Raw genomic sequence first — 115343 nt, 5'->3', positions numbered from 1 at the left:
GGTGGCGCGGGGAGGCCCGGGCCCCGCGCGCGCCGGGCGTCGGCCGGGCCTAACCGAAGTCGGGGCGGCGGCGCTCGCGGAAGGCCGCCACGCCCTCGCGGTGTCCCTCGGAGGTCAGAAGGCGCGGCTGGACCTTCGCCTCCACGGCCAGCTGCTCGTCGAGGCCTGCCAGGGTCGCGCCGTTGATGAGGGCCTTGACCTCGGCGAGAGCCTCGCGCGGCGAGCCGGCGAGCACGCCGGCGACCAGCTCGCGGGCGGCGGAGAGGGCACGGCCGTCCTCGACGACCTCCGCGACCAGCCCCGCGGCGGCGGCCTCCTCGGCGGGGAGCCGCGACTGAGTCAGCGCGAGCTGCATGGCCCGGGCGCGACCCAGGGAGGCGGCCACCGTCAGACACGCCGCACCGTCGGGCACCAGGCCGATGCGCCCGAAGGGCAGGGTGAAAAAGCCACTCTCACCGGCGACGATGAGGTCGCAGGCCAGTGCGAGCGAGGCGCCGATGCCGGCGGCCGCGCCCTCGACGGCGGCGACGACGGGCACCGGGCAAGCGGTGACCGCGCGGATCATCGCGGTGGCGTTGGCCATCGGGGCGCCGTCGGCGTCGTCCCCTGCGGCGAGCGCCTCGGCGACCTCGGATGCGCCGTCGACCACGTCGGCGCCCGCGCAGAACGCGGGGCCGGTGCCGGTGAGCACCACGGCGCGCACCGCGGCGTCGGCACCCGCCCGCTCGACCGCCTGCGCGAGCTCCAGGAACTCGGCGTGGGTCAGGGCGTTGCGCCGCTTCGGCTTGTCGATGGTCACCACGGCCACGTTGCCGTCGGTCTCGCTGATGATCGTCGTCATGGGGCCACTCACCGTCTTTCCCTTGGATCGGTCTCCGGTCAAGGGGCGACCGGATGCGTCGCGTGTGGGTCCAAGGTATCGGGCGAGGGTGCACCACCGCAGCGTTTTCGGTGATCTGGCTCACTCGGCGCCGCACACGGCACCGGGTGTCGCCGTGCGCCGCACACGGCACCGGGTGTCGCCGTTCGCCACGCACGGCACCGGACGCCGCCGACCCGACCTCAGTCCTCCGGCATGATCAGCCAGGCGAGCAGGTAGAAGATGACCTGCGGGCCGGGCAGCAGCACGGAGGCGACGAAGGCCAGGCGCACCAGCCCGGGGTCCCAACCGTAGGTCTCGGCGATGCCGCCGCACACGCCGCCGATCCAGCGGTCCGTGATCGAGCGGTGCAGCCGCCGGCGAATCAGCGGCTCGGCGTTCGCGCCGTAGACGGCGGTGTCCTCGGCGGCGGGCGGGATGTAGGTCTGGGCGGTCATGGGGGCTCCTCTCGGGCGGCCGGGGCGGTCTCTCCGTCCCGTGTCACCTTCGAGTCAAGCCGCGCACGCGCCCGGGCACATCGGGGAGACTCCCGGATCTTCCCCCTAGGGGTGCGCGGCAGCACGCACCGCTCCCCGTGCGGTGCCCTACCTCCGAGCGCGCACCGCTCCCCCTACTTCCCGGCCTCGTCGTCCTTGCACAGCGGGCCGGCGAAGTGTCCGGTGCCGGGAACGTTGTCCACGGCGAGCACGCCCTCGCCGAAGGCGCGCAGGCCCGCGGCGGCCTCGGGGCTCAGGTGGTCGAAGACGAGGCGTCGCACGCTCTCGACGTGCTCGGGCGCGGCGGCGACCAGCCGGCTGCGGCCGTCGTCGGTCAGGCGCACCTCCACGCCGCGGGCGTCGCCCTCACTGGGGCACTTGGTCACCAGGCCGCGGCGCTCCATGCGCGTGACCTGGTGCGAGGTCCGGCTGCGGTCCCAGTCCAACGAGGCGCACAGGTCGCGCAGGCGCAGCGACTCTCCGTCGGCCTCGGACAGCGAGACGAGCACCGCGAACTCGGAGGCTGACAGGTCCTGACCCTTCTGCAATGTCTCGTCGATCGCGCGCGAGATCTTGCGCGTGGTCGCCAGATAGAGGCGCCAGAGGTCCTGCTCGTCGTCGTTGAGCCACCGCGGGGTCTTGGTCATGGTTCCAGAGAATAATTATCTCCCCTGGCAAAGGCCAACAGCCACCCCGTTTTGTTGACGATTCACAGTTTTTTATTGATATGTCACCTAATGGCGTTATGATGGGCCCCTTCACCGCGACACGGACGGTAACGCGGCCGGGAGGCGTCCGCGACCGCAGCGATTGCGGTGACGCATTGGAGCAAGACCACACAGACCCAATCAACTTCCAAGGAGACTTCAACGACCGACTACACCGGCACCTACGCCATCGATCCGGCCCACACCAACGTCGGCTTCACCGCCCGCCACGCCATGGTCACCAAGGTCCGCGGCCACTTCCCCGAGGTCGAGGGCACCGTGGAGATCACCTCCGCCGACGCCTCCGAGGCCTCCGCCAAGGCGACCGTCAAGACCGCCTCGATCGACACCGGCAACGCCGACCGCGACGGCCACGTCCGCGGCGAGGACTTCTTCGACGTCGAGAAGTTCCCGGAGATCACCTTCTCCACCACCGAGGTCTCCGTGACCGGCGGCGAGGGCACCGTCACCGGTGACCTGACAATCAAGGGCACCACCAAGCCCGTCACCCTGGGCGTCGAGCTCTTCGGCGTCGAGGAGGACCCCTTCGGCAACACCCGCCTGGGCTTCGAGGCCACCGGCAAGATCAACCGCACCGACTTCGGCGTCGACTTCCAGGCCCCGCTGAACTCCGGCGGCGTGCTGGTCAGCGAGAAGATCGGCATCGAGATCGAGGGCTCGGCCATCAAGCAGGCCTGAGCCTGAAACGCCCCTAGAGCGCAGCCGGGGCCGGACGGGTATCGCACCCGCCCGGCCCTTTTCCATTGCTTGACGACGCCCGCGTGCCCCGTCGTCGGCGCGCACCTCCCGCACGCGGCGGGCGGCGCCCGGGGCGCCGCCCCGTCAGTCCAGCGTGGCCGGGCGCTTGAGCTGCGCGATCGGGTAGTCGACCTTGCCGGCGACCCCGTCGTAGCGGCTCGGCATGCAGGTCAGGATGAACACCTGCCCGTCGCCGCTGACCTTCGAGAGCACCGTGCTCATCCGCTCCAGGCGGTCGGGGTCGGTGTTGCCGAGTGCGTCGTCGACGAAGACCGGCGCGGAAAGCCCCTGACCCGGCCCGCCGGCCAGGCGGGCGACGGCGAGACGGCCCAGGATCATCAGCTGCTCCTTCGCCCCGCCGGAGAGCAGCTCGACGTCGACGGTGCGCCCGTCGCGGCTGCGCCCGCTGACCGCGAGGTCCTCGTCGAGCTCGAAGCAGGCGTCGCGGCCGAAGACCGGGCCGGTCAGCTCCGCGAGCTCCTCGGCGAAGGGGCGCGCGTAGCGGGCACGGGCCTCCCCGCGGTGGCGCTGCAGAGCCTCGCGCAGCACCGACACGGCGTGCGCGCGCCGCTCGACGGCGGCCAGCCTGTGGCCGGTGCGCTCCTTGCGCGAGCGGGCGGTCTCCAGCTCCTCCTCCGCGCCGCGGGCGTGGTTGATGTAGCCCTCGTTGCGCGAGATGGTCAGAGTGGCCCGGTTGGCCCGTTCAGTGAGGCTCTCGACCTTCGTCTTGGCCGCGGCGTGCAGCTGGGCGGCGGTCTCCGGGTCGGCCTCGCGGACCTTCGCATGCGCAGCAGCCAGGCATTCCTCGGCGGTGGTCAGGGCGGTCTGCGCCCCGGCGAGCACCTCCTTGAGCGCCTCCTCGGCCTGCTCCGCCTCGGCCGTCGCCAGTCGATTGTCGGCCGCCTCGGCCTCGGAGCGTGCCCCCTCCAGGCGGGCGCGCAGCTCGGCCAGCTCGGTCGCCGCCGTCCGCTTCGCCCACGGGTCGCGCTCGGCGGCGGCCCGGTCGCGGGTACCGGCGGCCTTCACGCGGGCCTCCTCGGCCTGATCGACCTGCGCGGCGGCGGCCTCGGCGTCCAGCTCGGGGGCGGGGTCCTCGCCCAGTGCGGCGGCCAGCCGGTCGCGCTCGGCGCGCAGCTCACCGACGTCATCGTCGCCGAGCGCCTCGTCCAGCAGCCGGCGGGCGTCGTCCAGCTCCCGGGCACCGCGCTCGCAGCGCTCCAGGGCGGCGCGCGCCTCCTCGGCGTCGGCGACGTGCAGCTCCTCCAGCAGCACCCGTAGCTTCCCACGCGCGGCGTCCAGCCGGTCGGCGTCGGTGGTGTCGTCGGTCTGGCCGGCGCGGAAGACCGCGGTGACCTCGCCGACGCGCAGCGTCGTGCCGTCAGCCAGCGGCACCTCGGCGGGCTCTCCGCCCAGCTCGACCGCCTCGCCGCCCACCGCGACGTCGGCCCCCGAAGGGCCGCTCACCAGCAGTTTCGCGGCACGCTGCCGGGCGACCTCCTCGGCGATGCGCACCTCGGTCGCCGCGTCCTCGACGGCCTTGACGTCCTCCGCGCGCACGGTGTGCTCCGGCAGGGCGGCGCGGGCCTTCTCGACTGCCCGGGTGCGCCCGTCGATCAGCTCGACGCGCCCGGCGAGCTCGGCCAGGCGCGCGTGGTCGCGCAGCGCCTTCTCCCGCGTGCGCGCCTCGCGTGCGGCGGTCTCGGCGGCCTTGAGCTCATCCTCGGCCTTCTTGAGCGCCTCATCGAGGCGGTCGAAGGTCTCCTGTTCGTCGGCGGCCTTCTTCTCGGCGGCCTCGAGCCCCGAACCCATCTCCTCGAGGGCCCTCCGCCTGGCGGCGGCCTCCTCGTGCAGCTCGGTGCGCCGGGCCAGGTCGGCTTCGGCGCGCCGGACCTCGCGCGCGGCGGACTCGCGGGCCACGCCGGCCTCCTCGGCCCGGCGGGTGACCTGCTCGGCGGCCTCGAGTTCGGCGGCGCGCTGCTCGAGCTTCTCCCGTGCCTCGGGCAGCGCGGCCTCGGCGTCGTCGCGCTCGCGCTCGGCGGCCGCGGTCTCCCGGACATGGCCGGCCAACTCCTGGACCACCGCCTTCGCATGCGCCAGCTCCTCGGCCGCGGCGACGTCGGCGGTGCGCGCCTCGGCCAGCTCGCGGGCCTCCTTGCCGGTCTTGGAGAAGTAGCGCGCGTACTCCCCGTCGACCGCGCTCATCAGCACGGAGTCCTCCTCGCCGCCGCCGGACTCCCCGCCCGAGGCCTCGTCGAGCGCCCGGGAGAGCGACGGGATGCCCACGGACTCGAGTGCGGGCTCGACCTCGGACTGGCGCATGAAGGTCGCCGCCAGCAGATCCTGGTCGACGTTCTGCGCCAGGATCTCCTCGAAGCGGTCGTCGGCGTCGCGGCCGGTGACGTTCTCGCGGTGCGGCTCGAAGACGGTCAGCTCCGCCTTGCGGGACTTCAGCCACTGCTTGGTCATGGTCAGCCGGTAGGGCCCGGCGGAAAGCGTCAGGCTCACCCGGGGTCCGACGTCGCTGCCGACGGGCTGATAGACCTCCATCTTCTTGCCGCCGGCGGTGTGCTTCTTCTCGATGAGCAGGTGGATGGCGTCCATGATGGTGGACTTTCCGGCCTCGTTGTCGCCGGAGATGACGAAGACGCCGCGCTCGGGCAGGTCGTGCAGCTCGAGGTGGTCGACGCCCTTGAAGTTGTCGATGACGATGTCGTGGATGCTCAGGCTCACCGGTTCTCCTCGGTCTCGTACAGGCGGAACAGCAGGTTGACCGCGTCGGTCTCGCCGGCCTCGACCAGCTCGTCGAGGGTCTCGGCGACGAAGCCGGTCATCCCGGAGTCGGCGATCTCCTCCGCGCTCGGCGCGGTGTGCAGGTCCATCAGCCGGGTGCGCTCGCGCAGCGAGGCGAAGACCGGCTCGAGTGCGGCGATGCCGCGTTCCAGCTCGCGGCGCTGGGAAAGGCCCACGCTGCCGGTCAGCGCGTACTTCACCGCCGAGTTCTTCTTGTCCTCCCAGCCGTTGAGGGTGGCCAGGAAGTCGGCGACGTCCTCGTCGGAGTTGATCTCGGCGGCCAGCGCCTGGAAGCGCCAGCGGCCCACGCGCACCTTGTCCACGTCCACCTCCGCCGGGCCCGCGCCGTCTTTTCGCACCGTGACCACCAGGGCGTTGCCGGAGTCGGCTTCCCCGCCGCCGTCGGGCTCGCGGAAGGCGGTGACCTCCGGGGCCCCGGAGAACCAGGCGCGCCCGCCGGTCGCCTCCGGCTCGACGGCCGTCGTGGAGTGGGTGTCACCCAGTGCCAGGTAGTCGATGGTGCCGTCGTTAAAGCGCGGGCCCAGGCCGGCGACGTCGAGGTGGTCGAGGCGCTCGTCGCCGTAGGAGCTCGGCTGGCCGTGGCCGACGACCACGCGGATCACCGCGCTCGGCTCCAGGCCCGCCACGGCCGCGGTCACCAGGTCGCGGTCGGTCTCACGCGCGGTCAGCGGCGCGCCGATGATCTCCACCCCCGGCGCCGCGTGCACCGGCCCGGAGCCGTCGAGCAGGTGGACGTGGTCCATGCCCAGCTCCTCGGTGACCCGCCGCAGCACCGAGGCGGCGTTGAGGGCGTCGTGGTTGCCGGGCAAGAGGTAGCAGTCGACGGGCAGCTCCCGGAAGGCCTGCACCGCGCGGCCGAAGGTCAGCTTGGACACGGAGTTCATCTCGAAGACGTCACCGGCCATGACGATGAAGGCGCAGCCGCGCTCCTTCGCGATCTCGCCCAGGCGGGTGATCGCGTCGAGGCGCGCGTCCGTGTAGCGCGGCAGCGCCTCCTTCTCGTCGAGGAAGTGCCGTTCCATGCCGAGCTGCAGGTCGGAGGTGTGCAGGAAGGTGACTTCGGTCATGACCCCAGTTCTAACAGACCCCCGCGACTGCGGGCCCGGGCCTCACCCGACGTGGACGAACACGCGTTCCCACCGCCCGCGGACCGGCGCCGCGCCACCCGCGGACCGGCGCCGCCCCGCGCCGGCCTAGCTCCGCCGCGACCCCTTGTCGGCGCCGGTGAGGTGGTCGTAGAGGTCCTCGATGTCGGAGACCGCGCGCAGCTGCTCGATCGAGGTGTAGGAGACCTGCCGCATCGCCTGGTGCAAGAGGTCGGTGTCGGAGTCGTCGAGCGCCGGCGCCACCTTCGGCTCGGGCAGCCCGGGCAGCTCGCGCCCGCCCCAGAACGCCTCGTTGTCGCCCGTGGCCGAGTCCGCCGAGACCTCCCGGGCGTGCCGCGACATCTCGGCGACCATCTGGTCGATGTCCAGCCCGCGGACCTCGAACATCAGGGACGGGCGCTTGATCAGCCGCTGGGCGGCGACCTCGCAGACGGCCACGGCGTGCTTGCAGGCCGTCGTCACGTCCGGGCAGTCGCAGTGGAAGCGGATGTCGCCGGTGCCCGCCCCCAGCAGGATGTCGAGCACCTCGCCGTCGACGTCGCCCTGCCGCGCCCGGCGCGCCCCGTCGGTCGACTCGGCGAGCTTACGGGCGACCTCGGTCAGGTCGTCGGCCGAGCGGTACGGCAGCTCGATGGTCGTGTGGAAGGGGTCGGGCTGGGAGCCGGCGACCTCGGCGGTGATGCGCCCGCCGGAGAACTCCACGCCGAGCACGTTGCCGCCCTCGGCGTAGGCGCGCCCGCGGTCGACCCTCCCCTGGTCGGTCGCCGAGGTCACCGCACGCACCAGGCGGGCGGCCCCGGGCGACAGGGTGCGGGAGCGGTCGTCGTCCAGCGGGCGTGCGCCTCTGCTTGACGCCGTCCCGTCGCCCCCGTCGCCGCGCCCCTTACGGCCGCCGCGGTCGCGGCGCCCGAAGTTGGCGTAGATGACGTTGTCGCGCCGCGGGTTGCGCCCGTGCCGGGAGCCTCCCTGGCCCTCGTGCCGCTCGTCGTCGCTCATGGTCTCCTCCTACTCCCCCGTGCCGCGGTAGCTCATCAGCTCGGCGAGCTGGTCCGGGTCCAGCTCGGTGATCCAGCCCTCGCCCTCGCCGATGACGGCGCCGGCCAGCTGGGTCTTGCCGTCGAGGATGTCCTGGATGGACTCCTCGAGGGTGCCGGCGGTGATCATCTTGTAGACGGTGACGTCCTTGCGCTGGCCGATGCGGTAGGCGCGGTCGGTGGCCTGGTTCTCCACCGCCGGGTTCCACCAGCGGTCCATGTGGACCACGACGCTGGCCGCCGTCAGGTTCAGGCCCGTGCCGCCGGCCTTGAGCGAGAGGATCATCGCCGCCGGGCCGTCCGGGGACTGGAAGCGCTCGACCATCTTCGCGCGCCCGGTGCGCGAGACCCCGCCGTGCAGGAAGGGCACGTCCTCGCCCAGCCTGCGGCTCAGGTACGGCTTGAGCAGGTCGCCGAAGGCCCGGTACTGGGTGAAGATGAGCATCCGCTCCCCGCCGCCGACGGCCTCGTCGAGCAGGCGGACCAGCTCTGCGACCTTGCCGGAGCGGTGGTGGCCGCGCAGCGTGACCGCCGAGCCGTCGCCGAGGAAGTGCGCCGGGTGGTTGCAGATCTGCTTGATGCGCGTCAGGGCGGCGAGCACCAGGCCGCGCCGTGCCATGCCCTCGGTGTCCTCGATACGCCGGCGCACGTCGTCGACGTAGGCGGTGTAGAGCGCGGCCTGCTCGGTGGTCATCGCGACGGTGACCACGTGCTCGTTCTTCTCCGGCAGGTCGTCGACCACGGCCGGGTCGGTCTTCAGCCGGCGCAGGATGAACGGGGCCGTGAGCCGGCGCAGCCGCTCGGCCATCGCGGAGTCCTGGTCGCGCTCGATGGGCCGGGCGAAGTGGTTGCGGAAGAACGACGCGCTGCCCAGCACGCCCGGGTTGGTGAAGTCCAGGATCGAGCGCATCTCGGACAGGTGGTTCTCCACCGGGGTGCCGGTCAGCGCGATGCGGTGGCGCGCCGGCAGGGCGCGCACGGCCTTGGCCGAACGCGTCGCGGAGTTCTTGATGTGCTGGGCCTCGTCGAGGACCACGTGGTCCCACTCGACGGCACCGAGCAGCGATCGGTCGCGCGCGGCGATGCCGTAGCTGGTGACCACCACGTCATGGGTCGCGATCATCTCGTCGAACTTCTCGCCGGCCGCGCGGTGCGAGCCGTGGTGGACCACCACGCGCAGCTCCGGGGTGAAGCGGCGGGCCTCGGTGGCCCAGTTGCCCACCACGGAGGTCGGCGCGACCACGAGCGTGGGCCCGGTGGCCTCGTCGCGGGCGTGCTCGACGGCCAGGAGGGTGAGCAGCTGCAGGGTCTTGCCCAGGCCCATGTCGTCGGCGAGCACGCCGCCGAGCCCGTTGCGCGACATCCAGTGCAGCCAGTCCACACCGCGGCGCTGGTACTCGCGCAGCTCGGCGTGCACGGTCTCGGGCAGCTCGACGCGCTCGGGGGCCTGCTCGGCCAGCGCTCCGGTGCCGCCGATCAGCGCGGTGTACCAGTCCGGCCCGGTGATCTCGACGGGGTCCTCGGCCAGCGCCTCGAGCGCCAGCTCGCGCAGCTCGGCGACGGTGACCTGGCCGGAGTCGTCCTCGGCGGCGGCGTTGAAGGCCTCGCGGGCCTCCTCGAGCTCGCGCTCCAGGCGCGCCACGGTCGCCTCGGCGTCCGGCGCGTCGGAGAGCCGGGCGCGCTCGAGCTCGGCGGCCAGGCGCTCCAGCTCCCGCTTGGCGCGCTTGCGGGAGCGCTGCGCGAGCTCGGACATGTAGTCGGTGATCCGGGAGATCGAGGAGGTGTCGGCCAGCACCCACTGCCCGCGCAGGCGGATCAGCCCGGACTTGGAGTGGACCAGCTCGTCCATCTCGGAGTCGGTCAGCTCGGTCTCCCCCACCGAGATCCGCCAGTTGTAGTCGATGAGCTTGTCCATGCCGATGCGGCGCCGGGTCGCGCCCTCGCCGGCGGCGTCGGACTCGCGGGTCTCCAGGTGCGCGTGCGCCTCGAAGCTCGCCCACGCCTTGGGCAACATGACGGTCACGCCGTGCTCGCGCAGGCGTGCGGCGTCCCGGGAGACGAAGTCGACGATCTGGGAGGTCGACAGGTAGACGTCCCAGTCGCCCACGCGCCCCTCCCCCGGCGACTCGGTGTAGAGGTCCACGGGCACGGCGACGGCGCGCGGCGCGTCCACGCCGTAGGACGCGACGTCGAGAAGCGGTGCGATCTTCACGGCCCGGGCCTGCTTGTCGCGGGCCAGCTCCAGGGTGCCGCGGTCGAGCTGCCCGGCGCGCACGGGCTGCGGGGAGCCGACGCCGCTGCGCAGCTGCACACGCACCGGCCACAGCGCCTCATCGGGGTCGACGCTTTCGGTCTCGGAGTCGTCGGGCTGCTCGACGATGGCCACCAGCTGCACGTCGACGCTGGTGATCGACTCCTTCCAGGAGTTCAGCCGGTTGAGCAGGCCCACCCCGCCGCGGCGCACGGGCGTGGACTCGATCAGCGAGCGGGCGAAGTCGTGGCGGTCGAGGTAGTCGTCCTCCTCGGTCAGGTCGGCCAGGAGCGCCGCGGCGATCCAGTGCGGCCAGGTCTCGGTGATGTCCTCGTCGAGGTTGCGGTTGTTGACGGTGAGCACACCCGGCGCGGCCGCGGTCATGGCGGCGACCCAGCCGCGCTCGTCGAGGCCCTGCGCGAGCTGCCACTGCGGGTACCAGTGGTTGTCCTCGTAGGCCAGCTTGATCATCACGCGCCCGGCGCGCACGAAGCGGTAGAGGCCGCGGTACATGCGCACCAGCCACATCAGGTCCGGGGCGATCGCCTCGCGCTGCGCCTTGGTGGCCGCGGGCCCGGGCTCGTCGAGGCACTCCAGGCGACCCAGCAGACTCATCGCCTCGGCGGGTGCGTAGGCGGCCGTCGGGATGGTCAGGGCGACCTCGCGGCCCTTCGGGGTGCGCAGCGTGGTGCGCAGCCGGTGACGGAAGGACGCGGCGGCCAGCAGGTCCGCGACCGCCGGCGGGAACGTGCCCTCGGGGACCGATTCGGGCACGACGATCCGGTGGCCGGCGACCTGCTCGATCCACAGGTGCAGCCCGGAGCGCTGGACCCACAGCCCGTGCAGGAGGAATTTGGCCATAGGATCCGTTTTACCATCGTCGCCGCGTTTTCGGCCCTTTCCAATTGCCGACGCCGCGCTGCGCGGCGTCGGCGCACCCAATACGGGTGGGGCGCCACGCGCCCAGGGTTGGGACGCGCCCACGGCGCGCGACGGGGCGTCGTCAAGCACACCCATTACCGGGGAGACATGAGTGAATTATTTTCCTGGAAGTGACTTATACGACATAATGACGACGATCTGTACGCCACCGGAGAGGCATCCCCCATGCATATGACCGAGTCGACGTGGTTCGTCATAGCCATTGTCATCTACATGTTCACCATGCTGGCCATCGGCTACTGGTCCTACGTGCGCACCAGCAAGTACGACGACTACGTGCTCGGCGACCGCGGCCTCAACCCGTTCGTCGCCGCGCTCTCGGCCGGCGCCTCCGACATGTCCGGCTGGCTGCTCATGGGCCTTCCCGGCGCGCTGTTCGTCTCCGGCCTCTCCGAGCTGTGGATCGCCGTCGGCCTGCTCATCGGCAGCTTCGTCTCCTGGTCGATCGTGGCGCCCCGGCTGCGCAGCTACTCCGAGATCGCGCAGAACTCCATCACGCTGCCCAGCTTCTTCGGCAACCGGCTGCGCGACCACACCCGCTCGGTGCGCGTGACCGCCGCGCTGATCATCATCCTGTTCTTCACCTTCTACGTCTCCTCCGGCATGGTCTCCGGCGGGCGCTACTTCGAGGCCACCTTCGGCGGCGACTACCTGACCGGCATGATCATCGTCGCCGCCGTCACCGTCGCCTACACCTTCATCGGCGGCTTCCTCGCGGTCTCCTACACCGACGTCGTCCAGGGCCTGATCATGTTCCTCGCCCTGATCCTGGTGCCCACCATGGCGCTTTTGACCCTGGACAACCCCTCGGACATCTTCACCTGGGCCACCGAGCACGACTACGGCCCGTGGACCGACGGCACCGGCAACCCCGAGTTCTTCTCCATGTTCACCGGCGTCTCCGCGGCCACCTTGATCGGGCACCTGGCCTGGGGCCTGGGCTACTTCGGCCAGCCGCACATCGTCATCCGCTACATGGCGCTGCGTAAGCCCTCCGAGGCCCGCCGCGGGCGCATGTGGGGCATCCTCTGGATGGGCCTGTGCGTGCTCGGCGCGCTGGCCACCGCGACCGTGGGCACCGTGTTCTTCTCCCAGAACCCGGACATCGCCGTGACCGACCGCGAGGCCTTCGAGACGATCTTCCTGGACATGGGCCGCATCCTCTTCCACCCGCTGATCGCCGGCCTGGTGCTCACCGCGGTGCTCGCCGCGATCATGTCCACGATGAGCTCGCAGCTCCTGGTCGTCTCCTCCTCGCTGATCGAGGACCTGCTGACCATCTTCCTGAAGAAGCGCCCCGAGGAGATGGTGCTGGTCAATCTGTCGCGCACCGCCGTGGTGGCCGTCTCCGTGGTCGCCGCCGCGCTCGCGGTCAACCCCAACGACTCGATCCTGGGGCTGGTCGCCTTCGCCTGGGCGGGCTTCGGCTCCGCCTTCGGCCCGCTGATGCTCTTCAGCCTCTACTGGAAGCGGCTGAACACCGCCGGCGCCCTGGCCGGCATGGTCACCGGTGCGGTGGTCTCCTTCGTCTGGGGCTCGGTCGAGGCGCTCTCCGGGATGATCTACGAGATGGTGCCCGGCTTCGCGGCCGCCGCGCTGGTGACCTGGATCGTCTCGAGTCTCACCCGCGACCCCTCCGCCGAGGTCCAGTCCGACTTCGAGCGCGCCTCCCAGCTGGCCAAGATCGCCGAGTCCGACCCGGACGTCGACATCGCCGAGGCCGGCCGGCGCCTGGAGGCTTAATCCTCCCCCGGCTCACGCAGCCCGGCGCCGGGCTCTCGGCGCCCGGTTCTCCGTCGCCCGGTTCTCCGGCGCCGGGTTTTCGCTGCCCGGAACCGCGCGGCGTCGGAACCGCGCGGCGCGCCCCCGCGTCTAACCGGGTGTGCCCCTCAGTGAGACCCCCGCGCGCTGGCTGCGCCGCGTCCTCGTAGTCCTGACCGTTTGGGCGCTGGCCGCCGGTGCGTGGCCGTGGCTGCGCCCCTACGAGACGCTTGACGACGTCCCGCTGCCCGCCCTGGGCGATTCCCTCGCGGTGGTCGTCGTGCTCGACGCCCGCCCCGAGGTGCCCGGCTACTCCCGGGAGGCCTTCGGCGCCGGGTGGGCCGTACAGTCCGGCGGGTGCACCACCCGGCAGGCCGTCATCGCCGCGCAGTTCGAGGGCGTGCACGCCGAGGAGGCGACCTGCCGGCTGCTCGCCGGGGCCGGTCAGGATCCCTACACCGGCGAGGCGCTCTCGGCGACCGACGAGGTGGAGATCGACCACGTCTTCCCGCTGGCCGCCGCCTGGGACATGGGCGCGCACGCCTGGGACGCGCGCACCCGCCACGCCTTCGCCAACGACGCGGTCAACCTCGTGGCCACCTCGAAGGCCGCCAACCGGGACAAGTCGGACCAGCTGCCGTCCGAGTGGCTCCCCGACGCCCCGCGGGCGCGCTGCTGGTACGCCCGCCGGGTCGCGGCGGTGGCGGCGCGCTGGGGGCTGGCGCTCTCCCGGGCAGATCAGGCGGCGATGCGCCAGGCGTGCCGCCTCGGCGGGCTGGGCGCGACGCTTGCCCTCTGAGCCGGGGCGGCGTGCCGTCGCGTCCGGTCGCCACGCTGCGCCGCGCCGCCCCGGTGAATCTTGCTGCCATGACAACGCCCGTTAGACTGGCCGGGAACTTGCACAACTCTCCGGGACCGAAGAAAGGTCACTGTGTACACCATCCTTCTCGCACTCCACGTCATCGCGGCCGTCCTCTTCCTCGGGCCGGTCACCTACGCGGTCTCCCGTTTCCAGGTCGAGGCCGTCGCGGCCCACAAGGGTGACGAGCGCGCCGCCGGCACCGCGCGCACGCTGCACAAGGTCACCTCGACCTACGGCGTGCTCTCGCTGCTCGCCCCGCTGCTGGGCATCGCGGTCATGTTCACTGATCCCAGCACCTACTGGACCGACGGGCGCTTCCACGCCTCCATCGGCCTGTCGGTGGTCGCCTGGGCCCTGCTGATCTTCCTGATCATCCCGCGTCAGAAGAAGATGGCCGGCGCCCTGGGCCTGCTCGGCCCCGACGAGGTCGACGCCGACGAGAAGTTCCGGGTCAACAACTGGGACAAGGCCAAGAGCCAGCTGTCCATGTTCGGCGGCATCTTCGCCCTGCTCTGGGTCATCATCGCCGTGCTGATGGTCATCTAGCTCCCGGCGCAGGTCCGCCAGACCGGCACCGATAAAGAACCGCCCCCGGCCTCTCTCGAGGTCCGGGGGCGGTTCTCTCTATGACTTCCTACCAGCGGTCGCGACGGTCACGGTTGCCGCCGCGGCGGTCGTCACGGTCCCGGCGGTCCCGGTGGCCGCCCCGACGGTCGTCCCGGTCGCGGTAGCCGCCCCGACGGTCGTCACGGTCGCGGTAACCGCCGCGCCGGTCGTCGCGGTCCCGGTAACCGCCGCGCCGGTCGTCGCGGTGACGGCGGTGGCCGCCCCGGCGGTCGTCACGGTGGCCACGGCCCCGGTCGCGGTAGTTGTCGCGGTCGCGGTCCCGCGGCGGGCGGCCGGTGTCACGCTCGAGGTTGATCAGCTGGCCGGAGATGCGGGTCTCCTCCAGGCGCTCGAAGACCTCGCCCGGCAGATCCTCGGGCAGCTCCACCAGGGAGTGCGAGCCGAAGATCGAGATGCGGCCGAAGTCCCGGGAGTTCAGCCCGCCCTCGTTGGCCAGGGCGCCGACGATGGCGCCCGGGCGCACGTGCTGGCGCTTGCCCACGGAGATGCGGTACATCGCCTTGCCCTCGCCGGCCTCGAAGCGGCCGCGGCCACGGCGGTCGCCCCGGTCGCGGTCCCGGTCGCGGCGGTCCCGGCGGTCGCGCTTGGCGTCCTTCGGCGGCTCCTTCATCAGGAACTCGTCGCCGATCTGCGCCTGGGTGGCCAGCGCCGCGGCGATGTCCTCCAGCGGGGTGTCGTGCGCCTCGGAGTAGGCCTTGACCAGACCGCGGAACAGCTCGAGCTGCGGGTCCTCCAGCGACTCGGTGATCGAGTCGGCGAAGCGGGACTTACGCGACTCGTTGACCTCGTCGACGGTCGGCAGGTCCATCTCGGCCAGCGGCGCGTTGGTCACCCGCTCGATGGTGCGCAGCATGCGGCGCTCGCGCGGGGTGACGAAGAGGATGGCCTCGCCGGTGCGCCCGGCACGCCCGGTGCGGCCGATGCGGTGGACGTAGCTCTCCGTGTCGTGGGGGATGTCGAAGTTGAGCACGTGGCTGATGCGCTCGACGTCGAGGCCGCGGGCGGCGACGTCGGTGGCCACGAGGATGTCCAGGCGACCGTCGCGCAGCTGGTCGACGGTGCGCTCGCGCTGGGCCTGGGCCACGTCGCCGTTGATGGCGGCGGCGGAGAAGCCCCGGGCGCGCAGCTTCTCGGCGACCTCCTCGGTCTCCGACTTGGTGCGCACGAAGATGATCATGGCCTCGAACTCGGTGACCTCGAGAATGCGGGTCAGCGCGTCGAGCTTGTTGCGGTGGGCCACGTGCAGCCAGCGCTGCGTGATGTTGGTGGCCGTGCGGGTCTCCGCCTTGACGGTGACCTCGGCGGGGTTGTCGAGGTACTGCTTGGAGATCCGGCGGATGCCGTTGGGCATGGTCGCGGAGAACAGGGCGACCTGCTTGTGCTCCGGGGTGTCCTCGAGGATGCGCTCGACGTCCTCCTGGAAGCCCATGTTGAGCATCTCGTCGGCCTCGTCGAGGACGAGGAAGCGCAGGTTGGAGATGTCCAGCGAGCCGCGCTCGAGGTGGTCGATCACACGTCCCGGGGTGCCCACGATGATGTGGGCGCCGCGCCGCAGGCCGCCGAGCTGGATGCCGTAGGCCTGCCCGCCGTAGATCGGCAGGATGTGGATGCCGCCGAGGTGGTCGGCGAACTGCTGGAAGCTGTCGGCGACCTGCAGGGCCAGCTCGCGCGTCGGCGCGAGGATCAGGGCCTGCGGGTGGCGCTGCGAGCGGTCGATGCGCGCCAGGATCGGCAGCGCGAAGGCCGCGGTCTTGCCCGTGCCGGTCTGGGCCAGGCCGACCACGTCGCGGCCCTGCATCAGCAGCGGGATGGTCTCCTGCTGGATCGCCGAGGGCTGCTCGAAGCCGACCTTGCGCACGGCCGCCACGACGTCGTCGGGCAGGCTCAGCGCCTCGAAGCCCGGCGTGTCGTCGTTCTCGTCCACGGACTTCGCATCCTTGGCGGACGTGTCTTCCGTCTTCCCGTCGGCGCCGGCGTCCTGCGCGGCGTCGTCCTTGTTCTCGGCGCCCGTGGCGTCGTCGTTCTGCTCGGCGCCCTGCTCGACGCTGTCCTTGTCGTCCATGTCCTTGGCGCCTTCGCTTTCCGACGCCGTCCCTTCCGCCACGTGCGCGTCCGCCGCGGCCTCTGCGCCGCCCTCGGCGGCGCCTTCCTTCTTCTCGTCGTCGTTCTCGGTCTGCCCGGCCTGATCCGCGTCCCTGGTGTTCTCCGAGGTCTGGGCCTCGACACCGCGCGAATCTTCCCGGTTCACCGACTCATCCACATTCTCCGGCACATTCTCGCCGCCGGTGGCGTTTTCGGTTATGCTCATTGCCCTGCAAGAATACGACAGGTACCACGGTTTTTCCGCATCGGGCCGACGATTTCGCTCCGGCACCCGATGGAGTGCTGCGTCACCGTGGCTGCTATGGTGCGCCGCGCAACTCCCTATTCGCCGGCGCGTCGCCGTGGGCGCGTCAATTCAACAGAAAAGAAAGTGGGCTCGGTCATGTCGGCACAGCCTTCAGAGAGCACCGCCGCGCAGTCCGCGCAGGCGCAGACCCAGACACCGCAGCGTCGTCCGCAGCTGGGGCTGAAGGCCCGACACATCCACTTCATCGCGCTGGGCTCCGCGATCGGCACCGGCCTGTTCTACGGCTCGGCCGGCGCGATCCAGGCGGCCGGTCCCTCGGTGCTGCTGGTCTACCTGCTCGGCGGCGCGGTGGTCTACTTCATGCTCCGCGCGCTCGGCGAGATGGCCGTGCGTCACCCGGTCTCGGGTTCCTTCGCCGAGTACACCCGCGAGCACCTGGGCGGCTGGGCCGGCTACATCACCGGCTGGATGTACGCCTTCGAGATGATCATCGTCTGCCTGGCGGACCTGACGGCCATCGCGATCTACATGGGCTTCTGGTTCCCGGACACCCCGCAGTGGGTGTGGGTGGCCGTGACCCTGCTGGTCGTCGGCGCGGCCAACCTGGTCAGCGTGCGCTGGTTCGGTGAGCTCGAGTTCGCCTTCACCATCGTCAAGGTCGCCGCCGTGATCGCGATGATCGTCGGAGGTGCCGCGATCCTGGCGTTCAACCTGGGCTCGGACCCGCAGGCCGCGGGTGTGGACAACCTCTGGAGCGACGGCGGGTTCTTCCCCAACGGCGCCGGCGGCATGGTCTCCGCGTTCATCCTGGTCCTCTTCGCCTTCGGCGGCACCGAGATCATCGGCGTGGCCGGCGCGGAGGCCGAGGAGCCCAAGAAGGCGGTGCCGAAGGCCGTCAACACCGTGCCGATGCGCATCCTGCTGTTCTACGTGCTGAGCATCCTGGTCATCCTGCTGCTCAACCCGTGGCGCTCGATCACCGGCGAGGAGAGCCCGTTCGTACAGATCTTCAGCACCCTGGGCGTCAACTGGGCGGCCGCGCTGCTCAACGTCGTGGTCATCACGGCGGCGCTCTCCGCGATCAACTCGGACCTCTTCGGCGCCGGCCGCGTCATCACCGGCATGGCCTGCCAGCACCTCGCCCCGCAGCAGATGCAGAAGACCACCGCCAAGGGTGTGCCGGTGTTCACCACCGTCGCCCTGCTGGTCGTCCTGGTCGTCGGCGTCGTGCTCAACTGGGCGCTTCCCGAGGAGGTCTTCACCGTCGTCGCCGCGCTGGCCACCTTCGCCACGATCTACGTGTGGCTGATGATCCTCGTCGCCCACGTCGCCTCGCGCCGCCACCTGAGCGCCGAGGAGGTCGAGGCCCTGGACTTCCCGGTGCCGCTGTGGCCCTGGGGCCAGTACTTCGCCATCGCGTTCATCATCTTCACCTTCGGCATCATGCTCTGGGAGCCGGAGTACTGGACCGCACTCGCCGTCGGCGTGGGCTTCCTGGTGCTGATGACGGTGCTCTACTACGCCACCGGCCGCCACAAGATCCCCGGCATCAACGACATCGACGGCGCACGGCTCTAAAATCCGTACGCACCGAGATTAAGGAGTCCCCCGCGATGGGAATGGCCACTGACCCAATCCGCGTCACCGGCGCGGTCATCGTCCGCGATGGCGCTGTCATGGCCGCCCAGCGGGGGGCGCACAAGTCTCAAGGGGACCTTTGGGAGTTTCCCGGCGGCAAGATTGAGCCCGGTGAGACCCCACAGGAGGCGTTGGCGCGCGAGTTGCGCGAGGAGCTTTCCTGCCGCGTGAGCGTGGGAACGAGATTGACGACGACCGCTCATGACTACGGCACTGCGGTGGTTGAACTGACTACCTTCTTCTGCACCCTGGAGGGGACCGAGCCGCAGCTGAGCGAGCACCAGGCGCTCGCCTGGCTCCCGCCCGAGCGGCTTGAGGAGCTCGACTGGGCGCCGGCCGATATGCCCGCTGTTCGTCTGTTGATCGAAGGCGCCCACCCGTGAGCCGACTGTCCGAGGCGTTGAGCCTCGATACTCGATTCGGCTTTCTCGACCGCGCGCTGCCCGCCGGTCAGATCTTTAACCCCGAACTCATCGTCAACGCGTCCGCTGACGCCTCGACTCAGCATGCCGGCGAGGACCGGTCCATGCTCGCGGCGATTAAGAACGAGCTGCGACAGGCCAACGAGTTCATCTTCTCGGTCGCCTTTATCGCCCCGAGCGGCCTGGCGCCGCTGAAACAGCAGCTTCTCGATTTCACCGGCCGCGGGACGATCATTACCTCCCGCTATCTGGATTTCAACGAGCCCGCCGTTTTCCGCGAGCTCCTCCAGCTCACCGAGGACAACCCCAATATCGAAGTCCTCATTCACGAGGATGTCGATCACGGCTTCCACGCCAAGGGCTACATCTTCCGCCACGAGGTCGGCATGACTGCCATCGTCGGCAGCTCGAATGTCACCGGCAGCGCGCTGAGCACCAACCAGGAATGGAACTTGAAGTTCTCTGCCCTGCCCGGCGGCGATATCGTCGAGCAGATCGACAAGGCCGTGGACTATCAGAAGTCCACATCGGTCGCCTTGAGCGCCGAGTGGATTGAAAACTACGAGCAGACGCGCCGCCACCGTGACTTTGTCGTTTCCGACTCTGGGGTTGGCGAGCGCATTAACGGCCGCACGCGGATCCTGCCGAATGTCATGCAGTCCGATGCGCTCGAGCAGATCCAGCGCGTTGTCGATGCCGGCGAGCGGCGGGCCGTAGTCATTTCTGCCACCGGTACCGGAAAGACCATTCTCGCGGCCCTCGCGGTGCGCCAGTTCGCCCCGAAGCGAATGCTCTTTATCGTGCACAGCGCGGACATCCTCGCCAAGGCGAAGCTCGAGTTCCAGAAGGTTCTCGAAGAGCCCGAATCGGCCTTTGGCTTTTACTCCGGCGGCACCTATGACCTGGACGCGAAGTATCTCTTCGCCACCATCCAGACGATCTCGCGCGATGAGCACCTGTTGCAGTTCGCTAAGAAGGCCTTCGATTACATCGTCATTGATGAGGTCCACCGCTCTGGCGCCAGGTCCTACCGCAAGGTCGTCGATCACTTCGAGCCCGAGTTTCTCCTCGGGCTGACCGCGACTCCCGAGCGCACGGATAACTTCAACGTCTTCGAGCTCTTTGACTACAACGTCCCCTACGAGATCCGCCTCGACAAGGCGCTCAAAGGCCGCATGCTCGTGCCGTTCCACTACTACGGCATCGCCGATCCCGTCGATAGCGAAGGCACCAAGACCGGCGAGCAAATCTCGCTCGCCGCGCTGACAGATCCCAGCCGTGTGCGCAGCATCGTCGACAACTTACAGACCTATGGGCATGCCGAAGGCGCTAAGGGATTGATCTTCTGCAGCCGTGTCGAGGAGTGCCAGCTTCTAGCCGAAGAGCTCAGCGGCCAGCTGGTTTACGGCAAGCCGCTGCGCACCCGCGCGCTGACGGGCAGCTCCACGAACGAGGAGCGTCAGCAGGCGATCGAGGAACTCCAGGCCGGGCACCTGGACTATCTGATCACCGTCGACATCTTTAATGAAGGCGTCGATATCCCCGAGCTCAACCAGATTGTCATGCTGCGCGAGACGAAGTCCCGCATTATCTTCACCCAGCAGCTCGGTCGCGGCCTGCGCAAAGCTGCGGGTAAAGACCACGTTCGCGTGCTCGACTTCATTGGCAACTACGCGAATAACTACATGATTCCGCTGGCGCTTACCGGCGATAACACCGGCACCAAAGAAGGCGCGCGCCGCGACACCATGACGCCGACAGTCACCGCCGGTGGCTCGACCATTAGCTTCGATCGCATTGCCCAGGAGCGCGTCCTGCATGCCCTCGACAGCGCCCGGCTGACCGGCCGGCGCGAGCTCCGCGCAGCCATTATGTCGCTTCGCGACCGCCTCAATCGGATTCCCCAGCTGCGACACTTTCTGCGCTTCGACTCGCTCGATCCCTACGTACTGGCGACCACCGAACGGCCACGGAACTACTGGACGCTTCTGGTCTCTCTAAAGTTCTTGCCGAAGGACAAGGCCCCGAGCGCTGCAGAAGAGCCCTATTTGAGCATGCTTTCCGCAGAGCTGCTGAAGGGCATTCGCCCGCATGAGATTCTTCTTCTGCGGAGGCTCCTCGAAGTCGGCGAATTGACCCGCGATGAATTCCGTGAACTTCTTCGCGAGAACGATACTCGCTCTGACGATGCAGTTATCACGCACACCGAGCGGGTTCTCACGCTGGAGTTCTTCAACGAGCAGCTCAAAGATGCTTATGGCCGCACCCCCATTATCGGTGTCGTCCGCGGAAAATACCGCCTGCACCCGAAGTTCCGAGACCTCTACGAGGCCTACTCCCCCAGCGCCAAGCACGAGTGGAACCCCGCATCCTTCCGCGATCACGTCGATGATGTGCTCACCACAGGCCTGATACGTTGCCGCGAGACCGGTCAGTGGGACGGCCATCTGGTCGTTGGCCGGCGCTACACCCGCCGCGATGTCTGCCGCCTGCTGTGCTGGGCGAAGAACCAGGAAGGCACGATGTACGGCTACAAACTCGACGCCGATACTCAGACCTGCCCGATCTTCGTCACACACAACAAGGCCCCAGAGCTCGACGTCGACGTGCGCTACCCCGACCAATTGATCACCCCCAGTGTGATGCACTGGTACTCCAAACACGGGCGCACGCTGGCCAGCTCGGATGTTGCTCCGATGGCCGCCAATAAAGTTGACATGCCGCTCTTTGTAAAGAAAAGCGATGCCGAAGGCTCCGACTTCTTCTACCTCGGTCGCGTCTCGGCCGATAACCCCGAAGCCACAACGCTTCCCGATAAGGATCACGTTAAAAAGGACGTCGTCTCTATGGACTTGACGCTCGAGTCACCGATCGAGCAGGAGCTTTTCGACTACCTCAACGCCGAGGCGCGCACCGCGCGCCCGGACGCCTAGGGCGACCACCGGGACGTCGGCAATTATTGTTCCACCCCTTTTCGGGGGCCATTCGCAGTTCCTTCGCAACTGTAGCAAGTTTCACATGCCCGGTCGTACCCGCTGATCACCGGAATCGAAACTAAAGTCCCCAGCACGCAGAAGTGACGGGCGACACGAGACCTTTTACCCCTGTTCTGGTCTGATGTGTGAACTATCCGTCACGGGATTCGATTAACCCGCCAACTTTAGGTTGAATGTAATTGACGGCGGTACCCGGGCAGATTCTCCGGCTGCCCCGCGACCACTCCCCTGCGGCCGCTTCCGCCTTCCCCCACCGCGTGCCGGGGGCACGTGAACGCAGCCAACGCGACCGGCCGGCGGTGACATCGCTAATTGAAACCGGAGTGTGCTCACGCAAAGGGGCTGATTGACAGTGGATGTCCTGGACATCTCACGCTGGCAGTTCGGCATCACGACCGTCTACCACTACCTCTTCGTGCCGCTGACCGTCGGACTCGGCCCGCTCGTCGCACTAATGCAGACGTTCTGGCAGACCACCGGGCGCGACTACTGGTACCGCGCCACCAGGTTCTTCGGCACCGTCTTCCTCATCAACTTCGCCATGGGCGTCGCCACCGGCATCGTCCAGGAGTTCCAGTTCGGCATGAACTGGTCCGAGTACTCCCGCATGGTCGGCGACGTCTTCGGCGGCCCCCTGGCCCTCGAGGCGCTCATCGCCTTCTTCCTCGAGTCCGTCTTTCTGGGTGTGTGGATCTTCGGCTGGGGCAAGGTCCCCGGCTGGCTGCACACGACCTCGATCTGGATCGTCGCGGTGGCCACCAACATCTCGGCCTACTTCATCATCGTGGCCAACTCGTTCATGCAGAACCCCAAGGGTGCCGTCTACAACCCGGAGACCGGCCGCGCCGAGCTCAACGACATCGCCACCCTGCTGTTCAACAAGACCGCCTTCTTCGGCTACCTGCACGCCGCCGCCGGAGCCTTCCTCACCGGCGCGACCTTCATCCTCGGCGTGTCCTGCTGGTGGCTGATCCGCGCCCGCCGCCAGGCCGCCAGGGAGAACTGGGCCGAGGACGACCCGCGGCGCGCCCGCCACGAGATGCACCGCCCCGTCATCCGACTCGGGCTTTGGGCCACCTGGATCTCCACCGCCGCCATCGCCTTCACCGGCGACCTGCAGGCCAAGCTGATGTTCGTCCAGCAGCCGATGAAGATGGCCTCCGCCGAGTCGCTGTGCCACACCCAGACCGACCCGAACTTCTCGGTGCTCACCGTGGGAACGCACAACAACTGCGACTCCGTCATCCACCTCATCGACGTGCCCTTCGTCCTGCCGTTCCTGGCCGAGGGCAAGCTCTCCGGCGTGACCCTGCGCGGCGTGCTCGACCTGCAGGCCGAGCACGAGGCCCTCTACGGCCCCGGAAACTACACGCCCAACCTCTTCGTCAGCTACTGGTCCTTCCGCGCCATGATCGGCCTCATGCTCGGCTCGATCCTGCTGGCTCTCTTCGCCTGGTGGTTCACCCGCCGCGGCAAGGCCCCGACCGGCAAGTGGGGCACCTGGTTCGCCCGCTGCTCCCTGATCGCCGTTCCCTTCCCGTTCCTGGCCAACATCGCCGGCTGGATCTTCACCGAGATGGGCCGCCAGCCCTGGATCGTCCACCCGAACCCCGAATCCGTCGGTGACCCGCGCACCGAGCTGATCCGCATGACCGTCGGCGAGGGCGTCTCGAACCACTCGGCCGCCTACGTCTGGTTCACCATCATCGGCTTCACCCTGCTCTACGGCCTGCTCTACGTCGTGTGGTTCTGGCTGGTGCGCCGCGCCGTGCTCTTCGGGCCCCCGGCCGAGTCCGGCCCCGACCCCGCCGGTGGCGCCGAGCAGCCCGGCCCGGCCCACGCCGTCGCCGCCGAGCACCCCATGCGTGTGGAGCCGGTGCGCTTCGCCACCGCCGTGACCGGCCCTGACGCCGGTGCCGCGGACAAGGGCACCGACACCACGTCCACCCCCGAGCCCGGGAAGAACTAGGAGGAACACCATGTTCGGCATCGAACTTCCCGTCATCTGGTTCATCCTGATAGCCGTGCTCTTCGCCGGCTACTTCCTGCTCGAGGGCTTCGACTTCGGCGTCGGCATCCTCGCGCCCTTCATCGGCCGCAACCGCGCCGAGCGCAACACCCTCGTCGGCACCATCGGTCCCGTCTGGGACGGCAACGAGGTCTGGCTGATCACCGCCGGCGGCGCCATGTTCGCCGCCTTCCCCGAGTGGTACGCCACCCTGTTCTCCGGGTTCTACATCCCGCTGTTCCTCATCCTGGTCGCCCTCATCGTGCGCATCGTCGCCCTCGAGTGGCGCAAGAAGGTCTCCGACCCCGTCTGGGAGCGCTGGTGCGACTGGGGCCTGGCCTTCGGCTCCTGGGCGCCGGCGATCCTGTGGGGCATCGCCTTCGCCAACATCGTCCGCGGCCTGCCGCTGGAGGCCGACCACTCCCTGGACGCCGGCGCCGCCTTGGCGACCGTGTTCAACCCCTACGGACTGATGGGCGGGGTGACCTTCACCGCGCTGTTCGTCTTCCACGGCCTGACCTTCATCCGGCTCAAGACCGACGGTGTGGTGCGCGAGCGCGCCCAGCGCTTCATCGTGCCCGTCGCCGCGATCACCGCCGTGTGCGGCGTGATCTTCCTGGTCTGGACCGTGCTGATCACCGCCAACGAGCCGTGGGCCTGGGCGCTGGCCGTCCTCGCCGCCGTGCTGCTGCTCGCGGCCGCCGCGATGATGTACCTCGGCGGCGACGGCTGGGCCTTCCTACTCAGCTGCCTGGTCGTGGTCTGCTGCACCGCGCTGCTCTTCGGCGCGCTCTTCCCCGACGTCATGCCCACCACGCTCGCCGGCGGCGAGTCTCTGACGGTGTGGAACGCCGCCTCGGCGCCCTACACCCTGAAGTTCATGACCTGGGTCGCGCTGATCATGACCCCGCTGGTGCTCATCTACCAGGGCTGGACCTACTGGGTCTTCTCCCGCCGTCTGCGCGCCGAGGACGCCCACGTGGAGATTTCCGACGCCCTGCCCCGCCACGCCCTGAACGAGGCGCGGTAGCGTGCGCCGTGGCGTCGCACCCGCACAGCCCGTCCCCGAACCGGTGGACGGGCCCGCGGACCTGTCCGACGCCGCTGACGCCACACCCCGGCGCGGGCCCGTCGACCCGCGCCTCCTCCGCCTCTCCGCGCCCACCCGGCGCTGGATCGGCGCGGCAGGCTTGTTGACCGCCTGTCAGTCCGTGGCCACCGTGGTCATGGGGCTCATGGTCGGCCTGGTCACCGCCGGGCTGATCGAACAGCCCGAACAGGCCTTGAGCTCTTGGGCCGGGCACCTCGGGGCACTGGCCGCCGCCGTCCTCGTGCGCGGCGCCGTCTCTTTCGCCCAGTCCCGCTTCGCCCACCGCGCCGCCGCCGCGGTGACCGTCGACCTGCGCGCGAAGGCGCTGGAGCGCCTCGCCCTGGCTGACCCCCGCCGAGTCGACCGCGCCGCCTGGCGCACCACACTCGGCACCGGCATCGAAGGGCTCGGGCCGTACCTGACCGGCTTCCTGCCGGCGCTCGCCGGCACCGTGATCGCCACCCCGGTCATGCTCGCCGTCGTCTGGTGGCTCGACACCCCCTCGTTCCTGATCGCCCTGGTAACCGTCCCGCTGATCCCCTTCTTCATGTGGCTGGTCGGGACACTCACCGCCGGGCGCACCGAACGCCGCCTGCGCGACCTCTCCGTGCTCACCGACCAGCTGCTCGACCTCATCGCCGGGCTGCCCACGCTGCGCACCGTCGATCGGCAGAAGGACACCCTCGCCGAGGTCCGCAGGCTGTCCTCCCGGCACACCGACTCCACCGTCTCCGTGCTGCGCATCGCATTCCTGTCCAGCCTCGTGCTGGAGTTCCTCGCCACCCTGTCGGTGGCGCTGATGGCCGTCGGCATCGGCTTCCGCCTCCTCGACGGCGACATGACCCTGGCCGCGGGGCTGACCGTCCTGGTCATCGCCCCCGAGGTCTACAACCCCATCCGCGAGGTGGGCACCCGTTTCCACGACGCCCAGGACGGCCTCGCCGCCACCGACGCCGTGCTCGCCGCGCTCACCGGCGGCTCGGTCGGCGCCGCAGGCGTCGGCGCTCGCGCCGACGGCGCGGGGAGCGCGCTCGCGGGGGTAGGCGCGACGTCGGCAAACGAGGCCGGCGACGGCGTGCGCGTCGTCTTCGAGCACCTCACCGTGCCCGACCGCGACGGCGCGCGACCGCGCGACCTGAGCGGTACCGCTGAGCCCGGCGCGCTGACTGTGCTCGCCGGGCCCAACGGCGCCGGCAAGTCCACCGCGCTACTCAGGCTTCTCGGCATCGTCACCGACGGTGTCACCGGGGCGGCCCGCGTCGAGGCCGCCGGAGAGGTGCTCGACCGCGACGAGCTGTGGCGGCAGGTCTCCTACCTGCCACAACGCCCCGTGCTCGACCCGGCGTCGGTGGGCGACACCTCCGGGCTCTCGCTCGGCCAGCGCCAGCGCGTCGCCTTCGCCCGCGAGCTCGAACGTGACGCGAAGCTCATGGTCTGCGACGAGCCGACCGCGCACCTCGACGCGGAGAACGCGCAGGTCATGATCGACCAGCTGCGCGGGCGCGCCGCCGCCGGGGTGACCGTCATCGCCGCCAGCCACGACCCGCTGCTCATCGCCGCCGCCGACCGCGTCATCGAGGTGGGCGCATGAGCACCACCACGATCCTGCGCGGGGATCTTTCCGCCCTGCGCGCCGCCCGGCCGCTGACCGGACTGCGGCTGCGCGAACTCATCGGCCCCGTCACCGCCGGCACGGCGACCATGCTCGCCTCCATCGCGCTGACCGTCGTCTCCGCCTGGCTGATCACCAAGGCCTGGCAGCGGCCCTTCGTCATGGACGTCATGGTCGCCGTCACCGCCGTGCGCGCACTCGGCATCTCCCGGGCGCTGCTGCGCTACATCGAGCGGCTCTCCGCCCACCGCCTGGCACTCGGCACCGCCGGGCGCACCCGCGTCGGCGCCTACCGGCTGCTCGCCGCCGGCGACCCGAGGAAGGCCATGGGGCTCGGCTCCGGGGCGCTGCTGACCCGCCTCGGCGAGGACGTCGACGAGGTCGCCGACGTCATCGTGCGCGCCGTCGTACCCGTCGGCACCGCCGTGGTCACCGGAGCCGTCTCCGTCATCTTCGCCCTCTTCGTCTCCCCCGCCGCCGCCCTCGTGCTCGCCGTGGGGCTTCTGGCCGCGGCCGTCGTGCCGCCTTGGCTGGTCGCCCGCGGCGTGCGCGTGGCCGAGGACCGCCGGGCGGCCGCCGGCGAGGCCTACACCGCCGAGGTCGACCAGGTCCTCTCGGGATCGGCCGCCCTGCGCGTGCGCGGCGAGCTGGACGACGCGCTCACGCGTGCCGACGCCGCCGCCCGCGAGCGCGAGCGCGCCACCGAGGCCGGGGCACCCGCGCTGGCCTGGGCCGCCGGCGCCCGGAGCTGGATCCACGGGCTGACCGTGCTCGGCGTGATCCTGCTGGCAGGCAGCCTGTACCTGGCCGGCGGGCACTCCCCGCAGTGGCTCGGCGTGCTCGTGCTGCTCGCCCTGGCCGCCTTCGAGACGACCGGCGAGCTGCCCGCCGCCGCCGAGACGCTCACCCGGGCGGCCGGCGCCGCGCGCCGGATCGCCGGGTTCGCCGAGGGGTCGGGGGCTTCTGAGGAGGAGGCTGCCGCGGAGGGTTCCTTGGCTGGCCGCGCTGCCGCAGATTCTGCCGCGCAGGGCTCCGACGGCGCTGCGCCAGGCGGCGACGGGGTGTCGGAGGACTCGGACGGTCCCGCGCCCGCCGAGCCCGCCGGGCCGCGCCTGCCCGCCGAGCCGGACCTCGTAGCCCGCGGGCTCGTCGTCGGCTTCGACACGGACGTGGCCACCTGGGACGTTGACGCGCCCTTCGGCACCTTCCGCGAGATCGTCGCCCCCTCCGGCTACGGCAAGACCACCCTCCTGCTCACGCTCGCCGGCCTGCTGCCCCCGCGCGGCGGCACCGTGCTCGTCGGCGGGCTCGCATCGGCCGACTACCCCGCCCACGAGCTGCGCCGCGGCGTCTTCTTCACCCCCGAGGACGCCCACGTCTTCGCCACCACCGTGCGCGACAACCTCGCCGTCGGCGCCGCCGGCGCCACCGACGCCCAGATGCACCAGGTGCTCGAGGCGGTCGGCCTCGACGACTGGGTCGCAGGCCTTCCCGAGGGCCTTTCCACCATCCTCGACTCGGGTGCAGAGAGCCTCTCCGGCGGCCAGCGCCGCCGCCTGCTCATCGCCCGGGCCCTGCTCACCGACGCCCCCGTGCTGCTTCTCGACGAGCCCACCGAGCACCTCGACCCCGAAAGCTCCGCGGCGATGCTTAAGATGCTCTCCTCCGGCGACCTGCCGGGTGCCCGGGCCAGGCGCACCGTCATCGTCGTGCGCCACCCGCGCACGCGCTAGCGGCGGCGCGGAGAGCGCCCGGCGCGGCAGGCGCCTGCCCCGGCGCCGCCTACCCGGCCGCGTCCTACCCGGCCGCGTCCTGCGAGCGCACCCGCGTCGTCGCCCGGAAACCGGAGACGGCATACAAGCCCACCAGCAGCCCGCCGACCGGCAGCAGCATGCCCACGGCCAGCGCGCCAGCCTGCCCCAGCGGCCCGGCGCCCACCTGCAGCACCGCACCCAGCGACGCCGCGCCGAGCACCGCGCCGACCTGCCGGGACGTGTTGTAGACGCCCGAGCCCGCACCCACCAGGTGCTCGGGCAGTCCGCGCATCGAGATCGTCGAGTTCGGCGACCAGCACGCTCCGTTGGCCACACCCAGCAGGCAGATCGGCGCCAGCGTCCACAGCACCGGCGCCTGGAGCCACATCACCACCGCGAACGAGCACATCGCCGCGATGAGGAAGCCGAAGCCCGTCTTCGAGATCAGCCCCGGCGCCAGCCGGTCGGTCAGCCTGCCGGCCATCGGCGCGACGATCACCGAGAGCACCCCCATCGGGATCATCATCAGCCCGGCATGGCGCGGGTCCATCCCCTTGACCTGCTGCAGGTACAGCATGATCGGCAGGTGCACCGCGTAGACGGCGAAGCCGAGCGTGGCCACCGCCAGCGCGCCGCGGGCGAAGTTGTTGTTGGTAAAGAGCTCCAGCGGCATCAGCGCCTCCCGCCCGGTGCGCCCGGCGCGGGCCTGCAGCCACACGAAGCCCACGCCCGCGGCCAGCCCCACGACGAGCACCGCGGTCAGCTCCGGGCCCCAGCCGAGCTCCGGGCCCTCCTGCAGCGCGAAGACCACGCCGAGCACCGCCACCAGCGAGACCAGCGCGCTGACCGGGTCGATGTGCGCGGCCGTGCGCTCCAGGCGCGGCACCCACCGCGAGACCAGCAGCAGCGAGACCAGGCCGAGCGGCACGTAGGCCGCGAAGGCGAAGCGCCAGTCGGCCGCGCCGACGATCAGCCCGCCGAGCACCGGCCCGAACATCCCCGTCGAGCCCGCCACGGCCGACCACACCCCCATCGCCTGGCCGCGGTGGTCCGCCGGGAAGACCCGGTTGATCACGCTCAAGGGCTGGGGGTTGACCAGCGAGGCGCCGAAGCCCTGGCAGGCGCGCAGCACGATCAGCGCCTCGATCGTCGGCGCCATGGCGCAGCCGGCCGCGCACGCGGTGAAGATCGCCATACCGCACAGGTAGACCGTGCGCTGTCCGAAGCGGTCGCCGAGCCGCCCGGTCACCAGCAGCGGCACCGCGAAGGTCAAGAGGTAGACCGCCGAGACCCACACCGCCTGGTTGACCGAGGCGCCCAGCTCACGCTGGATGTCCGGCAGGGCCACGGCCACGAAGGACTGGTCGAGCAGCGTGACGAAGAGCCCCACGCACAGCGCCCCGAGCGCGTGCCACGGCCGCGCGGAAGCCCGGCTCACGCGCGCCCCTCCCGATTGCCGACCTCGCGCCCCTCGCCCTCGGCGGTTGCCGCACCGTCGGCGGTTGCCGCACCGTCGGCGGTTGCCGCACCGTCGGCGGTTGCCGCACCGTCGGCGGTCCCGGCGCCTGCGGCGCCGGGCGCGCCCGTGGAACCTTCGGTACTGGAGGGGTGGGACGGGACGTCGGCAATTGAGCGCAGGTCGCCGCCGGCGGCCTCGAGGGTCTCGCGCCCGTGCAGCGCCCAGGACAGGAAGGCCAGGGCGGTCACCGCTCCGCAGACGGCGAAGCCGACCGGGAAGCCGGCGGCCTGCGCGATCGCGCCGACGACGATGGGCCCGAGGATCGTGCCGCCGTCCTGGGCCATCTGGAAGTTGGCCAGCACGTTGCCGCCGGAGCGCTTGTTGCCGATGACGTCGGCGATCACGGCCTGCTGCGGCGGGTTGAGCACGCCCGCGCCCGCGCCGGCCAGGGCGGAGGCGATGAGCAGCGGGTAGAAGCTGTCGGCCAGTCCCAGGGTGCCGGTGAAGACGCCGTTGGCGGCCAGCCCGATCAGGATCAGCGGGCGGCGGCCCACGCGGTCGGCCAGGCGCCCGGAGAACTGCAGGCAGATCGCGTTGCCGAAGGCGAAGGCGGCCATCGCCAGGCCGGCGATCGCCCCGCCGTGCTCGAAGACGGCGGCCGCGAACAGCGGCAGGGTGGCCACGCGCACGCCGAAGTTGGACCAGCCGTTGGCGAAGCCGGAGACCAGCACACAGCGGTAGGCGCGGTCGGCGAAGGCCTCGCGGAAGGTCATCGGCGGGTGCGCCGGGTCCTTGGCCACACGCCCCGTGCCCGCGTGCGGCATCCGCCACCACACCACGCCGACGGCCACGAAGAGCGTCGCGCCGTAGATGGCGAAGGGCGCGCGCATGCCCAGCGAGGACAGCGCCGCGCCGAGGACGGGGCCGATGATGTTGCCCAGGAGGAACGCCGAGGCGTAGGCCGAGGAGCAGCGCCCGCGGATCGTCGGCGGGGCGAAACGGACGATGATGCTCATCGCCGAGACGGTGAACATCGTCGAGCCGATGCCGCCCAGGCCGCGCAAGAGGAGGATGTGCCAGTACTCCTGGGCGATCGAGACCGCGCCCGTGGTCACCGCGACCGTGGACAGGCCCGTCAGGTAGACCCCGCGCGAGCCCAGCCGGTCGATCAGCTTGCCCGAGGCCGGCGCGAAGACAAGGCGCGAGAAGGCGAAGATCGAGACCACCGCGCCCGCGGCCGCCATGCCGACGTCGAAGCTCTGGGCGAACTGCGGGATGATCGGCGCGATCAGCCCGTAGCCCAGGGCGATGAGGAAGGCGGCGGCGACGAGCACCCAGATCTCGGTGGGGATCTTCGGCTTCGCGGTGGTGGCGGTCTGGGTCTCTGACATGGCTTTCTCGGTGATGCTCCCCTGCTCTGTGGGTGGTGCGCCTGGTGGCCTTCTCGGCGGCTTGTGGGTGGCTCGTGGGCGCTCGTGGGCGGCGCGTGGGCGCTCAATGCCGCAACCACCCTACCCCGGGCGCGCACGAAGTCCACCGAATGTCCTGGACAGCGCTAGTTTATAGAATGTGTGTTCTAGTTTTGGCTCGGAGCGGGGCCCTGCTGTCGCGCGGCGTTCTTAATGTGCAGGCCATGAAGAACTCCACGAACCCCGGTAACTCTGACACTTTCTCCTCCATCGGCGGCGGGCGCCGGCGCGGGCGCACCGCGCGAAACGGCGGCGCACGCAGCCGTGGCGCCGCGCGCAACGTGCGCGGCATCCGGCGCCGCCCCACCCACCGCGCCGAGACCCCGGACCCGGATCTCGCCGGCTCGCTGGCGCGCATGATCCAGAACCGCGAGTCCGACTCGCTGCGCAACGTGCTCTCGATGATCCGGCACCCGCGCTCGCTGGTGCGCCCAGGGGCCCGCTGGCGCCCACCGACACTGCATCTTCCCGAGGTGCTCGGCGAGGACGCCGCCGTCGTCGCCGTGCGCCGCCACCGCGTGGGCACCCGCGCGCGGGCCCGCATCCGTGGCTGGGGCTCCGAGACCGAGCCGGCCTACCTGCTCGTACTGCGTTTCAGCGCGACCGAGAAGAAGCTGCCCGCGGCCACCCCGGAGGCCTGGGTGCGCGCCCTGGTGCCCACCGCCGCGGCCGACGCCGTCCACCAGCTCACCGGAGAGACCGCGCCGACCTTCTGCTGGTTCGTCGACCGCGACTTCGCGCCCGTCCACTCCCCCGCGTCGTTGTTCACCGCCGGCGAGGCGGCCTGACGGGGAGCGGCGGGGAGAGTCGGGCGGGCCATACGGGGCGCGCGACGCGTTCGGCCATGTGTTTGCTTCGGAGGTGCGACGGCGTCCGGGCGGCTTCCGGCAGCGCATGTCCGTCGCCCGGCGGGTGAATCCCAAGAAACCTTCAAGAAATTACTCGAACACACTTGCGCTCTAACGCATGTGTCGCTAGCATCGACACCAGAGAGCACGGACAGAACTCGGGGGAATTCACGCGGCGAGGGCCGCAACCACCGGGAACGGACCATCACCGACGAGGGGGTGACTCTGATGACCGCGACCACCAAGAACCGCTCCGATGACCCGCGCGTCGCGGAGATCACCGCTCTGGCCCGCACCTGCGCCGAGTCCATGGAGAAGATCTCCGAGCTCCTCGACAGCGGCCTCGACGCCCACGCGTTCACCGCGACAATCCCCGCCATCAAGGAGCTAGAGACCTCCCTGGCATCCAAGGCGATGGTCGACGCCGCCTTCGCCCACCTCTCCGAGGTCCACCGCGCCGGCAACCTGACCGGCACCTCGAAGACCCACCTCTTCCTCGCCGAGACGCTCGGGATCTCACGCAAGGAGGCCTGGGCGCGCATCGAGGCCGCGAAGTCCATCTACGGTCCGGCCCAGCCCGCCGCGGCCGGGCCGGAGGATCCGGGGGCCGGCAGCAACGCGGCCGACCAGGCCGGGGCTGACCAGGCCGGGGCTGACCAGGCCACCGACGCCGAAAGCTCCACCCGCGCCGATGGCACCGCAGACGCCGGTGGCGCCAGCCAGACCGACGGTGGGGCCGGCAGCAACACCTCCGGCGACGACACCGCCGACGGCACCTTCAACCCCTTCGACACCTTCGCCCCCTTCGACGCCGAGCGCGAGCAGCCGCAGCACGAGCAGCAGGAGCGGGAGAAGCGTGAACGCGAGCAGCGCGAGCGCGAGGAACGCCTCCGCCGCGAGGCCGAGGAGCGTGCGCGCGAGGAGGCCAAGCGCCGCGCCGCTGAGGAACGCCGCCGCAAGGCGGAGGCCGACAAGCGCGAGGCCAACCGCCTCGCCCGCGCCAGGAAGCTCGCCGTCGAGAAGGCCCGCATCATCGACACCGAGCTCAAGACCCTGCTCGACTCCGCGATCATCGGTCGCGAGGAACTGCGTAAAGAGGCCATCCTCGAGGCCGACAAGCGCTCCCCGGAGGACCTGCGCGCCTGGCTGCGCGCCCGGATCGCCGAGGTCAACCTGGGGGCGCGCGACCCGCTCGCCCCGTACAAGAACCGCTACGCCTGGCTCTCCTCGATCGACGCCGACGGGTCGGCGATACTCCAGGTGAAGCTGACCCCACCGATGGTCGCGCTGGTCGAGGAGCTTTTCGCCGACGCCCTGAAGCCCGGCGCCGACATCCCCGACCTCACCCCGGACGCCCCTCCGAGCGACGGCCCCAGGCCCACCAGGAAGAAGGACAACCGCACCGCCAAGCAGCGCAAGTGCGACGCCGTCTTCCAGGCCCTGGTCCACTACGCCGCATCCGCCGATAAGGCCAGGGGCTGCGCCGGCCTGTTGATCTCGCTGACCGCCGAGCACCTCGACGAGATCGACGAGGCCGCCGTGGCCATCAGCAGGAATCTCGAGACCATGGGCGACGCCGGCCGCCTGGACCCGGGCACGACCCCGGTCTGGCGCAAGGCCTACCCCACCAACACCTCGGTGGACCTGACGCTCTTCGACATGCTCGCGCTGCAGGCCTCGGCCTACGACATCGAGATCCTGCACTCCCGCAACGGCGACCCGCTGCACGCCGGGCGCTCGCTGCGACCGGCGAGCTTCATGCAGAAGGCCGCCCTGGTCGCCACCGAGCTGGTCTGCTCCTACCCCGGCTGCACCGAGCCGGCCATCGCCTGCGAGGTCCACCACCTCGTCGCCTGGCTGCTCGGCGGCCGGACGGACGTCGAGAACCTCACGCTCAGATGCAAGGACCACCACGGGGACAACAACGACAGACGAGATCCCCGGTGGAAACGCGGATGGGCCGACAGAGACCCCGAGACCGGGAGAGTCGGACACACCGGATTCCACACCGCCGACGGACTGACCCCGGTGGATCTCAACGAGACCTCCCGGGCCGGCCGAGCCGCCGGCGCGAGGATCCGCGACGCCAACGCCGACCCACCGCCGGGCAGTACCCCGCGCGCCGGTGCCCCCGGGGCTGCCGAGAACCCTGAGCCGACCAATGATCCCGGTACGCCTGTGTCCGAGGTACCCGACTGGCTCGACGACTACGAGGACTACCTCGCCGAACGGGCCGAACGCGACGAGGACGACGCGACCGACCATGCCGCAGGCGGCGATGCCTTCGGCGATGTCTTCGGCGACGCTTCCGACGGCACCAGCTCCGATGACGCCGCCGACGCCCACTACTGCGACCACGCCGACCCCGGCGCGGACGACGACGAGGACGACGAGGACGACGAGGACGGCGGCGGCTGGGTCCAGCCCGGGCTCTTCATCGCCTGACGGGCGTCACCGCCTGCCGTGCGGTGCCGCCAGATCGACCGGCCGGACCGTCGCGTAGCCGCCGACCTCCTCGACGAAACCGACGTCGTGGCAGGTCAGAACCACCGCGGCCCCCGAGGCCAGTACCTCGGCGATCAACCGGTGCGCCCGGGCGCGCCCCTCGTGGTCGAGCCCCACGTCGGGCTCGTCGAGCAGGACCACGTCCCGGCCCAACCCGGTCACCGCCGCCAGCTGCGCGATCCGAAGGTCGGCCCGCGCCAGATCCAGCGGATGTTCCTCCGGGTCGAGCCCACAGGCCTTCCACCTCCCGGCCGAGCCGACCCACCGCCCGACCGTCGGGTCGACGGCCTGGTCGCCGGGGTCCTGCACGGCCAGGGCGACGGAGACGTCGACCTCGGCCGGCGTCGGGCCCAGCCCTGCCAGCGCCCGCAGCAGCGTGGTCTTGCCCGAGCCGTTCGCCCCGCGCAGCCAGACCACCTCGCCTGCGGTAAGGCTCAGGTCGACCGGCCCGAACCAGTCGCCGGCCCCGTGGTCATGCCCTGGTGTGGACGCGGCCCCGGTGCCCTCCGGAACCACCCGGGCGGCCTTCGATTTCCAGGAGAAGAGCTTCCCGAGCACCCGCCGGAGACGCCCCTGCGGATCCGGGGCGTAACCGGGCCGGGCGACCAGTCCGCGGATCTCCGCGACGGTGTCCGAACAGTGGTCGCCCGCGGCACCAGCGGCCTCAGTACCAGCGGCCTCAGCACCGCGGGCTCCGTCGCCGCGGGCTCCGTCCCCGGCGGCTCCGCCACCCGCCGGCCCGACCCGCTCCGGCAGTTCCACCGGCCCCGGGCCGGTGACCGGCACCAGCCGCACCCGGCCGTCGTCACCGTCCGACGGGCTCAGGGCCCGCGCCCCGCCGAGCTCGACCACCGGCGCGGTCCCCAGCACCAGGACCCGGCCGCCACGGTCGGCGAACCGGCGGCACAGCCCCGCCAGGCGTTCGCGCGCCTGCGGGTCCAGCCCGGCGAACGAGTCGTCGAGAACCAGCGCGTCCGGCTCGGTGGCCAGCACACAGCCGACCGCGAGCCTGCGCGTCTGCCCGCCGGAGAGCCGAGCGGGGTCGCGCTCCGCGAGCCCCGAAAGCCCCAGCCCCTCCTCGGCAAGAAGCCCGGCGACGCGCGCCTCCATCTCCGCGCGCTCCACCCCGCGCTGCTCGAGCGGGAAGGCCAGTTCCTCGGCCACGGTCGCCCGAAGACCAGTGACGTGCAGGTGCGCGTCCTGTTCGACCAGGCCGAGCGTGCCCCACCCGGCGGGAGGCCTGGCGCGCAGCCGGGTGCCCAGGCGGCTGAGCCCCGCACCGGACGGGGCGACCAGCTGCAGGACCTCCCCCGCCGCGAGCTCGCCGGCGACAGCGTCCACGAGGGCGTCGACCCACGCCTCGACCCGCGTCTCGTCCACATCACCGCCTGTCACAACAACCACCCCGCACGCACCGCCCACACCGCGGCGACGACGAGCGCCGCGCACGGGACGGCGAGCAGGCGCAGCACGCGCTCGCCCGGGACGTCGTCAATCGGGCGGAAGGTGGTGCGCCTGCCCGAAAGCCCCACGCCGGCCGCCTCGAGGGCGCCCGAGCGCCCGACGGCGCGGGTCATCAACAGCGAGACCAGCGGCACCACGGTCCACGGAAGCACGGTGCGCGCGCCGACGCGGCGGCCGGCCAGGCGGTTGGCCTCGCCGACGGTGCGGGCGGCGTCGCGGGCCTCGGGAACGGTCTGCAAGGCGCCGGCGACCAGGTAGGCGGGTTTGCCGCCGAGGCCTGCCTGCTGCATGGCCACGGCCAGGCGCGGCACGTCGGCGGCCGCGGCGGCGGCGATGACGACGGCCACCAGCGCGAGGACGCGCAGGCCCAGCACCCCGGCCACGGCCGCCCCGTCGAGGGTGAAGCCAGGCGCCACGCGGTGCTCGCCGAAGGGGATGTGGATGATCGCCGCGCTGGCCGCCACCGGCACGGCGACCAGCAGGCTTCCCGGGATGACGGTGCGCGCCCGCCCGCGCAGTACGGCGTGGGCGAAGACGAGCGTGACGACGGCCGCCGAGAACCACGCCCGGTTGACGCCGAGGACGAGCAGCCAGGCGGCCGCGGCGAGCGCGAACCCGGTCAGCGGGTTGCCGCCCGCCCTACGCGCCGGCGCCACCGTCGACGGCACCGACGCCCCGGCCACGCGCGGCGGGCACCGCGTCGGGGGCCCGGAACGCACGCAGCGTGCGCTTGGGCAAGGCCTTGATCGTGCCCCACACGGCGAGCATGACCAGCGCCTTGTCCAGCGGGTCGGACAGGATCGACTGCAGGGTCACCGAGCCGAGCAGCGAGTTGCCCATCTCACGGAAGAGGGAGACGACCGCGCCCGTGCCCAGTCCCGAGGTGCCGCCGTAGACGAAGGCGGCCACCGGGGCGGCGATCATCGCGGTGACCACGCCGATCAGCGCGCCGACCACGGCGGTGAGCACGATGTTGCGCAGCACCCCGCGGCGCACGGCCCAGCCGATGAGCAGGCCGGTCACGGCCGAGCCCGCCGCGAACGGCAGGACCGAGGGGTTGAACACACCCCAGACCACGGAGCTGAGCGCACCGGTGGCCAGGCCCGCCACGGGCCCGCCGAGCGCGGCGACCAGCGCGGTGCCCAGGGAGTCCAGGTAGAGCGGCAGCGGGGTCATGGTGCCGACGATCTGTCCGACGACGATGTTCAGCGCGATGGCCACCGGGATCACCGAGACGGTGCGCACGGGAAGTCGCGGCACGGTCGCGCACAGCAGCAGCACCGCCCCGCCCAGGTAGCCGAGCAGCGTGACGACGGCCTGCCAGGACCCGCCGACGCTCTCCCAGTCGCCCGGGCGGGTGAGCACCAGAAACAGCCAGGTACCGGCGATCAGGGCTCCACCGCCGACGGCCCCGGCGCGCTGCAGCGGCGTCCAGGCCGGTGTCATCTTCGCGGAAGAGTCCGTGGCGTGGTGGGCGGGATTCGGTGACATGGTGTTCCTCTGCGTCGGGCGGCGCGCGGTGCGCCGGTGTGGGCGGGGCCGCGGTGTTGCCCGCGGTTCGCCTCCGGCTATGTCACCTCGCCGGGGCGCTCCCCTTCTACCCGCGCATGCTACCCCGCGGGCGGTTCAACGCAGGAAACCAGCCAGCGCTTCCGCCGAGCGCAGCAGCTCGGCGCGCGCCCCGGCCACGTCGACGTCGTCGACGATCAGGGCGTTGCTTGCCGACGCCGCGCCCGTCGCCGTCGCGTTTCCCTCCCGGTCGGCGGTGGTCCGGCCGCGGTGCTCGCCCCCGGTGTCGACGTGCACGCGGGCGGACGTGCCGGTGAAGTCGACTGTGCCCAGGGCGATCATGCAGGTCACGGCGTCGTGGATCTGGGCGAGGTAGCCCTCGCCGACGGCACGGTGGAACTCGAAGTACCAGCGCAGCATCTCCGGCAGGCGCTGCGCGACGGGCACCTGCCCGAGGGCTGCGATGAGCCGGCCCAGGAGGTCCGGGTCGACGGTGAAGCGTTCGGTGACCGCGAGCGAGCAGACGGTCACCGGGGTGCCGGAATCGAAGAGCTCGGCGGCGGCGTGCGGGTCCACCCAGGAGTTCCACTCAGCGTGTGGAGTGGTGTTCCCGGGGTAGTCGTAAGCGCCGCCCATCAGGGTGGTCCGCGGCAGACGAGCCCCGGCGCGCAGCCGGAAGGCCGCGTCGGTGGCCGGGCCGGTGACGATCAGCCGGTCGGCTCCCGCCTTGTCCCAGAGATCGGTCAGGGCCTGCGGGCCGGCGGGCAGGCGCTGCGGGTCAACCTCGGCGCGCAAATAGCCGGTGCCGGTGGGCCCGTGGGTGTCCGGGGTGGTGGTCAGCGCGACGTGCTCGGGGGCTTCGAGCCCCGCGACGACGGGGATCTCACCCAGGCGGCACAGCCGCAGGATCCAGGCGCTGTTGGCGGCGGCCTGGTGTGCGGTGGTGTTGCCGGCGGTGGCGCTCACACCGGTCAGGGTGATCTCGCCCGCGACGTGCAGGCCGGCGAGGTAGACGAGCGCCAGCGCGTCGTCGATGCCGGTGTCGCAGTCGATCAGGACGCGCGGGGCGCCGGTGTGGGCGCCGCCGGTCGGGCGCTCGGGGCTCACCTGTCGGCCGGCTCCCCGGCCTCCCCGGAAGTCTCCCCCGCCGCGTCCCCGGCGGTATCCCCGGCCTCGGCGCCGCTCACGCCGTCAGCGTCGTTCGACTCGGAGCCGTCGGCGTCGTCCGAGTCCTCGTCGTCTTCGTCCTCGTCATCATCGAGGTCGTCGTCATCGTCCTCGTCGAGATCATCGTCGTCCTCGTCGTCGAGGTCGTCGTCGATGTCCCACTCGAGGTCGTCCTCGTCGTCGAGCTCCGCGCCGCCGAGCAGCCCGGCGCCCGAGGTGGCCACCACGTCGTCGTGGTCGGCGCCGTAGAGGTCGTAGACGTCCGGCTCGAGGAAGTCGTCATCGACGGGCATCAGCTGGCTCTCCCAGTTCTCGGCCTGCTCGGCCGCCAGCGCCAGCACGTCGAAGAGCTTGTCGAAGTCGGCGAAGGAGCCCAGCTCCAGGATCTCCTGGGAGGCCAGCGCGGCTTCGTCGGAGAGGTGCGCGAAGAGCCGCTGCCGGTCGGCCTCGGTGAGCACGGCGTCGTCCTCGGAATTGCTCTCCCACAGCTCGTCGATGGCCTGGTCGACCATGTCCTCGTACTCGTCGCTGGTGGTCACGAAGCTGACGGTGGCGCGCGGGACGTCGTCGACCGCGGCGACGAGCACCTGGAGCTCAGAGGCGGTACCCACCTCGGCGCGCACCAGGTTCGGGTCGGCCGGGTCCTGGAAGAACTCCAGCTCCCCGATGCGCTCGTCGGTGCCGTCGAGCAGGTCGCGCAGGACGGTGATCACCTGGTCCTCGGCCATGTGCGCGGCGACGGTGCGCACCGCGTCCTCCACTGAGAAGACCACGGAGACCAGGGCGGCCGAGAAGTCCTCGTCATCCTCGTCGACGTCCGCGGCGGCGATGTAGACGTTCGCGGCCGGCAGGTGCGGGTCCACCTCGACGAATTGGATCTCCACGTCCGAGGTGATCGGCACGAAGAGCACCTCGCCGCCGACTCTCGACTCGATGCCGTCGCTGTCCAGCGCCGTTGCGATGTCCTCGAAAAAGCTCATGTCCATTTACCTTCCACTGGGGAGAGATTCCGTCAGGAACGGTCCAAGAGAGTCCAACAGAACTGGGCGATCGAACACGGCCCGCACCGTCCGGGGACAGGCCCCGGGAGCGAACCGTCGCCCAGCCTAGCGGCACCGGCCCCCTCCCGTCCCGCGCCGCGCACCACGCACCCACCCGGACACGCACCCGCGGGCCTCCCGGACCTGCCAACATGACCCCCGAGAAGTTCCACCACCCGGACACGCACCCGCGGGCCTCCCACGCGCGACGTCGTCAATCGAACGCAAGGCGCCGCACCGCACCCTCGAAACCGCCTGTGACCCGGCACACCGGCGCCGCCCGGAGAGTTCGCGGGCGGCTCCCGGAATGTTCTACGGTGGCCCCATGCTCACTTCCCGGCAACAGGTCAACCGTCTCGACCGCGAGACCGCACTGTGCATCTCCCTGGCCGCGCGCCCCTCGAACCACGGCGTGCGCTTCCACAACTACCTCTACGCCGAGCTCGGACTGAACTTCGTCTACAAGCCGATCGCGCCCGCGGACATCACCGCGGCCGTCGCCGGCATCCGCGGCCTCGGGATCCGCGGCGCCGGGGTCTCCATGCCGTACAAGCAGGAGGTCATCCCGCTGATCGACCACCTCGAGGACTCCGCGGCGCGCATCGACGCGGTCAACACGATCGTCAACGACGAAGGCGAGCTGACCGGCTACAACACCGACTACACGGCCGTCGCCTCACTGCTCGAGCAGCACGGCGTGGACCAGACGCTCCCGGTGGCCGTGCGCGGCTCGGGCGGGATGGCCAACGCCGTCGTCGCGGCGCTTACCGACCACGGCATGCGCGGCACCGTTGTCGCGCGCAACCACGTCACGGGCACCTCGCTGGCCGGCCGCTACGACTGGGAGTTCTCCGGTGTGGTGCCCGACGACGCCCGCCTGCTGGTCAACGTCACCCCGATCGGCATGGAGGGCGACATGGCCGAGGAGCTCTCCTTCACGCCGGAGGAGATCGACCGGGCCGAGGTCGTCTTCGACGTGGTGGCCTCCCCGGTCAACACCCCGCTGATCCGCGCCGCCCGCGAGGCCGGCAAGCCGGTCATCTCGGGCGCCGAGGTCGCCGCTCTGCAGGCCGCCGAGCAGTTCGCCCTCTACACCGGCGTGCGCCCCACCGCCGAGCAGGTGGCCGCCGCCGAGGACTACGCCTCGCAGCGCTGACTCAATTTCCGACGCCGCGCCGCTCGCCCGGTGCGCGCGGCCGGGCGGGCGTAGGCTGGCCTGCGTCCAATGCCCGGCACATAGCGGTCTCTGCGTGAGGCCGGGCGCCCCGACCGACTGACGAGGAGACCCGCCCGTGGCCCTGTTCCGCCGCAAGAAAGACGAACCCGAGGTCCTCGACCCGGAGCCCGAGACCGACCTCGAAGCTCTCGCCGAGGTCGAGGTCGACGGCTCGGCCAAGTGGCTCGTCGCCGTCCTCGACCGCGCGGCGCGCGTGCAGACCACCGTCGTGGAGAAGCACGTCGACCGCCTCAAGCGCAAGAACCCCGACGCCGACGCCGCGGAGCTGCAGGCCAAGCTCGACAAGCAGTTCCGTAACGCCGTGACCGGAACCGGCGCCTCCTCGGGCGGGGCCTCGGCCATCCCCGGCATCGGCTTCGTCACCGGCGCCGTGGCCATCGGCGCGGAGTCCGTGGTCTTCGTCGACTTCGTCGTCGCCTACACGATGGCCAGCGCCTACCTGCGCGGCATCGACATCCGCGACCCGCGCGAGCGCCGAACCATCGTCCTGGTCAGCCTGCTGGGCTCCAAGGGCTCCGTGGTCATCGACACCCTGCTTCCCGACGGCCTGTCCACCACCGGCCTGCCGGCCGTGGCCAGCCTGTCGCGCCTGAGCGGGCCGACGCTCAACGAGGTCAACAACCGCCTGGTGCGCACGGCGCTGAAGAGCGTGAGCAAGCGCATCCGCCGCGCCTGGCTGGGCAAGCTGCTGCCGATGGGCGTCGGCCTGGTCGTCGGCTCGGTGGCCAACCGCAAGCTGGCCGCCCACGTCATCGAGCACACCAACGAGGCCCTGGGCCCGGCCCGCTTCGGTGAGGGCCTGCCGCGCGGCGGCGTCATCGACGCCGAGCCGGACACCCCCATCGACGCGGGCGCCTCCGACGCCACGGACGCCGAGGACGCCGCCAACGCCGCGGACGCCGTCGCGAAGGCGGACGCGGAGTAGGCCCGGCGCCCGCCGGGTCCCACGCGAAACACACCCGCCCAATCAGATGCGCCCCGGGGCCACCCGCCCCGGGGTCTCCTCATATCTCCCGTGCCCGGCCCCGTCCCCGGCACCCCGGGCCGCCGCATGCCCGCGACACGGCGCAGCATGGGCTGTACCGCATATAAGCTGCACCGGCTCACCCCGGGGTGCGGGTGACAGGACCGCCTTCCTCAGCTTGTCTTCACTGGTCCCCAAGGCTCACCCCGGTGTGCGGGTGACAGGACAACAACCCACCCCGGGTGACGGCGACCACCCGCGCGCCCGCGTACCATAGCGGGCACGGATGCGGGCTGTATTGTCTGCCCGGTGATCGATCCACCCCCGGATGTGGAGTCGACCTCCGGGAAACAACCCCGGACAGGGGTCACCCCCGCCCGTCTCCCCCGGTCGGCGGCGGACGTGACCACTCACCGTGTACCGCGAACTACAGTTGAGACAAAGACGACAGACAGCAATCGAAATGAGGCGAGAAACTGCCGTGAGCAGCCCTAGCACTTTCGGCCAGAATCAGTGGCTGGTCGACGAGATGTTCCAGCAGTGGAAGGACGACCCCAACTCCGTCGACAAGGAGTGGGCCGCCCTCTTCGAGAAGAAGGGCGCCCCGGAGGCCCCGGACGCGCCGCAGACCGGCGGGTCGGGCCACACCGGCACCGCTAAGAAGGGCGAGGGTGACGTCACCCGGCCCGACGCCGCCGCCCGCGCCGCGGCCGGTGACGGCCCGGCCACGAACCTGACCGACAAGCGCGGCGGCGCCGGCAAGAACCCGGAGGCCACCCCGGGCGACGCCCCGGCGCGTCAGCCCCGCGTGCGCACCAAGCCGGAGTCCCCGCTCAACCAGGTCAAAAACCTCCCGGAGCCGGGCGAGAAGCAGCTCAAGGGCGCGTTCAAGGCGATCGCGAAGAACATGGAGGCCTCGCTGTCCATCCCGACGGCGACCACCGTGCGCGACATGCCGGCGCGCCTGATGTTCGAGAACCGGTCGATGATCAACGACCACCTCAAGCGCACCCGCGGCGGGAAGATCTCCTTTACCCACATCATCGGCTGGGCCATGATCAAGGCCGTCCAGATCCACCCGGCGATGAACGTCCGTTACGAGGAGATCGACGGCAAGCCGCACGTGGTCAACCCCGAGCACGTCAACCTCGGCCTGGCCATCGACCTGCCGAAGAAGGACGGCTCGCGCAGCCTGGTCGTCGCCGCCATCAAGGAGTGCGAGACCAAGACCTTCGACGGCTTCGTCGAGGCTTACGAGGACATCGTCGCCCGCTCCCGCAAGGGCAAGCTGACGATGGACGACTTCCAGGGTGTGACCATTCAGCTGACCAACCCGGGCGGCATCGGCACCCGCCACTCGATCCCGCGCCTGACCACCGGCCAGGGCACGATCATCGGCGTCGGCGCGATGGATTACCCGGCCGAGTTCGCCGGCGCGTCCACGGACCGCCTGGCCGAGCTGGGCGTCGGCAAGCTCGTCACCATGACCTCGACCTACGACCACCGCGTCATCCAGGGCGCGGAGTCCGGCGAGTTCCTGCGCGAGATGTCGCGCCTGCTCGTCGACGACGAGTTCTACGACGAGATCTTCGAGGCGATGGGCATCCCCTACTCGCCGATGCGCTGGGCCCAGGACCTGCCGAACACGGGCATCGACAAGAACACCCGCGTCATGCAGCTCATCGAGGCCTACCGCTCTCGCGGCCACCTCATCGCGGACATCAACCCGCTGAACTGGCACCAGCCGGGCCTGCAGATGCCGGACCACTCGGACCTGGCCATCGAGAACCACGGCCTGACCATCTGGGACCTGGACCGCACCTTCAACGTGGGCGGCTTCGGCGGCAAGGAGTCCATGACGCTGCGCGAGGTGCTCAAGCGCCTGCGTGACGCCTACACCCTCAAGGTCGGCTCCGAGTACACGCACATCCTCGACAACGAGGAGCGCAACTGGCTGCAGGACCGCCTCGAGGCGGGCATGCCCAAGCCGACCAACGCCGAGCAGAAGTACATCCTGCAGAAGCTCAACGCCGCCGAGGCCTTCGAGAACTTCCTGCAGACCAAGTACGTCGGCCAGAAGCGCTTCTCGCTGGAGGGCGCCGAGGCGCTGATCCCGCTGATGGACGCCGCCATCGACACCGCCGCCGGCCAGGGCCTCGACGAGGTCGTCATCGGCATGCCGCACCGCGGCCGCCTCAACGTGCTGTTCAACATCGTGGGCAAGCCGCTGGCGACGATCTTCCACGAGTTCGAGGGCACCCAGGAGAACCCCGGCCAGACCGGCGGTTCCGGCGACGTGAAGTACCACCTGGGCATGACCGGCAAGCACATCCAGATGTTCGGCGACGGCGAGATCGACATCACCCTGGCCGCCAACCCCTCGCACCTCGAGGCGGTCGACCCGGTCATGGTGGGCATCGCGCGCGCGAAGCAGGACATCCTGGACAAGGGCGCCGAGGGCAAGACCGTCATGCCGCTGATGCTGCACGGCGACGCCTCCTTCACCGGCCTGGGCGTGGTCCAGGAGACCCTGAACCTGTCCCAGCTGCGCGGCTACACCGTCGGCGGCACCGTCCACATCGTGGTCAACAACCAGATCGGCTTCACCACCACGCCGGACTCGGGGCGTTCCTCCTACTACGCCACCGACATCGCCAAGGCGTACGGCTGCCCGGTCTTCCACGTCAACGGCGACGACCCGGAGGCCGTCGTGTGGGTCGGTCACCTGGCCACCGAGTACCGCCGCCGCTTCGGCAAGGACGTCTTCATCGACCTGGTCTGCTACCGCAAGCGCGGCCACAACGAAGCCGACGACCCGTCGATGACCCAGCCGGAGATGTACTCCCGCATCGACGCCCGCGACTCCGTGCGCGCCAAGTACACCGAGGACCTCATCGGCCGCGGCGACCTCACCGAGGCCGACGCGGAGGCCGCCGCCCGCGACTTCCACGACCAGATGGAGGCCGTCTTCAACGACGTCAAGGAGTCCGAGGGCGAGCCGGAGCTCGAGCAGACCGGCATCACCTCCTCGCAGGAGCTCACCCGCGGTCTGGACACCTCCATCTCCAAGGAGGAGCTCTACGAGATCGGCCAGGCCTACGCGGACGCCGGCGGCGAGGACTTCGAGTTCCACCGCCGCGTGCGCCCGGTGGCCAAGCGTCGTCTGCAGTCGGTCCGCGAGGGCGGCATCGACTGGGGCTGGGGCGAGCTGATCGCCCTGTCCTCGCTGGCCAATGGCGGCAAGACCGTCCGCATCGCCGGTGAGGACACCCGCCGCGGCACCTTCACCCAGCGCCACGGCATCGTCTTCGACCCGAAGACGGGCGAGGAGGCCAACCCGCTGGGCGAGCTCGCCGCGGCCAAGGGCAACGGCGGTAAGGTCATGATCTACAACTCGGCGCTGACCGAGTACGCGGGCATGGGCTTCGAGTACGGCTACTCCGTGGGCAACCCGGACGCCTTCGTCGCCTGGGAGGCGCAGTTCGGCGACTTCGCTAACGGCGCCCAGACCATCATCGACGAGTACATCTCCTCCGGTGAGGCCAAGTGGGGCCAGCTGTCCAAGGTCGTCCTCCTCCTGCCGCACGGCTACGAGGGCCAGGGCCCGGACCACTCCTCGGCGCGCATCGAGCGCTACCTGCAGATGGCCGCCGAGGGCTCGATGACCATCTCCCAGCCGTCCACCCCGGCCAACCACTTCCACCTGCTGCGCCGCCACGCGCTGGGCACCATGTCGCGCCCGCTGGTCGTCTTCACCCCGAAGTCGATGCTGCGCAACAAGGCCGCCACCTCCTCGGTGGAGGACTTCACGGAGGTCACCAAGTTCCACTCGGTGATCAACGACCCGCGCCTGGTCGACCTGGACGGCAACGTCATCGGCGACGCCGACAAGGTCACCCGCATCCTGCTGGTCTCCGGCAAGCTCTACTGGGAGCTGGAGAAGCGCCGTGCGGAGGACAAGCGCGAGGACATCGCGATCATCCGCCAGGAGATGCTGCACCCGATCCCGTTCAACCGGCTGCGTGAGGCCTTCGAGTGCTTCCCGAACGCCGAGGAGGTCGTGTTCTGCCAGGACGAGCCGGCCAACCAGGGCCCGTGGCCGTTCCTGCACGAGCACCTGCCGGAGCTCATCCCGGACATGCCGCCGATGCGTCGCGTCTCGCGTCGTGCGCAGTCCTCGACGGCGACCGGCATGGCCAAGGTGCACCACGCCGAGCAGGCCAAGCTCCTCGATGAGATCTTCGCCGACTGAGCGCCGCGTGACCGCCCCGGCCGCCCCGGGTGACCCCGGGCGGAGGGGCTGAAACGCAAGAAAGCGGCCCCGGGTTCACCCGGGGGCCGTTTCTTCTTGTGCCCTGTTGCGCCTGGCGCCGGTCTCTCCCCCTCCGGCGCGGCCGGGCTCAGTCGAGCATGTCGGGGTTGGACTCGCCGAGCCACTCGTAGATGATCTGGTCGGGCTCCTCGCCGTCCTCGACGCGCTCGGCCATCTCCTGCAGGTCGTGCGTGGTCAAAAGGCGCGTCAGATCGTTGAGCCCCTTCTTGCCCCAGCGGTTGACGGCCGTCTTGCGGTAGACGGGCACTATGTTCTGCGGCAGCGCCTCCCCCGCGCTTTCCGACGTCGCACCCCTCCCCGATGCGTCCTTGTCCACCTTGGCGTCGGGCACCGCGCCCTGCGAGCAGCCCTCGGCTGGCGAGGGGTCGGGCACGTCGTAGTCGCCCGGCAACGCTCCAAGCAGGGCGTCGTAGGTGCGCTGGCCGGCGTCGCCGGCGGTGGGGTTGTCGGAGGCCTCCGCGGCGGTGAACTCCTCGTCGAGTGTCTCCGCGGCCTCGGGCCGGACGTCGGCGAGCAGCTGGCCGGTGCAGCCGATGACGAGGTCGGCCCCGCCGTCGGCGAGCCACTCGAGCTGGCCGGCCTGCCCGCGCTCGGAGTCTGGGTCGACGGTCTCGACCACGCCGTGGACGTCGCCCTTGGCCAACGCCCAGCGGTAGATCTCCGCGAGCAGCCGGTTCTCCGGGTCGCCGGCGGAGACCTGGATGACCACCTCGCCGTCGTCGTCGCCGACGCGGTAGGTGGGGGTGGCCTCGTTCGTGCAGCCGGCCAGGCCGGCCATGGTGGCCAGGCCGGCCAGGACCGCGGTGGTCTTCCGGGCAGCGCGCATGCGCCTCATCCTAGCCGGGGCGGGTCTCAGCCCCGCCGACCCGCCTCGGGCTCCCCACCCGTCGTGTCGTCGCGCACGGTCTCGTCGCCCACGGCGCCGTCACCCGGGACGTCGTCACGCGCGACGTCGTCAATCGGCGCGTCGTCCTGCACGGGGCGGGACTCGCCCGCCCACCCGGTGCCGGAGGCCTGCGCCGGGGCGGGCGCGGCCGGGGTCTGCGGCAGGCTCGCGCGGCCGCGGTGGCCCAGGTTCATCCCGGCGATGGCGTCGCGGGCCTGCGGGGCCAGCGGCGGGTCACAGAGGATGTCGTAGCGGCCGGCGACGATCTGGGTCTGCGAGGTGAAGTCGCGCGCGCCCTGGCTCATCGCGTAGGGCACGGCGGCGAGCACCATGCCGAAGATCGCGCCGACGACGATGCCCGCCAGGATCGGCAGGAAGAAGGCGTTCGGCGTGAACAGCCCGAAGAGTAGACCGAAGAAGATACCCATCCACGCGCCCGAGGCGGCACCGCCGGCGAGCACGCGACCCCAGGTCAGGCGCCCGGTCACGCTCTCGACCTCCATGAGGTCCACGCCGACGATGACCAGCTTGTCCACGGGGAACTCGCGGTCGGAGAGGTTGTCCACGGCCTCCTGGGCGTCGGCGTAGCTGTCGAAGCTGCCCACCGGCCAGCCGGCGGGGCGCTCGCGCAGGGGTCGGCGGCCGGTGCCGGTGGTGCCTCGGGGGTTCGTCATCTTTCTTCTCCTTCGTCGTCTCTGTCTGCTCTCGCGTCTTCGTCTGAGGCGGGGCCCGCGGGCGTTCTTGCCCCGGCCACGTTCTCGCCGCGACCGCGTGCTTGCAGCGGCCGCGCTTGCGACGGGTGTGAAACCCTGCGGTGTGACCGCAGATCCCTGTCCGCGCGGGTGTGGCATGGGTCCGCGTCGGCCCCGCGTCCACCTGATACAACGCGCGGCCGACTCCGAAAAGTTCCCGGTCGACGGCTAGCATCAGGTCCCATGAGTGCCATTTCCCGCGTCTACGCCGGCCGTCTGGCGGGCATGACCGTGCGCGGCCCCGACATGGACGCCATCGGGCGCGTGCGAGACGTCGTGGTCACCGTGCGTCCCCAGCCGCAGCCCTCGCGCGCCCTCGGCCTGGTCATCGAGCTGGTGACCAAGCGCCGCGTCTTCGTGCCGATGCTGCGCGTCGCCGCCATCGAGCCCGGCGAGATCACGCTGACCTCCGGGTCGGTGTCCATGCGCGTCTTCCAGGTCCGCGCCGGCGAGCTGACCGTCCAGGGCGACCTGGTCGGCGCCAAGGTGCACACCGACGACCCCGACGCCGAGCAGCTGCACGGCCGTGCCGTCGAGATCGCCGACGTCGAGTTCGAGCGCAGCCGCACCCGCGACTGGGTCATCTCGCGCATCGCGCTGGTGCCGGGGCGCTCCCGCTTCGGCCGGGCCCGCGAGCCCGTCATCGTGGAGTGGTCGCACGTGCACGGTGTCAGCGCCGGCGGCGTCGGGCAGACGGACACGCTGGCCGAGACGATCGCGGCCTTCCGCGACATGCGCCCGGCCGACGTGGCCAACTACCTGCACAACCTGGCCCCGGCCGCGCGCCACCAGCTCGCCGAGCAGATCAACGACGAGCGCCTGGCCGACATCCTCCAGGAGCTCCCGGAGGACTACCAGGCCGAGATGCTCGAGGCCCTCGACATCGAGCGCGCCGCGGACGTCCTCGAGGAGATGGACCCCGACGACGCCGCGGACATCCTCCAGGAGCTGCCCGACACCACCGCCGAGGTGCTGCTCGACCTGATGGACCCCGAGGAGTCCGCCCCGGTCCGTCGCCTGATGAGCTTCTCGCCGGACACGGTCGGCGCCCTGATGACCTCCGAGCCGCTGATCCTGCCGCCGCAGACCACGGTGGCCGAGGCGCTGGCACTCGCACGCGACCCGGAGCTGACGACCTCGCTGGCCTCGCTGGTCTTCGTGGTGCGCCCGCCGACGGCCACGCCGACCGGGCAGTACCTCGGCTGCGTGCACCTGCAGCGGATGCTGCGCGAGCCGCCGTCGACGCTGATCTCGGGCATCCTCTCCCCCGACCTGCCGCCGCTGTACGCCGACGACTCCCAGGAGACCGCCGCGCGCTACTTCGCCACCTACAACCTGGTGTGCGGGCCGGTCCTCGACGACGACAAGCACCTGCTGGGTGCCGTCGCCGTCGACGACCTGCTCGACCACCTGCTGCCGGAGGACTGGCGCGAGACGGGCCTGCGCCCCGAGTCCGCGCGGCCCGCCTCGCAGGCCGCCGCCGAGACCGGGCAGGCTTCCCAGGCCGCCGCCGAGACCGGGCAGGCTTCCCAGGCCGTCGCCGAGACCGGGCAGGCTTCCCAGGCCGCCGCCGGGACCCGGCAGGCCCCCCAGGCCGCCCCCACCGAGCCGCAAAAGGAGGACCACGATGGCTGAGTCCGAGCGCAACGCACTGGACACCCCGGTCGCCGCCGGGCGGCGCCGGCTGTTCAACATCACCGACGACTCGGTGGGCGCCGTCGCAGAGAAGGTCGCCCGCTTCTTCGGCACGGGCCGCTACCTGATGTGGCAGACCGTCGTCGTGGTCGTCTGGATCGCCCTGAACATCGGCGGCTTCGCCTGGAACTGGGACCCCTACCCGTTCATCCTGCTCAACCTGGCCTTCTCCACCCAGGCCGCCTACGCCGCCCCGCTGATCCTGCTCGCGCAGAACCGCCAGGAGGACCGCGACAAGGTCACCCTGCAGAACGACCGGCGCCGCGCCGAGCAGACGAAGGCCGACACCGAGTTCCTCGCCCGCGAGCTCGCCGGCGTGCGCCTGGCCGTCGGCGACATGGTCTCCCGCGACTACCTGCGCGGCGAGCTCGAGGAGCTGCACGACGTGCTCGGCCGCATCGAGGCCAAGATCGACGACGCCGCGGCCGACGACCAGGAGCACCCCTCCGAGCTGTCCGAGCCCACGAAGGGCTGAACGCTACCGCGCCCGCGCCCGCGGAGCCCCGCCCCGGGCGTGGCCTCCGCCGGGGCGCGCGGCTAGAGTCGTGGGCGTTATGTTTACTGTCACCGAAGATCAGGTCCGCGAGGCGCTCACCCGCGTCGAGGACCCCGAGCTGGGTCGCCCGATCACCGAGCTGGGCATGGTCAAGTCCGTCGCGGTCGACGGCTCCTCCGTCGCCGTGGAGATCTACCTGACCATCGCCGGCTGCCCGATGCGCGACACCCTCCAGCAGAACACGTACGCGGCCGTCGCCGAGCTCGACGGTGTCGACGAGGTCACCGTCACCACCGACGTGATGGACGACGCCCAACGCAAGGCGCTGCGCGACCAGCTGCGCGGCGGCGCCGAGCCGGTCATCCCCTTCGCCCAGCCGGGCACCACCACCCGCGTCTTCGCGATCGCCTCCGGCAAGGGCGGCGTGGGCAAGTCCTCGGTGACGGTCAACCTGGCCGCCGCCCTGGCGGCCAAGGGCCTGCGCGTGGGCATCGTCGACGCGGACATCTACGGCCACTCGGTGCCGACCCTGATGGGCTCGGACCAGCAACCCAGCGTGATGGAGGAGGACATGATCCTGCCGCCCATCGCGCACGGGGTCAAGATCATCTCCATCGGCCACTTCATCGAGGGCAATGCGCCGGTGGTCTGGCGCGGCCCGATGCTGCACCGCGCCCTGCAGCAGTTCCTCACCGACGTCTTCTGGGGCGACCTCGACGTGCTCCTGCTCGACCTGCCGCCCGGCACCGGCGACGTGGCCATCTCGGTCGCGCAGCTGATCCCGAACGCGGAGCTGGTCGTGGTGACCACCCCGCAGCACGCGGCGGCCGAGGTCGCCGAGCGCGCCGGCACGATCGCCCAGCAGACCCGCCAGCGCGTCGCCGGCGTGGTGGAGAACATGTCCGCGATGGTCATGCCGGACGGCAGCACCATGGAGATCTTCGGCTCCGGCGGCGGCGCGCGCGTCAGCGAGCGCCTGACGGCCCTGACCGGCGGCGAGGTGCCGCTGCTCGGCCAGATCCCGCTGGATCCGGCCCTGCGCACCCACGGCGACGAAGGCACCCCGGTCGTCCTCGCCGAGCCCGAGAGCCCGTCGGCCAAGGCGTTCGCCGCCATCGCAGACAAGCTCGCGGTGCGCCGCGACTCCCTGGCGGGCAAGCCGCTGGGTCTGGGCGTCACGCCCAACTGACCCCCGCGGCCCCGGCGCGGCACCAGGGCCCGCAAACGGGTCCGGACAACCGGACCCGGACACAGAGAAGGGGCGGAAGGCTCACAAAAGCCTTCCGCCCCTTCTTCAATGCCACCCGGCGGCCCAGGTGCAGCCCGGCGGCCCGGGCCCAAGCCCCGCCCCCCCCCGGCCGCCGACCCCGGCGGCGCCTACGCCGCCCGGCGGACCTCTTTCAGCCACGGGCAGCGCCGGCGCAGCAGGTGCTCGAAGCGGGCGTGCATGGTCACCACGGCGGCCGCGCAGTCGGAGCACTCGCCGCGCAGGGCCACGTCGACCACGCCGTCGCGGACGCGGACGACCTCGAAGCGCCCGCCGTGGGAGGCGATGTACCGGCCGAGGCGCACGTCGGCGACGTCGCGCGCGGCGTTTTTCAGCACCTCGTCCGCGTCCGTCTCCCGGGCGTCGGACGCCGGGCACCACTTGCGCGGCGTCGTCAATGCGTCCGTCACGGCGCGGCGCACGGCCGCACCGCTTCCAGCCCAGTCGTGGCCGGGCGCCAGCGTCGTCAACACGGCGTCGGTGCGCACCTCGACGCGGGCGAGCGTGCCGTCGTCGATGAGGGCCTGCAGGAGGCCCGGCACGCGGGCGACGTCGCCGGTGAAGCCGAGGTGGCCGTCGGGGATGACCCAGCGCAGTGTCGCCGGGTCGGCGGTCGCCTCGGGGTGGGTCGGGACCAGCATGGCCGCCAGCCTACATCGCCAGCGCGACGACGGTGTGCGTCAGCGCGCCGAGTCCCCAGGCCAGGGCGAACATGTAGCCGTAGGCGACCACCGGCCACTTCCAGGTGCCGGTCTCGCGGCGCATCGCGCCGGCGGTGGCCATGCACTGCATCGCGAACATGAAGAACACGAGCACGGCGGAGATGGTCGCCGGGTTGAACACGTTGTCGCCGGCGGCGTGCAGGACGGTGTCGTGCTGGTATGTCATCGACTCCATCTGGGTGACCGGCTCCTCCGGGTCCTCGGCCGCGGCGATCTGGCCGAGGGTGGCCACGAAGGTCTCGCGGGCCGCCAGCGAGGAGACGACGCCGACGTTGAGGCGCCAGTCGAAGCCGAGCGGGGCGAAGACGGGCTCGAGGAAGCGTCCGACGGCGGCGGCCGCGGAGTTGTCCATCGTGTAGGCGGTGCGCTGGGCGTCCAGCAGAGCCTCGAGGTCCTCCGGGTCGTCGACCACGGAGCCGTCCTCGTCGTCGACGACGGTGGAGTTGTCCGGGGCCTCGACGGCCGCGGCCACGGCGGTGCACTCGGTGTCCTGGGCGCAAAAGGCGTCGAACTCGTCGTCGCTGCGCATCGGCACGTTGAGCAGCACCCACAGCACGACCGTGGTGGTCAGGATGATGGTGCCGGCCTTGCGCAGGAAGCCCTTGCAGGAGTCCCAGACCATGATGCCGATGGTCTTCGGGCGCGGCAGGCGGTACGGCGGGATCTCCATGTAGAACGGCAGCAGCATGCCGCCGCGGTCGGTGATCTTCTTGACCACCCACGCGACGATCATCGCCGCGAGCGTGCCGCCCAGGTAGAGCAGGAACATCGCGAAGCCGGCCGCGGAGAACGGGCCGACGCGCGAGCCGTTGGGCACCAGCAGGCCGACCATGATGATGTAGACGGGCAGGCGGGCCGAGCAGGTCATCAGCGGCGCGGCCATGATCGTGGCCAGGCGGTCCTTGGCGTTCGGCAGGGTGCGGGTGGCCATGACACCCGGGATGGCGCAGGCCACCGAGGAGAGCATGGCCACGAAGGCGCGGCCCTCGAGGCCGGCCTTGGACATCACCTTGTCCATCAAAAACGCCGCGCGCGCCATGTAGCCCACACCCTCGAGCAGGGAGATGAGCAGGAACATGATGACGATCTGCGGGAAGAAGCTCAGGACCGCGCCCACGCCGCCGATCACGCCGTCGGCGAGCAGGCCCGCCAGCAGCGGCGCCGAGTCGTCGAGGGCGTCGTGCACGCTGGCACCGGCCCAGCCGAAGAAGTCCTCGAGCCAGCCCTTGAAGGGCTCGGCCCACACGAAGATGGCCTGGAAGAACAGGAACATCACGCCGAGGAAGACCAGGGTGCCCCACAGCGGGTGCAGGAAGACGGCGTCCAGGCGGCGGGTGACCGGGTCCTCGTGCGGCGGCCGGTAGTCGGCGGCCTCGAGGATCGAGTCGCTCCAGGCGGCCAGCTCGACCGGGTCGCTCGGCGGGGTCAACGGGGTGCGCCGCCACTGGTCGATGCCGATGAGCTGCTCGCGCAGCTCGTCGATGCCGATGCCGCGGTGGCCGATGACACGCACGGCCGGCACGCCGACGGCCTCGCCGAAGGCCTCGATGTCCAGCCCGCCGCCGCGGCGCGACAGCTCGTCGGTCATGGTCACGGCCAGGCAGGTCGGCAGCCCCACGGAGAGCACCTCGGCCAGCAGGTTCATCGAGCGGCGCAGCGTGGTCGAGTCGATGACGAGCACGACGGCCTGGGGCCGCTCGACGCCGTTCTGCTCGCCGGAGAGCACGTTGTGGACGATCTCCTCGTCCGGACTGATCGGCTGCAGCGAGTAGGTGCCGGGCAGGTCCTCGACGGTGACCTCGTGGGTCTCGACCACGCAGGTGCCCCGCGAGCGCGAGACGGTCACGCCCGGGTAGTTGCCGGTCTTGGCGTGCAGGCCGGTCAGGGCGTTGTAGACGGAGGTCTTGCCGGCGTTCGGGCTGCCGACGAGCGCGACGACCGGGGCGGTCGGGTTGACCGTGCCGTTGCCGTCGCCGCAGTGGCAGTCGGCGCCGGAGTCGCAGTCGTGGTCCGGGTGCACGCCCGCGTGGACGGGCTTCTTGGCGTTGGTCATCTCAGGCCTCCTTTCCGGCCGGCTCGTCGGCGAGCCGGGTGACGGTGATGGTGGCGGCGTCGCGGCCGCGCAGGGCGATCTCGTAGTCGGCGACGCGGTAGACCGTGGGGTCCTTCATCGGGGCCCTGCGGTGCGGTTCGACGACCGCCCCCGGCACGAAGCCGAGGTTCCGCAGGCGGGCGAGCAGCCTACGGTGCTGTTCGTCCTTGGCGTCGTCGGCGGCGTCGGTGGCGACGATCCGGCCGCGCTCTCCGGGGCGCAGTTCATTGAGTGCGCAGGTCCTGTTGTTGCCGTCCCCCTGGGGATCGGCCGCGGAATGATGGGTTCTAGTCCTCATGTCGTCCCTCGAGACCGTACGTCCACGATCGCAGACATACGATAAACCTATCCTTACGGAGGAGATCCTACCACTGACGTATGTTTGAACCACTATCCCCGCCGAGGCCGGTGGGCAAGTTCACACACTTACCCGTGCCTGGCCTAAGTGAACATCTTTCAGAAGTGTGCCGGGCGGGATTGACGACGCCGCGCGTAGTGCGCGAGGTGCGTCCCTTGCGCATGGCTTCCGGCCCGCGCGGGGAACTACATGATGTCGTCCCAGGAGAACCCGCCGTCGAGGCCGGAGCTCCCGGAACCGGGCGAGGCGTTACCGCCCGCAGCCCCGGGGCGTCCGGAACCGTTCGTGCCGTTCGTGTTGTTCGGGCCGGCGGCGCCCCCCGGGTGGCCGGCGGCGCCTCCAGCGCCGGCGGCCCCGGCCGCTCCCCCGGCGTGGCCCGCCGTGCCGTGCGTGCCGCTGCCGGCCGGAACCGACCCGGCGGTGCCGGCGGCGCCCGACCCGGCAGCCCCGGCACCACCGGAGCGCCGCGTGTCGCGCGGAGCGCGCGTGGTCGGCGGCTCCTCGCCGCGGGCGAGCGCCTCGCGGTAGGCCTGTCCGGCGGTGTCCTCGGACATGATCTTCTTCGGGTCGAAGGAGTCCAGGAACTCCTCGTCGTCGTCGAACAGGGCGTGAGTGAGCGCGGCCTTGGGCCCCATGGAGCGCCACCTGGCCACCTCGGCGATGGGCTTGCGGATCTCGTCGAACTCCGCACCGAACTCGCCGTCCATCTCCTTCTTGGCGTTGTTGATCGCCTTGCGGGCGGCGAAGAGCGCCGCGCGCACGTCAGTGATCAGCCCCGGCAGGCGCTCGGGGCCGATGATGATCAGTCCGACGACCACAATGAGGAAGATTTCTCCCCAACCGATGTTCTGGAACACATGACCAGCCTACCCAGCCGGGCCCACCGGCCCGCAGCCCGCCGACGCGTGTGTCAGTGAGCGCCCGTCCAGCCTCGGTGAGCCCTATTCCGCGCGCCCGCCGCGGCGCACGGCGCGCAGCAGGGTCTCGACGCGGTCGAGCACGCCCTCGGGCCGCGGCGTCGGGGTCGCGGCGGCGTCCGGGCCGTCCGGGCAGCCGGTCTCGGCGATGCTCTTCAGCCGGGCGAAGAGGTCGGCCGGCATGCTCACCTCGGAGGTGAAGTTCGAGTCGTGGACGACCTCGGAGGTGCGCCGCTGGGCGCGGACCTCCGCGCGGCACTCCGGGCAGTGCACCAGGTGCACGCGGGCGCGGTGCAGCGCCGGGGCCGACAGTTCGCCGTCGACGAAGGAGACGACGGCCTCGGGACCCAGGTGGTCCACCGAGGCGAAGCGGCGCCGGCGCGGGGTGCGCCGCGCGCCGAAGGTGCGCGCCTCGCCGTCAGCCGTTTCTCTCATGCCCCCAACCTACCCGCGCCCGGGCCACGGGGACCACGGCCCGCCGCACGGGTGGGCTCATGGGCGAGGGGCGCGACGTCGTCAATTGACGGCGCACGCTGCGCAGACGCAGTCTCAGCGCGCGGACTGCGGCAGCAGGAGGCGGGCCTCCTCATCGTCGCGGGCGGCGGCCATGAGGGCCTCGCGCAGCTGCGAGCGGCCGCGGTGGATGCGCGAGCGCACGGTGCCCATCTTCAGGCCCAGGGTCTCGGCGATCTCGTCGTAGGTCATGTCCGCGACGTCACAGAGGACGACCACGACGCGGAACTCGGGGCTGAGGCGGTCGAGCGCGTCCTGCAGCGCCGGGGTCAGGTGGTTGACCTGGTAGGCCTGCTCAGGCGTGAGCTCGGAGCCGGGCACGCGCTCGTAGTCCTCGGGAAGCGCCTCCATGCGCACCGTGGCGCGGTGGCGGACCATGTCCAGGAAGAGGTTGGTGGTGATGCGGTGCAGCCAGCCGCGGAAGCCACCCGGGCGGTAGTCCTTCAGCGAGCGGAACACACGCATGAAGGTCTCCTGGGTGAGGTCCTCCGCGTCGTGCTTGTTGCCCGAGAGGCGGAAGGCCAGGCGGTAGACACTGTCGGCGTGCTCGGCGACGAGCTCGGACCAGCCGGGCATCTCGGCGACACCGGCGTCGAAGGCCGCCGTGCCCGTCAGATCCGCCGCGTCCGGCTCCCGCCCCTCGGGGGCGTCCGGTGCGGAAACGGTCTCAGGCCGACGTGCTTTCATGGGGATTATCATTCCAAAGATCCATGACAAACTCCACATGGAAGCCTGGTCGACCGCTGTGAACCTGCGAGTGGTTCGCCGGGCGAGGGCCATTCACCCACCGCACGGCGCCGTGGACCCCGCGCGGCGCCGCGGACCGGGCCCACGCGTCGGGTGCCCCCTCCCCCGCCGGCCCGCCACCGGCGCCCCGCGAGCCTGGCACCGGCGCGCGGGCCGCGCCCGTACACTCGTGGGCGTGAGTGAGACTACGAACACCTCCCGCGACCCGTTGGTCGAGTTCATCGAGTCCGCCTCGGCGCCGCTGAGCCCCACCCCCGAGGCGGTGGCGCACGCCCGCCGCGACGCCGCCGAGTACGAGCTGCCCGCCCCCGACGAGGCGACCGGCCGGCTCGTGGCGACGCTCGCGGCCTCGGGCACCGGGGAGGAGCCCGCCGGGGCGATCGTGGCCAGCCCGGCCGCCGCCGTCGTGGGCCTCTACGTCCTCGAGGGCCTGGCCGAGCAGGCCGCCGTGACCTGCATCGACCCCGAGGCCGAGCACACCCGGCGCGCCCGGGAGTCCTTCCGCGAGGCCGGCTACCCCGCCGCCCGCGGCCGCTTCCTCACCGCACGTCCGCTCGAGGTGCTCGGCCGCATGGCGCCGGGCGCCTACCAGCTCGTCTTCGCGCAGGTCTCCCCCATGGACCTCAAGGCCTTCATCGACGCGGCCTGGCCGCTGCTCGCCCCGGGCGGCTCCCTGGTGCTCGCCGACGCGCTGCTCGACGCCACCATCGCCGACGACTCGCGCACCGACCGCTCCACGGCCGCCGCCCGCGGGGCGCACGCCCGCGTCGCCGAGCTCGCCGCCGACCCCGAGGCCGGCGCCCTGGTCACACACCTGCCGCTCGGCGCGGGCCTGACGGTGGTCACCCGCCGGCGCTGAGCGCCTGATTAACGACGGGTGCGTGCCACGCACCCGTCCGCCGCACGTTCCGCGCCTGCGCGAGCCGCGCGAGCGTCGTCAATCAGTCAACGGACACGAAGAGGGCGCCTCCCCGCCGGGGAGGCGCCCTTTTCACGCACGGTCCAGCCGCCGGGGCGGCCGGACCCGCTGCTGCTATACGACCGTGTTCTTGCCGACGACCACCACGCCGCCGGCCGAGATCGTGAAGCGCTCCTCGTCGCGCTTGCGGTCGACGCCGATGATCTCGCCCTCGCGGACCTTGACGTTCTTGTCCAGGATCGCGTGGCGGACCACGGCGCCCTTGCCCACGCGCACGCCGGGCATGAGCACGGAGCCCTCCACCGTCGCGCCCTCGGAGACGTGCACGTCGCTCGAGAGCACGGAGTTGCGCACCGTGCCGCCGGAGATGATCGACCCGGAGGCGACCATCGAGGACTGCGCGATGCCGCCCTGCACGAACTTCGCCGGGGGCAGGTTCGAGCGCTCGGTCGAGTGGATCGGCCAGGCGTGGTTGTACAGGTTGAACACCGGGTGGATGGAGATGAGGTCCATGTGGGCCTCGTAGAAGGCGTCGATGGTGCCGACGTCACGCCAGTAGCCGCGGTCGCGGTCGGTGGCGCCGGGGACCTCGTTGCCGGAGAAGTCGTAGACGTGGGCCTCGTTGCGGGAGACGAAGGCGGGGATGATGTCGCCGCCCATGTCGTGGTCCGAGCCCTCGTTGTCCTCGTCGGCACGCAGGGCCTCCACCAGCGCGTCGGCGGTGAAGATGTAGTTGCCCATCGAGGCGTAGGTGACCTCCGGGTCGTCCGGGGTGCCGGGCGGGTCGGCCGGCTTTTCCAGGAACTCGGTGATCGTGCCCTCGTCGTCGGCCTCGATGCAGCCGAAGGCGGTGGCCTCGCGGCGCGGCACGCGGATGCCGGCGACGGTGCAGGCCTTGCCGGAGGCGATGTGGTCGTCGAGCATCTGCCCGACGTCCATGCGGTAGACGTGGTCGGCGCCGAGGACGATGACGTACTCGGGGTTCTCGTCGAAGATCAGGTTCAGCGACTGCAGGATGGCGTCGGCCGAACCCATGTACCACCGCTTGCCCAGGCGCTGCTGGGCGGGCACGGAAGCGATGTACTGGTCGATGGGGCCGGACAGCTGCCACGCCTGCGAGATGTGGCGGTCCAGCGAGTGCGACTTGTACTGGGTCAGCACCGCGATCTTCTTGAAGCCGGCGTTGACGAGGTTCGACAGCACGAAGTCGATGAGACGGTAGGTGCCGCCGAACGGAACCGCGGGCTTCGCTCGGTCTTCGGTCAGGGGATAAAGGCGCTTGCCCTCGCCTCCGGCGAGGACAATGCTCAGGACATTTGGTTGGCTCCTCACAAGAACCAATCTATTGAAAATCGCCGCACGATGCCGCCCGGGCGGCCAATTCGGTCACAGCCCACACCGTTCGCGCCCCCGCCGACCACCCCCGTCTGGCGTCGGCGCAGTCCGTTCGTGCAGGCGCCGGGGCCGCCCTCCGGTCCGCACCCGCACCCGATCGCGCCGTCGCCCCTGCAGGATGGCCGGGACACGAATACGCTGGTAGTCATGACGAAACTGAACCGAGTCGGGATGATGACCCGCGAGTACCCGCCGGAGGTCTACGGCGGCGCCGGCGTGCACGTGACCGAGCTGACCCGCTTCATGCGCGAGATCGTTCCGGTCGACGTCCACTGCATGGGCGCCGAGCGCGACATGCCGGACACCTACGTCCACGGCGTGGACCCCGAGCTTGCCGAGGCCAACCCCGCCATCAAGACCCTGTCGACCGGCCTGCGCATGGCTAACGCGGCCGGAGGCGTCGACGTCGTGCACTCGCACACCTGGTACGCGGGCCTCGGCGGCCACCTGGCCGCCCGCCTCTACGACATCCCGCACGTGGCCACCGCCCACTCCCTGGAGCCGGACCGACCGTGGAAGCGCGAGCAGCTCGGCGGCGGCTACGACGTCTCCTCCTGGTCGGAGAAGAACGCCATGGAGAACGCCGACGCCCTCATCGCCGTCTCGAGGAAGATGAAGGGATCGATCCTCGAGGCCTACCCGGCCATTGACCCGGACAAGATCCACGTGGTGCTCAACGGCATCGACACCGAGCTGTGGCAGCCGCGGCCCACCTTCGACGAGGCCGAGGCCGAAAGCGGCTCCTCGGTGCTCAAGGAGCTCGGCGTGGACCCGACCCGCCCGATCGTCTCCTTCGTCGGCCGCATCACCCGCCAGAAGGGTGTCGAGCACCTGGTCAAGGCCGCCCGCGAGTTCGACCCGGCCATCCAGCTGGTGCTGTGCGCCGGCGCCCCGGACACCCCGGAGATCGCCGAGCGCACCCAGAAGCTCGTCGACGAGCTGCGCGCCGGCCGCGACGGCGTGCACTGGGTCTCCGAGATGCTGTCCACGGACAAGATCCAGGAGATCGAGTCCGCCTCGGACATCTTCGTGTGCCCGTCGATCTACGAGCCGCTCGGCATCGTCAACCTCGAGGCCATGGCCTGCGGCACCGCCGTGGTCGCCTCCAACGTCGGCGGCATCCCCGAGGTCGTCGTCGACGGCGAGACCGGCACGCTGGTGCCCTACGACGAGAACGACGCCGCCGGCTTCGAGCGCGGCATCGCCGAAGCGGTCAACGCCCTGGCCGCCGACGAGGAGAAGGTCAAGGCCTACGGCGAGGCCGGCCGCAAGCGCGCCATCGAGGAGTTCTCCTGGGCGAAAATCGCCCGGCAGACCGTCGACGTCTACGAGTCGCTGCTGTAGCACCCACCGCACGGCGCCCGCGTGGCGTCGTTGCCCGGCGACGCCGCGCGCGTCGTCAAGCATGCGGCGTTGAATTGACGACGTCGCGCCCCTCGCCCGCCCCGGGCACCGTCCACGTGGACGGTGCCCGGGGCGCCGTCGTGTGCGGGGCGGATAAATTGGGGGCATGGAACCAGACAAGCGGCTGCCGACCCAGCGGCACACCATCTTCCAGAACTCCCTGATGTCCGCGCTGCTTGACGGCATCTACGACGGCGAGATGACCGTCGGTGAGCTGCTCGGCCACGGCAACTTCGGCATCGGCACCTTCGACGCCCTCGACGGCGAGATGATCGTCCTCGACGGGGTCTGCTACCAGGTGCGCGGCGACGGCACCGCCGAGCGCGCCGACCTGATGCAGCGCTCCCCCTTCACGGTGATGACCAACTTCGTGCCCCTGATCAGCGCCACCCCGCCGGAGGGGCTGCGCCGCAGCGAGTTGGCGGAGTTCATCGACTCGGTGCAGCCGAGCGAGAACTACATGTACGCGGTGCGCATCACCGGCCGCTTCAGCGACGTCACGGTGCGCACGGTGACCAAGCAGGACAAGCCCTACCGGCCGATGACGGAGGCCACCGGCGACGACGCCGAGCTGCACTTCACCGACGTCGACGGCGTCCTCGGCGGCTTCCGCACGCCCGTCTACGAGAAGGGCATCGGCGTACCCGGCTGCCACGTGCACTTCGTCGACGACGCGCGCACCTCCGGCGGCCACGTCCTGGACTTCACGCTCGCCCGCGGCACCGTCGAGCTGTGCCCGGGCACCGACCTCAACCTGCGGCTGCCGCTGACCACGCAGTTCTCCGACGCGGAGCTCAGCCCCGAGGACCTGGACCGCCAGATCCACCAGACCGAGGTCAAGAGCTGATCCCGGGTTGATCCGGGGCGCCGTGGGGGCGACGCGGCGCGGCCGCCGGGGGCTGCGCCGGTTGGCTGGGGCGCGGCCGCCGACGGCCACCCCGGGGCGCCGGGGCGGGGACGTGCCGGGTGCTTTTCGGGTAGAACGGGGGCCAGTACCGCCCCGGGAGAGCCCCGGCGGCGACCCGGACAAGCCGGGGTTGAGCGAGGAGACCGAGGAAAGGACACCGTGACCGACATGGCCGAACCCACCGGAGCCGAGACGACCGGGGGCAGCGACATCCACCGCCCCGAGCTGCACGTGACCGCCGACGCCGGCGTGCTCATGGCGCCGGCCGCCGTGATGCTCGACGGCCGGACCTGGCACCTCTTCCACCAGTACCGCCCGTCGCTGGACGCGCCGGCGCGCTGGGGCCACCAGTTCTCCGAGGACAACCCCTACGAGTGGGAGACCTGCGACGACGTACTCGCCGCCGAGGGCGACGAGACACTCGTGCGCGCCGGCTCCGTGGTCGCCGCCGACGGCGGCTTCAACGTGTACTTCACCTCGGTGACCGCCTCCGGCACCGCCGTGCACCTGGCGCGCATCGACGACCCGGCCGCGACCACCACGGACATCTCCGACGACCCGCTCGCCCTCGACCCGCAGGTCGTCCGCCGCGGCGAGGTCGTCGGCAACGCGCAGGGTGAGGCCGCCGGGCTCTTCGACTTCCGCTCGCCGTGCGTGGTGCCGGACTGGGCCAGCGACTCGGACCGCGACGAGGGTCTGGCCGGCTGGCTGATGCTCTCGGTGACCGGTGCGCAGGACTCGCCGCAGCTGGCGGTGCTGCGCTCGGCCGACGGCGTGGACTGGCACCTCGACGGCCCGCTGGTCCTCGACGGCGACTCGGGCCTGGAGGCCGAGACCCAGGTGGTCTCCCCCAGGATCATCCGCCTGCGCGACGAGGTCGACGGCGAGATCTACGACATCATCCTGGTGACCATCGAGCACGACGGCATCGACATCTCCGGCTACCTGGTCGGCCGGCTCACGGGCGCGACCTTCACAGTCAGCCGCCCGTTCCACCGCATCGACTTCGGCCACGACTTCACCCGGCCGCGCAACACGAACCTCTCGGAGCCGGCCGACCCGCGCTGGCGCCGCGGCGCGATCGTCGGCGCGCTCAACGGGGTGGGCCGCTTCGACGACCCGGCCAAGCACCTGTCCTGGACCGAGTCCGGCTGGGCCAACGCGGTCTCGGTGCCGCGCGTGGTCAGCCTGCAGGGCGGCATGCTCTTCCAGACCCCGGCCGCGGGGCTGGTCGACGCGGTCACCCGCACCGACCACGCCCGCATGTGGACCGCGCTATGCGAGATCCCCGTCGGATCCGAGCTCTCCGTCGACATCCTCGACGCCGCCGGTGAGACCGCCGCGCGCGTGACCCACCAGGGCGACGTGCTCGAGCTGGACCGCTCCATGAATCCCCACCACGCCGGCGACGGCGTGGCCCGGGCCCCGCTGGCGGAGGGCGACTCGGACTCGCTGACCATCCTGGTCGACGGCTCGACCGTCGAGGTCTTCGCCGACGGCGGCGCGGTGGCCATGGCCAGCCGCGTCTACGTCGACGGCGGGGCGCAGGACTTCCGGGTCAGCCTCGAGGGCGAGGCGCAGGTGGAGAAGCACTTCACCCGCGGCCCGGAGACCATCTCCCCGGTCATCCCGGAGTGGGCTGCCCCGCGCCTGGACACCGAGTTCCGCTAGGCGACCGGGCTCAGGCGGGTGACCGTCGCCTTGGCGGTGACGGTCATGGTCGCGGGCAGCCGCGAGATGCGCTCGGCGAGCACCTCGGGGGCGATGTGGCGCGCCGAGGGGCTCATGCCGATCTGCGAGGCGATCGACTCCTGGTCGAGGTCCATCGTGAACTCGATGTGCTCGAGCTCGCCGACCTGCTCGAGGTGCCCCTTCGACTGCTCGAGCAGGCGGTCGACCTTGCCCTCCTCGACGCCGATGATGCCGAGCGGCTCGCGCAGCTCGTCGAGGTGGCCCGGGTCGGCGGTGAGCACGACGGCCTGGCCGCCCGGGGTGAGCACCCGGGCGAACTCCGCGGGGTTGCGCGGGGCGAAGAGCACGGTGATCACGTCGACGGAGTGGTCGCGCAGCGGCAGGCCGGCCCACACGTCGGCGACGACGGCGCCCAGGCGCGGGTGCGCCTTGGCGAGGTGCTTGGCGGCGGCGACGGAGACGTCGATGCCCACGCCGCGCGCGCCGGCGACGGTGTCGAGGGTGTGGGCCAGGTAGTAGCCGGTGCCGGCGCCGACCTCGCAGATGACGGGGTGGGCGTTCTCGGGCACGCCGGCGGCCTCGAGGGCGTCCTCGACGGTGTCGGTGACGGACTCGACGAAGGGCGCGAAGTGGCCGCGGCCCAGGAAGGTCTCGCGGGCGGCGACCATCTCGGGGCCGTCGCCCTTGTGCTTCAGGCCCGCTCCCCCGGCCAGGGTCACGTAGCCCTGCCGGGCGACGTCGTAGGAGTGTCCGGTCTCCGAGACGAGCCGACGGAAGTCATCGGCCCCCTCGAGTGCGGAGCCGTCCACCGGGTCGGCGAGAACATCGATCACATCAGCCAGCATCTGGGCTACGGTTCCTTTCCGTGGCGGCGTCCTTGGCGATGGTCCAAGCCTAACCGGATCGCGCGGCGCACATCACACCAGCCCCTCAGGCGGCGCGCCGCGGCGCCCACGGCCCGACGGCTCCGGCGCCCCGTCGCACCCCAGGCACACGGAAGACCCCGCGGGCGGGCGGCGGGCCGGATCATCCGGTCCGCACGACTCCGCTCCACGGGGTCTGTCACGGCGCCGCCCCGTCGCGGGGCGGAAACGGGCCTCGGGGCCCGGTGGCTCGAGTGGCTTGGAGGCTACTCTGCGGCCTCGGTCAGCAGGCCACCGAGCTCGGCGGCCTCCTCCTTGTTCAGCTCGATGACGAGGCGCCCACCGCCGTCCGAGGGGATGCGCATGACGATCTTGCGATTCTCCTCCACGGCCTCCATGGGTCCGCTTCCGGTACGGGGCTTCATCGCTGCCATGTTTCAAGGCTCCTTTTCGTGCACACGACGGTTACTTTCGCTATGATAGTCGATTTTTCCGTCGCACGACCGGAGTGAGCCCGCTCACCGCTCCGGGACCACCGCGCCCGAAAGGGCGCTGAGCTGCTACTTCGAGTCCGAAATGCCGTCGTCCGCCTGCGCCCGGCCGCGCGGTCGCGAACCGACCGCCCGGTCGCCGGAAAGAGTCGCGCGGTCGTCGGCGCGCACCTCCGCCTCCCCCGGGCACACCCGGTCCCCCGGGCGCACCTCATCGCGCGGACGTGCCTCATCGCCCGGACGCGTCTCGCCGCGGCCGGCGCCGCGCCCGGCGAGCTGGTCGAGCACCGCCTCGACCTGCTCGGGCCGGTAGCCGCGCGGCACGAGCTCGAAGCGCACCGCGTCCAGGTCTCCGGCGGCCACGGCGCGCTCGTTGGCGGCGGCGACCTCCTCGGGGTCGGCGGCGGGCTCGGGCTCGCCGCGGCCGAGCAGCCGGCCGGCGGTCCAGGTGCCCACGATCACCAGCAGGACCAGGACGACGATGAGGAAGATCCAGGAGAGCATGGCTCAGAGGATAGTGGACAGCGCGGGGCGCTCGGGCACCGCGACTCCGTCCACGCCGGCGCGGGCGAGGATCGTGGCGGCCACGGTCTCCGCCATCGGCCCCAGCTGGGCCAGCGGCCGGTTGCGGTGGGCGCGGCGGCCCAGGTCGACCTCGGCGATCGCGCCGCGTCCCCACCTGCGCGCGACGTCGATGAGCAGCCCGGACTCCACGCCGTAGCCCTCGACGAAGGGCAGTTCCAGCGCCGCCGCGCGGCGCAGGGCGTACTCGCCGCCCAGGGGCTGCGCGACGTCGGCAAGCTCGGGCAGCAGCAGCCGCAGCAACGGGCGCGCCGTCAGCTCGGTCACGCGCCCGCCGTCGCCGGGGCGTCCCCGGTAGTCGCGCACGTAGTCGGCCTTGACCAGCTGCACACTGTCATCCGCGAACGGCGCGACGAGCTCGGCGACCATGCCGGGGCGCGCGGTGTGCAGGTCGGCGTCGACGAAGACGACGAACTCACCTCCCGCGGCGGCGACCCCGCGCCACAGCGACTCGCCCTTGCCGGGGCGCGGCTCGACCCCCGGCAGGACCTCGCGCCAGTTGAGCACGCGGGCGCCGGCGGCCGTGGCGCGCTCGGCGGTGCGGTCGGTGGAGTCAGCGTCGACGACGATGACCTCCAGCGGGGCGTCGACGCGCACGGCGGCGACCACGTCCGCGACGGTCGCCTCCTCGTTGAGCGCCGGGATGACCACACTGGCGCGCGCGACAGCGCTCACGCCAGGCCCCGGATCGTGTCCAGGGGCCCGGCGGTCCCGGCGATCGCCGCGGTCATGCGGATCACGTCGACGGTCTCGCCGACCTCGTGGACGCGGAAGGCGGCCACCCCGTGCGCGGCGGCCCAGGCGGTGGCGGCCAGGGTGCCGGCCACCCGCCCGCCGACGGGGCGCGCACAGGTCTCACCGATGAAGTCCTTGTTGGACAGCGCCATGAGCACCGGCCAGCCGGTGGCCACGACCTCGTCGATGCGGCGCAGCAGCTCGAGACCGTGGAAGGTGTTCTTGCCGAAGTCGTGCGTGGGGTCGAGCAGCACCTTGTCCTCGGGCACGCCGCAGTCGACGGCGCGCTCGGCCAGCCGGGTGGTCTCGGCGATCACGTCGGCGACCACGTCGTCGTAGTGCACGCGGTGCGGGCGGGTGCGCGGCACCGCACCCCCGGTGTGCGAGCAGACGTAGCCCACGCCGTGGTGGCCGGCGACCTCGACGAGCTCGGGGTCGACGCCCGCCCAGGTGTCGTTGACCAGCCCGGCACCGGCGGCGATGGCCCGCTCGGCGACCTCGGCGCGCCAGGTGTCCACGGAGACGGTCACCTCGGGGTGGCGCTCGTGGACCGCGGCGATGACGGGCACCACGCGGTCGATCTCCTCGGCGGCGTCGACCACGTCGCCGGGGCCGGCCTTGACCCCGCCGATGTCCACGATCGCCGCGCCCTGGGCGACGACCTCGTCGGCGCGCGCGAGCGCGAGCGTGTCGGTGAAGGTCGCGCCCTTGTCGTAGAAGGAGTCGGGCGTGCGGTTGACGATGCCCATCACCTTCGCCAGGCCCGGCGCGCCGGCGCCCGCACGCCGGATGGCGCGCTGGCGTTCGTCGCCCTCGACCGCGGCCCTGTCCTGAGCTGCGGCCAAGGTCAGCGCTCCCCTTCCGCACCGGAATTGCCGACGCCGCGTCCGTCGCCGTCGCCGCTTCCGGCACCGTGGGTGCCGTCCCCGGCGCCGTCTGCGCCGCGCCGGGCGCGGGCGCCGCGCTGCCGGGCCTGCAGGTGGCCCTCGTCGGTGTCGATGTGGCGCCGCCTCGTCGGCGCGCTGCGGATGTGCTCGACGGCCTCCTCGGCGGAGTCGGTGACCAGGAAGAGGTCGAGGTCCGCCTCGGCGATCATGCCGCGGGTGACCACCTGCTCGCGCAGCCAGCCGACGAGCGGGCCCCAGTAGTCGGTGCCGATGAGGGCGATCGGGTAGTTGGTGACCTTCTTGGTCTGCACCATGCACAGCACCTCGAAGAGCTCGTCGAGGGTGCCGAACCCGCCGGGCAGGCAGACGAAGCCCTCCGAGTACTTCAGGAACATGGTCTTGCGCACGAAGAAGTAGCGGAAGTTCAGGCCCAGGTCGACCCAGTCGTTGAGCACCTGCTCGTGCGGCAGCTCGATGCCGAGACCCACGGAGAGCCCGTCGGCCTCGAAGGCGCCGCGGTTGGGCGCCTCCATCAGGCCCGGTCCCCCGCCGGTGATCACGGCGTAGCCGGCCTCGGCCAGCTTCTCGCCGACCTCGCGGCCCAGGTCGTAGAGCGGGTCGCCCTCGGGCACGCGCGCGGAGCCGAAGACGGTCACCGCGGGCGGCAGAGAGGACAGCGCGTCGAACCCGGAGACGAATTCGCTCTGGATGCGCAGCACGCGCCACGGGTCGGCGTGGATCCAGTCGTGGTCCGCCGTCATCTCCAGCAGCCGCTGGTCGTAGGTGGACGGCTGGTCGGCCTCGAACCGCATGAGCACGGGCCCACGCAGCATCCGCCGCTTCTCCTCGCTCGGGGTGATGTTCGGTGTCATGTGCTCGAAAATACCGCTCAGGCGCGCTGTCCGCCGAGCAGGTAGCCGTCGAGGGCGGCCGCGAGCTGTGTGATGTGCTCGACCGGGCAGTGTTCCTCGGGCTTGTGTGCCTGACCGGGGTCGCCGCAGCCGAGGTTGACGGCGGGGACGCCGAGCTCGGCGAAGCGGGCGACGTCGGTCCAGCCGTACTTGGCGCGCACGCGCCCGCCCATGGCGGCCACCAGTTCGTCCGCCGCCGGGGCGTTCAGGCCCGGGGCGGCCGGCGGGGCGACGTCGTCGACGGTGATCTCCACACCCTCGTGCTCGCCGAGGACCTCGCGCAGGTGCGCCATGGCCTCCTCGGCGGTGCGGTCGGGCGCGAAGCGGAAGTTCACGGCGCACACGGCCTCGTCCGGGATGGTGTTGTTGGCCACCCCGGCCTCGAGCCGCACGACGTTGAGGCCCTCGCGGTAGATGCAGCCGTCGACGTCGACCCGGTCGCGCAGGGTGTACGCGGCGACCCGCTCGAGCAGGGGCACGAGCCGGTGCACGGCGTTGTCGCCGAGCCAGGCGCGCGCGGAGTGCGCGCGGGTGCCGCGGGCGGTGCAGATGACGCGGATGGAGCCCTGGCAGCCGGCCTCGATCATCCCGCCGGTCGGCTCGCCCAGCAGGGCGACGTCGCCGGCCAGCCACTCGGGGTGGTCGCGCTCGACGTGGCCCAGGCCGTTGTACTCGACGGCGACCTCCTCGCCCTCGTAGGCGATGAAGGTCATGTCGCGGGCCAGGTCGGGGTGGCCGGCCAGGCGCGCGAAGGCGGAGAGGTAGACGGCCAGGCCGGACTTCATGTCCACCGCCCCGCAGCCGTGCAGCACGCCGTCGGCCAGCCGGTGCGGGGTGTTGTCCGCCAGCGGCACGGTGTCCAGGTGCCCGGCGAGCACCACCCGCTGTCCCAGCCCCCGGTCGGTGCGGGCGACCAGGGTGTTGCCGCCGTCGCCGGTACGCTCGACGCTGACCCCGTCGAGGCCGCGGAGCACCGCCTCGACGGCGTCGGCGATCGCGCCCTCGTGGTGGGAGGGGCTCTCGATGTCGATGAGGAGGCCGGTCAGCTTGACCGGGTCGTCCAGGGCTGCGGCGAGTTCTGCGTGCGCGTTCATGCCCCCAGAGGCTACCCGCGCGCTACACCCGTGCCCTGTGCCCCCGGTGTGCACCCCGTGGGAATACGATGTAACGCATGTCGCAATCAGCAACCCGGGAAGGCTCCGCGGTGCTCAGCCGCGGACTGCGCACCCGCCACCTGACCATGATGGGGCTCGGCTCCGCCATCGGCGCCGGGCTCTTCCTCGGCACCGGGGTGGGCATCCGCGCCGCCGGGCCGGCCGTCGTGCTGGCCTACCTGATCACCGGTGTGATCACCGTGTTGATCATGCGCATGCTCGGCGAGATGGTCGCCGCCCGCCCGTCGGCCGGCTCCTTCTCCTCCTACGCCGAGCAGGCCTACGGCCCGTGGGCGGGCTTCTCGGTCGGCTGGCTGTACTGGTTCATGATGGTGATGATCATGGGCGCCGAGATGACCGGCGCGGCCGCCATCATGGCCGCCTGGTTCGACGTCGCCCCCTGGATCCCGGCCGCCGTCAGCGTGGCCGTGCTCGCGGTGGTCAACCTGACGGCCGTGCGCGGCTTCGGCGAGTTCGAGTTCTGGTTCGCCTTCATCAAGGTCGCCGTCATCATCGCCTTCCTGGTCATCGGCGTCGCGCTGATCTTCGGCTGGCTGCCCGGCCACTCCTTCGTGGGCACCGGGAACCTCGCCGCCGAGGGCCTGATGCCCAACGGTGTCTCCGGCGTCGCCGCCGGCCTCCTGGCCGTGGCCTTCGCCTTCGGCGGCATCGAGCTGGTCACCATCGCCGCCGCCGAGTCCGAGGACCCGGAGCGCTCCGTGCAGACCGCCGTCAACTCGATCATCTGGCGCATCGGCATCTTCTACATCGGCTCGGTCCTCGTCATCGCCTTCCTGCTGCCCTTCGACCAGATCCAGGGCGCGGAGACCGCCGCCGAGAGCCCGTTCACCATGGTCCTCGAGATGGCCAACATCCCGGGCATCGTCGGCATCATGGAGCTGGTCATCGTCATCGCGCTGCTCTCGGCGTTCAACGCCCAGCTCTACGGCTCCTCGCGCCTGTGCTACTCGCTGGCCACCCGCCGCGACGCCCCGCGCATCTTCGCCCGCGTCTCCGAGAACAAGGTTCCGGTGCCCGCGGTGCTGCTCTCCGTCTTCTTCGGCCTGCTCTCCGTGGGCCTGCAGTGGTGGAACCCGCCGGGACTGCTGGACTTCCTGCTCAGCGCCATCGGCGGCTGCCTGGTCGTCATCTGGCTGACCGTCATCGCCTCCTACCTGCGCCTGCACCCGCGCCTGGAGGCCCGCGGCGAGATCACCCGGGTGCGCATGTGGGGCTACCCGTGGCTGGCGTGGCTGACGCTGGCCGCCGTGATCGCCATCGTCGGCCTCATGCTCGCCGACGAGCAGGCCCGCGGCCAGGTCATCGCGGTGTGCGTCGTGTGCGCCGTGGTCCTCGCCGCCGCCGGGCTGACCACCCTCATCCGCGGGCGGCGTGCCCCCGAGGACGGCTACGTGCGCTAACCTGCCCTTCAATTGCCGACGTCGCGCCCCGCGACGTCGGCGCCACCCACCCGGCGCCGCGCAGCGCGGCGTCGGCAAGCACCACCTGAAACAGCCGGTGAACCCGGCCTCGACATAGTTGGATCGGATCTTCGATGACCCAGAACGCACCGCTGAGCCAGGGGCTCAAGACGCGGCACCTGACCATGATGGGACTCGGCTCCGCCATCGGCGCCGGCCTCTTCCTCGGCACCGGCGTGGGCATCCGCGCCGCCGGGCCCGCCGTCATCCTCGCCTACATCGCCGCCGGTGTGGTGGTCATGTGCGTGATGCAGATGCTCGGCGAGATGGCCGCCGCCAAGCCCGCGCCCGGGTCCTTCGCCAGCTACGCGCGCTTCGCCTTCGGCCACTGGGCCGGCTTCTCCATCGGCTGGCTGTTCTGGATCAACATGGTGCTCGTCCTCGGCGCGGAGATGACCGGCGCCTCGGCGATCATGGCCGCCTGGTTCGGGGTGCCCCAGTGGGTGCCCGCCCTGGTCTGCGTCACCTTCTTCGCCGTGGTCAACCTGGCGCGCGTGCGCGGCTTCGGCGAGTTCGAGTTCTGGTTCTCCTTCATCAAGGTCGCCGTCATCATCGGCTTCCTGGTCATCGGCGTCGCCCTGATCTTCGGGCTGCTGCCCGGCCACTCGTTCGTGGGCACCTCGCACTTCCTCGGCGACGGCTTCATGCCCAACGGCTGGCCCGGCGTGGCCGCGGGGCTGCTCGCGGTGGCCTTCGCCTTCGGCGGCATCGAGATCGTGACCATCGCGGCCGCGGAGTCGGAGGACCCCGAGACCTCCATCCGGCGGGCCACCCGCTCGGTGATCTGGCGCATCGGCCTGTTCTACATCGGCTCGGTGCTCGTGATCACCTTCCTTTTGCCCTTCTCCGAGATCCAGGGCGCCGAGACCGCCGCCGAGAGCCCCTTCACCATGGTGCTGGGCATGGCCGACATCCCGGCCGTGGTCGGCTTCATGGAGGTCGTCATCGTGCTCAGCCTGCTCTCCGCCTTCAACGCGCAGATCTACGCCAGCTCGCGGATGGTCTTCTCGCTGGCCACCCAGCACGACGCCCCGGCGCTCCTCGGCCGGGTCAACCGACACAACGTGCCGATCAACGCGGTGGTGCTCTCGATGGTCTTCGCCTTCCTCTCCGTCGGCCTGCAGTGGTGGAACCCAACCGGGCTGCTGGACTTCCTGCTCAACTCCGTCGGCGGCATCCTCATCCTGATCTGGATCATGGTCGCCGCCAGCTTCCTCAAGCTGCACCCGGTGCTCGTGCGCAGCGGGCGCCTCGCCTCGGTGCGCATGGCCGGCTACCCCTGGGTGCCCGTCGCCGCGATCGCCGCCCTGCTCGGCTTCGTGCTGCTGATGCTCTTCGACTCCGGCTCGCGCGGCCAGGTCACCTCCGTGTCGATCGTCTTCGCCGTGCTCGTCGTGCTCTCCGTGGTCGTCGCACGCTCCCAGGCGCGCGGCTCCACCGACGGCCGGCTGCGTGCCGACGTCGCGTCGGGTACGGCGGGCGCGCAGGCGCCCGCCGGCGCGACCACGGCGACGGACGCGCACGGGGGCGACGGCACGACGTCGTCAAGCACTGATTAAAGTGACCCACATCTACTTTCTGTTCACGCAGCGAAAGAGACGCACATCATGACCTCGACCTCCCCCGCCAACGCGGGAACCGCCGCCCCGCGCCACACCGGCCTGGGCCAGGGGCTCAAGACCCGGCACCTGACGATGATGGGGCTCGGCTCCGCCATCGGCGCGGGCCTCTTCCTCGGCACCGGCGTGGGCATCCGCGCCGCCGGCCCCGCCGTGCTGCTCGCCTACGCCGTCGCCGGCGTGGTGGTCATGTGCGTGATGCAGATGCTCGGCGAGATGGCCGCCGCACGTCCCGCCTCGGGCGCGTTCTCCGACTACGCCCGCCAGGCCTTCGGCCACTGGGCCGGGTTCACCATGGGCTGGCTGTACTGGTTCATGCTCATCATGGTCCTCGGCGCCGAGATGACCGGCGCGGCCGCCATCATGTCCGCCTGGTTCGGGGTGCCGCCGTGGGTCCCGGCGCTGGTGTGCGTGACCTTCTTCGCCGTGGTCAACCTCGCGCGCGTGCGCGGGTTCGGCGAGTTCGAGTTCTGGTTCGCCTTCATCAAGATCGCCGTCATCGTCGGCTTCCTGCTGATCGGTCTGACGCTGATCTTCGGGCTGCTGCCGGGCCACACCTTCGTGGGCACCGAGCACTTCCTCGGCGACGGCTTCATGCCCAACGGCTGGCCGGGTGTCGCGGCGGGCCTGCTCGCGGTGGCGTTCGCCTTCGGCGGCATCGAGATCGTGACCATTGCCGCGGCCGAGTCCGAGGAGCCGGCCCACTCGATCCGCACCGCGGTGCGCTCGGTGATCTGGCGCATCGGCCTGTTCTACATCGGCTCGGTGCTCGTGATCACCTTCCTGCTGCCCTACGCGGACATCCAGGGCGCGGAGACCGCCGCCGAGAGCCCGTTCACCATTGTCCTCGAGATCGCCGACATCCCCGGCGTGGTCGGCATCATGGAGCTGGTCATCGTGCTCAGCCTGCTCTCCGCATTCAACGCGCAGATCTACGCAAGCTCCCGGCTGTGCCACGCGCTGGCCCGCCAGGGCGACGCCCCGCGCATCTTCGCGGTGACCAACCGCGAGGATGTGCCCGTCAACTCCGTGGTGCTCTCCATGGTCTTCGCCTTCGTCTCCGTGGGCCTGCAGTGGTGGAACCCGACCGGCCTGCTGGACTTCCTGCTCAACGCCGTCGGCGGCGTGATGATCGTCGTCTGGCTGCTCATCGCCGCCAGCTACCTGAGGCTGCACCCGCAGCTGGAGCGCTCCGGGGAGATCTCCACGGTGCGCATGTGGGGCTACCCCTGGCTGGCCTGGGCCGTCGTGGCCGCCGTGCTGGGCCTGGTGGTGCTCATGCTCTTCGACGCCGGCTCGCGCTCGCAGATCTTCTCCGTCGGCGCCGTCTTCATCTTCCTCGCGGCGCTCTCGCTGACCACCCGCGGACGGGCCACCGACGCCACGCGCGCCTAGGCGGACCTTGTAGTCTCGGGAGTCATGACCGACTACTCCACCAGTTCCGCCCACGCCGTCGGCGTGGCCACCGTAACCGCCAACGGCACCATCCTCGACGCCTGGTACCCGGCGCCGCGCCTGGACGTCGCCGGCTCCGAGCCCGGCACCCACCGCCTCGAGGAGGCCCCGCAGCAGATCGCCCCGCTGATCGGGCCCGACGAGGTGCGCGGGGTGGCCCGCGTGGCCGTGGAGACGACCATCACCTCGCTGGCCGAGCCGCCGGCCGACACCTACGACGCCTGGCTGCGTCTGCAGCTGCTCTCCCACCGCCTAATCCGCCCGCACGAGGCGAACATGGAGGGGGTCTTCGGCAAGCTGACCAACGTCGTGTGGACCAACCACGGCCCCTGCGAGGTCGCCGACTTCCAGATGGTGCGCGCCCGGTTGCAGGCCGAGCGCGGCCCGGTGACCGTCTACTCCGTGGACAAGTTCCCGCGCATGGTCGACTACGTCCTGCCCGAGGGCGTGCGCATCGGCGACGCCGACCGCGTGCGCCTGGGCGCCCACCTGGCCGCCGGCACGACCGTCATGCACGAGGGATTCGTCAACTTCAACGCCGGCACCCTGGGCAACTCCATGGTCGAGGGCCGCGTCTCCGCCGGCGTCGTGGTCGGTGACGGCTCCGACGTCGGCGGCGGCGCCTCCATCATGGGCACGCTGTCCGGCGGCGGCAAGGAGGTCATCTCCATCGGCGAGCGCTGCCTGCTCGGCGCGAACGCCGGTGTGGGCATCTCGCTCGGCGACGACTGCGTGGTCGAGGCCGGCCTCTACGTCACCGCCGGCACCAAGGTGACCGCCCGCGGCGCCGTGGCCGAGGCCGCCGGTGTCTCCGACGGCGACACCGTCAAGGCCGCCGCGCTCTCCGGCGCCTCCGGTGTGCTCTTCCGCCGCAACTCGATCACCGGTGCGGTCGAGGCCAGCCCGTACAAGTCCGCCGTCTCGCTCAACGAGGAGCTGCACGCGAACTAGGGGTTCGCGCCCTGACGCCGAGGAAGGGCGCCCGGGCCGTCAATGTGACGGTCCGGGCGCCCTTCTTGTCGTTTGTGGCGGGCTGCGGCGGCTGCGGCGGCTGTGGCGGCTGTGGCGGGCTGCGCGGCTGTGTCGGCTGTGGCGGCTGTGTCTGCTGTGGCGGCTGCGCGGCTCGTGCCTCGCGGCTCAGTCCGCGTACGGCTCGGCGGCCCTGCGCGCGGCGATCGCGGCGGCGACGGTGCAGCCCAGCGCCCAGCCCAGGCCGACGACGAGCAGCACGATGTGCAGGTCCGCGGTGAGGAAGCACAGCGCCAGCGCGGCCAGGGCGCCCGCGGAGCCTGCGGCCAGCCGCCCGGCCGCGGCCGTGTGGCCGGCCGCCCAGGCGTCCTCGTTGGCCGTCACCGGGGAGATGCGCAGCCCCAGCCAGGAGTTGAACTTCAGCGAGCGGTTCGAGGCCAGCAGAGCCGGCAGGCCCATGAGCACGGCGACGACGAGCAGCAGGAACGGGATCATGCGGCTACCTCCGGGGGCTTGTGCGCGCGGCGCAGGCTCAGGCTACGGGCTCAGGCACGCGGCGCGGGGTCGGACTGGTGGACGACGGAGACCTTCGGCCCGCGGAAGGTCCAGAGTTTGTTGATCACGAAGTTGACGGGCATCGCCACCAGGATAGAGATCGCGGAGGCCCAGTAGAACTTGGTGCGCAGCCCCGAGGAGTCGTCGAGGATGTCGGTGGGCAGCGAGATGGGGCTGCCCGGGTTCATGAACAGCGTCATGAGCACCAGGCGGATCAAAAAGGCGCCGAGGCCGGCGAGCAGGAACGGGAAGAAGCCGCGCCACCAGCTGCGCGGGTTGGTGCCCTTGAAGGTCCACATCCGGTTGAGCTGGTAGTTCCAGGTGTTGGCCACCAGGAAGCCGAGGGTGACAAAGACGTGGTACCAGCGGATGTTGAACTGGGTGCCCAGCAGGTTGATGAAGGCGTCGTGCTCGGAGATGCCGGCGAACTCGGCGATCTTCTTCGACACGTAGTTGACGGCCAGGTCGACGACGACCCCGGAGCCGCCGACGATGCCGAACTGGATGAACTGACGCAGGTTGCCCAGCATGCGGGCGACGGTGGGGCTGGCCGTCATGGATCTCCTCAACCTCGGCTACTCGTCGTCGCACCCGCGCCGCCACCGGGCGACGGGTTCGCCGTCCGGGCGCGGGGCGCGCAGGGCCCGGTCCTCGACGTGCGTCCGGACGCGGACCTGATCGGTACAGTTTATCGCCCGGATAGCCCGAAATACATTCGCGCGCCAGGCCGTGTCGGGGATTCCACGCCCGTGGCGGCCCCTGCGGCGGCCCCGCCGGCGCCCGCTCCTCCGGCGCGGGAACCTACTTAACGCTACTTCCCGGCGCGGGGCCTACTTCCCCGCGACGGCGCGCAGCTCGGCCGACGCCGCGCGCAGGCGCTGGGCGGCCTCGTCGACGTGGGCGTCGTCGGCGGTCATGCCGACGCGCACGAAGTTCTCGCCGGCCGGGCCGTAGAACTCGCCCGGGGCGACCAGGATGCCCAGCTCGGCGAGCCGGTCTACGGTCGCGCGCCCGTTCTCGCCGAGGCTTGCCCACAGGTAGAGTCCCGCCTCGGAGTGCTCGACGGTGAAGCCGGCGCCGATGAGCGCCTCGAGCAGCTTGGCGCGGCGCACCGCGTACCGCAGCTTCTGCACGTGCTCGGCGTCGTCGTCGCCGTAGGCGGCGGTCATGGCCGCCTGGATCGGGTAGGGCACCATCAGCCCGGCGTGCTTGCGCACCTGGGTCAGCTCGGCGATCAGCCCGGGGTCGCCGGCGAAGAAGCCGCCGCGGTAACCGGCGAAGTTCGCGGTCTTGGAGAGCGAGTGGATGGCCAGCAGCCCGGTGTGGTCGCCGTCGCAGACGCGCTCGTCGAGGATCGAGACCGGCTCGTTGTCGTCGTCCCAGCCCAGGCCGAGGTAGCACTCATCGGAGGCGACGATGACGTCGTGCTCGCGGGCCCAGGCCACCACGCGGCGCAGGTGGTCCACGCCGAGCACGCGGCCGGTCGGGTTCGACGGCGAGTTCAGGAAGAACAGCGCGGCGGAGTCCGCGTCGACGCCCTCCGGGTCGTCGGAACGCACCATCTTCGTGCCGGCCAGGCACGCGCCGACCTCGTAGGTCGGGTAGGCCAGCTCGGGGATGACCACGGTGTCCTCGGCGCCGAGCCCCAGGAGGGTCGGCAGCCAGGCGATGGCCTCCTTGGTGCCCACGACGGGCAGCACGGAGGACTCCCCCGGCGTGGTCGAGGCGTTGAGCCCCGTCATCGCGTAGCGGCGCGCGGAGGCGTCGACGATGGCCTCGCGTAGCTCGGGCGTGCCCACGGTGGCCGGGTAGCCGGGAAAGCCGGCGGCCTCGGCCAGCGCGAGCTGGATGCCGGGCGCCGGCGGGTCGACCGGGGAGCCGACCGAGAGGTTGACCATCCCGTCGGGGTGGGCCGCGGCGGTGGCCTTGGCCTCGGCGATGGTGTCCCAGGGGAACTCGGGCAGGGTCTCGACCAGTGGCGTGCGTGTCATGCCGGTTACTCTACCCGCGCGGGGTCGGCCTCCGGAGAGGACTTCGGCCGACGTCCGCGGTCACCGGCGGGCCGGGCTCAGTCCTGGTTCTGCGGCGGCAGGTCGGCGACGAACTTCGGGTCGAAGTCCTGCGGGCCGAGGGCGGCCGCGCCGCCGGGCGAGCCGAGGTCGTCGAAGAAGGCGACGTTGGCGTCGTAGTAGCCCTCCCACTCGTCGGGGAGGTCGTCCTCGTAGAAGATCGCCTCGGTCGGGCACGCCGGTTCGCAGGCGCCGCAGTCGACGCACTCGTCGGGGTGGATGTAGAGGCTGCGCTTGCCCTCGTAGATGCAGTCGACCGGGCACTCCTCCACGCAGGAGCGGTCCATGACGTCAACGCAGGGCTGGGCGATGATGTAGGTCATCAGTGATCGGGAACTCCAGGACAGAAACGGAACTCAAATAAAACGGGAAATCACGTGGACGTGACCCGTCCAGTATGTCACTTCCCCGCCATGAGGGGCCAACCGCCGCCGGCCACCCCGGCGGCCAGCAGCACCAGGCTGTGCACGTTGGCTCCGACGAGCTGGTCGCCGGTGACGGTGACGCCGAATGTGAGCAGCACGAACCCGGCGATCCACGTCCACAGCGGCATGCCGGCCGCCCAGGTGCGCCGCGTCCACAGCAGCGCGGTGCGCGAGAGCACGAGGTTGAATAGAAACGCGACCACCACGGTCCAGGGCACGGCGAGTCTGGCCCCACTCGGCAGCGTGACCCCGGCGTCGAGGTAGACGACCTCGAGCAGCACCGAGACCAGCGCGCCCAGGCACAGCCAGAAGATGCCGCCCACGGCCTCCCCGCGCGAGAAGTCGTCGCGGATGAGGCGCCGGCGCGGCGTGGCCGCGTCGATTTCCGACGCCGCGTCGTGCGCGCCGTCGGCGCCCACGGCACCGTCGGCGCTCACGGCAGCAACCCGTCGGCCGGGCCGCCGCCGGCCGGCACCAGGGCGCCGGCGGCGAGGTGGAAGTACTCGCGGCGCAGCACCGGCTGGGCGATGAGGTTGGACAGGCAGTAGACGGCGGCCACGGTGTCATGGTCCGAGACGCTGGCCTGGGCGGCCACGGGGTTGGTGCGGCTGACCGAGCCGTCGGCGACGTGCAGCTGGGTGGCGTGCGCGCGGAAGCCTGCGAGCTTGGCGGCGACGTCGGCGTCGGAAAGCCGGGTGAAACAGTCGACCTGGTCGTCGCCGACGGCGGCCAGCTCGCCGTCGGCGGCCCGGCGCCAGCCGGCCGGGATCTCCGCGATGGCCGCCAGGCCCGCGTCCTGTGCGCCGGTCGGGGTGACGTGCCAGAGCAGGCGGTCGACCTCGACGCGCTCGAGGGCGGCGTGGGTGATCTCGTGGGCGTGGATGTGGTCCGGGTGGCCGTAGCCGCCGTTGGGGTCGTAGGTGAGCACCAGCTGCGGTCGCAGGCGCTCGAGGACGGCGACCAGGTCGTCGACGGCGCGGCCGCCGTCGTTGACGAAGGCCCGCGGGTTGGCCGCCGAGGGCGTGCCGGCCATGCCGGAATCGCGGTAGGCGCCGGCGCCGCCGAGGAACTCGCCGTGCACGCCGATGGCCGCCAGCGCCGCGGACAGTTCCGCGATGCGGTAGCCGCCGAGCTGGTCGGCCTCGTCGGCGATGAGGTTCTGCCAGGTCGGCCCGATGACCTCGCCCTCCTCGCCGAGGGTGCAGGTGACCACGGTGCAGTCCGCACCGCGGGCGGCCAGCTGGTGCAGGGTGCCGCCCATCGTGATCGTCTCGTCGTCCGGGTGGGCGTGGACCGCCACCACCCGCAGTCCGGTCAAATCGCGCGGGTTCGCGTTCGGGTCGTTCACCGTCATGGTTCTCAGTTCAGCCTCTCCGTGGTCGGCTCGGTCTCGTCGATGCGCCAGCCCGGCACCGTGGGGATGCCCGCGGGCCAGTCCGCCAGCTCGGCGGTCGGCCCTGTGATGCCGTGGCCGAGGACCTGCAGGCGCGTCTCGTCGAGCAAGCCCACGCTCAGGTGCTCGAGTTCCTCCAGCGACCGCAGCCGTGCGCGCAGCTGGTCGCCGCTCAGACCCCCGGCCAGCGCCTCGTCGAGCATCTCCTGGGTGTAGGAGGTGCAGTACCCGGACAGATTACTCCCGCGCGGGTCCTCCGGGTCCCGCCCGCAGCCGTAGTAGCCGGCCGCTGTGGCGGTGCCGGGGCTCTCCACGCCCCAGGCGATGACGGCATCGACGGTGCCCTGGGGCAGCCGGTCGGTGGTCAGGGTCGCCATGTCGGTGGCGGTGACCTCGGCGTGCACGCCCTTGGCTCGCAGCAGGTCGACGATCACGCGGGCGGCCGCCGAGGCCTGCCGGTCGGCGGGGTCGGCGCCGATGCGCACGGGGCGCTCGGCGGTGGCCGCCGCCCGCAGGCGCTCGGGCTCGCGCGCGGCGGTCGGGTTTTCGGGCACGCGCACGTCGACGCTGCGCCCGGCGGTCAGGCGGGCGACGGTGGGCGTGTCGATCTGGGCGGCCAGCTCGCCGCGCACCGCGGCCTCGGCCAGGATCGGCGAGGCGGTGTTCATCGTCATGTTCAGCCGCCGCCCGGTGGCCTTCTTCTCGGTCTGGGTGCCGGCGACCAGGCCCAGTGCCTGGGTGGTCGTCTCGGCCGGGGTGAGGTCCATGAAGGCGACCTGGCCGGTGCGCAGCTGGTCGCTGGCCTCGGCGGTACCGCTGACGGGGCGGAAGGTCACCAGGTCGATCGCGGCGGGGTCCTCGCCCCAGAAGCGGTCGTTGCGCTGCAGCTCGATGGTGCCGCGGGCCTGGTCCAGGTCGCGCATGAGGTAGCGGCCGGCCGACGCCGGGATGCCCTCGGCCAGCGCCTTATCGAAGGGCCGCCCGCGCAGCAGGTGGGCGGGCAGCAGGTCAGAGAAGAGCTCGCGCCAGTGGGCGTTGGGCCGGGAGAAGTCGACGTCGACGGTGCGCCCGCCGCCGGTGACGCGCACGGCGGAGACGGTGTCGTAGGCGCCGCGACCGAGCACACCCGGGGTGGCGGTGATCCCGTGCCACAGGTACTCGAAGTCGCCGCCGGAGACCGGGGTGCCGTCGGACCACTGGGCGGCCGCGGCGATGACGTAGCGCACCGTCTGGGCGGCGCCGGCGGCCGGGGTGACCTCCTCGGCGGAGACCAGCAGGTCGGTGTTGAGCTCGCCGTCGTTGAAGGCGGAGGGCAGCACAAGGCCGGCGATGTCGTCGACGGTGGCCGAGGAGTCGGCCAGCAGGTGCGGGTTGACCCCGCCGCGCAGCGGGTCGATGCCGACGGTGACGCGGGTGCGCGCGTCCTCGGGGCTCTTCTTCTCGTCGGCCTTCTGCGTCGTCGAGGTGGTCGTCTCCTCCTCGTCCTCGACGATGGGCGCCGGGCCGGGCGAGGCGGCGCAGGAGGCCAACAGCGTCGTCGCGGCCAGCACCCCGAGGGCCCCGGCGACGCGGGGGGTGCCGCGCCCCCGGCGGGTCGCGCGGCGGGCGGCGGGGTTGGCGAGTCGACGGTTCACGTCATCCATTTAACCCGATGCCCCCTTTCACAGACATAAGGAGAAGGCGCGCGTCGGATTCACCGACGCGCGCCTTGCTGCCGCTCCCCTGGCGGCGCCGCCCTTGTCCCCAGCGACGCCGCCCTTATCCCCGGGGCGCGGGCGCCAGCCCGCGGCCCCTACTTGTTACGCGCCTTCTCGCGGGCGCGGGCACGGCCGCGCTCGGTGGCGGAGAGGACGAGCTTGCGCACGCGCAGCACGTCGGGGCAGACCTCGACGCACTCGTCGTTGCCGCAGAACTCCATGGCCTCGTCCAGGGAGAGGGTGTGCGCCTTGGAGAGGGTGACCGTGGCGTCGGCGGTGGCCGAACGCATGTTGGTCAGCTTCTTCTCCTTGGTGATGTTGACGTCCATGTCCTCGTCGCGGTTGTTCGCGCCGACGACCATGCCCTCGTAGGTCTCCGCGCCGGGCTCGACGAAGAAGCTGCCGCGGTCGGCCAGCTGCTGCAGGGCGTAGGCGGTGACCTGGCCACTGCGGTCGGCGACCAGCGAGCCGGACGGGCGGCCCTTGATCTCGCCGGCCCAGACGTCGAAGCCGTCGGAGTAGGAGTTGACGATGCCGGTGCCGCGGGTCTCCGTCATGAAGGTGGTGCGGAAGCCGATCAGGCCGCGGGCGGGCACGCGGTACTCCATGCGGATCCAGTTGGAGCCGGGGTTGGTGTCCATCGACAGCATCTGGCCCTTGCGGGCGGCCATCAGCTGGGTGACCGGGCCCTGGTAGTCCGAGGGGATGTCGATGACGGTGTGCTCGTAGGGCTCGTTAAGCTTGCCGTCGACGGTCTTGGTGACCACCTGCGGCTTGCCCACGGTCAGCTCGAAGCCCTCGCGGCGCATGGTCTCGACGAGCACGGACAGCGCCATCTCGCCGCGGCCCTGGACCTCCCAGGTGTCGGGGCGCTCGGTCGGGTTGACGCGCAGGGAGACGTTGCCGATCAGCTCCTGCTCGAGGCGGGACTTGACCAGGCGGGCGGTCAGCTTGTCGCCGCCGCCGCGGCCGGCCATCGGTGAGGTGTTGACGCCGATGGTCATGGAGATGGCGGGCTCGTCGACGGTGATGCGCGGCAGGGCGACGGGGTTGTCGACGTCGGCGAGGGTGTCGCCGATCATGATCTCGTCGATGCCGGAGACGGCGGCGATGTCACCGGCGATGACCTCCTCGGCCGGCACGCGGTCCACACCCTCGGTGCGCAGCAGCTCGGCGATCTTGACGGTCTTGACGTGCTCGCCGCCCTCGGGGTCGTAGTGGATCCAGGCGACCTGCTGGCCCTTGCGCAGGGTGCCGGCGTGGACGCGGACCAGGCCGAGGCGGCCGAGGAAGGAGCTGGAGTCCAGGTTGGTCACGTGGGCCTGCAGCGGCGCGTCGATGGTGGCGGTCGGCTCGGGCAGCACGTTGTAGATGACGTCGAAGAGGGGCTGCAGGTCCGCGGAGTCCGGGACGTTGCCGTTGCCCGGGTTCTCGGTGGAGGCCTTACCCTCGCGGCCGGAGGCGTAGAGCACCGGCAGGTCGAGCAGCTGCTCGGCAGCCTCGGCGGCCTCGGGGTCCTCCAGGCCGGAGGCGAGCTCGAGCAGGAGGTCCTGGGACTCCTCGACGACCTCGTCGATGCGGGCGTCGGGGCGGTCGGTCTTGTTGACCAGGATGATCACCGGCAGCTTGGCGGCCAGGGCCTTGCCCAGCACGAAGCGGGTCTGCGGCAGCGGGCCCTCGGCGGCGTCGACGAGGAGGACCACGCCGTCGACCATGGACAGGCCGCGCTCGACCTCGCCGCCGAAGTCGGCGTGGCCGGGGGTGTCGATGACGTTGATGATGAGGTCGGTGCCGTCCTTGCCCAGGCCCTTGCGGTGGATGGCCGTGTTCTTGGCGAGGATGGTGATGCCCTTCTCCTTCTCCAGGTCTCCGGAGTCCATCACTCGGTCGGCAACCTCGCCGTGGTCGCCGAACGCGCCCGACTGCTCGAGCATGGCGTTGACGAGGGTGGTCTTGCCGTGGTCGACGTGGGCGACGATGGCGACATTGCGGAACTCAGGGTGCGACACTGACGGAGTGCTCCTAAAGAATTGGAAAAGGGGGACTTGATCGGCTTGATACCCTACTCCCCCTTGCCCCGTTGACGCATGTCGCTCGCCGACGCCCCGTCGCCGCGGCGTCGCCGCGCCCCTTCCGGCGGGCTAGTGCCCGGCCGCTGCGCGGCCGCTTTCCGACGCCGCGCGGAGCGCCCGTGGCGGCCCCCTGCCGCACTGCGGAACAGCGCCGTGCGCGCCGCGGTCCGCGTCCGGCCCCGGCTCCCGGGACGGCTTTCCCGCCCTGCGCGGGGTAACGCGGGACCCGGCGGCGGCGACGGTACGGGTACAGGCGCCTCCCGCTAGCGAAGTTTTGAACCCGAGAGCGGTTGACTCGCCGAAAAATGTGAATATTGTTAGAGAAGTTACTGCTGTTATCTGAGTTATCGCTGTGGCGTGGTTTCGCGGTCGCCCCGTCGAGACACGCCGCGGCCGAGACCCGGATGACTCCGCCGACCGCCGAAGGATCTGAAGGCTTGACCGCGTCGAACGCATCCGCACGCCGCACGTCCCGCACCAGGGGCCGCGCCCGTCACGCCCGCCCGCCCCGGGCGACGCGGGCCTCCCGCGGCGCGCTCGCCGCCGTCGCGGCGCTCACCGTGGCCGGCGCCGGCCTGGTCACTCCCGCCGCGCAGGCCCTGCCCGTTCTGCCGGGGTCCTCCGCCCCGGCGCCGGTTTCCCCGGCGCCCGCGCACCTGCTGCCCGCCGGTTCCGCCGGCGTCGAGCTGCCGGTGCTCTCCTCGGGCCCGGGCCTGCAGTTCGCCAACCCGCTCGACGAACTGGGCCGGCCGCGCCCGGAGATCCTGGAGCAGGTCCGCGAGTTCGCCCGCCAGCCGTGGATCCCGCCGGAGGTGCGCGACGTGCTGCTCAGCGCGGTCGCCTACTTCGCCGGCGAGGGCAGCGGCGGGGTGGCCATGCCGGCCGACGCCCCGCCGTTCAAGCAGTTCTACTGGCCGACGGTGGCGGGCAACTGCATCGGCGGCCAGCTCGACTCCGTCGGCAGTGCCCTGGCCGTGCGCGGGCCGGCGCACATCCCCGCCCCCGGCGCGGCGCCGGGTCAGACGACGTTCCTGTTCACCGCCATGGGCACCGCCCCGGCGGCGCCCGAGCAGGGCGGCATGCAGGTGCGCTGGGCGAACCTGGCCACCCTGGCCCACGGCGCGACCCCGCTGGGCAACCACGGCATCAACCCCGAGGGGCCGGCGACGGTCTCCGGGGTGGCGGACACGGGCGAGGGCCCGGTCGTCGCCGTCCTCGACGGGACCGTCCACACCGGCGACGGCCCCTGCACGTTCCAGCCCACCGCAGCGTTCCTCCCGGGAAGGTGACCGACCATGGCTGACCTGCACCCCGTCAAGCGCGAGACCTTCGACACGGACTCGCGCACGAACACCGACCCGAAGGGCTTCCTCCGCGAGGTGGACACCTACCGGGTCACCGACTTCGGCCTCTACATGGCCCGCGGCGCGGACCACCCGAAGTTCGGCTACCTGGAGTCCTGGCTGCTGCCGGAACTGAACCTGCGCGCCAACATCTTCCACTTCCGCCCCGGCGTGCCTGCCGACCAGGAGTACTACTTCGACGTCGCCGCCATCGAGGCCGAGGGCGGAGTGTGGTCCACCCGGGACCTCTACGTCGACCTGATCTCGACGGCCGGCCGCCCGGTCGACGTCCAGGACATCGACGAGCTCGCCGCCGCCACCTCCGCCGGGTTCATCTCCTGCGAGGAGGCCGAGCAGGCGATCACCACCACGCTCGAGGCCGTCGACGGCATCACCCGCCACGCCGACGACCCGATGGCCTGGCTGGCCGACCGCGGCATCGAGCTCGAGTGGGCCGACGACGTCGTGCTCACCCCCGCCGGCTGACCCGGACCACCACCCCGCCGCCACCACACCAGCCGGCGCCGCACCACACCGGAATAACCGGGTACGGCCCCCTACCCCCTGCCCCGGGCCGCCATACGCGTTACCGTTTATGTGACCGTATTCTCAGATTTAATTTCCGGTGATTCTAAATGCCAGATATTGACGAGCTAGTCGAGTCAGTCGTCGGCCCCGTGGCCGACGTCCTCTCCGCGATCGTCTTCGCGGAGATCCCCGTCTTCGGCGGGGTCCCCCTGATCGTGCTGTGGCTGATGGTCGCGGCGGCCTTCTTCACCGTGTGGCTGAAGTTCCAGCCGGTGACGGGCATCAGGCACTCGCTGAAGGTCATCCGCGGCCGGTTCAACGCCAAGACCGACCCCGGCGAGATCTCCAGTTTCCAGGCCCTGGCCACCGAGCTGTCCTCGACGGTCGGCCTGGGCAACATCGCCGGCGTGGCCGTCGCGGTCTCCGTCGGAGGGCCCGGCTCCGCGCTGTGGATCGCCGCCTTCGGCCTGGTCGGCATGAGCGTGAAGATGGCCGAGGCCACCCTGTCGGTGAAGTACCGCAGCATCCGCGACGACGGCGTGGTCATCGGCGGGCCGATGTACTACCTGCGCGACGGCCTGCGCGACATCGGCTGGCCGCGCCTGGGTGCCGCGCTGGCCTGGCTCTACGCCCTGTTCACCCTCCTCGGCCTCTACGGGGCGGACCTCTTCCAGTCCAACCAGGTCGCCGCGATCGTCGCGAGCAGCTCCGGCAGTGATCTGCTGCAGGACCACAACTGGATCATCGGCGTGGTCATCGCCGTGCTCATGGGCGCGGTGCTCGTCGGCGGCGCGACGTCGGTGGGCCGCTGGACCGGCCGGATCACCCCGGCGATGGCCGCGGTGTACCTGATCAGCGTGCTGGCCGTCCTCGGCGCGAACGTCTCCGCGGTGCCCGAGGCGCTCGCGGCGATGGTCAGCAACGTCTTCACCGGCGAGGGCGTGGCCGGCGGCGTGGTCGGCGTGGCCGTCATCGGCATCCAGCGCGCGCTGTTCTCCAACGCCGCCGGTGTGGGCACCGCCGGCTACGCCCACGCGGCGTCGAAGACGAAGAAGCCCGCCAGTGAGGGCTACGTCGCGATGTGGGAGCCCTTCATCGACTCGGTGTTCGTGTGCATGCTCACCGCCACGGCGATCGTGGTCACCGGCGTCCACGAGGGCGCCGGGGCCGACGCTGAGGGCGTGGAGCTGACCGCCACCGCCTTCGCCACGGTGGCCTCCTGGTTCCCCTACCTGCTCTCCGTGGCCGTGGCCCTGTTCGGGTTCTCCACGGTGCTGGCGTACGGCTACTACGGCGAGCAGGCGGCGGTCTACCTCATGGGCGACCGCCCGGCCGTGCGCGGCGGCTTCAAGGCCGTCTGGCTGATCGGCCCGGTGCTCGGCGCGGCGGCCTCGCTCGACGCGGTGATCACCTTCGCCGACGCCTCGTTCTTCCTCATGGCGATCCCGAACCTGCTGGGGCTCTACTTCCTCGCGCGCATGCTGCGCGCGGAGATCCTGGGCTACCGCTACAAGGTCGACTCGGGCCGGATCAACGAGATCCCCGATAAGGACCTGCAGGTCGGCATGAGCGGTGACCACGAGCCGACGGCCGAGCAGGTCCGCGCCGCCGAGGCCGCCGAGGCCGCCGAGGCCCGGGAGGCCGCCGAGGCCCGGCATTCCGCGGAGCCCGGCGAGGCCGCCGAAGACGCCTCCCGCGGCTGACCGTCGGTCCCCCTCCCCGACGCCGGGCCGGCTCCTCCCCCGACACCGGGCCCGCCCCCGATTCCCCCGGTTCAGCCGGCCGCCTCTACTCCTTCGGCTCGACCGGCTCCTCGGTGACGACGATGCCGTCGGCGTCGGCGTAGAGGTAGTGGCCGGGCACGAAGTCGACGCCGCCGAAGCCGACGGTGACGTCCTTCTCGCCCTCGCCGGTCTTGCCGGACTTGCGCGGGTTGGTGCCCAGGGCCTTCAGGCCGAAGTCCATCTCGGCGATGACCGCGGAGTCGCGGCAGGCGCCGTGGGCGATCACGCCGGCCCAGCCGTGGTCGCGGCCGGCGGCGGCGATCATGTCGCCGATCAGGGCGGTGTGCAGCGATCCGCCGCCGTCGATGACGAGCACGCCGCCGGGGTTGTCGGTGTTCAGGATCTTCTTGACCAGGCCGTTGTCCTGGTGGCAACGCACCGTGGTGATGCGCCCGCAGAACTCCTTGCGTCCGCCGATGAGGCGGAACTGGGTGTCGCAGCTGCGCACCTCCTCGGCGCCGATGATGTCGACGAGGTCGGCGGTGGGGATGAAGGTGATGTTCTCGGTCATGGTGGCGCTCCTCTACTTCAGATGGCTCAGATAGCTCAGGTGCTTCAGATGTCTCGGGGTCTGTGCTTCGGCGACCGGTCCGATTGTCCGGCGGACCGCCCGCGTGCGGCGAGTCGGCGGACTCCCCTCGAACGGCGAAGGACCGGCCCGCCACCCGCGTGAAGCGGGGCGGGCCGGTCCTTTAGGCCGGGTGGCGCACTGTCGTGCTGCCGGTCAGGCGGCGGTTCCGGGGATTCCTAGAACTGGCCCTCCTCGGTGGAGCCCTTCAGGGCGGTGGTCGAGGAGTTCGGGTCGACGGTGGTGGCCACGGCGTCGAAGTAGCCGGCGCCGACCTCGCGCTGGTGCTTGACGGCGGTGAAGCCACGCTCCTCGGCGGCCTTGAACTCGCGGTTCTGCAGGTCGACGAAGGAGGTCATGCCGTCGCGGGCGTAGCCGTAGGCCAGGTCGAACATGCCGTAGTTGAGGGCGTGGAAGCCGGCCAGGGTGATGAACTGGAAGGCGAAGCCCATCTGGCCCAGCTCCTTCTGGAAGCGGGCGATATCCTCCTCGGAAAGGTGCTTCGACCAGTTGAAGGACGGCGAGCAGTTGTAGGCCAGGAGCTGGTCCGGGTACTCGGCCTTGACGGCCTCGGCGAACTGCTTGGCCAGGCCCAGGTCCGGGGTGCCGGTCTCCATCCAGATGATGTCCGCGTAGGGGGCGAAGGACTTGGCACGGGCGATGCAGGGCTCGATGCCGTTCTTCACGTAGTAGTAGCCCTCGGCGGAACGCTCACCGGTGAGGAACTCGTGGTCGCGCTCGTCGACGTCGGAGGTCAGCAGGGTGGCGGCCTCGGCGTCGGTGCGGGCGACGATCACGGTCGGGGTGTTCTCGACGTCGGCCGCCAGGCGGGCCGAGTTCAGGGTGCGGATGTGCTGCTGGGTCGGGATCAGGACCTTGCCGCCCAGGTGGCCGCACTTCTTCTCGGAGGCCAGCTGGTCCTCCCAGTGGGTGCCGGCGGCGCCGGCGTTGATCATGGCCTTCTGCAGTTCGAAGACGTTCAGGGCGCCACCGAAGCCGGCCTCGGCGTCGGCGACGATCGGGCGCAGCCAGTTGTCCACGGAGTCGTCACCCTCGAGGCGGGCGACCTGGTCCGCACGCGACAGCGCGTTGTTGATGCGGCGGACGACGTTCGGCACGGAGTTGGCCGGGTACAGCGACTGGTCCGGGTAGGTCTGGCCCGCCAGGTTGGCGTCGCCGGCGACCTGCCAGCCGGAGAGGTACACGGCGCGCAGGCCGGCGCGGACCTGCTGGACGGCCTGGTTACCGGTCAGCGCACCGAGGGCGTTGATGTAGTGGCCGTCGCCCTTGTTGATCTCGTCCCAGAGGATCTCGGCGCCGCGGCGGGCGAGGGTGTGCTCCTCGACGACGGTGCCCTGGAGGGCCTCCACCTGCTCGGCGGTGTAGTCGCGGGTCACCTGCGCCCAGCGGGGGTTGGTGTCCCAGTCCTTCTGGATCTCTGCAGCGGTGCGGGCCTTGCCGGTTTCGGTCATCTTTCGATCACGTCCTTACTTGTGATGTTCCGGGACACCTTCAGTCCTTGGGGAACGAAGGTGATGGATCTCGGTGAGCCCCTCCTGCGGGGCCGTCACGCTCTCCGCGTGGCGTGGTTCACAGATTGGCAGGTGCCGAGACCCACGTCAACCTCCGGACCGAGTAAATCGGTGCGCGGGGGTGACCCACCCACATGCTAACTTTGCGAAGTTTTTGGTATTACCCTTCCCGCCGCCCCCGTACTACCAAAGTGACAGCCTGCACCGATCACCGAAATCCGAGCTAAATAAGCAACATGACCCACCTGTCACCCCACCCGAAGCCCACCCTCAGGCCCGTCCGATAAGCGGGGGTGCCAACGCTGCGAACTACCCCCGCCCTTTTGTACGTGACCTGCTTCACTTATGATCCTGAATCAGGCACTCGGACACAGACACCCGGCTATGGTGTCCTACCATCCAGCCTTCCCCCACCGAACTGACCCCGTCCCTCTTTAAGGAGTGCGAGATGTCCCAGAATCAGCCGTCCCCCACGACGGACAGCTACGACTACGTCGAAGTGGCAGGCCTCCAGGTCGATCGTGTGCTGCGCGACTTCATCGACGACGAAGTGCTGCCCGAGATCGGCAGCGACCGGGAGAAGTTCTGGGAGGGTTTCGCCGCCATCATCCGCGACCTGACCCCTCGCAACAAGGAGCTGCTGGCCCGCCGCGACGAGCTGCAGCGCGCCTTCGACGAGTACTACCGCGAGAACCCCGGACGGCCCGACCCCGCCGAGCACGAGCAGTTCCTGCGCAAGATCGGCTACCTCGAGGACGCCCCCGCCGAGGGCGTGGAGATCCGCACCGCCGACCTGGACGACGAGTTCGCCCGCGTCGCCGGCCCGCAGCTGGTCGTCCCGATCCTCAACGCCCGCTTCGCCATCAACGCCGCGAACGCGCGCTGGGGCTCCCTCTACGACGCCCTCTACGGCACCGACGCGATCCCGGAGACCCCGGGCGCGGAGAAGGGCAAGGGCTACAACCCGGAACGCGGCAAGAAGGTCATCGCCTGGGGCCGCAAGTTCCTCGACGAGGTCCTGCCCCTGGTCGGCGCCAGCCACTCCGACGTCGAGCGCTACGACGTCCTCGAGGGCCACCTGTGCGGCCGCGTCAAGGGCGAGTGCTACCCGCTCGTCGACAAGACCGCCTACCGCGGCTTCACCGGCGACATCTCGGACCCGGCCTCGATCGTGCTGCGCAACAACGGCCTGCACATCATCCTGATGATCAACCCGTCCTCGCAGATCGGCAAGGACGACAAGGCCGGCGTCGAGGACATCATCATGGAGTCCGCGGTCTCCACGATCATGGACTTCGAGGACTCCGTGGCCGCCGTCGACGGCACCGACAAGACCCTCGGCTACCGCAACTGGTTCGGCCTGAACAAGGGCGACCTGACCGAGGAGATCACCAAGAACGGCCGCACCTTCACCCGAAAGCTCAACGACGACCGCGAGTACTTCTCCCGCACCGGCTCGACCGTCCGCCTCCACGGCCGCTCGATGCTGCTGGTGCGCAACGTCGGCCACCTGATGACCAACCCGGCCATCCTCGTCGACGGCGAGGAGGTCTTCGAGGGCATCATGGACGCTGTCGTCACCGCCGCCTGCGCCATCCCGGGCGCCCGCAAGGACAACCCGCACCGCAACTCGCGCACCGGCTCGATCTACATCGTCAAGCCGAAGCAGCACGGCCCGGACGAGGTCGCCTTCACCGACCAGCTCTTCGGCCGCGTCGAGGAGCTGCTCGAGCTGCCGAAGGACACGCTGAAGGTCGGCGTCATGGACGAGGAGCGCCGCACCTCGGTCAACCTCGACGCCTGCATCGCCGCCACCCCGGACCGCGTCGCTTTCATCAACACCGGCTTCCTGGACCGCACCGGCGACGAGATCCACACCTCGATGTACGCCGGCGCCATGGTGCGCAAGCCGGACCTGCAGACCGCGCCCTGGAAGATCGCCTACGAGGACAACAACGTCGACGCCGGCCTGGCCCGCGGCCTGTTCGGCCGCGCCCAGATCGGCAAGGGCATGTGGGCTAAGACCGAGCTGATGGCCGACATGCTCAAGGAGAAGATCGGCCAGCCGCGCGAGGGCGCGAACACCGCGTGGGTGCCCTCCCCCACCGGCGCGACCCTGCACGCCACCCACTACCACCGCGTGGACGTCAAGGAGGTGCAGAAGGAGCTGCTGGCCGCCGGCCGCCGCGACACGCTGCGTGACCTGCTGACCGTCCCGGTCGCCGCCGACACCGGCTGGAGCGACGAGGAGAAGCGCCAGGAGATGGACAACAACTGCCAGTCCATCCTCGGCTACGTCGTCCGCTGGGTCGAGCAGGGCGTGGGCTGCTCCAAAGTCCCGGACATCCACGACATCGACCTGATGGAGGACCGCGCCACGCTGCGCATCTCCTCCCAGCTGCTGTGCAACTGGATCGTCAACGGCGTGGTCACCGAGGACCAGGTCGTCGAGTCGCTCAAGCGCATGGCCGCGGTCGTCGACAAGCAGAACGAGGGCGACCCGAACTACCGCGAGATGGCCGCCGACTTCGACTACTCGATCGCCTTCCAGGCCGCCAAGGACCTGATCCTCAAGGGCACCGAGTCGCCGTCGGGCTACACCGAGCCGATCCTGCACGCCCGCCGCCGCGAGTTCAAGCGCCGCGAGGGTATCGCCTAGGCCGGCCCCGCGCAGCGTCGGAAATTCAATTGCCGACGCCGCGCGTGCCCCACCGACGCAGCCGACCTGCGACGTAGTGCACGACACAGCGCCCGCCTCCCTTCCGGGAGGCGGGCGCTTCGCGCTGCCGGGGCTAGAGGTGCTCGCCGGTGCCCAGCTCGATGCCGAGGCCGGGGACGGCCTCGATGAGGTTGCGCGTGTAGTCGTGGGCGGGGGCGTCGAAGATCTGGTCCACCCCGCCCTTCTCCACGAGGCGGCCGTTCTCCATGACCACGACGTCGTCGGCGGTCTGGCGGACCACGCCGAGGTCGTGGGTGATGAACAGGTAGCTCAGGCCCAGGTCGCGCTGGAGGCCGGCCAAAAGCGTCAGGATCTGGTTCTGCACCAGCACGTCGAGCGCGCTGACGGCCTCGTCGAGGATGAGGACCTCCGGGTCGAGCGCGAGCGCACGCGCGATGGCGACGCGCTGGCGCTGGCCGCCGGAGAGCTCGTTGGGGTAGCGGCGCATCGCCGAGCGCGGCAGGGAGACCTTGTCTAGCAGCTCGGCGACCTTCTGCTCGCGCTCCCTGCGGTTGCCCACCTTGTGGGTGGTCAACGGTTCCTCGATGCAGCGGTATACCGAGAACATCGGGTCGAGCGAGCCGTAGGGGTTCTGGAAGACGACCTGCATGCGGCGGCGCACGGCGAACTTCTCCTTCGGGGTCAGTTCGTCGAGGTCGCGTCCGCCGAGAAAGACCTTGCCGGCGGTCGGCTGGAGCAGGCCGAGGACCATGTTGGCCACCGTCGACTTGCCTGAGCCGGACTCGCCGACCAGTGCCGTGGTGGTGCCGCGGCGGACGTAGAAGGAGACCTCGTCGACGGCGCGCAGGGTCTTCCTGCCGCCCGTGCGCCCGCGCACGTCGAACTCCTTGGTCAGCCTCTTGACCTCGATGACCTTGTCGACCGCGCCGTCGTCGGCGGCGACGGTCTTGGCCAGCATCTCGTCGGTGACCTTGCCCTGCTCGCGGGCGGTCTGGATACGGGCGGAGGCCAGCGAGGGCGCGGCCTTGACCAGGCGGCGGGTGTAGGGGTGCTGCGGGTCGCGCAGGATGTCCAGGCTGGGCCCGGACTCGACGATGCGGCCGCGGTGCATGACCACGAGGTGCTCGGCACGCTCGGCGGCCAGGCCCAGGTCGTGGGTGATGAACAGCACGGCGGTGTGGTGCTCGCGGGCGAGCCGGCCCAGGTGGTCGAGGATGCGCTTCTGCACGGTCACGTCGAGCGCGGAGGTCGGCTCGTCGGCGATGAGCAGGCGCGGGTTGGCGGCCAGGCCGATGGCGATCAGCGCGCGCTGGCGCATGCCGCCGGAGAACTCGTGCGGGTACTGGCGGGCACGGCCTCCCCCGCCCTCGAGGCCGGCCTCCTCGAGCAGCTGGTCGACGCGCCGGCCGACCTCGGAGTGCGGGACGACGTTGTTGGCCTTCAGCGCCTCAGCGACCTGGGTGCCGATGCGCCAGACCGGGTTGAGGTTGCTCATCGGGTCCTGGGGCACCAGGCCGATCTCGGAGCCGCGGTAGTGCCGCATCTCCTTGTCGGAGAGCCCGACGAGCTCGTGGCCGTCGAAGCGGATGGAGCCGCCGGTGACCTTGCCGGTGCCGGGCAGCAGGCCCAGCAGCGACATCGCCGCGGTGGACTTGCCGGAGCCGGACTCGCCGACGATGGCCACGGACTGGCCCGGGTAGACGGTCAGGTTGAAGCCGCGCACGGCCTCGACCACGCCGGTCGAGGAGGTGAAGGAGACGTGGAGGTCGTCGACCTCGAGCAGCGGGGTGTCCGGGTCCGGGTCCCGCCTCGTGATCCCCTCGGGTGCGGTGCGCGTGGTGTACTCACTGTCGATCGGGTGGCTCATCGCTGCCTCGCCTTCGGGTCCAGGGCGTCGCGAACGACGTCGCCCATCATGATGAAACTCAGCACGGTCAGCGCCAGCGCGATGGCCGGCCAGAACAGCACCATCGGCTGCGTGCGCAGGGAGGCCTGCGCCGCCGAGATGTCGCCGCCCCAGGAGACCACCGTCGGCGGCAGGCCGATGCCCAGGAAGGACAGCGTGGCCTCGGCGACGATGAAGGTGCCGAGCGCGACCGTGGCGTAGACGATGATCGGGGCCGCGGCGTTGGGCAGGATGTGCGAGCGCAGGATCGACATCCGTGAGGCGCCCAGGGCGCGGGCCGCGGTGACGTACTCCTCGTTCTTGACGCTCATCACCGCGCCGCGGGTGATACGCGCGATGTTGGTCCAGCCGAAGAGCGCCAGGACGACCACGACCGTGATGATCGTGCGGTGTTCCTTGAACATCTGCATGACGACGATGGCGGCCAGCACCAGCGGCACGGCGAAGAAGATGTCGGTCAGGCGCGACAGCAGGGTGTCCAGGAAGCCGCCGAAGAAGCCGGCGGCCGCGCCGATCGCGGTGCCCAGGATGACCACCGCGACGGTGGTCAGCACGCCGACGGACACCGAGGCGCGCGCGCCGTGGACGGTGCGCGAGTAGATGTCGCAGCCCTGGCGGTCGAAGCCGAAGGGGTGCCCGGAGCTCGGCCCGGCCAGGGAGTTGGCCAGGTCGCAGGCGCGCGGGTCGGTACCGGAGAACAGCCCCGGGAAGGCCGCGGTGACCACGGCGAGCAGGATGAGCACCGCGGAGATCCAGAACAGGGGCCGGCGGCGCAGGTACTGCCAGGCGACGACCCACTGGGAGGCGGGCGCGGACTCGTCGGCGACGGCGTCGACCGCGCCGAGGCCCGCCTCGTCGCCCTCGGCGATGAAGTGCTCCTGGCCGCGGCGGGCGGTGAAGAACTGCTCGTCGGCGGCCGGGGCGCCGGCGTGGACGCCGGCGTCGGCGCCGCGGGCGTCGGTCTCGGGAATGTCGTGGCGGTCAGGCATAGCGGATCCTCGGGTCGAGCACGGCGTAGATGAGGTCGACGAGCAGGTTGGCCACGATGTAGACGATGACCAGGACGGTGGTGAAGGAGACGACCGTGGTCGGCTCGCCCTTCAGGATCGCCTGGTAGATCGCGCCGCCCACGCCGTTGATGCCGAAGATGCCCTCGGTGACGATCGCGCCGCCCATCAGGGCGCCGAGGTCGGCGCCGAGGAAGGTCACCACCGGGATCAGCGAGTTGCGCAGGACGTGGCGGACCATGACCTGCCCCTTGCCCAGGCCCTTGGCCCGGGCCGTGCGCACGTAGTCGGCGCGCAGGTTCTCCGAGACGGACTGGCGCGTCAGGCGCAGCACGTAGGCGAAGGAGAGCGCGCCGAGGACGACGGCCGGCATGAGCAGGGAGATGAAGTCCTCGTGGTTGCCCACCGTCACCGGCAGCAGCTCCCACTTGACGCCGACGACGAACTGGAGCACGAAGCCGATGACGAAGGAGGGCACGGCGATGACGAACAGCGAGACGACCAGGACGGTCGAGTCGAAGATCCCGCCCCGGCGCATGCCCGCGAACAGGCCGAAGGCGATGCCGAAGACCGCCTCGAAGATCAGCGCCATCACCGCCAGCTTGATGGTGACGGGGAAGGCGTTGGCCATCGCCTCGGAGACGGGGCGACCGGAGAAGGTCGTGCCGAAGTCGAGGGTGACGATGCCCTTCAGGTAGAGCAGGTACTGGACGAGGAACGGCTTGTCGAGGTTGTACTCGGCGGTGATGCGCTCCCGCGCGGCGTCAGACAGCCCGCGATCCCCGCCGAGTGCCTCGACGGGGTCTCCGGGCATCAGGAACACCATCGCGTAGAGCAGCAGGGTCGCCCCGAAGAACACGGGGATCATCTGCAGCAGCCGCCGACCGGTGTAGCGGAGCATGGTCGACCTTTATCGCGGGGGTGTTACTTCTTGGTGATCTGGTAGTAGAGGGGCACGGACTTCCAGGAGAAGACGACGTTGTCGACGTTCTCCGAGTAGCCGCCGACGGTGTTGGCGTACCACAGCGGGATGGCCGGCAGATCCTGGAGCAGGATCTCCTGGGCCTCGTTGTAGGACTTGTTCGCGGACTCGGCGTCGGTGGCGCCGGCGGCCTGACGCAGCTTGTCGTCGAAGGCCTTGTTGGCGTAGTCGCCGTCGTTGGAGCCGCCGTTGATGGCGTAGAGCGGCTCGAGGAAGTTGCCCAGCGAGGGGTAGTCGGCCTGCCAGCCGGTGCGGAAGCCGCCCTTGATGGTGCGGTTCTCGATGTCGTCGCGCAGGGTCTTGAAGTCCGGGGTCGGCGCGCCGTTGGCGTCGATGCCCAGGTTGTTGCGCAGCTGGTTGGTCACCGCGTCGACCCACGCCTGGTGGCCGCCGTCGGAGTTGTAGCCGATGGTGAACTCACCGGAGTACGGGGAGATCTCGTCGGCCTTCTTCCACAGCTCCTTGGCCTTCTCCGGGTTGAACTCGAGGACCTCCTTGCCCTCGAGCGAGTCGGAGTGGCCCGGGATGACCGGGGAGGTGAAGTCGGTCGCCGGGGTGCGGGTGCCCTGGAAGATCGTGTCGGTGATCTCCTCGCGGTCGATGGCCATCGACAGCGCCTCGCGACGCAGCTTGCCCTCCTCGCCGGAGAAGTGCTCCTCGTTGGAGTTGATGGTGAACGACTGGAAGATCGCGACCGGCTTGTTCACCGAGCGGTCGCCGAGCTCCTGCTCGTAGCTGGAGAAGGCGCTGTCCGGCACGGCGTCGAGGACGTCGAGGTTGCCGGAGAGCAGGTCGGCGTAGGCCGCGTCCGGGTTGGTGTAGAAGACGAACTGGACGCCGTCGTTCTGGGCCTTGCGGTCGCCCTCGTAGTTCTCGTCGGGCACGACGGTCGCGTCCTGGTTGTGGTTCCAGGACTCCAGTTTGTAGGGGCCGTTGCCCACGGGGTTCTCGCCGAAGGCCTTCATGTCGTCGTAGGCGACCTCGGGCAGCGGGTAGAAGGCGGAGTAGCCCAGGCGCGTGGCGAAGTCGGACTCCGGCTGGGTCAGCTCGATGGTGAAGGTGTGGTCGTCCTGGACCTTGAGGCCCTCCATGGACGACGCCCCCTCCTCGAAGCCGAGGATCGGCTCGAAGAAGTACGCGGACTTCTGGGAGTTCTCCACGGCGTAGTTCCACGCCTTGACGAAGCTCTCGGCGGTGACCGGGGTGCCGTCGGAGAAGGTCTCGCCGTCCTTGATCTTGACGGTGTAGTGCTGCGAGTCATCCGACTCGATGGACTCGGCGACGTCGTTGTGGGCCTCGCCCTCCTCGTCGTAGTAGACGAGGCCCGAGAAGACCAGGTCGATGATGTTGCCGCCGCCGACCTCGTTGGTGTCGGCCGGCAGCAGCGGGTTCTGCGGCTCGGTGCCGTAGGTGGTCACGTAGTCGCCGCTGCCGCCGTTGTCCCCGTCACTGGAGCAGGCGGCGAGACCGAACACGAGCGCGCCGGCGGAGAGCACCGTCACGATCTTTCTGAGCTTCATGGTGCTTTTCTCTTTCACAGTCATAGGGAGACGGATCGGGATTAGGGAGAATATTACTTTTCGCTGTGACCGGGGGTAAAGACGTTAAAGCCCGTATTCACGTGTTTGTCCGGTTGTGCCCGATTTAGCTGGGAAAATACTGGTAACATCTTTTAACGCTTCACACACATACGGGGGTAATTTAATCTAGCTCGCATTCACACCTGCAGAATGCCGCACGTCTCCCCCGGAGCGGCGACCCCGCCACCGCTCCCCCACCCCTTGCCGAGGGCGTGACTGCTCCCCGGGCGCGACAGCTCTCCGGGTGTGACGGCACAGCCGTCACGCCGTCGCGCCGTCACGCCCCCAGGAACCGGAACGTGCCCGCCCACATCGCCGCACCCAGCGCCAACGCCGGGACGATGACGCAGACGGCGAGCAGCGCGGCGTCGGCAATCGAGACCGTCGAGGTGCGCGCCCACGTGCGCTTTCCCGCGCGCCCGAAGCCGCGGGCCTCCATGGCCACGGCGAGCTTCGAGCCGCGGCGCAGGCCGATGACCAGCAGACCGAAGGAGAGGGTGGCCAGGTGGCGCAGGCGGCCACGGTCGGCGATGCCGCGCGCCCGGCGCGCCCGGGACATCGAGACCCAGTCGTCTCGGAAGAGGGTGATCAGCCGGGCGCCGGCGATCGCGGCGATGACGAAGCGCTCGGGAAGGTGCGCGATCTGGGCGAGGCCGTCGCCGAGGTCGGTCGGGTCGATGTGCGCGACGAGCACGACCACCGGCAGCGCGACGGCGCACACGCGCAGCGTGACCGCCAGGGCGAGCTCGAGGGAGTTGTCGGTGACGTGGGCGACGAGGAAGGAGAAGTACTCGTGACCCTGCGGCCGGCCGAAGAGCGCCATCGAGATACCCGCGACGGGGGCGACGGCCAGGATCGGCCAGCCGCGCTTGGCGAGCGTGACGGGCCCCACGCCGCACAGCGGGGCCAGCGCCACCGTGAGCACGAGGGCGACGGCCGCGGAGAGCCAGTCGACGCTGATCAAGAGCGGGGTCGTCATGAGCGCGAGCCCGGCGACGCGGGTGACGGGGTTGGTCTTCGAGACGAGGTTCACGCCCGCTCCCCCGTTCCGGCGCCGACGGTGACGCGGTGGTCGCCGAGGGCGGCGGCGAAGTCCTCGTCGTGGGTCACGGAGGCGACCGTCACCCCCTTGTCGGTCAGCTCGCGCAGCATCTCGACCAGGCGGGCGAAGGTGCGCGGGTCCTGGCCGTAGGTCGGCTCGTCGAGGAGCAGCACCTGCGGGGCGGCGGCCAGCGCGGTGGCCACCGACAGGCGGCGCTTCTCCCCGCCGGAGAGCGTGAAGGGGTTCGCCGCGCGCAGGTGGGTGAGTCCCAGGGCGTCCATGAGCTCCTCGGCGCGGGCGTCGGCCGCCGCGTCGTCGAGGCCGGCCACGCGGGGGCCGACGGCGAGTTCCTCGGCGACGCTGCGCGCGACGAACTGGTGCTCGGGGTCCTGGAAGACGGTGCCGATGCGGCGGGCCAGCGCGGCCGAGCGCCAGGTGTGCGGGGCGCCCTCGACGCCGCGCAGGCGCACCTCGCCGCGCCGGGGCCGGTCGAGGCCGCCCAGGGCGAGCAGCAGCGAGGTCTTGCCGGCGCCGTTGGGGCCGGTGATCACGGTCGAGCAGGCCTCCGGAAGCGCGACGTCCGGGGCCGCGCCCGCGCGGGTGACCAGGCCGCGGCCGGTGAGCACCGGCTCGGCCTGGGCGCGCCCGGGACGCGCCGCGGGCAGCTCGGGGCGGCCGGGCAGCTCGGCGGCGGTGATCTCGCGGATGCCGCCGCCGGCCTTCGGGGCGGCCAGGTGCAGGAAGCGGGTGGCCAGCGGGGCCCACAGCTCGGTGCGGTGCTCGGCGACGATGAGGCCGGCGCCGGTCTCGGCGCACACGCGCTTGACCGCCGCGGCGACGTCGCGCGCACCCTGCGGGTCGAGGTTGGCGGTCGGCTCGTCGAGCAGCAGGGTGCGCGCGCCCATGGCGATCACGCCGGCGAGTGCCAGACGCTGCTTCTGCCCGCCGGAGAGCCGGGAGGTCGGGTGGTCCGGCGGCAGGTCGAGGCCGACCAGGTCCAGGGCGCGGCGCACCCGCGGCCAGATCTGGTCCGGGGCCACGCCGAGGTTCTCGCAGCCGAAGGCGACGTCGTCGCCCACGCGCGAGGCGATGACCTGGCTCTCCGGGTCCTGCAGGACGAGGCCGACGGTGCCGTCGGTGTCGATGGTGCCCGTGCGTTCGCCCTCGTCGGCGCCCCCGAGGACCCCGGCGACCGCTGCGAGCAGCGTGGACTTGCCGGCCCCGGAGTCGCCGGTGAGCAGCACGCGGTCGCCGTCGGCGACGTCGAGGTCGACGTGCTCGAGGGCGGGGGTGCTGCGGGTGGCGTGCCGGTAGCCGAAGTCGCGGGCGACGACGCTCACGCGCGGACCTCGCGGCCGGCGGCGAAGCGGTCCAGCGCACCGGTGCGCGCCAGCGCGCGGACCAGGGCGTGGCCGAGCAGGCCCGCGAGGACGGCGCCGGAGACGATCACGCAGCCGGCGTAGATGAGGTTGTACTCCAGGGTCTTGGCCAGGTTGGCCGCGGTGAACAGCTCCAGGACGATCGCGCCGACGCCGGCGCCCGCGCCGGCCAGGGCGGCCGAGACCGGCCCGAAGCGGCGGTAGGCGAAGGCGGCGAAGATCAGCTCGGCGCCCAGGCCCTGGGCCAGGCCGGAGTAGACGGTGCCGATGCCCCACTGGTTGCCCAGGGTGGCCGAGACGACCGCGGCGAGCACCTCGACGAACAGGGCGGCGCCGGGCTTGCGGATGACCAGGCCGCCGACGGTGCCGCCGAGCAGCCAGATGCCGATGGCGATGCCGCCCAGGCCCGGGGTCAGCGCGTCCATGGTGGTCGTCCAGGCGTAGCCGACGGAGTTCCACACCCAGAAGATCAGGCCGCAGGTCACGCCGAGCACGGCGGCGACGATGATGTCGACCACGCGCCAGTTCAGGCGGCCGGGGGTGTTGTTCTGCTTGTCCCGCTTGTTCTGGGCAGGCTGGACGGGCGCCGCGTTCGCGGCAGGCGTGTTTTCACGCATGACGGACGGAATCCTTTCCTCGCGCCGGTGCTAACCGGATCAGGTTCTACGGTTCGCCGGGCCTTACCGGCATCTCAGCCCCTGTTTCCGGGGCTCCCGCGGATGACGCGTGTCACAGTAGCAGACCCCCACCGACCGCTCGTCCGTTAGGCTGGTCCGCCGTGAGTCTGAATGCACCGACGACGGCGCTCGTCCTGGAGGGCGGCGGCATGCGAGGGGTCCACACCGCCGGGGTGCTCGACGTGCTGCTGGCCAACGACGTGCGCGTCGGCTGGGTCGGCGGCATCTCCGCCGGGGCGACCAACACCGTCGCCTACCTCGACGGCGACCGCGAGCAGCTGCACCGCAACTTCGTCGAGGCCGCCCAGGAGCCCGAGTTCGCCGGCCTGAGCTGGTTCCTGCGCGGCAAGGGGTTCTTCCACTCGGAGTACATCTACGCCGCGGACCGCTTCCCCGAGCGGCCGCGCCCCGAGATCCCCTTCCGCATCGGCGCGGTCGACGCACAGAGCGGCGAGCACGTCTACTGGTCGGCCGAGGACGTCGACGGCATGGTCGACCTCTTCCACCGGGTGCGCGCCTCCTCCTCGCTGCCGGTGATCATGCCGCCCACCGAGATCGACGGGCGTGAGTACGTCGACGGAGCGCTCGGGCCCTCCGGCGGCATCCCCGTCGACGCCGCCGAGACCGACGGCTTCGAGCGTTTTCTGGTGATCCTGACCCGTCCCCCGGGGTTCGTGCGCCCGCCACTGGGGCACCCCCGGGCGATCCGCGCGCTGCTGCGGCGCCGCCCGGCCGTCGCCGAGCGGCTGCTGACCCGCCACGAGCGCTACAACGCGACGATGGCGCACCTGCGCGAGCTCGAGGCGGCCGGCCGGGCCTACCTCTTCGCGCCCGAGGGCGAGCTGGTCTCCTCCCGGGAGCTCGACGAGGCGCGCCTGAGCGCCGCCTTCGACTCGGCGCGCGCCCAGGCCGAGCGCGAGTGGCCGGCCATCGCCGAGTTCCTCGCCCGCGGCGAGGGCGCTTGAGACGGCGACGGCGCCGGTGGCGGAGACCGCCCCGGCGCCGCGCGCGCACTGAAGTGCGCTAGGCCTTCGATTCCCCGTCCGAGGAGCCGTCGGTTTCCGCGGAACCGTCGGCGGGCTCGTCGGCGGCACCGTCCGAGCCGGCCGCGCCGTCCGCGCCGACCGCACCGGCCACGGTCCCCTCCCCCTCCTCGGGGTCCCAGCTGCCGTCGGTGGCGGCGGAGTCGTTGACCTCCTCGAGGTACTCGCCGGTCTCGTAGTCGTAGCCGACGCGGTTGCCCTCCTCGTCGGTGCGCGCGTACCACTCGGTGTACTCGGCGGCCGTGGAGTCGAAGGCGGCACCGGCGGCGTAGTCCTCGTCGGCGGTGCCCTCGACCGAGAGCGTCCAGTTGTCGCCGTAGTCGCGCACGCCGTGCAGCACGGCACCGGCCAGCGCCTCCTCGCCGAAGCGCTGCCGCAGCGCCAGCGGGTCGCCGCGCAGCTCGCGCAGCAGGGCGAGCATCATCAGGATGAGGATCACCGCGAAGGGCAGGGCGGTGACGGTGACGAAGTTCTGCAGGCCCTGCAGCGCGTTCTCGTTGCCGGCCAGCAGAATCACCGCGGCGATGCCGGCCATGCACACCGCCCAGAAGGCGGTGACCACGCGGTTGGGGCTGGGGTTGCCGCGCTGGCTGAACTGGGAGTTGACCAGCGAGGCCGAGTCGGCGGTGGTGATGAAGAAGACGGCGAGCATGACCAGCACGATCGGCGCGACGATCTGGGCGCCGGGCAGGTGGTCGAGCACGATGAAGAAGATCTCCTCGGCCGGCGGCATGTTGGCCGGGTCGTTGCCGGGCACGATGTCGCCGCTCTCGCGCTGCAGCCAGATGGCGGTGCCGCCGAGGATGGTGAACGCCAGGATGATGATGGTGCCGGGGATGAACAGCACGCCGAGGACGAACTCGCGGATGGTCCGGCCCTTGGAGATCTTGGCCACGAAGACGCCGACGAACGGCGACCAGGAGACCCACCAGGCCCAGTAGAAGGTGGTCCAGCCGGAGAGGAACTCCTGCATGTCCTCGCCCTGGCCCATGTTCGCCGAGAGCGCCTCGGGCAGGGAGCCGACGTAGTCGACGACCACGGCCGGGATCATGTTGGCCAGAAAGGCTGTCGGTCCGACGACGAAGAAGAAGATCGCCACGCCCAGGGCCAGCACGAGGTTGATGTTGGACAGCCACCGGATGCCCTTGGCCACCCCGGAGGTCGCCGAGGCGATGGTGCCGCAGGTCAGCACGACGATGATGACCAGCGCGACGGTGTTGCCGGTGGTCGACCAGCCGGTGACCAGCTGGAAGCCGGTGCCGATCTGCAGGGCACCCAGGCCCAGGGAGGCGGCGGTGCCGAAGAGCGTGGCGATGATCGCCAGCCCGTCGATGACGCGCGCGGGCCAGGAGTCGGTGTCCTTGTTGCCGAACAAGGGGGTCAGAATCGAGCTCATCAGCGGCACGCGCCCGCGCCGGTAGGAGACGTAGGCGACGGCCAGGCCGACGACGGCGTAGATCGCCCAGGCGTTGACGCCCCAGTGCAGGGCGGACTGCGCCAGCGCGCCGATGACGGCCTCCTGCGTCGCCGGCTCGTAGGCGCCGGGCCTCGGGCTCAGGTAGTGCGACATCGGCTCGAAGGGACCGAAGAAGATGATGGCGATGCCGATGCCGGCGGCAAACAGCATCGCCGCCCAGGACAGGGTGGAGTACTCGGGTTTCTCGTCGTCGAGGCCGAGCGGGATCTTGCCGAAGCGCGAGAACGCCAGGCACAGCAGCACGATGGCCATGCCGATGGCGACCACGGTGAAGATCCAGCCGAGGTTGACCATCAGCCAGTCGAGCGCGGCGCTGGAGACCTCGAAGACGTTCATCGGGGCGATGATGCCCCAGGCGACGAAGGCGATGATCAGCCCGCCGACGGTGAGCACGATGGGCCGGTCGACGCGGTAGCGGATCTTCTGGTCGTCGACCGAGACACCCGGCACCAGCGCCGGGTGGATGCTGTGCGGGTAGGTCACCTCGCGGAGGAACCGGCGGGCGCGCTCGACGTTGCGGTCCGTGCGCGGCCGGTCCTCCCCGGGCCTGTCCTTCCCTGAGGCGGGTGAGGCTTTCGACTCCACGGAATCGTCCTTTCACTCGGCGGTCAAAATGACGTGAACCTCATTTAACGTTACGCGCGGCGGGCCGCATATAACGGCGCGGGGCCCGCGCACCCACCTATGGTGGAGAGGCATGTCCGACGTTTCACCGAAAAATTCCCGGAGCCACCACTTCGAGCGCAAGGTCCCGGGCGGCAAGCTCGTCGTCGTCGACGCCGTCGAGGACGGCAAGGCGATCACCGAGGTCTCCGTCTCCGGCGACTTCTTCCTCGAGCCCGAGGAGGCCTTCGGGGCGATTCACGACGCCCTGGTCGGCGCCCCGCTGTCCGAGGACACCGAGGCGTTGACGGCGCGCCTGGAGCGCGCGTTGGCGGGCATGGACGTGCAGTTGCACGGCTTCACGCTTCACGACGTCGCGCAGACCACCCGGCGCGGCGTGCTCGGCGCGCGCGACCTCACCGACTTCGACTGGACCGTCATCCGCGGCACGGTCCAGCCCAGCCCCGTCAACGTCGCCCTCGACCAGCTGCTGCTCGAGCAGGTCGCCGCGGGAGAGCGCGGCCCGACGCTGCGGTTCTGGGAGTGGGAGGACCGCGCCGTGGTCTTCGGCAGCTACCAGTCCTACGCCAACGAGCTGGACCAGCAGGGCGTCGACAAGCACGGGGTCACCCCGGTGCGCCGCATTTCCGGCGGCGGGGCGATGTTCATGGAGGGCGGCAACTGCGTCACCTACTCCCTCTACGTGCCCGAGGAGGCCGTGCGGGGCTTAAGCTACGAGGAGTCCTACCGCTACCTCGACCAGTGGGTGCTCGCCGGGCTGAAGTCGCTGGGTGTGGAAGCCTGGTACGTGCCGATCAACGACATCACCTCCACCGGCGGCAAGATCGGCGGGGCCGCACAGAAGCGCGTGCGCGGGGCTGTGCTGCACCACACGACGATGAGCTACGACATCGACGCCGACAAGATGACCGAGGTGCTGCGCATCGGCAAGGTCAAGATCTCCGACAAGGGCATCCGCAGCGCCAAGAAGCGCGTCGACCCGCTGCGCCGGCAGACCGGCGTGCCGCGCGAGCAGGTCATCGACACCCTCATCGAGGCGTTCATGTCGCGCTACCCGTCCACCTTCGGTGAACTCGGCGAGGACGACCTGGCCGCGGCCCGCCGCCTGGTCGACGAGAAGTTCGGCACCGACGCCTGGACCCACCGCGTCCCGTGAGCGGCGCGACAGTGAAGGGAGCCCCGCGCCGCCCCTCCCCGCTCGGCGGGCGCCGGCCCACCCGTGCCGAACTCGACGACTTCTCCGGGATGCCCGACGGCGTCGACGACCTGATGCCGGCCGACCCCGATACGCCGGTCCGGCTGCTCATCGTCGGGATCAACCCGGGCCTGTGGACCGCGGCGGTCAACGCGCCGTTCGCCCGGCCGGGCAACCGCTTCTGGCCCTCGCTGACGGCTGCCGGGCTCGTCGACGGCGAGGTCGACGTGGCCGCGGGCATGTCCGGGGCGCAGGTCGAGGCGTTCCTCTCCCGGGGCCTGGCGCTGACGAACCTGGTGGCGCGTGCCACGGCGCGCGCCGACGAGCTGACCCGCGAGGAGCTGCGCGCCGGCGCCGACCGTCTGGTCGAGCGGGTGGCCCGAATGCGACCGCGGGCGGTGGCGATCGCCGGGATCACGGCCTTCCGCGACGCCTTCGGGCGGCGCAAGGCGAAGATCGGCCGGCAGGACCCCTCAGGCATCGAGGGCTGGCCCGACGGCACTGCGCTGTGGGTGGTCCCGCAGCCCAGCGGGCTCAACGCGCACTACCAGATCCCGGATCTCGCGAGGATCTGGAAGGAGGTCTGGGCGGACACGGAGTAGATCCCTCCCCCGAGAACGGCGGCGATTTCTCTCCCCATGAACGGCGGCGATTTCTCTCCCCGTGAACGGCGGCGAAGCCGCCGTTCAGCGCAGGCGGCGGGCGTTGCCCTCGCGGCGGGTCAGCCCGAGGGTGTCCATGTGCTCGAGCAGCGGCACCGCGATGCGCCGGGTGGTGTCCAGCGCCTTGCGCGCCTGCGAGAGCGTGAAGGGCTCCGGCAGCCCGGCCAGGGCCTCGGCGGCGCGCGCCGGGGCGTCGGGAAGCAGGATCACGGAGCGGTCCGGCCCGATGCGGATGATCCGGCCCGCCTTCTCGGCGGCCGCCAGCTCGCGGGCGCCGAGGCGCAGGTCGGCCAGCTCGTCGGCCTCGGGGGCCCGGAAGGGCTCCTCACCCAGCCACTCCTCGATCTGGGCGACCGACTCCTCGGCCGCCCCCAGGTCCACCGTGCGGGCGGGGTCGACCACGCGCCCGTCGCGCAGGGCGAGCCCGGCGGCGGCCACCGCGGCGTCGAGAAGCCCGCCGGCGGGCAGGCCGAGCAGGTCGACGGCGGCCTTGCGCGCCACGCCCGGGTTCATCCGGTCGGCGCCGGCGACGGCCTCGCCGAGCTCCTTCGCCCAGCGCTTCAGCGAGCCGGAGTCGATCAGCCAGCCGTCACGGCGCTCCACCCCGGCGGGCGCCTCCCCCGGCACCCGCCAGCCCATCGTCTCCAGCGTCGCGGCGCGCACCGCCCCGCGGCGGGCGACCTCGGCGGCCAGGTTCAGGCCCGGCAGCTCGGCGGCGCGGCGGCGCGAGGCGCCGCGGCCGACAAGCTCCGGCGGGTCGACGTCGAGGACCTCCACGCCGGCGAGCACCGCGTGGTCGCCGGGGGCGCGCAGCACGAAGCGGTCGCCGCGGGTCAGCGGGAGCTTTCTCGGCAGGGTGAGCCGGGCGTGGGCGTCGTCGAGGCGGCGCAGCCCGGCGTTGAGCTCGGCGGTGCCTATGTGGGCGGCGACCTCGCGCGGGGCGTCGGCAAGCCCCTCGCCGGTGACCACGCCGACGTCGACGGTGTCGGTCAGCCACCAGGCCTCCGGGGTGAGCAGGGCGTCGCCGCGGTGGATGCCCGCGGCGTCCTCGCCGCGCAGGTTGACCGCCACCCGGTTGGTCGGCCCGACGCGGCCCTCCTGGACCTCCTCGGACTGCAGGCCGCGCACGGCGACCTCACGCGCGCCGTCGCGGGCGGCCAGCGTGAGCCGGTCGCCCTCGCTCAGCGTGCCGGCCGACAGCGTGCCGGTGACCACGGTGCCGGCGCCCTTGATGGTGAAGGAGCGGTCCAGCCACACGCGCACCCGGGCCTCCGGGTCGGTGGCCGGCAGCCCTGCGAGCACCTCGTCGAGGGCCGCGCGCATCTCGTCGAGGCCCTCACCGGTGACGGCGGAGACGGTGACCACCGGGGCGTCGGAAAGCTCCGTGGGCGCCAGGCGCTCGCGCACCCGGGCCCTCGTGGCGGCGATCTGCGCGGCGTCGGCGCGGTCGGCGCGGGTGAGCACGACCAGGCCGTGGCGTACACCGAGGGCGACGCAGGCGTCGAGGTGGTCGGTGGACTGCTGCTGCCAGCCCTCGTCGGCGGCGACGACGAAGACGACGACGTCGACGGGTGCCAGCCCGGAGAGCATGTTGGCCAGGAAGCGCTCGTGGCCGGGCACGTCGACGAAGGCGACGTCGCGGCCCGAGGGCAGGGTGGCCCACACGAAGCCGAGGTCGATGGTCAGGCCGCGGCGGCGCTCCTCCTCCCAGCGGTCCGGCTGCATGCCGGTCAGCGCCTGGACGAGGGTGGACTTGCCGTGGTCGACGTGACCGGCGGTGGCGACGACGTACACTCAGGCCTCCCTCGCGGTCACTCGGGCGGCGCGCACGGCGGAGGCGAGCTCCGCGTCGTGCCCGGCGGGCACGCAGCGCGGGTCGATGAGGACCGCGCCCTCGTGCACGCGGGCGAGCACGGCCGGATCCCCGGCGCGCAGCGCGGCGGCCAGCTCCTCCGGGGACTCGGTGATACGCACCGCCCAGCCGGGCAGCGGCACCCCGGGCGCTCCCCCGCCGCCGACGCGGCCGTCGTGGGCGACGACCTCGCCGCCGACCTCCGCGGCCAGCGCCTCGGCGCGCCCGCGCAGCGTCCCGGGGTCGGCGTGGAGGTAGTCGACGACCGGGACGTCGGAGCCGGCGACGGTGGCCTCAAGCGCCGCGAAGCGCAGCTTGTCCATGCGCAGCGCCCGGTAGAGGGGGTGACGGCGCAGGCGCGCGATCGCCTCGGCCCTGCCGAGCAGCACGCCGGCCTGCGGGCCGCCGAGCAGCTTGTCGCCGGAGGCGATGACCACGTCGGCGCCCTGGCGCAGCGCCGTGTCGACGTCCGGCTCGTCCGGGATCGCGGGGTCGGGGGTCAAGAGCCCCGAGCCGACGTCGGCGATGAGCGCCAGGTCGTGCTCGTCGGCGATGCGGCGCAGCTCGGGCAGGTCGACCCCGGCGGTGAAGCCCTCCACCCGGTAGTTGGAGGGGTGGACCTTGAGGATGGCGCGCGCGTCCGGGCGGGCGGCCGCGGCGGCGTAGTCGGCGGGGTGGGTGCGGTTGGTCGCCCCGATCTCGTGCAGGCTCACGTGCGCGGACTCGATGAGCTCGGGAAGCCGGAAGCCGGCGCCGATCTCGATGAGCTCGCCGCGCGAGATGGCCGCCTCTCCCCCGCCGGCCAGCGCGGCGCACGAGAGCAGCAGGCCGGCCGCGCCGTTGTTGACCACCACGGCGTCCTCGGCGGCCGGGCAGGCCGCCAGCAGCGCGGCGACGGTGGCGGCCCCGCGCTTGCCGGCGCGCCGGCCGGTGGACAGGTCGAGCTCGACGTCGACGTAGCCGGCGGCGCGCTGCAGGGCCTCGAGCGCCGGTGCCGAGAGCGGCGCGCGGCCGAGGTTGGTGTGCACGACCACGCCGGTGGCGTTGAGCACCGGGTGCATGGAGGTGGTGTCCAGGGACTCCAGCCGTTCAGCCAGCGCCTCCTCGGCGCGTCCGGGGTCGAGTGCGCCGGTGCGCACCGCCTGCTGGATCTCGCGGACCTTCGCGCGCACCACGGTCTCGCGGTGGACGGAAAGCGCCGCCCGGGCGGCGGGGCCCGCCAGCAGGGCGTCGGTGCGTGGCACGCGCCGACGCGGGTCGGTACCGCCGGCGGCGGGCGACGCGGCGTCGGAAATCTCTCTGGTGCTCCTCCTGCGCCTGGACATCGCGCAACCCCTTTCAAGCGTGGCGGAGACGGACGGGAATCGAACCCGCCAGGCCGAGATGCTCGGCCTCACCGGTTTTGAAGACCGGGGCGCCCACCAGGACACGTACGCCTCCGCCCGCGGAGTCTACCAACGCCGCAGCCGCGACCCCGGCGCGGGATGAGACGGGACAGGTAGCGTCGGGGTCATGAGCACTCAACCGGTTGACCCGCACGACATCGCCCTGACCTCGTTCGCCGCCGGCGGCGGCTGCGCCTGCAAGATCCCGCCCGGACAGCTCGAGGACGCCGTCAAGGACCTCGTGGGCATGCAGGACCCGAACGTCATCGTCGGACTCGACGACGGCGACGACGCCTCCGCGGTGCGCATCAACGACAACCAGGCCGTCATCTCCACCACGGACTTCTTCACCCCGGTGGTCAACGACCCCTACGACTGGGGGCGTATCGCCGCGACCAACGCGCTCTCCGACATCTACGCCATGGGCGGCACCCCGGTGACCACCATCAACATCGTCGGCTGGCCGCAGGAGACCCTGCCGCTGAATATCCTGACCGAGGTGCTGCGCGGCGGCATGGACGTCGCGAGCGCGGCCGGCATCGCCGTGACCGGCGGGCACTCCATCAAAGCGCCCGAGCCGTTCTACGGGCAGGCCGCCACGGGCCTGGCCGACCCGGAGAAGATCATGCGCAACGACGCCGCCGAGGCCGGGCTGCCGATCACGTTGACCAAGCCGATCGGCATCGGCATCCTCAACAACCGCCACAAGAAGACCGGCGAGGTCTTCGAGCAGGCCATCGACGTGATGACCACGCTCAACCGCGACGCCTCCCGGGCCGCCCTCGACGCCGGCATCCGCGCGGCGACCGACGTGACCGGCTTCGGGCTTTTGGGCCACCTGTACAAGATGATGCGTGCCTCGGGGGTCTCCGCCGTCATCGACCACACGAAGGTGCCGGTCATCGAGGGCGTGCGCGAGTCGCTGGCCGAGGGCTTCATCCCCGGCGGCTCGCGCTCCAACCTCGACTGGGTGCGCCCGCACCTCGAGGTCCCGGAGTCGCTCGGCGAGGAGGAGCTGATCCTGCTGGCCGACGCGCAGACCTCCGGTGGTCTGCTCGTGATCGGCGAGGTGCCCGGCTACCCGGTCATCGGCGAGACCGTCGCCGGGGAGGGCACCGTCACCATCCGGTGACGGGTGCCTAGGACGCCGTGGTGATCGAGTCGGCCACGTCGCCGGCGGCGCGGCGCTCGGCCAGGCGCCGCTTCTGCGGCACCACGGTGTAGCGGGGATTCTTCACCGACTCGATGCCCGCGCCGAAGATGCCGAAGCGGGTCAGAACGGAGGCGGCCACCAGGCTCGCCCCGGCCAGCGCGGCACCGGTGCGGCTGCGCCCGGCGACCACGGTGGCGCACGCGCCGGTGATCGCGGCGATCTCGGACCAGCGCAGCAGCGCGCCGGGGTCGCCCTCGTGCATCGGCTCGGCGGCGACCGGGTCCATGGACTTCTCCAGCGCCTTCATCGCCGCCAGCTCGCAGGCCGCGCCCGCCACCGCCAGGCCGCGGGCGGGGCCGGTCTCCTTCACCGGGGTGGTCACCATCGCCAGGCCCGAGGCCGCGAGCGTGGCCGAGCTGACGAAGACGTAGGGCAGGCGGTGGCGCATCGCGTTCCACGCCGGGTTCGAGGTGTCCGCCAGCAGCACCGAGGTGTAGACGGCCAGCGGGCCTCCGAGCACGCCGGCGCCGATCGTGGCGGGGCCGGCCACGGCGTGGACGGCCTTGCGCACGAAGCGCGGCAGCGGCAGCCTCTCGCCGGTCATCTCGTCGAGTTCCTTGAGGCAGGCGATGCCGGACATGCCGCCGAAGCCGCCGAGGATCCAGGAGCCGACCGACATCGGCGAGGAGAGCTTGAACACGCGGAACATGTTGAGCAGGCGCTCCGGGCGGCCGAGGTCGGCGACCAGCATCAGCGAGCCGGCCGCACCGGCGGCGATGGCCGCCAGGCGCGTGGAACGCAGCATCTTCCGCCGGCCGGTGGCCATCGCGCCGCAGGCCAGCAGCGCAGACCCGCCGGCCACACCGCCGAGCGCCAGGTAGGTCGGGATCGGCCACTCCCACGGCGGGGCCTTGACCACGGGGCTACCGTAGTAGGACTCAAACTCGAAGGTCGGCAGGATGCTGTCACGTCCGCCGCCCATGCGTTTGGGGTTCTTGCGCTTGCGCTTGCGGCGGGGCTCCTCCGGGGGGCGGTAGGAGTCGAAGTCGTTGGCGCTCACTTGCGTCCTCCCATCACGAATGCCAGGGCCATCGCGCCGACCATGCCGGCCGCCGCCTTCAGCGCGGTCGCCGCCATCTGCGGCAGGTCCGCGGTGGGCACGCGCGGGTCTGGCGGCAGGCCGTAGACCTCGGGCTCGTCGAGCAGCAGGAAGATCGAGCCGGTGCCGCCGACGCCGTCCTCGGGGTTGGCACCGTAGAGGCGCGCCTCGGTCAGACCCTGGGCGTGCAGCTCGGCCACGCGCGCCTTGGCGCGGCGAAGCATCTCGTCGTGGTCGCCGAACTGGATCGAGGTCGTCGGGCAGGCCTTCGCGCAGGCCGGCGTCTCGCCCTCCTTGAGGCGGTCATAGCACAGCGTGCACTTCTGGGCGACGCCGACGTTCTTGGCGGCGGCCTGCTGGCCGGGGGTGAAGTCGGCCCCGCCGCGCTCGGCGCGCACGTTGACGCCGCCGTCGGTGCGCCGTTCGATCACACCGAAGGGGCAGCCGGCGACACAGGTGCCGCAGCCGTTGCAGACGTCGTCCTGGACGACGACGGTGCCGAACTCGGTGCGGAAGAGCGCGCCGGTCGGGCAGACGTCGAGGCAGCCGGCGTTGGTGCAGTGCTTGCACACGTCCGAGGACATCAGCCAGCGGAAGTCCGGGGTGTCCGGCGGGGTGGTGTCCACCCCGCCGTCGGGGCCGAGGTTCCCGGCCGCGGCGGCCGCCAGCGGGGAGCCGCTGCGCGGGCCGGGGTTGTGCCGGGTGCCGGACATGTCCGCGCCCGGGGTCGCGGCGCCGAGCTGCCCGGCCGCGAGCGCGCCGACGGCGTCGGTGGGCGCTCCCCCGGCGGCGTTCTGCGTCGGAGCGGCGCCGTCGGCGGCCCCGGCGGCGGCGCGTGCGTTGGCCGCCGCCTCGCTTGCCGACGTCGCGGCACCCGCGGCGTTTCCGGTGGTCGCCGTTTGCGGCATGCCGGGCATGCCGAGGTCGATGAGCGCGCGTCCGGAGGCGCGCGCAGCGTCGATGCGCGGCGTGGTCTGCTCGATGAAGGCGACGTGGCGCCAGGTGTCCGCGCCGAGTGCCCCGGTGTTGTCGTAGGACTTGCCGGTCAGCCGGTACTCCTCGACGGGGTTGCGGTTCCACTCCTTGCAGGCGACCTCGCAGGCCTTGCAGCCGATGCAGATCGAGGTGTCCGTGAAGAAGCCCTTGCGGGCGCCCTTCTCGTAGCCGACGTGGCGGGGCCACTCGGTCAGGCGGTTGACGAACACGTCACTCCCCTTCCTTGTGCTGCTCGTCGGGCTCGGCCTCGCCCGGTCGGTCGTCTCCCTGGGTCATGCCGCGCTCCCCGGCGTTGGGGCGCGAGGCCACACCGTCGGTCTCGCCGCCGGCGTCGGCCAGGGCGTCCTCGGCGACGGCCTCGGCCTCCGCCTCACGCGAGACCAGCTTGTTGCCGGTCGCCGGGGTCAGGCCGGCGCGCTCCTGGTACTGCAGCACCAGCATGCGCGCGGCGCGGCCCCGCGGCCGGCGGCCCGAGCGGATGTCGCAGGCGCCGACCTTGGAGGCCTGGATCGACACGTTCGGGTCCAGGGTGATGCCCAGCAGGTCGTTGGGCGCGTCGCCGGAGACCGGGGCGTCGTCCGAGCGGCCGAAGTGGAACGGCAGGCCGACCTGGTGGTATTCGTGGCCGCCGACCTTGAGCGGCTGGATGCGATCGGAGACCAGCACGCGGGCCTCGATGACCGCACGCGGCGAGACGATCGTCGCCCAGCCGCCGTTGACCAGGCCGCGCTCCTCCGCCAGCTCCGGGGAGACCTCACAGAAGAGCTCGGGCTGCAGCTCCGCGAGGAACGGCAGGCGGCGGCTCATCGCGCCGGACGTGTAGTGCTCCGTCAGCCGGTACGTCGAGAAGACGAACGGGTAGACGTCGCTGCCCGGCTGCCCCGGCTCCGGGGCGGACAGGTTGCGCTCGCCCGGGAAGACCAGGCGGGTCGGCGACTGCTGCTGCTCGTAGAGGTAGTTCGGCACCGGCGACTCGTGCGGCTCGTAGTGCGTCGGCAGCGGGCCGTCGACCATGCCGGTCGGGGCGAAGAGCCAGCCCTTGCCGTCGGCCTGCATGATGAACGCGTCCGTGCCGGACAGGGCCTTCGGGCCCACGGCGTCCGACTCGGGCCGGTACTCCGGGTCCAGGGTGGCCGGGAAGTCCGGCACGTCCGGACCGACCCAGCGCTTCTTCTCGGCGTCCCACCAGATGTAGCGCTTGCGCTCCGACCATGGCCTGCCGTGCGGGTCTGCCGAGGCGCGGTTGTAGAGCAGGCGCCGGTTGGCCGGCCAGACCCAGCCCCACTCGGAGGCGACCTCGTCCTGCTCGGAGCCGGGCTTCTTGTTCTGCGAGCGGTTAACCCCGCCGGCGTAGACGCCGGTGTAGATCCAGCAGCCGCCCGAGGTGGAGCCGTCGGCGCGCATCTCGGTGAACGCGGGCAGCAGCTCGCCGGCCTTCTCGCCGGTGAGGTAGTAGCCGTTGATCTCCTTGAGCACGTCCTCGGCGGAGATGTCGCCCTTCTCATCCTCCGGGTAGTCCCAGGTCATGTTCAGCAGGGCCCAGTCGCGCGGGTCGGTCGAGTCGGCCAGACGCTCGCGGATCTTCTTGCCCAGCTGGTAGAAGAAGTCCAGCTCGCTCTGGGCGTCTCCCGGCGCCTCGATGGCCTGGAAGCGCCACTGCAGCATGCGCTGGGTCTGGGTGAAGGTACCCGACTTCTCCACGTGGTTGGCCGCCGGCAGGTAGAAGACCTCGGTGGCGATGTCCTCGGTGCGCAGCTGGCCGGACTTGATCTCCGGGGAGTCCTTCCAGAAGTTGGCGGTCTCGATGGTCTGGAAGTCGCGGACCACCAGCCACTTCAGGTGCGCCAGGCCCATGCGCTGCAGGTGGCCGTGCGACTGGGCGACGGCCGGGTTCTGGCCGAAGACGATGTAGCCGTCGACCTCGTCGCGCAGCATGCGCTGCAGCGTGTGGTAGGTCGAGGCCGGCCCGTTGAGCTTGGGCAGGTGGTCGTAGCCGAAGTCGTTCTCCGGGGTCGCGGCGTCGCCGAAGTAGGACTTGAACAGGCTCACGGCGTAGGAGTCGCCGATCTGCCAGAAGCCCTTCTGGTCCGGCGCGTTGACCGCGGCCAGGTAGTCCTTCAGCGTCGGCTCGTCCACGCTCGGCATGGGCAGGTAGCCCGGCAGCAGGTGGAACAGCGTCGGGATGTCCGTCGAGCCCTGGATCGAGGCGTGGCCGCGCAGGGCCATGATGCCCGAGCCAGGTCGGCCGACGTTGCCCAGCAGCAGCTGCAGGATCGCGCAGGTGCGGATGAACTGCGCGCCCAGGGTGTGCTGCGTCCAGCCCAGCGCGTAGGCGAAGCAGGTCGTGCGCTCCGGGTTGGAGTTGTCCGTGATCGAGCGTGCCAGGTACTCGAAGTCGGCCGGCGAGATGCCACAGACCTTCTCCACCATCTCCGGGGTGTAGCGGGAGTAGTGGCGCTTGAGGATCTGGAAGACCGTGTGCGGGTCCTCCAGTGTCAGGTCACGCTTGACGTTCCACGACGAGGCCTCCTCGCCGAGGTCCTCACGCTGGGCGTAGGACCACGAGGAGTTGTCGTAGGTGCCCTTCTCCGGGTCGTAGCCGGAGAAGAGGCCGTCGAGATCCTCCGTGTCGCGGTAGTCCTCGTTGATCAGCATCGAGGCGTTCGTGTACGCCAGGACGTAGTCCCGGAAGTACAGGTCGTTGTCGATGACGTACTTGATCAGCGCACCGAGCAGCACGACGTCGGTGCCGCCGCGGATGGCGATGTGCTTGTCCGCCACCGCGGAGGTACGCGTGAACCGCGGGTCGACGTGGATGATGCGCGCGCCGCGCTTCTTGGCCTCAATGACCCACTGGAAGCCGACCGGGTGCGCCTCGGCCATGTTCGAGCCCTGGAGCACGATGCAGTCCGCATTGGCCATGTCCTGCAGCGGCTGAGTTGCGCCGCCGCGTCCGAAGGAGGATCCCAGACTGGGAACCGTGGCGGAGTGTCATATGCGGGCCTGGTTCTCGAGCTGGATGGCGCCGGCGGCGGTGAACAACTTCTTGATGAGGTAGTTCTCCTCGTTGTCCAGCGTCGCGCCGCCCAGCCCGGCCAGGCCCAGGGTGCGGTTGACCTTCCGGCCCTTCTCGTCGAGGTCCTGCCAGCCGTTGCGGCGGGCCTCGAGGAAGCGATCGGCGATCATGTCCAGTGCCTTCTCGCGGTCGATCTTGACCCACTCGGTGGAGTGCGGGGCACGGTAGAGGACGTCGGTGACACGCGTCGAGGAGTTGACCAGCTGCTCGGAGGCGGAGCCCTTGGGGCACAAACGCCCGCGCGAGATCGGCGAGTCCGGGTCACCCTCGATCTGGATGACCTTCTCGTCCTTGACGTAGACACGCTGACTGCAGCCGACGGCGCAGTACGGGCACACGCTCTTGACCATGCGGTCAGCCTCGGCGATGCGGGGGGTCAGCGTCGCGGACTTCTTCGACTGCGTGGAGCGGTCGCGTCCGAACATGTCCCCCGCCCGCAACTGGCGCAGTACCGGCCAGTTCAGCAGAGTCTTTTTCACCATGGCCCCCAGGATAATGCCACGGGAGGCATACCGCCATTTCCGCAGGATGGGAAAGCCCAGGTTAGGACACCCTTTGTTGGCTCAGCGGCTCACACCGGCACCCGCCTGCTGACGGTGACGCACCTTTTCCCCGGAAGCGTCCGGGTCCACTGCGGCGGCGGGGCCAGCCGGGTCAGCAGCACGTAGAGCCGCTTGCGCCAGCGGGCCATGCCCGGCGAGTCGGTGACGGTGACCTCGGCGCGCGAGAGCACCCACAGCGCGGACCCGTCGCGGCTCTCGCTCGCGGCGGTCCCGGTGACGGCGGTGACCCTCCCGGCGCAGCCGGCGGCGTCGAGCACGCCGACCACGTCGGCGTCGTCGGCGAAGCCGAGGTCGACCGTCCAGTGCTCCAGGCCCGGGGTGGCCGTGCGCTGCACGGTCAGCCGCTCCCCCGGCGGCACGTGCGGCACCGGACGGGTGCGCACGGAGAGCACAATGACGCGCTGGTGGAGCGAGCGGCTCATCGCGGTGGTGGCCAGCAGTGAGAACGGGGCAGTCTCGACCAGCGAGTGCGGGTAGACCACGGTGCCGGGGATCCGTGCGGGCTGGCGCAGGGCGAGCCTCTCCTCGAGCTGGTCGAGGGTGCCCTCCCGAGCCAGCCGCGCGGCGCGGACGCGGGCCTCGCCGCGGCGGAAGGTGTCCATGACGATCACGAGCACCGCCGCGATGAGCAGCGGCAGCCAGCCGCCGGTGGCGATCTTGGCGGCGTTGGCCGCGGCCAGCGGCAGCTCGACGGCGGCCAGGCAGATGGCAAGCAGCGCGCTCGCCCAGGCGGGCCAGCGCCAGCCGAAGCGGGTCAGCAGGCACAGCAACGTCGAGGTGACCAGGAAGTCGGTGCACACCGCGAGCCCGTAGGCCGAGGAGAGGCGCCCGGAGTCGCGGAAGATGAGGATCACGGCGACGACGGCGCAGTAGAGCAGCAGAGTCACCGCCGGGATGTAGACCTGACCGGAGGCGCGCTCCGAGGTGTGCACCACGCGCATGCGCGGCAGGTGCCCGAGCCGGATGGCCTGGCGTACCACGGAGAAGGCCCCGGAGATGACCGCCTGGG

87 protein-coding genes, 1 tRNA gene, 3 pseudogenes and 1 riboswitch (1 of these 92 running past the window's edge) are annotated in these 115343 nt (G+C 71.2%); of the genes and pseudogenes, 35 read left to right on the top strand and 56 right to left on the bottom strand.

What is annotated here, in order from left to right:
• Positions 1-49: 49 nt before the first annotated feature.
• The 3 genes from QP119_RS01015 to QP119_RS01005 form a co-directional block, all read right to left on the bottom strand.
• A complete protein-coding gene (locus tag QP119_RS01015) occupies positions 50-841 on the bottom strand; it encodes an enoyl-CoA hydratase-related protein (RefSeq protein ID WP_284773029.1) in 792 nt (263 codons plus the stop codon).
• A 221-nt stretch (positions 842-1062) separates the two neighbouring features.
• On the bottom strand, positions 1063-1317 hold the full coding sequence (locus tag QP119_RS01010; protein WP_284773028.1) for a PspC domain-containing protein: 255 nt from the start codon (positions 1315-1317) through the stop codon (positions 1063-1065).
• Positions 1318-1490: 173 nt separating this feature from the next.
• Positions 1491-2003: a MarR family winged helix-turn-helix transcriptional regulator gene (locus tag QP119_RS01005; protein WP_284773027.1), complete on the bottom strand. Its 513-nt coding sequence runs from the start codon at positions 2001-2003 to the stop codon at positions 1491-1493.
• A 249-nt stretch (positions 2004-2252) separates the two neighbouring features.
• On the opposite strand from QP119_RS01005, the gene QP119_RS01000 reads away from it, so the two are divergent.
• The gene (locus tag QP119_RS01000; protein ID WP_284773069.1) at positions 2253-2762 is read left to right on the top strand and encodes a YceI family protein; all 510 of its coding nucleotides are present in this window, start codon (positions 2253-2255) and stop codon (positions 2760-2762) included.
• 144 nt (positions 2763-2906) lie between these two features.
• Here the strand turns inward: QP119_RS01000 and QP119_RS00995 are convergent, their stop codons facing one another.
• The 4 genes from QP119_RS00995 to QP119_RS00980 form a co-directional block, all read right to left on the bottom strand.
• Complete coding sequence (locus tag QP119_RS00995; RefSeq protein WP_284773026.1) at positions 2907-5552, bottom strand: AAA family ATPase; 2646 nt, start codon at positions 5550-5552, stop codon at positions 2907-2909.
• Positions 5549-6700, bottom strand: a complete 1152-nt coding sequence (locus QP119_RS00990) for a metallophosphoesterase family protein (RefSeq protein ID WP_284773025.1) — start codon at positions 6698-6700, stop codon at positions 5549-5551. Before QP119_RS00990 ends, QP119_RS00995 begins: the two co-directional genes overlap by 4 nt.
• A 126-nt stretch (positions 6701-6826) precedes the next feature.
• Positions 6827-7735: a hypothetical protein gene (locus tag QP119_RS00985; RefSeq protein WP_284773024.1), complete on the bottom strand. Its 909-nt coding sequence runs from the start codon at positions 7733-7735 to the stop codon at positions 6827-6829.
• 9 nt (positions 7736-7744) lie between these two features.
• On the bottom strand, positions 7745-10885 hold the full coding sequence (locus tag QP119_RS00980) for a DEAD/DEAH box helicase (RefSeq protein WP_284773022.1): 3141 nt from the start codon (positions 10883-10885) through the stop codon (positions 7745-7747).
• A 252-nt stretch (positions 10886-11137) separates the two neighbouring features.
• On the opposite strand from QP119_RS00980, the gene putP reads away from it, so the two are divergent.
• The 3 genes from putP to QP119_RS00965 all read left to right on the top strand — a co-directional run bounded on the left by putP (position 11138) and on the right by QP119_RS00965 (position 14135).
• The gene (gene putP / locus QP119_RS00975) at positions 11138-12709 is read left to right on the top strand and encodes a sodium/proline symporter PutP (RefSeq protein ID WP_284773067.1); all 1572 of its coding nucleotides are present in this window, start codon (positions 11138-11140) and stop codon (positions 12707-12709) included.
• Between the two features lie 139 nt (positions 12710-12848).
• Entirely contained in the window at positions 12849-13526 is a 678-nt protein-coding gene (locus QP119_RS00970) for an HNH endonuclease family protein (protein WP_284773020.1), read from the top strand.
• 132 nt (positions 13527-13658) lie between these two features.
• Positions 13659-14135: a DUF2269 domain-containing protein gene (locus QP119_RS00965; RefSeq protein WP_284773018.1), complete on the top strand. Its 477-nt coding sequence runs from the start codon at positions 13659-13661 to the stop codon at positions 14133-14135.
• Positions 14136-14223: 88 nt separating this feature from the next.
• Here QP119_RS00965 and QP119_RS00960 read toward each other — a convergent pair whose 3' ends face one another.
• Positions 14224-16524 (bottom strand): DEAD/DEAH box helicase, encoded by a 2301-nt coding sequence (locus QP119_RS00960; RefSeq protein WP_284773017.1) that lies wholly within the window; start codon positions 16522-16524, stop codon positions 14224-14226.
• Positions 16525-16701: 177 nt separating this feature from the next.
• Here QP119_RS00960 and QP119_RS00955 point away from each other — a divergent pair, with 177 nt between their 5' ends.
• The 7 genes from QP119_RS00955 (at position 16702) to cydC (ending at position 28065) form a co-directional block, all read left to right on the top strand.
• Complete coding sequence (locus tag QP119_RS00955) at positions 16702-18144, top strand: amino acid permease (RefSeq protein ID WP_284773016.1); 1443 nt, start codon at positions 16702-16704, stop codon at positions 18142-18144.
• 35 nt (positions 18145-18179) lie between these two features.
• The gene (locus QP119_RS00950) at positions 18180-18587 is read left to right on the top strand and encodes a (deoxy)nucleoside triphosphate pyrophosphohydrolase (protein ID WP_284773014.1); all 408 of its coding nucleotides are present in this window, start codon (positions 18180-18182) and stop codon (positions 18585-18587) included.
• Positions 18584-21559: a DUF3427 domain-containing protein gene (locus QP119_RS00945; RefSeq protein WP_284773013.1), complete on the top strand. Its 2976-nt coding sequence runs from the start codon at positions 18584-18586 to the stop codon at positions 21557-21559. Before QP119_RS00950 ends, QP119_RS00945 begins: the two co-directional genes overlap by 4 nt.
• Positions 21560-21974: 415 nt before the next feature.
• Positions 21975-23591: a cytochrome ubiquinol oxidase subunit I gene (locus QP119_RS00940; protein ID WP_284773065.1), complete on the top strand. Its 1617-nt coding sequence runs from the start codon at positions 21975-21977 to the stop codon at positions 23589-23591.
• 19 nt (positions 23592-23610) lie between these two features.
• On the top strand, positions 23611-24660 hold the full coding sequence (cydB, locus tag QP119_RS00935) for a cytochrome d ubiquinol oxidase subunit II (RefSeq protein WP_284773063.1): 1050 nt from the start codon (positions 23611-23613) through the stop codon (positions 24658-24660).
• 61 nt (positions 24661-24721) lie between these two features.
• Positions 24722-26311 (top strand): ABC transporter ATP-binding protein/permease, encoded by a 1590-nt coding sequence (locus QP119_RS00930; protein ID WP_284773061.1) that lies wholly within the window; start codon positions 24722-24724, stop codon positions 26309-26311.
• Positions 26308-28065 carry a thiol reductant ABC exporter subunit CydC gene (gene cydC, locus QP119_RS00925; RefSeq protein WP_284773012.1) on the top strand — a complete coding sequence of 586 codons (1758 nt, stop codon included), beginning with the start codon at positions 26308-26310 and terminating at the stop codon, positions 28063-28065. The genes QP119_RS00930 and cydC overlap by 4 nt, the downstream gene beginning before the upstream one ends.
• Positions 28066-28129: 64 nt before the next feature.
• Here the strand turns inward: cydC and QP119_RS00920 are convergent, their stop codons facing one another.
• A complete protein-coding gene (locus QP119_RS00920; RefSeq protein ID WP_284773011.1) occupies positions 28130-29524 on the bottom strand; it encodes a DHA2 family efflux MFS transporter permease subunit in 1395 nt (464 codons plus the stop codon).
• A 209-nt stretch (positions 29525-29733) separates the two neighbouring features.
• Positions 29734-30936: pseudogene (locus QP119_RS00915) on the bottom strand (MFS transporter); the annotation flags it as partial.
• A gap of 242 nt (positions 30937-31178) precedes the next feature.
• On the opposite strand from QP119_RS00915, the gene QP119_RS00910 reads away from it, so the two are divergent.
• Both QP119_RS00910 and QP119_RS00905 read left to right on the top strand, forming a co-directional pair.
• Positions 31179-31802, top strand: a complete 624-nt coding sequence (locus QP119_RS00910; protein WP_284773008.1) for a hypothetical protein — start codon at positions 31179-31181, stop codon at positions 31800-31802.
• A gap of 288 nt (positions 31803-32090) precedes the next feature.
• The gene (locus QP119_RS00905; RefSeq protein ID WP_284773007.1) at positions 32091-34307 is read left to right on the top strand and encodes an HNH endonuclease signature motif containing protein; all 2217 of its coding nucleotides are present in this window, start codon (positions 32091-32093) and stop codon (positions 34305-34307) included.
• A 6-nt stretch (positions 34308-34313) separates the two neighbouring features.
• Here the strand turns inward: QP119_RS00905 and QP119_RS00900 are convergent, their stop codons facing one another.
• From QP119_RS00900 to QP119_RS00880, 5 genes are all read right to left on the bottom strand, one after another.
• Complete coding sequence (locus tag QP119_RS00900; protein WP_284773005.1) at positions 34314-35747, bottom strand: ATP-binding cassette domain-containing protein; 1434 nt, start codon at positions 35745-35747, stop codon at positions 34314-34316.
• 11 nt (positions 35748-35758) lie between these two features.
• A complete protein-coding gene (locus QP119_RS00895) occupies positions 35759-36514 on the bottom strand; it encodes a hypothetical protein (RefSeq protein ID WP_284773004.1) in 756 nt (251 codons plus the stop codon).
• On the bottom strand, positions 36471-37277 hold the full coding sequence (locus tag QP119_RS00890) for an ECF transporter S component (RefSeq protein ID WP_284773059.1): 807 nt from the start codon (positions 37275-37277) through the stop codon (positions 36471-36473). Before QP119_RS00890 ends, QP119_RS00895 begins: the two co-directional genes overlap by 44 nt.
• A 180-nt stretch (positions 37278-37457) precedes the next feature.
• A complete protein-coding gene (locus QP119_RS00885; RefSeq protein WP_284773003.1) occupies positions 37458-38447 on the bottom strand; it encodes a nucleoside hydrolase in 990 nt (329 codons plus the stop codon).
• Positions 38444-39487, bottom strand: a complete 1044-nt coding sequence (locus tag QP119_RS00880; protein ID WP_284773002.1) for a DNA primase — start codon at positions 39485-39487, stop codon at positions 38444-38446. The genes QP119_RS00885 and QP119_RS00880 overlap by 4 nt, the downstream gene beginning before the upstream one ends.
• Positions 39488-39872: 385 nt before the next feature.
• Between QP119_RS00880 and QP119_RS00875 the strand changes: the two genes are divergently transcribed.
• The 3 genes from QP119_RS00875 to QP119_RS00865 all read left to right on the top strand — a co-directional run bounded on the left by QP119_RS00875 (position 39873) and on the right by QP119_RS00865 (position 46000).
• Entirely contained in the window at positions 39873-40703 is an 831-nt protein-coding gene (locus QP119_RS00875; RefSeq protein ID WP_284772999.1) for a shikimate 5-dehydrogenase, read from the top strand.
• 136 nt (positions 40704-40839) lie between these two features.
• Positions 40840-41709: a hypothetical protein gene (locus tag QP119_RS00870; RefSeq protein WP_284772998.1), complete on the top strand. Its 870-nt coding sequence runs from the start codon at positions 40840-40842 to the stop codon at positions 41707-41709.
• 520 nt (positions 41710-42229) lie between these two features.
• Positions 42230-46000, top strand: coding sequence for a multifunctional oxoglutarate decarboxylase/oxoglutarate dehydrogenase thiamine pyrophosphate-binding subunit/dihydrolipoyllysine-residue succinyltransferase subunit (locus tag QP119_RS00865; protein WP_284772996.1), 3771 nt, complete (start codon positions 42230-42232; stop codon positions 45998-46000).
• A gap of 148 nt (positions 46001-46148) precedes the next feature.
• Here the strand turns inward: QP119_RS00865 and QP119_RS00860 are convergent, their stop codons facing one another.
• Together QP119_RS00860 and QP119_RS00855 are read right to left on the bottom strand one after the other, a co-directional pair.
• Entirely contained in the window at positions 46149-46907 is a 759-nt protein-coding gene (locus tag QP119_RS00860) for a hypothetical protein (RefSeq protein WP_284772994.1), read from the bottom strand.
• 26 nt (positions 46908-46933) lie between these two features.
• Entirely contained in the window at positions 46934-47641 is a 708-nt protein-coding gene (locus tag QP119_RS00855) for a general stress protein (protein ID WP_423777733.1), read from the bottom strand.
• 261 nt (positions 47642-47902) lie between these two features.
• Here QP119_RS00855 and QP119_RS00850 point away from each other — a divergent pair, with 261 nt between their 5' ends.
• The 3 genes from QP119_RS00850 to QP119_RS00840 all read left to right on the top strand — a co-directional run bounded on the left by QP119_RS00850 (position 47903) and on the right by QP119_RS00840 (position 51099).
• A complete protein-coding gene (locus tag QP119_RS00850; protein ID WP_284772993.1) occupies positions 47903-49354 on the top strand; it encodes a magnesium transporter MgtE N-terminal domain-containing protein in 1452 nt (483 codons plus the stop codon).
• Positions 49347-49889 carry a DUF1003 domain-containing protein gene (locus QP119_RS00845; RefSeq protein WP_075663633.1) on the top strand — a complete coding sequence of 181 codons (543 nt, stop codon included), beginning with the start codon at positions 49347-49349 and terminating at the stop codon, positions 49887-49889. Before QP119_RS00850 ends, QP119_RS00845 begins: the two co-directional genes overlap by 8 nt.
• Before the next feature lie 79 nt (positions 49890-49968).
• Positions 49969-51099, top strand: coding sequence for an Mrp/NBP35 family ATP-binding protein (locus tag QP119_RS00840; RefSeq protein WP_284772991.1), 1131 nt, complete (start codon positions 49969-49971; stop codon positions 51097-51099).
• Between the two features lie 188 nt (positions 51100-51287).
• Here the strand turns inward: QP119_RS00840 and QP119_RS00835 are convergent, their stop codons facing one another.
• The 6 genes and pseudogenes from QP119_RS00835 to sigE form a co-directional block, all read right to left on the bottom strand.
• Positions 51288-51818: a NifU family protein gene (locus QP119_RS00835; protein WP_284772989.1), complete on the bottom strand. Its 531-nt coding sequence runs from the start codon at positions 51816-51818 to the stop codon at positions 51288-51290.
• Between the two features lie 10 nt (positions 51819-51828).
• Positions 51829-53952 (bottom strand): ferrous iron transporter B, encoded by a 2124-nt coding sequence (gene feoB / locus QP119_RS00830; protein WP_284772987.1) that lies wholly within the window; start codon positions 53950-53952, stop codon positions 51829-51831.
• 1 nt (position 53953) lies between these two features.
• Positions 53954-54289: a FeoA family protein gene (locus QP119_RS00825; RefSeq protein ID WP_284772985.1), complete on the bottom strand. Its 336-nt coding sequence runs from the start codon at positions 54287-54289 to the stop codon at positions 53954-53956.
• A gap of 577 nt (positions 54290-54866) precedes the next feature.
• Positions 54867-55206 (bottom strand): annotated as a pseudogene (gene tatB, locus QP119_RS00820) (Sec-independent protein translocase protein TatB); the annotation flags it as partial.
• Between the two features lie 84 nt (positions 55207-55290).
• Positions 55291-55701, bottom strand: coding sequence for an anti-sigma factor family protein (locus QP119_RS00815; protein WP_284772982.1), 411 nt, complete (start codon positions 55699-55701; stop codon positions 55291-55293).
• Between the two features lie 114 nt (positions 55702-55815).
• A complete protein-coding gene (sigE, locus tag QP119_RS00810; protein ID WP_284772980.1) occupies positions 55816-56466 on the bottom strand; it encodes an RNA polymerase sigma factor SigE in 651 nt (216 codons plus the stop codon).
• A 235-nt stretch (positions 56467-56701) separates the two neighbouring features.
• Here sigE and QP119_RS00805 point away from each other — a divergent pair, with 235 nt between their 5' ends.
• Positions 56702-57385: an O-methyltransferase gene (locus QP119_RS00805; RefSeq protein ID WP_423777732.1), complete on the top strand. Its 684-nt coding sequence runs from the start codon at positions 56702-56704 to the stop codon at positions 57383-57385.
• A 174-nt stretch (positions 57386-57559) separates the two neighbouring features.
• Here the strand turns inward: QP119_RS00805 and glgC are convergent, their stop codons facing one another.
• On the bottom strand, positions 57560-58786 hold the full coding sequence (gene glgC, locus QP119_RS00800) for a glucose-1-phosphate adenylyltransferase (RefSeq protein ID WP_284772977.1): 1227 nt from the start codon (positions 58784-58786) through the stop codon (positions 57560-57562).
• Between the two features lie 201 nt (positions 58787-58987).
• Between glgC and glgA the strand changes: the two genes are divergently transcribed.
• The 3 genes from glgA to QP119_RS00785 all read left to right on the top strand — a co-directional run bounded on the left by glgA (position 58988) and on the right by QP119_RS00785 (position 62822).
• The gene (gene glgA, locus QP119_RS00795) at positions 58988-60184 is read left to right on the top strand and encodes a glycogen synthase (protein ID WP_284772976.1); all 1197 of its coding nucleotides are present in this window, start codon (positions 58988-58990) and stop codon (positions 60182-60184) included.
• 166 nt (positions 60185-60350) lie between these two features.
• A complete protein-coding gene (budA, locus tag QP119_RS00790; RefSeq protein WP_284772973.1) occupies positions 60351-61091 on the top strand; it encodes an acetolactate decarboxylase in 741 nt (246 codons plus the stop codon).
• 228 nt (positions 61092-61319) lie between these two features.
• On the top strand, positions 61320-62822 hold the full coding sequence (locus tag QP119_RS00785; protein WP_284772971.1) for a GH32 C-terminal domain-containing protein: 1503 nt from the start codon (positions 61320-61322) through the stop codon (positions 62820-62822).
• Here QP119_RS00785 and QP119_RS00780 read toward each other — a convergent pair.
• The 7 genes from QP119_RS00780 to dapE all read right to left on the bottom strand — a co-directional run bounded on the left by QP119_RS00780 (position 62819) and on the right by dapE (position 68406).
• Positions 62819-63688: a methyltransferase domain-containing protein gene (locus QP119_RS00780; protein WP_284772970.1), complete on the bottom strand. Its 870-nt coding sequence runs from the start codon at positions 63686-63688 to the stop codon at positions 62819-62821. The two genes, QP119_RS00785 and QP119_RS00780, sit on opposite strands and share 4 nt — an antisense overlap.
• A 284-nt stretch (positions 63689-63972) precedes the next feature.
• Entirely contained in the window at positions 63973-64140 is a 168-nt protein-coding gene (locus tag QP119_RS00775) for a DUF3117 domain-containing protein (RefSeq protein ID WP_075663621.1), read from the bottom strand.
• A 126-nt stretch (positions 64141-64266) separates the two neighbouring features.
• Entirely contained in the window at positions 64267-64701 is a 435-nt protein-coding gene (locus QP119_RS00770) for a DivIVA domain-containing protein (protein WP_284772968.1), read from the bottom strand.
• 3 nt (positions 64702-64704) lie between these two features.
• On the bottom strand, positions 64705-65454 hold the full coding sequence (locus QP119_RS00765; protein ID WP_284772967.1) for a glucosyl-3-phosphoglycerate synthase: 750 nt from the start codon (positions 65452-65454) through the stop codon (positions 64705-64707).
• Positions 65451-66263, bottom strand: a complete 813-nt coding sequence (folP, locus tag QP119_RS00760) for a dihydropteroate synthase (RefSeq protein WP_284773056.1) — start codon at positions 66261-66263, stop codon at positions 65451-65453. Before folP ends, QP119_RS00765 begins: the two co-directional genes overlap by 4 nt.
• A 98-nt stretch (positions 66264-66361) precedes the next feature.
• Positions 66362-67273, bottom strand: a complete 912-nt coding sequence (locus tag QP119_RS00755) for a TIGR00730 family Rossman fold protein (RefSeq protein ID WP_284772966.1) — start codon at positions 67271-67273, stop codon at positions 66362-66364.
• Between the two features lie 17 nt (positions 67274-67290).
• Positions 67291-68406, bottom strand: coding sequence for a succinyl-diaminopimelate desuccinylase (gene dapE, locus QP119_RS00750; protein WP_284772965.1), 1116 nt, complete (start codon positions 68404-68406; stop codon positions 67291-67293).
• A 77-nt stretch (positions 68407-68483) separates the two neighbouring features.
• Between dapE and QP119_RS00745 the strand changes: the two genes are divergently transcribed.
• From QP119_RS00745 to dapD, 4 genes are all read left to right on the top strand, one after another.
• Positions 68484-69887: an amino acid permease gene (locus tag QP119_RS00745; RefSeq protein ID WP_284772964.1), complete on the top strand. Its 1404-nt coding sequence runs from the start codon at positions 68484-68486 to the stop codon at positions 69885-69887.
• Between the two features lie 134 nt (positions 69888-70021).
• A complete protein-coding gene (locus QP119_RS00740; RefSeq protein WP_423777731.1) occupies positions 70022-71506 on the top strand; it encodes an amino acid permease in 1485 nt (494 codons plus the stop codon).
• A 48-nt stretch (positions 71507-71554) separates the two neighbouring features.
• Positions 71555-72961, top strand: coding sequence for an amino acid permease (locus QP119_RS00735; protein WP_284772963.1), 1407 nt, complete (start codon positions 71555-71557; stop codon positions 72959-72961).
• Between the two features lie 24 nt (positions 72962-72985).
• A complete protein-coding gene (dapD, locus tag QP119_RS00730; RefSeq protein WP_284772962.1) occupies positions 72986-73972 on the top strand; it encodes a 2,3,4,5-tetrahydropyridine-2,6-dicarboxylate N-succinyltransferase in 987 nt (328 codons plus the stop codon).
• Positions 73973-74158: 186 nt separating this feature from the next.
• Here dapD and QP119_RS00725 read toward each other — a convergent pair whose 3' ends face one another.
• The 8 genes from QP119_RS00725 to typA form a co-directional block, all read right to left on the bottom strand.
• Positions 74159-74485 (bottom strand): SdpI family protein, encoded by a 327-nt coding sequence (locus QP119_RS00725; RefSeq protein ID WP_284772961.1) that lies wholly within the window; start codon positions 74483-74485, stop codon positions 74159-74161.
• Between the two features lie 50 nt (positions 74486-74535).
• Positions 74536-75102 carry a GtrA family protein gene (locus tag QP119_RS00720; protein ID WP_284772959.1) on the bottom strand — a complete coding sequence of 189 codons (567 nt, stop codon included), beginning with the start codon at positions 75100-75102 and terminating at the stop codon, positions 74536-74538.
• A 273-nt stretch (positions 75103-75375) separates the two neighbouring features.
• Entirely contained in the window at positions 75376-76536 is a 1161-nt protein-coding gene (gene dapC / locus QP119_RS00715; RefSeq protein ID WP_284772956.1) for a succinyldiaminopimelate transaminase, read from the bottom strand.
• A gap of 77 nt (positions 76537-76613) precedes the next feature.
• Positions 76614-76937: a ferredoxin gene (gene fdxA, locus QP119_RS00710; protein ID WP_284772955.1), complete on the bottom strand. Its 324-nt coding sequence runs from the start codon at positions 76935-76937 to the stop codon at positions 76614-76616.
• A gap of 77 nt (positions 76938-77014) precedes the next feature.
• A complete protein-coding gene (locus QP119_RS00705; protein WP_336620390.1) occupies positions 77015-77476 on the bottom strand; it encodes a hypothetical protein in 462 nt (153 codons plus the stop codon).
• The gene (mshB, locus tag QP119_RS00700) at positions 77473-78393 is read right to left on the bottom strand and encodes an N-acetyl-1-D-myo-inositol-2-amino-2-deoxy-alpha-D-glucopyranoside deacetylase (RefSeq protein WP_284772954.1); all 921 of its coding nucleotides are present in this window, start codon (positions 78391-78393) and stop codon (positions 77473-77475) included. The genes QP119_RS00705 and mshB overlap by 4 nt, the downstream gene beginning before the upstream one ends.
• A 5-nt stretch (positions 78394-78398) precedes the next feature.
• A complete protein-coding gene (locus QP119_RS00695) occupies positions 78399-80075 on the bottom strand; it encodes an ABC transporter family substrate-binding protein (protein ID WP_284772952.1) in 1677 nt (558 codons plus the stop codon).
• 149 nt (positions 80076-80224) lie between these two features.
• Positions 80225-82138, bottom strand: coding sequence for a translational GTPase TypA (gene typA, locus QP119_RS00690; protein WP_284772951.1), 1914 nt, complete (start codon positions 82136-82138; stop codon positions 80225-80227).
• Between the two features lie 638 nt (positions 82139-82776).
• Here typA and QP119_RS00685 point away from each other — a divergent pair.
• The 3 genes from QP119_RS00685 (at position 82777) to QP119_RS00675 (ending at position 85775) form a co-directional block, all read left to right on the top strand.
• Positions 82777-83490, top strand: coding sequence for a hypothetical protein (locus tag QP119_RS00685; RefSeq protein WP_423777735.1), 714 nt, complete (start codon positions 82777-82779; stop codon positions 83488-83490).
• Positions 83491-83496: 6 nt separating this feature from the next.
• Positions 83497-84030 (top strand): DUF402 domain-containing protein, encoded by a 534-nt coding sequence (locus QP119_RS00680; RefSeq protein ID WP_284772947.1) that lies wholly within the window; start codon positions 83497-83499, stop codon positions 84028-84030.
• Positions 84031-84179: 149 nt separating this feature from the next.
• Positions 84180-85775, top strand: a complete 1596-nt coding sequence (locus QP119_RS00675; RefSeq protein WP_284772946.1) for an alanine/glycine:cation symporter family protein — start codon at positions 84180-84182, stop codon at positions 85773-85775.
• Positions 85776-85860: 85 nt separating this feature from the next.
• Here QP119_RS00675 and rraA read toward each other — a convergent pair whose 3' ends face one another.
• Positions 85861-86367 carry a ribonuclease E activity regulator RraA gene (rraA, locus tag QP119_RS00670; protein ID WP_284772945.1) on the bottom strand — a complete coding sequence of 169 codons (507 nt, stop codon included), beginning with the start codon at positions 86365-86367 and terminating at the stop codon, positions 85861-85863.
• Between the two features lie 236 nt (positions 86368-86603).
• The gene (aceA, locus tag QP119_RS00665) at positions 86604-87896 is read right to left on the bottom strand and encodes an isocitrate lyase (RefSeq protein WP_284772942.1); all 1293 of its coding nucleotides are present in this window, start codon (positions 87894-87896) and stop codon (positions 86604-86606) included.
• A gap of 508 nt (positions 87897-88404) precedes the next feature.
• Between aceA and glcB the strand changes: the two genes are divergently transcribed.
• Positions 88405-90615 (top strand): malate synthase G, encoded by a 2211-nt coding sequence (glcB, locus tag QP119_RS00660; RefSeq protein ID WP_284772941.1) that lies wholly within the window; start codon positions 88405-88407, stop codon positions 90613-90615.
• Between the two features lie 133 nt (positions 90616-90748).
• Here the strand turns inward: glcB and QP119_RS00655 are convergent, their stop codons facing one another.
• The 7 genes from QP119_RS00655 to QP119_RS00625 form a co-directional block, all read right to left on the bottom strand.
• A complete protein-coding gene (locus QP119_RS00655) occupies positions 90749-92503 on the bottom strand; it encodes a dipeptide ABC transporter ATP-binding protein (protein ID WP_284772940.1) in 1755 nt (584 codons plus the stop codon).
• Positions 92500-93531 carry an ABC transporter permease gene (locus tag QP119_RS00650; protein ID WP_284772939.1) on the bottom strand — a complete coding sequence of 344 codons (1032 nt, stop codon included), beginning with the start codon at positions 93529-93531 and terminating at the stop codon, positions 92500-92502. The genes QP119_RS00655 and QP119_RS00650 overlap by 4 nt, the downstream gene beginning before the upstream one ends.
• Positions 93524-94450, bottom strand: coding sequence for an ABC transporter permease (locus QP119_RS00645; RefSeq protein WP_284772938.1), 927 nt, complete (start codon positions 94448-94450; stop codon positions 93524-93526). The genes QP119_RS00650 and QP119_RS00645 overlap by 8 nt, the downstream gene beginning before the upstream one ends.
• Positions 94451-94473: 23 nt before the next feature.
• Positions 94474-96051, bottom strand: coding sequence for a peptide ABC transporter substrate-binding protein (locus QP119_RS00640; RefSeq protein WP_284772937.1), 1578 nt, complete (start codon positions 96049-96051; stop codon positions 94474-94476).
• A 337-nt stretch (positions 96052-96388) separates the two neighbouring features.
• On the bottom strand, positions 96389-97144 hold the full coding sequence (locus tag QP119_RS00635; RefSeq protein ID WP_284772936.1) for an energy-coupling factor transporter transmembrane component T family protein: 756 nt from the start codon (positions 97142-97144) through the stop codon (positions 96389-96391).
• Complete coding sequence (locus QP119_RS00630; protein ID WP_284772935.1) at positions 97141-98493, bottom strand: ABC transporter ATP-binding protein; 1353 nt, start codon at positions 98491-98493, stop codon at positions 97141-97143. The genes QP119_RS00635 and QP119_RS00630 overlap by 4 nt, the downstream gene beginning before the upstream one ends.
• Positions 98490-99149, bottom strand: coding sequence for an ECF transporter S component (locus tag QP119_RS00625; RefSeq protein WP_284772934.1), 660 nt, complete (start codon positions 99147-99149; stop codon positions 98490-98492). The genes QP119_RS00630 and QP119_RS00625 overlap by 4 nt, the downstream gene beginning before the upstream one ends.
• A riboswitch (TPP riboswitch) is annotated at positions 99148-99258 on the bottom strand. (Overlaps the previous gene by 2 nt.)
• Before the next feature lie 52 nt (positions 99259-99310).
• Here QP119_RS00625 and QP119_RS00620 point away from each other — a divergent pair.
• A complete protein-coding gene (locus tag QP119_RS00620; RefSeq protein ID WP_284772933.1) occupies positions 99311-100174 on the top strand; it encodes a patatin-like phospholipase family protein in 864 nt (287 codons plus the stop codon).
• Positions 100175-100232: 58 nt separating this feature from the next.
• On the opposite strand, the gene QP119_RS00615 is transcribed toward QP119_RS00620, so the two are convergent.
• Positions 100233-102212 carry a BCCT family transporter gene (locus QP119_RS00615; protein WP_284773054.1) on the bottom strand — a complete coding sequence of 660 codons (1980 nt, stop codon included), beginning with the start codon at positions 102210-102212 and terminating at the stop codon, positions 100233-100235.
• 214 nt (positions 102213-102426) lie between these two features.
• Here QP119_RS00615 and QP119_RS00610 point away from each other — a divergent pair, with 214 nt between their 5' ends.
• Complete coding sequence (locus tag QP119_RS00610; protein WP_284772932.1) at positions 102427-103509, top strand: lipoyl protein ligase domain-containing protein; 1083 nt, start codon at positions 102427-102429, stop codon at positions 103507-103509.
• 11 nt (positions 103510-103520) lie between these two features.
• Entirely contained in the window at positions 103521-104150 is a 630-nt protein-coding gene (locus QP119_RS00605; protein ID WP_284772931.1) for a mismatch-specific DNA-glycosylase, read from the top strand.
• An 84-nt stretch (positions 104151-104234) separates the two neighbouring features.
• On the opposite strand, the gene selB is transcribed toward QP119_RS00605, so the two are convergent.
• From selB to QP119_RS00590, 3 genes are all read right to left on the bottom strand, one after another.
• A complete protein-coding gene (gene selB, locus QP119_RS00600; RefSeq protein ID WP_284772930.1) occupies positions 104235-106004 on the bottom strand; it encodes a selenocysteine-specific translation elongation factor in 1770 nt (589 codons plus the stop codon).
• Complete coding sequence (gene selA, locus QP119_RS00595; RefSeq protein WP_284772929.1) at positions 106005-107387, bottom strand: L-seryl-tRNA(Sec) selenium transferase; 1383 nt, start codon at positions 107385-107387, stop codon at positions 106005-106007.
• Between the two features lie 20 nt (positions 107388-107407).
• Positions 107408-107502, bottom strand: a tRNA-Sec gene (locus QP119_RS00590).
• Positions 107503-107574: 72 nt separating this feature from the next.
• Between QP119_RS00590 and selD the strand changes: the two genes are divergently transcribed.
• A complete protein-coding gene (gene selD, locus QP119_RS00585) occupies positions 107575-108579 on the top strand; it encodes a selenide, water dikinase SelD (protein WP_284772928.1) in 1005 nt (334 codons plus the stop codon).
• 7 nt (positions 108580-108586) lie between these two features.
• Here the strand turns inward: selD and nrfD are convergent, their stop codons facing one another.
• The 4 genes and pseudogenes from nrfD to QP119_RS00565 all read right to left on the bottom strand — a co-directional run.
• Positions 108587-109660, bottom strand: a complete 1074-nt coding sequence (gene nrfD, locus QP119_RS00580) for an NrfD/PsrC family molybdoenzyme membrane anchor subunit (RefSeq protein WP_284772927.1) — start codon at positions 109658-109660, stop codon at positions 108587-108589.
• Positions 109657-110820 (bottom strand): 4Fe-4S dicluster domain-containing protein, encoded by a 1164-nt coding sequence (locus QP119_RS00575; RefSeq protein ID WP_423777734.1) that lies wholly within the window; start codon positions 110818-110820, stop codon positions 109657-109659. Before QP119_RS00575 ends, nrfD begins: the two co-directional genes overlap by 4 nt.
• Positions 110821-111055: 235 nt before the next feature.
• A pseudogene (fdh, locus tag QP119_RS00570) lies at positions 111056-114253 on the bottom strand (formate dehydrogenase); the annotation flags it as partial.
• An 89-nt stretch (positions 114254-114342) separates the two neighbouring features.
• Positions 114343-115343 carry the 3' portion of a potassium transporter Kup gene (locus QP119_RS00565; RefSeq protein ID WP_284772925.1) on the bottom strand. It continues 955 nt past the right edge of the window, so only the last 1001 of its 1956 coding nucleotides appear in the window; its start codon lies beyond the right edge, outside the window; its stop codon occupies positions 114343-114345.

This window comes from Corynebacterium frankenforstense, assembly GCF_030211955.1.
GTDB lineage: Bacteria > Actinomycetota > Actinomycetes > Mycobacteriales > Mycobacteriaceae > Corynebacterium > Corynebacterium frankenforstense_A.
Note: the sequence above shows the minus strand (reverse complement) of the source record. Positions and strands in the feature narration are given on the sequence as shown.

Bases quoted from the DNA above. Each gene is read 5' to 3' on its own strand.
- QP119_RS00955 (WP_284773016.1), top strand. From the start codon at position 16,702: ATGTCGGCACAGCCTTCAGAGAGCACCGCCGCGCAGTCCGCGCAGGCG.
- QP119_RS00850 (WP_284772993.1), top strand. From the start codon at position 47,903: ATGAGTGCCATTTCCCGCGTCTACGCCGGCCGTCTGGCGGGCATGACC.
- QP119_RS00610 (WP_284772932.1), top strand. From the start codon at position 102,427: ATGTCCGACGTTTCACCGAAAAATTCCCGGAGCCACCACTTCGAGCGC.
- aceA (WP_284772942.1), bottom strand. From the start codon at position 87,896: ATGACCGAAACCGGCAAGGCCCGCACCGCTGCAGAGATCCAGAAGGAC.
- QP119_RS00835 (WP_284772989.1), bottom strand. From the start codon at position 51,818: ATGCTGGTCCCGACCCACCCCGAGGCGACCGCCGACCCGGCGACACTG.
- QP119_RS00890 (WP_284773059.1), bottom strand. From the start codon at position 37,277: ATGACACCGGCCTGGACGCCGCTGCAGCGCGCCGGGGCCGTCGGCGGT.
- QP119_RS00815 (WP_284772982.1), bottom strand. From the start codon at position 55,701: ATGAGAGAAACGGCTGACGGCGAGGCGCGCACCTTCGGCGCGCGGCGC.
- QP119_RS00855 (WP_423777733.1), bottom strand. From the start codon at position 47,641: ATGACGAACCCCCGAGGCACCACCGGCACCGGCCGCCGACCCCTGCGC.
- rraA (WP_284772945.1), bottom strand. From the start codon at position 86,367: ATGACCGAGAACATCACCTTCATCCCCACCGCCGACCTCGTCGACATC.
- QP119_RS00720 (WP_284772959.1), bottom strand. From the start codon at position 75,102: ATGACGGCCAGCCCCACCGTCGCCCGCATGCTGGGCAACCTGCGTCAG.
- QP119_RS00740 (WP_423777731.1), top strand. From the start codon at position 70,022: ATGACCCAGAACGCACCGCTGAGCCAGGGGCTCAAGACGCGGCACCTG.
- QP119_RS01005 (WP_284773027.1), bottom strand. From the start codon at position 2,003: ATGACCAAGACCCCGCGGTGGCTCAACGACGACGAGCAGGACCTCTGG.
- budA (WP_284772973.1), top strand. From the start codon at position 60,351: ATGGAACCAGACAAGCGGCTGCCGACCCAGCGGCACACCATCTTCCAG.
- QP119_RS00860 (WP_284772994.1), bottom strand. From the start codon at position 46,907: ATGCGCGCTGCCCGGAAGACCACCGCGGTCCTGGCCGGCCTGGCCACC.
- sigE (WP_284772980.1), bottom strand. From the start codon at position 56,466: ATGAAAGCACGTCGGCCTGAGACCGTTTCCGCACCGGACGCCCCCGAG.
- QP119_RS00990 (WP_284773025.1), bottom strand. From the start codon at position 6,700: ATGACCGAAGTCACCTTCCTGCACACCTCCGACCTGCAGCTCGGCATG.
- feoB (WP_284772987.1), bottom strand. From the start codon at position 53,952: ATGACCAACGCCAAGAAGCCCGTCCACGCGGGCGTGCACCCGGACCAC.
- QP119_RS00780 (WP_284772970.1), bottom strand. From the start codon at position 63,688: ATGCTGGCTGATGTGATCGATGTTCTCGCCGACCCGGTGGACGGCTCC.
- QP119_RS00755 (WP_284772966.1), bottom strand. From the start codon at position 67,273: ATGACACCGAACATCACCCCGAGCGAGGAGAAGCGGCGGATGCTGCGT.
- fdxA (WP_284772955.1), bottom strand. From the start codon at position 76,937: ATGACCTACATCATCGCCCAGCCCTGCGTTGACGTCATGGACCGCTCC.
- QP119_RS01010 (WP_284773028.1), bottom strand. From the start codon at position 1,317: ATGACCGCCCAGACCTACATCCCGCCCGCCGCCGAGGACACCGCCGTC.
- glgA (WP_284772976.1), top strand. From the start codon at position 58,988: ATGACGAAACTGAACCGAGTCGGGATGATGACCCGCGAGTACCCGCCG.
- QP119_RS00825 (WP_284772985.1), bottom strand. From the start codon at position 54,289: ATGAGGACTAGAACCCATCATTCCGCGGCCGATCCCCAGGGGGACGGC.
- glcB (WP_284772941.1), top strand. From the start codon at position 88,405: ATGTCCCAGAATCAGCCGTCCCCCACGACGGACAGCTACGACTACGTC.
- QP119_RS00735 (WP_284772963.1), top strand. From the start codon at position 71,555: ATGACCTCGACCTCCCCCGCCAACGCGGGAACCGCCGCCCCGCGCCAC.
- QP119_RS00675 (WP_284772946.1), top strand. From the start codon at position 84,180: ATGCCAGATATTGACGAGCTAGTCGAGTCAGTCGTCGGCCCCGTGGCC.
- QP119_RS00645 (WP_284772938.1), bottom strand. From the start codon at position 94,450: ATGCTCCGCTACACCGGTCGGCGGCTGCTGCAGATGATCCCCGTGTTC.
- QP119_RS00910 (WP_284773008.1), top strand. From the start codon at position 31,179: ATGAAGAACTCCACGAACCCCGGTAACTCTGACACTTTCTCCTCCATC.
- selD (WP_284772928.1), top strand. From the start codon at position 107,575: ATGAGCACTCAACCGGTTGACCCGCACGACATCGCCCTGACCTCGTTC.
- dapD (WP_284772962.1), top strand. From the start codon at position 72,986: ATGACCGACTACTCCACCAGTTCCGCCCACGCCGTCGGCGTGGCCACC.
- QP119_RS00655 (WP_284772940.1), bottom strand. From the start codon at position 92,503: ATGAGCCACCCGATCGACAGTGAGTACACCACGCGCACCGCACCCGAG.
- folP (WP_284773056.1), bottom strand. From the start codon at position 66,263: ATGGGCATCGTCAACCGCACGCCCGACTCCTTCTACGACAAGGGCGCG.
- QP119_RS00650 (WP_284772939.1), bottom strand. From the start codon at position 93,531: ATGCCTGACCGCCACGACATTCCCGAGACCGACGCCCGCGGCGCCGAC.
- QP119_RS00845 (WP_075663633.1), top strand. From the start codon at position 49,347: ATGGCTGAGTCCGAGCGCAACGCACTGGACACCCCGGTCGCCGCCGGG.
- QP119_RS01015 (WP_284773029.1), bottom strand. From the start codon at position 841: ATGACGACGATCATCAGCGAGACCGACGGCAACGTGGCCGTGGTGACC.
- QP119_RS00785 (WP_284772971.1), top strand. From the start codon at position 61,320: ATGGCCGAACCCACCGGAGCCGAGACGACCGGGGGCAGCGACATCCAC.
- QP119_RS00875 (WP_284772999.1), top strand. From the start codon at position 39,873: ATGCTCACTTCCCGGCAACAGGTCAACCGTCTCGACCGCGAGACCGCA.
- QP119_RS00640 (WP_284772937.1), bottom strand. From the start codon at position 96,051: ATGAAGCTCAGAAAGATCGTGACGGTGCTCTCCGCCGGCGCGCTCGTG.
- QP119_RS00880 (WP_284773002.1), bottom strand. From the start codon at position 39,487: ATGAGCTTTTTCGAGGACATCGCAACGGCGCTGGACAGCGACGGCATC.
- QP119_RS00680 (WP_284772947.1), top strand. From the start codon at position 83,497: ATGGCTGACCTGCACCCCGTCAAGCGCGAGACCTTCGACACGGACTCG.
- putP (WP_284773067.1), top strand. From the start codon at position 11,138: ATGACCGAGTCGACGTGGTTCGTCATAGCCATTGTCATCTACATGTTC.
- mshB (WP_284772954.1), bottom strand. From the start codon at position 78,393: ATGACGGTGAACGACCCGAACGCGAACCCGCGCGATTTGACCGGACTG.
- QP119_RS00905 (WP_284773007.1), top strand. From the start codon at position 32,091: ATGACCGCGACCACCAAGAACCGCTCCGATGACCCGCGCGTCGCGGAG.
- QP119_RS00625 (WP_284772934.1), bottom strand. From the start codon at position 99,149: ATGCGTGAAAACACGCCTGCCGCGAACGCGGCGCCCGTCCAGCCTGCC.
- dapC (WP_284772956.1), bottom strand. From the start codon at position 76,536: ATGACACGCACGCCACTGGTCGAGACCCTGCCCGAGTTCCCCTGGGAC.
- QP119_RS00950 (WP_284773014.1), top strand. From the start codon at position 18,180: ATGGGAATGGCCACTGACCCAATCCGCGTCACCGGCGCGGTCATCGTC.
- QP119_RS00960 (WP_284773017.1), bottom strand. From the start codon at position 16,524: ATGAGCATAACCGAAAACGCCACCGGCGGCGAGAATGTGCCGGAGAAT.
- QP119_RS00980 (WP_284773022.1), bottom strand. From the start codon at position 10,885: ATGGCCAAATTCCTCCTGCACGGGCTGTGGGTCCAGCGCTCCGGGCTG.
- QP119_RS00695 (WP_284772952.1), bottom strand. From the start codon at position 80,075: ATGGATGACGTGAACCGTCGACTCGCCAACCCCGCCGCCCGCCGCGCG.
- QP119_RS00770 (WP_284772968.1), bottom strand. From the start codon at position 64,701: ATGCTCTCCTGGATCTTCCTCATCGTCGTCCTGGTCCTGCTGGTGATC.
- cydC (WP_284773012.1), top strand. From the start codon at position 26,308: ATGAGCACCACCACGATCCTGCGCGGGGATCTTTCCGCCCTGCGCGCC.
- QP119_RS00745 (WP_284772964.1), top strand. From the start codon at position 68,484: ATGTCGCAATCAGCAACCCGGGAAGGCTCCGCGGTGCTCAGCCGCGGA.
- QP119_RS00840 (WP_284772991.1), top strand. From the start codon at position 49,969: ATGTTTACTGTCACCGAAGATCAGGTCCGCGAGGCGCTCACCCGCGTC.
- QP119_RS00775 (WP_075663621.1), bottom strand. From the start codon at position 64,140: ATGGCAGCGATGAAGCCCCGTACCGGAAGCGGACCCATGGAGGCCGTG.
- QP119_RS00985 (WP_284773024.1), bottom strand. From the start codon at position 7,735: ATGAGCGACGACGAGCGGCACGAGGGCCAGGGAGGCTCCCGGCACGGG.
- dapE (WP_284772965.1), bottom strand. From the start codon at position 68,406: ATGAACGCGCACGCAGAACTCGCCGCAGCCCTGGACGACCCGGTCAAG.
- selA (WP_284772929.1), bottom strand. From the start codon at position 107,387: ATGTCCAGGCGCAGGAGGAGCACCAGAGAGATTTCCGACGCCGCGTCG.
- QP119_RS00725 (WP_284772961.1), bottom strand. From the start codon at position 74,485: ATGATCCCGTTCCTGCTGCTCGTCGTCGCCGTGCTCATGGGCCTGCCG.